Origin of the sequence: Metaplanococcus flavidus (assembly GCF_042675885.1) — a bacterium.
GTDB classification, from domain to species: Bacteria; Bacillota; Bacilli; order Bacillales_A; family Planococcaceae; genus Planococcus; species Planococcus flavidus.
Genome location: NZ_JBHTKI010000022.1, coordinates 1 through 115343, shown reverse-complemented (window position 1 = coordinate 115343; position 115343 = coordinate 1). Strand labels below are relative to the sequence as shown.

Annotated in this window: 116 protein-coding genes and 2 pseudogenes (1 of these 118 running past the window's edge); 92 read left to right on the top strand and 26 right to left on the bottom strand. The window is 45.1% G+C overall.

Annotated features, from left to right (window positions below):
* The 13 genes from pabB to ACFQ1X_RS13965 all read left to right on the top strand — a co-directional run.
* Nucleotides 1-1663 carry the 3' portion of an aminodeoxychorismate synthase component I gene (pabB, locus tag ACFQ1X_RS14025; protein ID WP_144838395.1) on the top strand. The gene continues 80 nt to the left of window position 1, outside the view, so 1663 of the gene's 1743 nt are visible here — the last part of the coding sequence; the start codon falls outside the window, past its left edge; the stop codon is at nt 1661-1663.
* A 417-nt stretch (nt 1664-2080) separates the two neighbouring features.
* Complete coding sequence (gene kduD / locus ACFQ1X_RS14020) at nt 2081-2839, top strand: 2-dehydro-3-deoxy-D-gluconate 5-dehydrogenase KduD (protein ID WP_144838393.1); 759 nt, start codon at nt 2081-2083, stop codon at nt 2837-2839.
* Nucleotides 2840-2954: 115 nt separating this feature from the next.
* Nucleotides 2955-3851 carry a phosphogluconate dehydrogenase (NAD(+)-dependent, decarboxylating) gene (gene gnd / locus ACFQ1X_RS14015; RefSeq protein WP_144838391.1) on the top strand — a complete coding sequence of 299 codons (897 nt, stop codon included), beginning with the start codon at nt 2955-2957 and terminating at the stop codon, nt 3849-3851.
* 79 nt (nt 3852-3930) lie between these two features.
* A complete protein-coding gene (locus ACFQ1X_RS14010; RefSeq protein ID WP_144838389.1) occupies nt 3931-4995 on the top strand; it encodes a TRAP transporter substrate-binding protein in 1065 nt (354 codons plus the stop codon).
* A gap of 125 nt (nt 4996-5120) precedes the next feature.
* Complete coding sequence (locus ACFQ1X_RS14005; RefSeq protein ID WP_144838387.1) at nt 5121-5630, top strand: TRAP transporter small permease; 510 nt, start codon at nt 5121-5123, stop codon at nt 5628-5630.
* Between the two features lie 32 nt (nt 5631-5662).
* Nucleotides 5663-6937 carry a TRAP transporter large permease gene (locus tag ACFQ1X_RS14000; RefSeq protein ID WP_144838385.1) on the top strand — a complete coding sequence of 425 codons (1275 nt, stop codon included), beginning with the start codon at nt 5663-5665 and terminating at the stop codon, nt 6935-6937.
* A gap of 37 nt (nt 6938-6974) precedes the next feature.
* On the top strand, nt 6975-7940 hold the full coding sequence (locus ACFQ1X_RS13995; protein WP_144838383.1) for a sugar kinase: 966 nt from the start codon (nt 6975-6977) through the stop codon (nt 7938-7940).
* 18 nt (nt 7941-7958) lie between these two features.
* Entirely contained in the window at nt 7959-8603 is a 645-nt protein-coding gene (locus ACFQ1X_RS13990; protein WP_144838382.1) for a bifunctional 4-hydroxy-2-oxoglutarate aldolase/2-dehydro-3-deoxy-phosphogluconate aldolase, read from the top strand.
* 549 nt (nt 8604-9152) lie between these two features.
* Complete coding sequence (dgoD, locus tag ACFQ1X_RS13985; RefSeq protein ID WP_144838380.1) at nt 9153-10301, top strand: galactonate dehydratase; 1149 nt, start codon at nt 9153-9155, stop codon at nt 10299-10301.
* Nucleotides 10302-10633: 332 nt separating this feature from the next.
* On the top strand, nt 10634-11629 hold the full coding sequence (locus ACFQ1X_RS13980) for a C-terminal binding protein (protein WP_144838378.1): 996 nt from the start codon (nt 10634-10636) through the stop codon (nt 11627-11629).
* Nucleotides 11630-11648: 19 nt separating this feature from the next.
* Nucleotides 11649-11915, top strand: a complete 267-nt coding sequence (locus ACFQ1X_RS13975; RefSeq protein WP_144838376.1) for an HPr family phosphocarrier protein — start codon at nt 11649-11651, stop codon at nt 11913-11915.
* A 13-nt stretch (nt 11916-11928) separates the two neighbouring features.
* A complete protein-coding gene (rpiA, locus tag ACFQ1X_RS13970) occupies nt 11929-12633 on the top strand; it encodes a ribose-5-phosphate isomerase RpiA (protein WP_144838374.1) in 705 nt (234 codons plus the stop codon).
* Between the two features lie 261 nt (nt 12634-12894).
* Complete coding sequence (locus ACFQ1X_RS13965; protein ID WP_379083046.1) at nt 12895-13017, top strand: hypothetical protein; 123 nt, start codon at nt 12895-12897, stop codon at nt 13015-13017.
* A 78-nt stretch (nt 13018-13095) separates the two neighbouring features.
* On the opposite strand, the gene ACFQ1X_RS13960 is transcribed toward ACFQ1X_RS13965, so the two are convergent.
* From ACFQ1X_RS13960 to ACFQ1X_RS13950, 3 genes are all read right to left on the bottom strand, one after another.
* A complete protein-coding gene (locus tag ACFQ1X_RS13960; protein WP_144838372.1) occupies nt 13096-14001 on the bottom strand; it encodes a metallophosphoesterase in 906 nt (301 codons plus the stop codon).
* Between the two features lie 769 nt (nt 14002-14770).
* Nucleotides 14771-15214 (bottom strand): hypothetical protein, encoded by a 444-nt coding sequence (locus tag ACFQ1X_RS13955; RefSeq protein WP_379083043.1) that lies wholly within the window; start codon nt 15212-15214, stop codon nt 14771-14773.
* 261 nt (nt 15215-15475) lie between these two features.
* Entirely contained in the window at nt 15476-15889 is a 414-nt protein-coding gene (locus ACFQ1X_RS13950) for a YusW family protein (RefSeq protein WP_144838368.1), read from the bottom strand.
* A gap of 253 nt (nt 15890-16142) precedes the next feature.
* Here ACFQ1X_RS13950 and ACFQ1X_RS13945 point away from each other — a divergent pair, with 253 nt between their 5' ends.
* The 7 genes from ACFQ1X_RS13945 to ACFQ1X_RS13915 all read left to right on the top strand — a co-directional run bounded on the left by ACFQ1X_RS13945 (nt 16143) and on the right by ACFQ1X_RS13915 (nt 19955).
* Nucleotides 16143-16385, top strand: a complete 243-nt coding sequence (locus tag ACFQ1X_RS13945) for a hypothetical protein (protein WP_379083040.1) — start codon at nt 16143-16145, stop codon at nt 16383-16385.
* Between the two features lie 395 nt (nt 16386-16780).
* Nucleotides 16781-17524: a phosphatase PAP2 family protein gene (locus ACFQ1X_RS13940; RefSeq protein WP_144838366.1), complete on the top strand. Its 744-nt coding sequence runs from the start codon at nt 16781-16783 to the stop codon at nt 17522-17524.
* 32 nt (nt 17525-17556) lie between these two features.
* Nucleotides 17557-18471, top strand: coding sequence for a metallophosphoesterase (locus tag ACFQ1X_RS13935; protein ID WP_144838364.1), 915 nt, complete (start codon nt 17557-17559; stop codon nt 18469-18471).
* A 204-nt stretch (nt 18472-18675) separates the two neighbouring features.
* Nucleotides 18676-19128, top strand: a complete 453-nt coding sequence (locus ACFQ1X_RS13930) for a hypothetical protein (RefSeq protein ID WP_144838362.1) — start codon at nt 18676-18678, stop codon at nt 19126-19128.
* Nucleotides 19129-19176: 48 nt separating this feature from the next.
* A complete protein-coding gene (locus ACFQ1X_RS13925; protein WP_379083036.1) occupies nt 19177-19314 on the top strand; it encodes a hypothetical protein in 138 nt (45 codons plus the stop codon).
* A 28-nt stretch (nt 19315-19342) separates the two neighbouring features.
* Complete coding sequence (locus ACFQ1X_RS13920) at nt 19343-19618, top strand: HAD family hydrolase (RefSeq protein WP_379083033.1); 276 nt, start codon at nt 19343-19345, stop codon at nt 19616-19618.
* On the top strand, nt 19569-19955 hold the full coding sequence (locus tag ACFQ1X_RS13915; RefSeq protein WP_379083193.1) for an HAD family hydrolase: 387 nt from the start codon (nt 19569-19571) through the stop codon (nt 19953-19955). The genes ACFQ1X_RS13920 and ACFQ1X_RS13915 overlap by 50 nt, the downstream gene beginning before the upstream one ends.
* A gap of 246 nt (nt 19956-20201) precedes the next feature.
* Here ACFQ1X_RS13915 and ACFQ1X_RS13910 read toward each other — a convergent pair whose 3' ends face one another.
* Nucleotides 20202-20711, bottom strand: coding sequence for a GNAT family N-acetyltransferase (locus ACFQ1X_RS13910; RefSeq protein ID WP_379083030.1), 510 nt, complete (start codon nt 20709-20711; stop codon nt 20202-20204).
* A gap of 17 nt (nt 20712-20728) precedes the next feature.
* Entirely contained in the window at nt 20729-21181 is a 453-nt protein-coding gene (locus tag ACFQ1X_RS13905; protein WP_144838359.1) for a MarR family winged helix-turn-helix transcriptional regulator, read from the bottom strand.
* Nucleotides 21182-21262: 81 nt separating this feature from the next.
* On the opposite strand from ACFQ1X_RS13905, the gene ACFQ1X_RS13900 reads away from it, so the two are divergent.
* From ACFQ1X_RS13900 to ACFQ1X_RS13885, 4 genes are all read left to right on the top strand, one after another.
* Nucleotides 21263-22504, top strand: coding sequence for a DUF1835 domain-containing protein (locus tag ACFQ1X_RS13900; RefSeq protein WP_379083026.1), 1242 nt, complete (start codon nt 21263-21265; stop codon nt 22502-22504).
* A 696-nt stretch (nt 22505-23200) separates the two neighbouring features.
* Entirely contained in the window at nt 23201-23413 is a 213-nt protein-coding gene (locus ACFQ1X_RS13895) for a helix-turn-helix transcriptional regulator (protein ID WP_144838488.1), read from the top strand.
* On the top strand, nt 23410-23799 hold the full coding sequence (locus ACFQ1X_RS13890; protein ID WP_144838355.1) for a hypothetical protein: 390 nt from the start codon (nt 23410-23412) through the stop codon (nt 23797-23799). The genes ACFQ1X_RS13895 and ACFQ1X_RS13890 overlap by 4 nt, the downstream gene beginning before the upstream one ends.
* A gap of 35 nt (nt 23800-23834) precedes the next feature.
* A complete protein-coding gene (locus ACFQ1X_RS13885) occupies nt 23835-24575 on the top strand; it encodes a MerR family transcriptional regulator (protein ID WP_144838353.1) in 741 nt (246 codons plus the stop codon).
* A 30-nt stretch (nt 24576-24605) separates the two neighbouring features.
* Here the strand turns inward: ACFQ1X_RS13885 and ACFQ1X_RS13880 are convergent, their stop codons facing one another.
* The gene (locus tag ACFQ1X_RS13880) at nt 24606-25274 is read right to left on the bottom strand and encodes a CPBP family intramembrane glutamic endopeptidase (RefSeq protein WP_379083190.1); all 669 of its coding nucleotides are present in this window, start codon (nt 25272-25274) and stop codon (nt 24606-24608) included.
* A gap of 266 nt (nt 25275-25540) precedes the next feature.
* On the opposite strand from ACFQ1X_RS13880, the gene ACFQ1X_RS13875 reads away from it, so the two are divergent.
* The 7 genes from ACFQ1X_RS13875 to ACFQ1X_RS13845 all read left to right on the top strand — a co-directional run bounded on the left by ACFQ1X_RS13875 (nt 25541) and on the right by ACFQ1X_RS13845 (nt 30753).
* Entirely contained in the window at nt 25541-26788 is a 1248-nt protein-coding gene (locus ACFQ1X_RS13875; protein WP_144838349.1) for an MFS transporter, read from the top strand.
* A 22-nt stretch (nt 26789-26810) separates the two neighbouring features.
* On the top strand, nt 26811-27320 hold the full coding sequence (locus tag ACFQ1X_RS13870) for a GNAT family N-acetyltransferase (protein WP_144838348.1): 510 nt from the start codon (nt 26811-26813) through the stop codon (nt 27318-27320).
* Nucleotides 27321-27382: 62 nt separating this feature from the next.
* On the top strand, nt 27383-28216 hold the full coding sequence (locus tag ACFQ1X_RS13865) for an alpha/beta fold hydrolase (protein WP_144838346.1): 834 nt from the start codon (nt 27383-27385) through the stop codon (nt 28214-28216).
* 34 nt (nt 28217-28250) lie between these two features.
* Nucleotides 28251-28763 (top strand): AAA family ATPase, encoded by a 513-nt coding sequence (locus ACFQ1X_RS13860; protein WP_144838344.1) that lies wholly within the window; start codon nt 28251-28253, stop codon nt 28761-28763.
* Nucleotides 28764-28836: 73 nt separating this feature from the next.
* Nucleotides 28837-29259, top strand: coding sequence for an NUDIX hydrolase (locus ACFQ1X_RS13855; RefSeq protein ID WP_144838342.1), 423 nt, complete (start codon nt 28837-28839; stop codon nt 29257-29259).
* 50 nt (nt 29260-29309) lie between these two features.
* A complete protein-coding gene (locus tag ACFQ1X_RS13850; protein WP_144838340.1) occupies nt 29310-30191 on the top strand; it encodes a GNAT family N-acetyltransferase in 882 nt (293 codons plus the stop codon).
* Nucleotides 30192-30240: 49 nt separating this feature from the next.
* Nucleotides 30241-30753, top strand: coding sequence for a GNAT family N-acetyltransferase (locus ACFQ1X_RS13845; protein WP_144838338.1), 513 nt, complete (start codon nt 30241-30243; stop codon nt 30751-30753).
* A 134-nt stretch (nt 30754-30887) separates the two neighbouring features.
* Here ACFQ1X_RS13845 and ACFQ1X_RS13840 read toward each other — a convergent pair whose 3' ends face one another.
* Complete coding sequence (locus ACFQ1X_RS13840; RefSeq protein WP_144838336.1) at nt 30888-31640, bottom strand: class I SAM-dependent methyltransferase; 753 nt, start codon at nt 31638-31640, stop codon at nt 30888-30890.
* 135 nt (nt 31641-31775) lie between these two features.
* Here ACFQ1X_RS13840 and ACFQ1X_RS13835 point away from each other — a divergent pair, with 135 nt between their 5' ends.
* From ACFQ1X_RS13835 to ACFQ1X_RS13825, 3 genes are all read left to right on the top strand, one after another.
* Complete coding sequence (locus ACFQ1X_RS13835) at nt 31776-32522, top strand: class I SAM-dependent methyltransferase (protein ID WP_144838334.1); 747 nt, start codon at nt 31776-31778, stop codon at nt 32520-32522.
* 65 nt (nt 32523-32587) lie between these two features.
* Entirely contained in the window at nt 32588-33079 is a 492-nt protein-coding gene (locus tag ACFQ1X_RS13830) for an NUDIX hydrolase (RefSeq protein ID WP_144838332.1), read from the top strand.
* Nucleotides 33080-33165: 86 nt separating this feature from the next.
* Nucleotides 33166-33459 carry a hypothetical protein gene (locus ACFQ1X_RS13825; RefSeq protein ID WP_144838330.1) on the top strand — a complete coding sequence of 98 codons (294 nt, stop codon included), beginning with the start codon at nt 33166-33168 and terminating at the stop codon, nt 33457-33459.
* A gap of 234 nt (nt 33460-33693) precedes the next feature.
* Here the strand turns inward: ACFQ1X_RS13825 and ACFQ1X_RS13820 are convergent, their stop codons facing one another.
* Entirely contained in the window at nt 33694-33975 is a 282-nt protein-coding gene (locus ACFQ1X_RS13820; RefSeq protein WP_144838328.1) for a hypothetical protein, read from the bottom strand.
* Between the two features lie 159 nt (nt 33976-34134).
* On the opposite strand from ACFQ1X_RS13820, the gene ACFQ1X_RS13815 reads away from it, so the two are divergent.
* The 4 genes from ACFQ1X_RS13815 (at nt 34135) to ACFQ1X_RS13800 (ending at nt 37144) form a co-directional block, all read left to right on the top strand.
* Nucleotides 34135-35478 (top strand): amidohydrolase family protein, encoded by a 1344-nt coding sequence (locus tag ACFQ1X_RS13815; protein WP_144838326.1) that lies wholly within the window; start codon nt 34135-34137, stop codon nt 35476-35478.
* A 19-nt stretch (nt 35479-35497) separates the two neighbouring features.
* Nucleotides 35498-35926, top strand: a complete 429-nt coding sequence (locus ACFQ1X_RS13810; protein WP_144838324.1) for an RND transporter — start codon at nt 35498-35500, stop codon at nt 35924-35926.
* A 118-nt stretch (nt 35927-36044) separates the two neighbouring features.
* On the top strand, nt 36045-36470 hold the full coding sequence (locus ACFQ1X_RS13805; RefSeq protein ID WP_379083014.1) for a hypothetical protein: 426 nt from the start codon (nt 36045-36047) through the stop codon (nt 36468-36470).
* Nucleotides 36471-36628: 158 nt separating this feature from the next.
* A complete protein-coding gene (locus ACFQ1X_RS13800) occupies nt 36629-37144 on the top strand; it encodes a DUF3221 domain-containing protein (protein WP_379083011.1) in 516 nt (171 codons plus the stop codon).
* Nucleotides 37145-37794: 650 nt separating this feature from the next.
* On the opposite strand, the gene ACFQ1X_RS13795 is transcribed toward ACFQ1X_RS13800, so the two are convergent.
* Nucleotides 37795-38664 (bottom strand): DMT family transporter, encoded by an 870-nt coding sequence (locus ACFQ1X_RS13795; protein ID WP_144838318.1) that lies wholly within the window; start codon nt 38662-38664, stop codon nt 37795-37797.
* Between the two features lie 187 nt (nt 38665-38851).
* On the bottom strand, nt 38852-40972 hold the full coding sequence (locus ACFQ1X_RS13790; RefSeq protein ID WP_379083007.1) for a sensor domain-containing protein: 2121 nt from the start codon (nt 40970-40972) through the stop codon (nt 38852-38854).
* A 409-nt stretch (nt 40973-41381) separates the two neighbouring features.
* Here ACFQ1X_RS13790 and ACFQ1X_RS13785 point away from each other — a divergent pair, with 409 nt between their 5' ends.
* Complete coding sequence (locus tag ACFQ1X_RS13785) at nt 41382-42122, top strand: hypothetical protein (RefSeq protein ID WP_144838314.1); 741 nt, start codon at nt 41382-41384, stop codon at nt 42120-42122.
* Nucleotides 42123-42298: 176 nt separating this feature from the next.
* On the opposite strand, the gene ACFQ1X_RS13780 is transcribed toward ACFQ1X_RS13785, so the two are convergent.
* The 5 genes from ACFQ1X_RS13780 to ACFQ1X_RS13760 all read right to left on the bottom strand — a co-directional run bounded on the left by ACFQ1X_RS13780 (nt 42299) and on the right by ACFQ1X_RS13760 (nt 46652).
* Entirely contained in the window at nt 42299-42700 is a 402-nt protein-coding gene (locus tag ACFQ1X_RS13780) for a hypothetical protein (protein ID WP_144838312.1), read from the bottom strand.
* Nucleotides 42701-42755: 55 nt separating this feature from the next.
* Nucleotides 42756-43133 carry a GNAT family N-acetyltransferase gene (locus tag ACFQ1X_RS13775; protein ID WP_144838310.1) on the bottom strand — a complete coding sequence of 126 codons (378 nt, stop codon included), beginning with the start codon at nt 43131-43133 and terminating at the stop codon, nt 42756-42758.
* Between the two features lie 365 nt (nt 43134-43498).
* On the bottom strand, nt 43499-44209 hold the full coding sequence (locus tag ACFQ1X_RS13770; protein WP_144838308.1) for a DUF2294 domain-containing protein: 711 nt from the start codon (nt 44207-44209) through the stop codon (nt 43499-43501).
* A 74-nt stretch (nt 44210-44283) separates the two neighbouring features.
* On the bottom strand, nt 44284-44982 hold the full coding sequence (locus ACFQ1X_RS13765) for a Na-translocating system protein MpsC family protein (protein WP_144838306.1): 699 nt from the start codon (nt 44980-44982) through the stop codon (nt 44284-44286).
* A 227-nt stretch (nt 44983-45209) separates the two neighbouring features.
* Entirely contained in the window at nt 45210-46652 is a 1443-nt protein-coding gene (locus ACFQ1X_RS13760; RefSeq protein WP_144838304.1) for an amidase family protein, read from the bottom strand.
* Nucleotides 46653-46967: 315 nt separating this feature from the next.
* Between ACFQ1X_RS13760 and ACFQ1X_RS13755 the strand changes: the two genes are divergently transcribed.
* Nucleotides 46968-47837, top strand: a complete 870-nt coding sequence (locus ACFQ1X_RS13755; protein ID WP_144838302.1) for a GAF domain-containing protein — start codon at nt 46968-46970, stop codon at nt 47835-47837.
* A 166-nt stretch (nt 47838-48003) separates the two neighbouring features.
* Here ACFQ1X_RS13755 and ACFQ1X_RS13750 read toward each other — a convergent pair whose 3' ends face one another.
* Nucleotides 48004-48315, bottom strand: coding sequence for a hypothetical protein (locus ACFQ1X_RS13750; RefSeq protein WP_144838300.1), 312 nt, complete (start codon nt 48313-48315; stop codon nt 48004-48006).
* A gap of 197 nt (nt 48316-48512) precedes the next feature.
* Between ACFQ1X_RS13750 and ACFQ1X_RS13745 the strand changes: the two genes are divergently transcribed.
* Entirely contained in the window at nt 48513-48935 is a 423-nt protein-coding gene (locus tag ACFQ1X_RS13745) for a YndM family protein (RefSeq protein ID WP_144838298.1), read from the top strand.
* Nucleotides 48936-49103: 168 nt separating this feature from the next.
* Complete coding sequence (locus tag ACFQ1X_RS13740) at nt 49104-49844, top strand: SDR family NAD(P)-dependent oxidoreductase (protein WP_144838296.1); 741 nt, start codon at nt 49104-49106, stop codon at nt 49842-49844.
* 135 nt (nt 49845-49979) lie between these two features.
* On the opposite strand, the gene ACFQ1X_RS13735 is transcribed toward ACFQ1X_RS13740, so the two are convergent.
* Nucleotides 49980-50912: a LysR family transcriptional regulator gene (locus tag ACFQ1X_RS13735; RefSeq protein ID WP_144838294.1), complete on the bottom strand. Its 933-nt coding sequence runs from the start codon at nt 50910-50912 to the stop codon at nt 49980-49982.
* 160 nt (nt 50913-51072) lie between these two features.
* Between ACFQ1X_RS13735 and ACFQ1X_RS13730 the strand changes: the two genes are divergently transcribed.
* From ACFQ1X_RS13730 to ACFQ1X_RS13695, 8 genes and pseudogenes are all read left to right on the top strand, one after another.
* Nucleotides 51073-52677, top strand: a complete 1605-nt coding sequence (locus tag ACFQ1X_RS13730; RefSeq protein ID WP_144838292.1) for a gamma-glutamyltransferase family protein — start codon at nt 51073-51075, stop codon at nt 52675-52677.
* A gap of 11 nt (nt 52678-52688) precedes the next feature.
* Nucleotides 52689-53237 (top strand): chromate transporter, encoded by a 549-nt coding sequence (locus ACFQ1X_RS13725; protein ID WP_144838486.1) that lies wholly within the window; start codon nt 52689-52691, stop codon nt 53235-53237.
* Nucleotides 53234-53764, top strand: coding sequence for a chromate transporter (locus tag ACFQ1X_RS13720; protein ID WP_144838290.1), 531 nt, complete (start codon nt 53234-53236; stop codon nt 53762-53764). The genes ACFQ1X_RS13725 and ACFQ1X_RS13720 overlap by 4 nt, the downstream gene beginning before the upstream one ends.
* A 316-nt stretch (nt 53765-54080) precedes the next feature.
* Nucleotides 54081-54878, top strand: a complete 798-nt coding sequence (locus tag ACFQ1X_RS13715) for a carbon-nitrogen family hydrolase (protein WP_144838288.1) — start codon at nt 54081-54083, stop codon at nt 54876-54878.
* A gap of 549 nt (nt 54879-55427) precedes the next feature.
* Complete coding sequence (locus tag ACFQ1X_RS13710; protein WP_144838286.1) at nt 55428-56627, top strand: quaternary amine ABC transporter ATP-binding protein; 1200 nt, start codon at nt 55428-55430, stop codon at nt 56625-56627.
* The gene (locus ACFQ1X_RS13705) at nt 56620-57480 is read left to right on the top strand and encodes an ABC transporter permease (RefSeq protein ID WP_144838284.1); all 861 of its coding nucleotides are present in this window, start codon (nt 56620-56622) and stop codon (nt 57478-57480) included. The genes ACFQ1X_RS13710 and ACFQ1X_RS13705 overlap by 8 nt, the downstream gene beginning before the upstream one ends.
* 69 nt (nt 57481-57549) lie before the next feature.
* Nucleotides 57550-58479 (top strand): glycine betaine ABC transporter substrate-binding protein, encoded by a 930-nt coding sequence (locus tag ACFQ1X_RS13700; RefSeq protein ID WP_144838282.1) that lies wholly within the window; start codon nt 57550-57552, stop codon nt 58477-58479.
* Between the two features lie 183 nt (nt 58480-58662).
* Nucleotides 58663-59643: pseudogene (locus ACFQ1X_RS13695) on the top strand (2-hydroxyacid dehydrogenase).
* A gap of 145 nt (nt 59644-59788) precedes the next feature.
* Here the strand turns inward: ACFQ1X_RS13695 and ACFQ1X_RS13690 are convergent.
* Entirely contained in the window at nt 59789-60661 is an 873-nt protein-coding gene (locus tag ACFQ1X_RS13690; RefSeq protein ID WP_144838280.1) for a diguanylate cyclase domain-containing protein, read from the bottom strand.
* A gap of 611 nt (nt 60662-61272) precedes the next feature.
* On the opposite strand from ACFQ1X_RS13690, the gene ACFQ1X_RS13685 reads away from it, so the two are divergent.
* A complete protein-coding gene (locus ACFQ1X_RS13685; protein WP_144838278.1) occupies nt 61273-62871 on the top strand; it encodes an aminotransferase class V-fold PLP-dependent enzyme in 1599 nt (532 codons plus the stop codon).
* 1 nt (nt 62872) lies between these two features.
* Nucleotides 62873-64729 carry an LTA synthase family protein gene (locus ACFQ1X_RS13680; RefSeq protein WP_379082993.1) on the top strand — a complete coding sequence of 619 codons (1857 nt, stop codon included), beginning with the start codon at nt 62873-62875 and terminating at the stop codon, nt 64727-64729.
* A 790-nt stretch (nt 64730-65519) separates the two neighbouring features.
* On the opposite strand, the gene ACFQ1X_RS13675 is transcribed toward ACFQ1X_RS13680, so the two are convergent.
* A complete protein-coding gene (locus tag ACFQ1X_RS13675) occupies nt 65520-66551 on the bottom strand; it encodes a DNA/RNA non-specific endonuclease (protein WP_144838276.1) in 1032 nt (343 codons plus the stop codon).
* A 256-nt stretch (nt 66552-66807) separates the two neighbouring features.
* Between ACFQ1X_RS13675 and ACFQ1X_RS13670 the strand changes: the two genes are divergently transcribed.
* From ACFQ1X_RS13670 to ACFQ1X_RS13570, 21 genes are all read left to right on the top strand, one after another.
* The gene (locus tag ACFQ1X_RS13670; RefSeq protein ID WP_144838275.1) at nt 66808-67215 is read left to right on the top strand and encodes a (deoxy)nucleoside triphosphate pyrophosphohydrolase; all 408 of its coding nucleotides are present in this window, start codon (nt 66808-66810) and stop codon (nt 67213-67215) included.
* 21 nt (nt 67216-67236) lie between these two features.
* Nucleotides 67237-70134 carry a DUF3427 domain-containing protein gene (locus ACFQ1X_RS13665; protein ID WP_144838273.1) on the top strand — a complete coding sequence of 966 codons (2898 nt, stop codon included), beginning with the start codon at nt 67237-67239 and terminating at the stop codon, nt 70132-70134.
* A 42-nt stretch (nt 70135-70176) separates the two neighbouring features.
* The gene (locus tag ACFQ1X_RS13660) at nt 70177-70503 is read left to right on the top strand and encodes a pyrophosphohydrolase domain-containing protein (RefSeq protein ID WP_144838271.1); all 327 of its coding nucleotides are present in this window, start codon (nt 70177-70179) and stop codon (nt 70501-70503) included.
* Complete coding sequence (locus tag ACFQ1X_RS13655) at nt 70496-72907, top strand: DEAD/DEAH box helicase family protein (protein ID WP_144838269.1); 2412 nt, start codon at nt 70496-70498, stop codon at nt 72905-72907. Before ACFQ1X_RS13660 ends, ACFQ1X_RS13655 begins: the two co-directional genes overlap by 8 nt.
* 157 nt (nt 72908-73064) lie before the next feature.
* On the top strand, nt 73065-75170 hold the full coding sequence (locus ACFQ1X_RS13650; RefSeq protein WP_379082987.1) for an AAA family ATPase: 2106 nt from the start codon (nt 73065-73067) through the stop codon (nt 75168-75170).
* Nucleotides 75157-76209: a 5-methylcytosine restriction system specificity protein McrC gene (locus ACFQ1X_RS13645; RefSeq protein WP_144838267.1), complete on the top strand. Its 1053-nt coding sequence runs from the start codon at nt 75157-75159 to the stop codon at nt 76207-76209. Before ACFQ1X_RS13650 ends, ACFQ1X_RS13645 begins: the two co-directional genes overlap by 14 nt.
* Before the next feature lie 86 nt (nt 76210-76295).
* Nucleotides 76296-76673 (top strand): hypothetical protein, encoded by a 378-nt coding sequence (locus ACFQ1X_RS13640; protein WP_144838266.1) that lies wholly within the window; start codon nt 76296-76298, stop codon nt 76671-76673.
* A gap of 216 nt (nt 76674-76889) precedes the next feature.
* Nucleotides 76890-77435 (top strand): glycerol-3-phosphate responsive antiterminator, encoded by a 546-nt coding sequence (locus ACFQ1X_RS13635; protein WP_144838264.1) that lies wholly within the window; start codon nt 76890-76892, stop codon nt 77433-77435.
* A gap of 182 nt (nt 77436-77617) precedes the next feature.
* Nucleotides 77618-78451, top strand: coding sequence for an MIP/aquaporin family protein (locus ACFQ1X_RS13630; protein WP_071151933.1), 834 nt, complete (start codon nt 77618-77620; stop codon nt 78449-78451).
* A gap of 18 nt (nt 78452-78469) precedes the next feature.
* A complete protein-coding gene (glpK, locus tag ACFQ1X_RS13625) occupies nt 78470-79972 on the top strand; it encodes a glycerol kinase GlpK (RefSeq protein ID WP_117299359.1) in 1503 nt (500 codons plus the stop codon).
* A gap of 161 nt (nt 79973-80133) precedes the next feature.
* Entirely contained in the window at nt 80134-81789 is a 1656-nt protein-coding gene (locus ACFQ1X_RS13620; RefSeq protein ID WP_144838262.1) for a glycerol-3-phosphate dehydrogenase/oxidase, read from the top strand.
* Between the two features lie 259 nt (nt 81790-82048).
* Nucleotides 82049-82924 carry an MIP/aquaporin family protein gene (locus ACFQ1X_RS13615; RefSeq protein WP_144838260.1) on the top strand — a complete coding sequence of 292 codons (876 nt, stop codon included), beginning with the start codon at nt 82049-82051 and terminating at the stop codon, nt 82922-82924.
* 13 nt (nt 82925-82937) lie between these two features.
* The gene (glpK, locus tag ACFQ1X_RS13610) at nt 82938-84461 is read left to right on the top strand and encodes a glycerol kinase GlpK (RefSeq protein ID WP_144838258.1); all 1524 of its coding nucleotides are present in this window, start codon (nt 82938-82940) and stop codon (nt 84459-84461) included.
* Nucleotides 84462-84692: 231 nt separating this feature from the next.
* Entirely contained in the window at nt 84693-85124 is a 432-nt protein-coding gene (locus tag ACFQ1X_RS13605; RefSeq protein ID WP_144838256.1) for a DUF4357 domain-containing protein, read from the top strand.
* A gap of 55 nt (nt 85125-85179) precedes the next feature.
* Nucleotides 85180-86175 (top strand): LysM peptidoglycan-binding domain-containing protein, encoded by a 996-nt coding sequence (locus ACFQ1X_RS13600; RefSeq protein WP_379082978.1) that lies wholly within the window; start codon nt 85180-85182, stop codon nt 86173-86175.
* A 575-nt stretch (nt 86176-86750) separates the two neighbouring features.
* Nucleotides 86751-87116, top strand: a complete 366-nt coding sequence (locus ACFQ1X_RS13595; RefSeq protein WP_379082975.1) for a YolD-like family protein — start codon at nt 86751-86753, stop codon at nt 87114-87116.
* A 177-nt stretch (nt 87117-87293) separates the two neighbouring features.
* Nucleotides 87294-87704, top strand: a complete 411-nt coding sequence (locus tag ACFQ1X_RS13590; protein WP_144838252.1) for an acyl-CoA thioesterase — start codon at nt 87294-87296, stop codon at nt 87702-87704.
* 53 nt (nt 87705-87757) lie between these two features.
* Nucleotides 87758-88519 (top strand): SDR family NAD(P)-dependent oxidoreductase, encoded by a 762-nt coding sequence (locus ACFQ1X_RS13585; RefSeq protein WP_144838250.1) that lies wholly within the window; start codon nt 87758-87760, stop codon nt 88517-88519.
* Nucleotides 88520-88535: 16 nt separating this feature from the next.
* Nucleotides 88536-88985, top strand: coding sequence for a MaoC family dehydratase N-terminal domain-containing protein (locus tag ACFQ1X_RS13580; RefSeq protein WP_144838248.1), 450 nt, complete (start codon nt 88536-88538; stop codon nt 88983-88985).
* Nucleotides 88982-89383: a MaoC/PaaZ C-terminal domain-containing protein gene (locus ACFQ1X_RS13575; RefSeq protein ID WP_144838246.1), complete on the top strand. Its 402-nt coding sequence runs from the start codon at nt 88982-88984 to the stop codon at nt 89381-89383. Before ACFQ1X_RS13580 ends, ACFQ1X_RS13575 begins: the two co-directional genes overlap by 4 nt.
* 21 nt (nt 89384-89404) lie before the next feature.
* Complete coding sequence (locus ACFQ1X_RS13570) at nt 89405-90583, top strand: iron-containing alcohol dehydrogenase (protein ID WP_144838244.1); 1179 nt, start codon at nt 89405-89407, stop codon at nt 90581-90583.
* 206 nt (nt 90584-90789) lie between these two features.
* Here ACFQ1X_RS13570 and ACFQ1X_RS13565 read toward each other — a convergent pair whose 3' ends face one another.
* The 3 genes from ACFQ1X_RS13565 to ACFQ1X_RS13555 all read right to left on the bottom strand — a co-directional run bounded on the left by ACFQ1X_RS13565 (nt 90790) and on the right by ACFQ1X_RS13555 (nt 92877).
* Entirely contained in the window at nt 90790-91410 is a 621-nt protein-coding gene (locus tag ACFQ1X_RS13565; RefSeq protein WP_144838243.1) for a class D sortase, read from the bottom strand.
* An 18-nt stretch (nt 91411-91428) separates the two neighbouring features.
* A complete protein-coding gene (locus ACFQ1X_RS13560) occupies nt 91429-92019 on the bottom strand; it encodes an LPXTG cell wall anchor domain-containing protein (RefSeq protein WP_144838241.1) in 591 nt (196 codons plus the stop codon).
* Between the two features lie 246 nt (nt 92020-92265).
* Complete coding sequence (locus ACFQ1X_RS13555; protein WP_144838239.1) at nt 92266-92877, bottom strand: hypothetical protein; 612 nt, start codon at nt 92875-92877, stop codon at nt 92266-92268.
* A 503-nt stretch (nt 92878-93380) separates the two neighbouring features.
* Between ACFQ1X_RS13555 and ACFQ1X_RS13550 the strand changes: the two genes are divergently transcribed.
* Together ACFQ1X_RS13550 and ACFQ1X_RS13545 are read left to right on the top strand one after the other, a co-directional pair.
* Nucleotides 93381-95654 (top strand): putative bifunctional diguanylate cyclase/phosphodiesterase, encoded by a 2274-nt coding sequence (locus tag ACFQ1X_RS13550; protein WP_379082968.1) that lies wholly within the window; start codon nt 93381-93383, stop codon nt 95652-95654.
* A gap of 403 nt (nt 95655-96057) precedes the next feature.
* Nucleotides 96058-96669 (top strand): class I SAM-dependent methyltransferase, encoded by a 612-nt coding sequence (locus ACFQ1X_RS13545; protein ID WP_379082965.1) that lies wholly within the window; start codon nt 96058-96060, stop codon nt 96667-96669.
* 136 nt (nt 96670-96805) lie between these two features.
* Here the strand turns inward: ACFQ1X_RS13545 and ACFQ1X_RS13540 are convergent, their stop codons facing one another.
* Both ACFQ1X_RS13540 and ACFQ1X_RS13535 read right to left on the bottom strand, forming a co-directional pair.
* A complete protein-coding gene (locus ACFQ1X_RS13540; protein ID WP_144838237.1) occupies nt 96806-97771 on the bottom strand; it encodes a class F sortase in 966 nt (321 codons plus the stop codon).
* Nucleotides 97772-97798: 27 nt separating this feature from the next.
* On the bottom strand, nt 97799-99130 hold the full coding sequence (locus ACFQ1X_RS13535; protein ID WP_144838235.1) for a hypothetical protein: 1332 nt from the start codon (nt 99128-99130) through the stop codon (nt 97799-97801).
* 436 nt (nt 99131-99566) lie between these two features.
* Here ACFQ1X_RS13535 and ACFQ1X_RS13530 point away from each other — a divergent pair, with 436 nt between their 5' ends.
* From ACFQ1X_RS13530 to ACFQ1X_RS13460, 15 genes are all read left to right on the top strand, one after another.
* Nucleotides 99567-100133, top strand: a complete 567-nt coding sequence (locus ACFQ1X_RS13530) for an RNA polymerase sigma factor (RefSeq protein WP_144838233.1) — start codon at nt 99567-99569, stop codon at nt 100131-100133.
* Nucleotides 100126-100965, top strand: coding sequence for an anti-sigma factor domain-containing protein (locus ACFQ1X_RS13525; protein WP_144838231.1), 840 nt, complete (start codon nt 100126-100128; stop codon nt 100963-100965). The genes ACFQ1X_RS13530 and ACFQ1X_RS13525 overlap by 8 nt, the downstream gene beginning before the upstream one ends.
* Nucleotides 100966-101097: 132 nt before the next feature.
* Nucleotides 101098-101790, top strand: a complete 693-nt coding sequence (locus ACFQ1X_RS13520) for an aspartate/glutamate racemase family protein (protein WP_144838229.1) — start codon at nt 101098-101100, stop codon at nt 101788-101790.
* Nucleotides 101791-101915: 125 nt separating this feature from the next.
* Nucleotides 101916-102734, top strand: a complete 819-nt coding sequence (locus tag ACFQ1X_RS13515; RefSeq protein WP_144838227.1) for an alpha/beta fold hydrolase — start codon at nt 101916-101918, stop codon at nt 102732-102734.
* Between the two features lie 508 nt (nt 102735-103242).
* Entirely contained in the window at nt 103243-103626 is a 384-nt protein-coding gene (locus ACFQ1X_RS13510) for a DUF302 domain-containing protein (protein WP_144838225.1), read from the top strand.
* A gap of 70 nt (nt 103627-103696) precedes the next feature.
* Nucleotides 103697-104815: an MBL fold metallo-hydrolase gene (locus tag ACFQ1X_RS13505; RefSeq protein ID WP_144838223.1), complete on the top strand. Its 1119-nt coding sequence runs from the start codon at nt 103697-103699 to the stop codon at nt 104813-104815.
* Between the two features lie 169 nt (nt 104816-104984).
* Nucleotides 104985-105245, top strand: coding sequence for a metal-sensitive transcriptional regulator (locus ACFQ1X_RS13500; RefSeq protein ID WP_144838221.1), 261 nt, complete (start codon nt 104985-104987; stop codon nt 105243-105245).
* Between the two features lie 151 nt (nt 105246-105396).
* Nucleotides 105397-105876 carry a DsrE/DsrF/DrsH-like family protein gene (locus tag ACFQ1X_RS13495; RefSeq protein ID WP_144838219.1) on the top strand — a complete coding sequence of 160 codons (480 nt, stop codon included), beginning with the start codon at nt 105397-105399 and terminating at the stop codon, nt 105874-105876.
* Nucleotides 105877-105897: 21 nt separating this feature from the next.
* Complete coding sequence (locus ACFQ1X_RS13490; protein ID WP_144838217.1) at nt 105898-106263, top strand: rhodanese-like domain-containing protein; 366 nt, start codon at nt 105898-105900, stop codon at nt 106261-106263.
* Nucleotides 106264-106282: 19 nt separating this feature from the next.
* Nucleotides 106283-106579 carry a rhodanese-like domain-containing protein gene (locus tag ACFQ1X_RS13485; RefSeq protein WP_144838215.1) on the top strand — a complete coding sequence of 99 codons (297 nt, stop codon included), beginning with the start codon at nt 106283-106285 and terminating at the stop codon, nt 106577-106579.
* A gap of 58 nt (nt 106580-106637) precedes the next feature.
* Nucleotides 106638-107207: a sulfurtransferase TusA family protein gene (locus ACFQ1X_RS13480; RefSeq protein WP_144838213.1), complete on the top strand. Its 570-nt coding sequence runs from the start codon at nt 106638-106640 to the stop codon at nt 107205-107207.
* 37 nt (nt 107208-107244) lie between these two features.
* Nucleotides 107245-107640, top strand: coding sequence for a DsrE/DsrF/DrsH-like family protein (locus ACFQ1X_RS13475; protein WP_144838211.1), 396 nt, complete (start codon nt 107245-107247; stop codon nt 107638-107640).
* A 43-nt stretch (nt 107641-107683) separates the two neighbouring features.
* Entirely contained in the window at nt 107684-108811 is a 1128-nt protein-coding gene (locus tag ACFQ1X_RS13470; RefSeq protein WP_144838209.1) for an MBL fold metallo-hydrolase, read from the top strand.
* Between the two features lie 303 nt (nt 108812-109114).
* Complete coding sequence (locus ACFQ1X_RS13465; protein WP_144838207.1) at nt 109115-109342, top strand: sulfurtransferase TusA family protein; 228 nt, start codon at nt 109115-109117, stop codon at nt 109340-109342.
* A gap of 58 nt (nt 109343-109400) precedes the next feature.
* Complete coding sequence (locus ACFQ1X_RS13460; protein WP_144838206.1) at nt 109401-110177, top strand: sulfite exporter TauE/SafE family protein; 777 nt, start codon at nt 109401-109403, stop codon at nt 110175-110177.
* A 139-nt stretch (nt 110178-110316) separates the two neighbouring features.
* Here ACFQ1X_RS13460 and ACFQ1X_RS13455 read toward each other — a convergent pair whose 3' ends face one another.
* The gene (locus tag ACFQ1X_RS13455) at nt 110317-112185 is read right to left on the bottom strand and encodes a heavy metal translocating P-type ATPase (RefSeq protein ID WP_144838204.1); all 1869 of its coding nucleotides are present in this window, start codon (nt 112183-112185) and stop codon (nt 110317-110319) included.
* Nucleotides 112186-112402: 217 nt separating this feature from the next.
* The gene (locus ACFQ1X_RS13450) at nt 112403-113659 is read right to left on the bottom strand and encodes a YeeE/YedE family protein (RefSeq protein ID WP_144838202.1); all 1257 of its coding nucleotides are present in this window, start codon (nt 113657-113659) and stop codon (nt 112403-112405) included.
* Between the two features lie 296 nt (nt 113660-113955).
* Between ACFQ1X_RS13450 and phnD the strand changes: the two genes are divergently transcribed.
* Together phnD and ACFQ1X_RS13440 are read left to right on the top strand one after the other, a co-directional pair.
* Nucleotides 113956-114858, top strand: a complete 903-nt coding sequence (gene phnD, locus ACFQ1X_RS13445; RefSeq protein ID WP_144838200.1) for a phosphate/phosphite/phosphonate ABC transporter substrate-binding protein — start codon at nt 113956-113958, stop codon at nt 114856-114858.
* 174 nt (nt 114859-115032) lie between these two features.
* A pseudogene (locus tag ACFQ1X_RS13440) lies at nt 115033-115239 on the top strand (thioredoxin family protein); the annotation flags it as partial.
* Nucleotides 115240-115343: the final 104 nt, after the last annotated feature.

Genomic DNA, 115343 nt, shown 5'->3' with positions numbered 1-115343 from the left:
AGTTCTCCAAACCCGTGAGCTCGGTGAAGTTCCTGCGATCATGAAAAAGGTCGAGGAGGCGGTGGATCAGGGCTTTTATGCGGCGGGGTTCGTATCTTATGAAGCGGCACCTGCTTTTCAGCCGGAAATGAAAACCCGTGAAATCGGGGTGCTGCCCTTAATATGGTTCGGGATTTTCGAACAGCCGACCGCGATTGCTGAAGATGTGCCGAAATCTGAAGCATATTCAGTGGGGAACTGGAAAATGGCTGGTTCGCCAGGAGCTTATAAAGAAGGCATTAAACAAATCAAACAGACCATCGAAGAAGGGCATACCTATCAAGTCAATTACACGGAGCGGCTGCGCGCAGATTTCAGTGGCAGCGACTCAGCGTTTTACCGCCAGCTTGCACGCAATCAGCAGGCAGACTATGGAGCCTATTTGAACATCGGGAATTTCAGCATCCTCTCAGCTTCGCCAGAACTTTTTTTCCGGGTGGACAATGGCCGCCTCACCACTAAGCCGATGAAAGGCACAGCGGCGAGAGGCCGGACACTTGAAGAAGACAAAACGCGGATGTCCGAATTGCTCGCATCTGATAAAGAACGGGCGGAAAATCTGATGATTGTCGACCTCCTGCGCAACGACATGAGCCGCCTTGCCAATAAAGGTACCGTAAAAGTCGACAAGCTATTCGAAGTGGAAACCTACCCGACCGTTCACCAGATGACGTCGACAATTAGAGCGGAACTTGCACCGGGACTGACGATTTCCGACTGGTTCAAGGCTTTATTCCCGTGCGGCTCGATTACAGGTGCACCGAAGATCAGTACGATGAAAACAATCGCGGAACTGGAAGCGACGCCGCGTGAAGTCTATTGCGGCGCGATCGGCTACATAACGCCGGATAAAAATGCAGTGTTCAATGTGCCGATCCGGACGGTCATGATCGACAATGAAAACGGAATTGCGCGTTACGGCGTCGGTGGAGGTGTGACTTGGGATTCGACTTCGGAAGGTGAATTTCAGGAGCTGCAGACGAAAGCCGAAGTGCTGACCGCTCGCCGACCGGAATTCCAGCTGTTGGAATCGTTGAAGCTGGAAAACGGCAGCTATCCGTTATTGGATTATCATATGAAGCGTATAATGGATTCCGCTGTTTATTTTAAATATTCGGCAAATCATGAGGTAATTGAAGCGGAGCTCCGGAAGATAGCGGATGAATTTCCAGCAGGCGTTTACAAAGTGCGCCTGCTGCTCGACCATGGCGGGAAGGTTAGTCTTGAAGCGCAGGAAACGGCAGTGATTACAGAGCCTGTTCCTTGTGTGCTTGCCCCCTCGCCGGTCGACAGCGGCAATGCGTTCCTGTTTCACAAAACAACGCACCGGCAAATGTATGAAAAGGCTGATGAAATGATGCCCCCGGAAACTTTTTCCGTTCTATTATGGAATGAAAAAGGAGAACTCACGGAGTTTGCAATCGGCAATCTCGTCGTGGAACGAGCCGGTCAATTCTACACGCCGCCGGTGAGCTGCGGCTTGTTGCCGGGAACGTTCCGCCAGCAACTTCTTGATGCGGGGGAAATAATAGAGAGGATCATCCTGAAGGATGAGCTGGGGGACTTTGATGCGATCTGGTTCATCAACAGCGTACGCGGATGGCTGCGGGTAAAAATGATTTGAATCGATAGGAAGCGGCAAGCTTTTCGTCTCCGAAAAGTTTATCGCTTTTTTAATTTGGATAAAAAAAGTGGCAGGGAGAAGAGGGTTATACTTTTCCGACCTGGGAAGCGAACATGCCAAACTCCCGCCTTATATCACCGCATTCACATAGTTCTTCCTATAGTAAGCGGATTCGATGGAACTAAATTCCGTAATGAAGCAGGGAATAAATAAAACATTTTTCGATAATTTAAAATAATGGTTGAAATAATTTCCGCGCGCTTTATAATGAAGTTTATGGAAGGGTTTACATTCTTCTTTTTAACTTTTAATTTTCCACGGAATACCTGATTAATAGTAGAGCTTTATTAACTGGATAACAGCGGAATTTATTTCTGCAGTATATTTTGCAAGAGAATAGAAAGCGGGGTTTTCATCATCACTCAATCACTTTTTGAACTGACAGGAAAAACCGCGGTCATTACCGGCGGCAACAGGGGACTTGGGAAAGAAATTTCCTTGGGACTTGCGAGAGCGGGTGCGAATGTCGTTGTTGTTGCAAGAAAGATTGATGAAGAAGTTCTCGAAGAGCTTCGGAAACTTGGAGTGAAAGCGGCGAAAGTCGAGTTCGATTTGCTGAACTTTAAGCAATACGGTGAATTGCTGGAGCGCTGCACCGAGTTGACGGGAAGCATCGATATCCTTGTCAATAACGCCGGAGTACAGAAACGCCATGATTCCACCGAGTTTCCAAAAGAAGACTGGGATTTCGTAATGGATGTTAACGCAAATGCTTCATTCTTCATGTGCCAGACATTCGGGGCGCATATGCTGGAAAACGGCAAAGGCAAGATCATTAACTTGGCTTCTCTGCTGTCCTATCAAGGTGGTCTTCGGGTGCCGGCTTACGCGGCAAGCAAAGGGGCCGTGATCCAGTTCACAAAATCACTGGCCAACGAATGGGCGCATCGCGGCGTCAACGTCAATGCGATCGCTCCGGGTTACATGGACACGGAGATGAATACCGCATTGCTGGCGGACGAAACACGCAATCGGCAGATTCTGGAACGCATACCGGCAGGACGCTGGGGCAAACCGGAAGATATGCAGGGAGCGGCAGTATTTCTTGCTTCAGCCGCATCAGATTATCTCCACGGAATCACGATTCCGGTTGACGGAGGCTGGCTCGGCAGGTAATTCATTAAAACAGCAAAAAAATAATAAAAAACTTCTTGAATTCGGCAGCTGCCTGTTATAGAGTTTGACGGGCGCCATAAAGTTTTCTGAAGTGAAAAGAAAGGGGTTACACCTTATGAAGTTAGCGATGATCGGCGTCGGCAAGATGGGCTATAACCTGGCATTAAACATGATGGACAATGGCCATGAAGTTGTCGCACACGACGCAAACCGTGAACAAGTTGATAAAATCGCAAGCGATGGCGCGATTGGCGCTTATACATTGGAAGAAGTTGTTCAACAACTGGAAAAACCCCGCGTTCTTATGATGCTGGTGCCGCACGGTGAGATTACGGAAAATGTCGTCGCGACATTAAAACCGCTTCTTGACGAAGGGGACATCCTCATTGATGGAGGAAACTCCAATTTCAAAGAATCGGTGAGACTGGGCGAAAGCCTCAAGGAAAACGGCATCCACTTCATGGATTGTGGAACGAGCGGCGGAGTTTCCGGTGCACGTGAAGGAATCTGTACCATGATCGGCGGCGATCCGGAAGCATTCAAGATCATCGAACCTGTCATCAAAAGTGTGTCTGTCGAAAACGGTTACTTCTACACAGGCGAACTCGGCAGCGGACATTTTCTTAAGATGATCCACAACGGCATCGAATACGGCATGATGCAGGCAATGGCTGAAGGCTTCGATATCCTTGAGAAAAGCAATTACGATTATGACCTGGAAGGCGTGGCGAAAGTCTGGAACAACGGTTCCGTCATCCGCTCATGGCTGATGGAATTGGTCGAAAACGCATTTTCGAAAGATCCGAAACTGGAAGAAATCCGCGGCGTTATGAACTCTTCAGGCGAAGGGAAATGGACTGTTGAAACTGCGCTTGATCTGCAGGTTCCGGCTCCGGTCATCACGATGTCACTTCTTATGCGCTACCGCTCACAGGAAGACGATACCTTTACCGGTAAAGTCGTAGCAGCGCTTCGCAATGAATTCGGCGGCCACGAAGTCGTCAAAAAATAAATTCGGTTACACAAGTTCCACAACATAAATTTATTTACAAATTTTCATCAAAATAAAACATGAAAAAGGGGAGACTGACATGAAAAAGATTTTTTCTTTACTCGTATTGGCAATGATGGTATTAGTTCTTGCAGCATGCGGAGGCGGCAACGATGACGCATCTGAAGGTTCTGGAAACGAAGGCGGAAGCGAAGGTTCAGGCGAAACGAAAACAATCCGCGCTGGTATCGGCCTTAACGATTCACACCCACAGTATTTGGCATTATTGGAATGGAAAAAACTCGTGGAAGAAAGAACTGACGGCGCGATTGAAGTTGAAACTTACCACAGCAGCCAATTGGGCGATGACCGTGGAATGACTGAAGCTTTGCAACTTGGTTCACAGGAAGTAACAATTCCTTCTACAGCACCAATCGCTAACTTTGTACCAGAATACAGCGTATTTGATTTCCCGTTCCTATTCCCTAACGAAGAAGTTGCGGATATGGTATTGGACGGCGAAGTTGGTCAGAAATTCCTTGATAAATTGGAAGATCAAAACTTGGTAGGATTGGCTTACTGGGAAAATGGATTCCGTGATGTAACAAACAGCGAACGTGCAATCGAAACTGCAGCAGATTTCGAAGGTTTGAAACTGCGTACAATGGAAAACGACTTGCACCTTGACGCTTTTAGTGCACTTGGAGCAAACCCGACACCAATGGCATTCGGTGAATTGTTTACAGCAATGCAGCAAGGTACTGTTGATGGACAGGAAAACCCGATCCCGACAATCTACCTGCAAGGTTTCTACGAAGTTCAGGATTACGTTTCTACAACCCACCACATCTATAGCCCATTTGTCTTCCTGATGAGCAAAGAGTTCTTTGATGGATTGACTGAAGAGCAGCAAACAATCGTAACAGAAGCAGCTGTTGAAGCTGGTGCGCTTAACCGCGAACTTAACCGTGAAGCTGTTGCAGAATATGCTGAAGAGTTGAAAGCAGAAGGAATGAACTACAACGACATAACTCCTGAAGCACGTGCGGAAATGGTTGAAATTGTTCAACCGGTCCTTGACGAGTACGCAGAACAAATCGGTAAAGAAACAGTTCAGGAAGTCTACGATGCAATCGCAGCTGCTGAAGCTGAATTGGCAGAGTAATAAATAACAAACGGCTTTGGGGAGGACTTTTCCTCAAAGCCGTTTTCTTGCTATTTAATTTATGGACATTCCTTAAAACACCTCCCCTGTAAACATATAAATACTTATTGATAAAGGAGACCGACATGAAAATCCTACATTGGTTAGACCGGCATATCGAGGAAGTGCTATTGGTTCTGTTTTCCACGATAATGGTTGCGGTCATTTTTATGCAAGTGGTCATGAGACAACTCGACAACTCGCTATCCTGGACTGAAGAACTGGCGCGCTATTGCTTTATCTGGCTCGTTTATATCGGCATCAGCTATGGTGTCAAAAAAGATCGGCACATCAAAGTGGATGTCCTGCTGTTGATGCTGAAAAATAAAGGCAAAATCATTTTGACGATCATCGCCAATCTGTTGTTTATCGCATTTGCCATCTTCGTTATCCGGTACGGTTTCGATATTGCGATGCAATTACTTTCATTCGGCCAAAAATCTCCGGCCAACCAGATTCCGATGGGGCTTATCTACCTGGCTACACCAATCGGCATGGGTTTGACGTTGATTCGCCTGATTCAGAACCTGGTGAAACACATCAAAGCGCTGAAGCATGAAATGAATCAGGATAAAAAAATCGAAAAACTAGGGTAAGCCCGGAATGAAACATCTAGGAGGTTTATAGAATGACTATTGCAGTCTTATTTGGCAGTTTTGCGCTATTGCTGATTCTGACGGTGCCGATCGGTATCGCAATCGGTTTATCTACGCTAATCACAATTATGTATACCGGCAGTTTACCGGTTGAATTCCTCGCGAAAGAATTGATCACATCGGTCGATTCCTTTCCATTGATGGCAGTGCCATTCTTTATCCTTGCCGGAGAAATCATGGGTAAGGGCGGCATTTCCGAACGTCTTTTCAATGTAGCAAACGCGCTGGTCGGCAACAGAACCGGCGGATTCGCCATCGCAACGATCATCACGTGTATGTTCTTTGCTGCCATTTCGGGTTCCGGTCCCGCAACAGTTGCGGCTATCGGCGGAATCATGATTCCTGCCATGGTACGCCAGGGTTACGACATTAAATTCGCAACGGCTACCGTAGCGGCAGCCGGCTCGATCGGGGTTATCATCCCGCCAAGTATTCCGATGGTCATCTATGGTGTAACCGGAAGCGTTTCTATCGGTGACCTGTTCATCGCCGGTATCGTGCCGGGAATTCTTGTCGGCCTTTCAATGATCGCCTGGGCTTATTTCTATTCGAAGAAAAAAGGCTATAAAGGCCTTGAAGAAAAAACTTCACTTAAAAAGATCGGTCTTGCATTCTGGGACGCGAAATGGGCATTGCTCATTCCCATCATTATTCTCGGCGGTATTTACGGCGGTTACTTCACGCCGACAGAAGCCGCTGTTATTGCAGTTGTCTACGGTTTATTTGCCGCGATGGTCCTTTACCGCGCGTTGAAATTCCGTGATTTGCCGAAAGTCATCATCGATTCCGCGTTGACGACAGCGACCGTGCTGATCATCGTCGGGACAGCGAATGCTTTCGGGCGTCTTTTGACAATCGAACAGGTCCCTGTCCAGATTGCGGATGCTTTGCTGTCGATTTCCACGAACCAATACGTCATCATACTGTTGATCATGCTGCTATTGCTGGTCGTGGGTATGTTCATGGATACGCTTGCCGCCATCATCATTTTGACACCGATCCTGCTGCCGATTGCAGTACAGATCGGTTACGATCCGGTGCATTTCGGTATCCTGATGGTCGTCAACCTGGCAATCGGATTCTTCACACCGCCGGTAGGGGTCAACTTATTCGTCGCATCCGGAATTTCCGGCGTTTCGATCGAATCACTGTCCCGCGCAGTAATGCCGTTTGTCATCTCAATGATCGTCACACTATTATTCCTGACATTCGTTCCGGCTATCACGATGTTCTTTATTCCAGAGTAATGAAATTTGGAAATATGTTCCAGAAGGTTGTGTCCATATGAAAAAATCAGAAGTGTTTACATTTGGTGAAACGATGGTGCTGTTCCAGCCGGAGCAGATGCTGCCGCTTGAATATATCCACCAGTTTCCCAAAAAAATCGGTGGAGCGGAATCGAACGTAGCCATAGGGCTCACAAGGCTCGGCCATTCCGTCACCTGGTTCAGCAAACTTGGCAATGACCCGTTTGGACGTTTTGTGCTGAAAAGCATACGCGGAGAAGGCGTCGACGTTTCTTCTTGTCTTCTGACAGATGAAGCGCCGACGGGCCTGCTGTTCAAAGAACAATTATCACCGGAAGATATGAATGTCTATTATTACCGAAAAGGCTCTGCCGCGAGCTTGATGCAGCCGGTTGAATTGGACGCCGGCGCAATCGCTGCCGCACGCATCCTGCATATCAGCGGCATCACGCCGGCGCTCAGCGATTCAGCGCTCGCAACTGTTATGGAAGCGATTGAAATCGCAAAACGCAACGGTACGATGATCGTCTTTGATCCGAATCTGCGCCTTAAACTATGGAGTGCTGAACAGGCCAAAAAAACTTTCAACGAAATCGCTGCCAACGCAGATGTGATTCTGCCAGGACTCGATGAAGGCCAGCTGATGACCGGGGAAACGGACGTTGAAGCAGTAGCGAAAGCACTCGCCGGAGACAGCGACAAAATCATTGTCATCAAACTGGGTGACAAAGGTGCCTATCTGTATTCAAATAATCTGAAAGTTTATGTTGAAGGTTTCTCTGTGGATCGTATTGTCGATCCTGTCGGCGCCGGAGACGGCTTTGCTGCAGGGGTCATCAGCGGTCTTCTGAGTGAAGAACCAATGGAACAAACTGTCCGCCGCGCTAATGCAATAGGCGCAATGGTCGTGGGAGTCAGCGGGGACATCGAAGGGCTGCCGACATTTGAAGCAGTCGAACGCTTCATGAAACCCGCCGGTGCAAACCGTGACGTAAAACGCTAAATCGAGGAGGAAACAGCCATGAAAAAGTGGGAAAACCTTATTCGCCTAAAAGAATCAGGCCTCATCGCAGTCATCCGTAAACCCAAACAATCACAAATTCACCATATCGCGGAAGCGCTTGTCGAAGGGGGCACCGGTGCTCTTGAAATCACATTGGATACACCGGGTGCACTCGGCATGATCCGCGAACTGAAAGAAAAATTCGGTGATCGCGTCCTTGTCGGCGCTGGAACCGTTCTCGACGCACCATCTGCTAAAATGGCCATCGATGCCGGCTCGGATTTCATTTTCTGCCCGAGCTTCGATATCGAAACGATCCAGATGGCGAACCGCTACGGGCGCATTTCCATCCCTGGCGTCATGACGCCCACTGAAATCGTCAATGCCTATTCTGCAGGTGCCGACCTGTTGAAAATCTTCCCGGGTGCCGCACTTGGGGAAGCTTACATCAAAGACCTGCAAGGCCCGCTCAGCCACATCCCGATGATGCCAACAGGCGGCGTAACGCTCGACAATGTCGAAACGTTCATCAAGAACGGTGCCGTGGCAGTCGGAGCTGGCGGCTCCCTTGTCGACAGCAAAGCAATCGCTGAAGAACGCTATGAAGTATTGACCGACCTGTCTCGTCAATTCATCGAAAAAATTAAATATGCAAGAAGTTAAAAGCGCTGCGACAAGCGCTTTTGGGCGTTAGTTGAAATTTTATATTTGTTTCGAACCGATATTCCGCAAAACAGCTCGCTTGCCAAAACCCGTGCTCCTGCATCGCTGCGCTAGCTTCGTCGCCAAGAGTTGGCCGAACTACCTTCGGCCAACTCTTGGCTTGCGCTGAGCTAACTCGGGCTTAACGCCCGAGTTAGCTCAGCACTTCGCTGGTCCCGCAGGCGTCTTCGCTGTTTTGCTCCATATCTCTGTAGAGGCTCTATTTATTAATTACTAACGTTGCGTCAACGTTAATTAATAAGAGAGCTCACTTAAGTTTCATTTCTAAGGAGAAAAGCTAATATTTCAACCGAATCTCAATGAAAGAGCGCAAGGCGGCGACTCCAGCGGGAATAAGAGTGAGTCCTGAGACCCCGCAGGGAGTGCAACGACCGAGGAGGCTCAGGCCACTCCCCGCGGAAAGCGTCCGCCTGGAGCGATTTCATTTAATAACGGAAAACTATAAACAATTAAGAAGTTATTCAACAAAAAGAAACGAGGGTTTTATTTATGAAAATCACCAAGCTGGAAACATTTATCGTTCCGCCGAGATGGCTGTTTTTAAAAATCGAAACCGACGAAGGCATTGTCGGCTGGGGAGAGCCAGTTGTTGAAGGGCGCGCCGCTACAGTGGAAGCCGCTGTCCATGAACTGGGCGATTACCTGATCGGCAAAGACCCGCGCCGCATTGAAGACCTTTGGCAGACGATGTACCGTTCAGGCTTTTACCGCGGAGGCCCGATTTTGATGAGTGCCATCGCCGGGATTGATCAGGCACTGTGGGACATCAAAGGGAAATACCACAATGCACCGATTTCAGAATTGATGGGCGGAGCAGTCCGCGATTCAGTCCGTGTCTACTCATGGATCGGGGGAGACCGTCCGAACGATGTCGGCACTGCAGCAAAAGAAGCTGTAGCAGCCGGATTCAGCGCAGTGAAGATGAACGGTACGGAAGAGTTGCAGTACATCGATTCATACGAAAAAGTCGATCAGGCAGTTGAACGTATTGCGGCTGTTCGTGATGCAGTCGGCAAATATGTCGGCATCGGCATCGATTTCCACGGCCGTGTACATAAACCGATGGCAAAAATCCTCGTCAAAGAACTCGAGCAATTCCGTCCGATGTTCATCGAAGAGCCGGTTCTGCCGGAAAACAATGAAGCGCTTCGTGAAATCGCACATATTACCAATATTCCGATCGCTACGGGTGAGCGCATGTTCTCGAAATGGGATTTTAAAAAGATCCTGTCAGACGGCTATGTCGATATCATCCAGCCGGATCTGTCGCATGCCGGCGGTATCACGGAATGCAAAAAAATATTCGCGATGGCGGAAGCTTACGATGTAGCGGTTGCGCCGCATTGTCCGCTTGGCCCGATTGCACTGGCTTCCTGCCTGCAGGTCGATGCCACATCGCATAACGTCTTTATTCAGGAACAGAGCCTCGGCATTCATTACAACCAGGGCAGTGACCTTCTCGATTACCTGAACGACAAAACAGTCTTCGAATACAAAGATGGCTATGTCGACATGCTGCAAAACGCTGGTCTCGGTATTTCCATCAATGAAGACTTTGTCCGCGCACAGGCGAAAATCGGCCACAACTGGAAAAACCCGGTATGGCGCCATAAAGACGGTTCTATTGCTGAGTGGTAAATACTAATTTAAATCAAAGAGTCATCTAGTACACAACGCTTCGGCGCTTTGGACTAAGCTCCCGCAATAAGCCGAGAAGACCACTCGTCTTATTGCTACGCCCCGTCCTGAGCCGCGCCATCGCTGAAGGATTAACTTTGGTGAAGAGAGTCTATAAGATATGGAGCAAAACAGCGAAGACGCCCAGGGGACCAAGCGAAGTGTCGAGATCCACTCGGGCGAAGTGAAACGAGACCGAGTTAGCTCGGCGCGAGCCCCCAGGCAAGCAAGCTGTTTTGCGGAATATCGGTTACTTAAATTTATTGTTTATACACCTTAAAGGAGAGAACCCCATGAGCCCATTCAAAGTGGTCGTTACTGACTATGAATACAGCACATTTGCACCGGAAGAAGCCGTGCTTGATAAGCTCGGCATCAAACTTACTTTCGAGCAATGCAAAACGGAAGATGATGTCATCGCTGCGTGCAAAGATGCCGATGCCTTGATCAACCAGTACGCACCGATCTCACGCAAAGTCATCGAACAGCTCGATAACTGCAAAGTCATTTCCCGTTACGGCGTCGGCTTCAACACGATCGATGTGGATGCTGCGACGGAAAAGGGCATCATCGTTGGCAATGTTACCGATTATTGCCTCGATGAAGTATCAAACCACGCGATGGCGTTGCTATTGTCACTGGCACGCAAAGTGACGCTCCTGAACAACGCGGTGAAAAACGGCAAATGGGACTTTAAAGTCGCTGTGCCGATCTACCGCCTTCAAGGGAAAACGCTTGGACTTGTCGGTTTCGGCAATATCCCACAGACAGTCGCTAGAAAAGCGAAGGCTTTTGATTTGAACGTCATTGCCTACGATCCGTTTGTGGCACCGGAAGTGGCGGCTGCACAAGGCGTGGAACTCGTTACGCTTGAAGAACTGTGCAAACGGTCAGATTACCTTTCTGTCCACGTGCCGCTCAATGCGCATACGGAAAAGATGATAAGCCGAAAAGAATTCGCTATGATGAAGAAAGAAGCGTTCATCATCAACACGGCTCGCGGGCCGATCATCGATGAGCAGGCATTGATCGAAGCGCTGCAGGCAGGAGAAATTGCCGGCGCCGGGCTTGATGTTTTGGAAACAGAACCGATTGCCGCTGACAATCCGCTGCTTGATATGGACAATGTCATCCTGAACCCTCACTCCGCATTTTATTCGGTGGAAGCGGAAACAGAACTTAAGCGCAAGACAGCAGAAAACGTGGCCGATGTGCTGTCCGGCTATTACCCGACCTATCTGGTCAATAAAGGCGTCAAAAACAAAGTGGAATTGCAGGACAAGCTGTAAAATTAAAGGAGGAATTTTCATGGAGAAAAGCGTATCGAAAGACATTACCGTCAATATTTCGGATAAGACGACCATCGTCGAAGTCAGCAAAGCAACTCAGAAATACAAGTCGGAGATTTACCTGAAAAAATCAGTCAACGGCACGCCATATGAAATCAACCTGAAAAGTTTCCTCGGTCTGATTACACTGCAATTGCGCAACGGCGACCAATTGAACATCCGCACAATCGGTGAAGATGCAGAAGAAGCGATGGCAGACGTCGTTTCCTATTTAAGCCAGGCATAAGGAGGCGTTCCCAGTGGCAGAAAATCAGGATTTATACAAAAAAGCAGCTGCTGAACAGGCAGTTGAATATGTTGAAGACGGCATGGTGCTCGGGCTTGGTTCCGGCACGACCGTCTACTGGCTGCTGAAGCGGCTCGGTGAACTTGTTGATCAGGGCCTCAACATCAAAGGCATTCCGTCGTCACTGCGGACAGAAGGCTGGGCGAAGGAATTCGGCATCCCACTGACCGATTTCTCCGAAGTCGAAATGCTCGATCTTGCGATTGATGGAGCGGATGAAATCGATCCGGATTTCCAGCTCACCAAAGGCGGAGGCGGCTCGCTCGTCCGCGAGAAACTCGTCAACGCACACGCCAAAAGGGTCATCATCATCGCGGACGGCTCGAAAATGGTCGACCGCCTCGGCAAGTTTCCGTTGCCGGTTGAAGTGCTGCAGTTTGCGTGGCAGCGCACGGCCGACAAAATCGCGGCGCTCGGTGCCACACCAGTCTTGCGGGAGCGGGAAGGCGAAGTGTTCGTGTCGAACAACGGCAATTACATCCTCGACTGCGCTTTCGGATCCATTGAAAATCCGCGCGCGCTGCATAGCGAGCTCAAACTTCTGCTCGGCGTCGTGGAAACCGGCCTGTTCATCGACATGACGGATAAAGTGATTCTGGCAGGGCCAGACGGCGCACAGGTGATTAATAAGAGTGGACAAAATCCGGGAAATAATTAAAAACCAAAGTTATTCCGTTCGGATAGGTATACTCACCGTAAACTTACTAAAAAGGCAGGACAGACCAGTGAAATGGTTCTTCCTGCTTTTTTGTGGTTCTAAACTACTAACATAAATTTAAGCTTCACTTTGTTTAAAAGTGAGTGAAATTTCAATTCAATCCAACTCAAAATTTACTGGGAAGTCCATATGTTTTGAGCTGATATTTTTGGGTAAGTATAGAACTATGAAATTCAGAATAATTGAAAAGGAGGGAGTACAATGACACAATCTAAGTGGTGGAGATTAGGTGCAGCAGCAATTTTATCGATGAGCTCCCTTGCAGCATGCAATGATGAGGACCGGGTCGAAGAAGAGCCGCTTGAAGAAGAAGTATTAGATTAACGGAAGCAGATTAGAAGATGGCCCGAAATCACTATTAATGATTTCGGGTCATCTTTTTGCAGTTTCAGTGAAAAACTTCTATTCAGACCTTAAAGTAAAAACTGTGATTTCGGGCGGCATATTGAACCTTATCGGACGGTTGCTGAAGCCGATTCCAGGGTTGATATACAACGCGTTTCCAGCTGCGCCATAATCGTCAACCCAGCCGTAATCGGCATGTTCTTCTTCTTTAAGCCTCCATTCTTTCGGGATCAATGGAATTTTCACTTGTCCACCGTGTGTGTGACCGGCTACCGCAATTGGCGCAGACGCTTCAGGCAATTCTGCGAAAGCGCTTGGATTATGCATCATGACTATACGGGCAGCTGAATTCGGCACGCCATCCAATGCAGTGGCGGAATCAGACATTCCCGGCCATGAGGCTCCCAGGCCCACAATATAAAGAGCGTTCGGTGAAGCTGTCTCCGTGAGCACGCCAGTTTCTGTCAAAGTAAGAGGGACCGCTTCGTTCTGCAGCACGGTAATCCCGTGCTCTTCCAATATATAAGTTATTTGCTGCGCTTTTAACTCGTTTGGTTCTGCGCCGTCTGATTCCACCACATAATCGTGATTGCCAAGAACTGCAAATACTGGAATATCGGCTTCAGTTAATGGCTGAATCAAATCAGCGACTTTCTGCCTTTCGACATATTCACTTTGTACTGAGTGATAAACATAATCACCTAACAAAAGCACAGCCTCAGGTTTGATTTCGACCAGCTCCTCAGCCGCTTTTCGGACAGTCGCCTCATTACCCATCCACATGCCAACCTGAAAATCCCCCACAGCTGCAATTTGCTTACCTTCCCATTCTTCCGGCAAGTGGGGGATGATTGCTTCTTCTTTTTCTATATTGATAAAATATGGTTCGACTAAAGCCCAGATAAAGATAAAAGTCGCCAGTAAACCTATGAACAAGAGAGATTGTGCGATTCTTTTTTTCATTTTGCTCTCCCTTTCCTGATGCTGTTTTTTTGGTTTGTGATTTAAATTCTTCGGCTCTGCTTTTAGGCTCTTCGTCATTAGATATAGGGAGAAAGTAAAGCTGGAGTTGGGAGCTTTTACAGAAGCATTTGCCCGATGGCTTTAGTGAACTGAAAAAGCCGAAAAACGAAAAGCTCCTTGTGGATTTCAGTTTTTTCATCAACGAAAATTGTAAAGAAGACGAGAAGGAGCGAATGTCAATTCTCACCTGTGTTCAGACACAGGAGAATAATATAACTGCAAAAGGAGGAAGTGATTATATAGAAGATTCAAGAAAAACTGCTGAGTGAAAAATGATTGGCAGCGCATGAGTTCTGCTTCTTTAAAGAAAGTCGCTTAGTTTTTTATTCAATCAACCCGCTTTCTTTCGGCGACGATGCCGAAATACCAATTGATAATGAAGCACTAGGCATTCCTTCTTGATTTCTGAGTACTGGTAATCAAACTGTCACCGCTGTTTTAAAACTTGAGTTTATTGCTGAGTCTGCAACTTTTTATTATTTTTTTCCCGGTAGGAATAAATGTAAACGCAGTAACTGAAGTGGCGAATGAGAAATTTTCGTTTCAGTCTGAGAGGGCTTTTGCCAGGAATTTCACATTAATGCTTAATGTCTTTGTTCAGTTGATAAAAGCCCCGCATTTTTTAGAAAGGATTTTATGAAATGGAAAAAGGACAAAGCATAAGCCTTGTCCTTTTCGGTCTTTCTATTCTCTTCATTAATCCCTTTGATTATTCAATATCTTCCGCAGGGCCAACTGTGCTTTCAAGGTCTGCGAAATCATCGAAGTCAGCAAGAGCTTGGCCATGTTCTTCTTGCACATAAGCATCAAATTCCATTACTGTCCAATCAAGAGGTGTCAGATAAACTGTATCTAACTCTATCGGATCAATGTTTCCATAGTCGATATCATCAAGAACTTCTTCAGCGGCTTCATCCGTTTCTTCTTCCAGTTCATCCGCTTGTTCTTCAGCTGTATCTGTTTCTTCTTCCAGTTCGTCGGCCTGCTCTTCATCTGTATCTGTTTCTTCTTCCAGTTCGTCAGCCTGCTCTTCATCTTCTAAAACTTCTGACGGTTCTGCATCTTCTGGAACTTCTTCATCACCACAAGCTGCCAGCATGCTGGTAGATAATACTCCAATTGCTCCGATTCTAATCCATTTATTTTTAATCATAAATCTCCGCCCTTTCAATTTAATGTGTCTTATGCTGAATGAATACCCGTTTGATATTATGATAAACATTTGATCTTTATTGCCCGGCCAGTCGGGTTTAAATTCCACTTTCCATTGAAGTGAAATCTTCTATTAGTCTATATGGAATAAAAAGCGTATAAAGTATCCTAACCAACGTTAAAGGCACCCAACTGGGTAACATCATTCCGTTTTTTGTCCAAAGCGGTGTGTGTATTCGCTGCCGAATGGTTTACTGGGACATCAGTTGCCTGAAGCTTCGTATACTTTATCGGTTCCATCGGGATAAGTCACTTCAAGTTCAGCAAGCGCCGCCCCAATTAAATTGAAGGCCTCATTGCCTAAAAGTTCCTCATCGGTGACTTGATTTTCATATTTGGCTGTCACCAGATCACGGTCTTCTTCATAAGAGATGCTTATTGCATCGTCCTGGTCGATGTAGTCAATCTCGAGTTCGAAATCCGTAAAACCGAAAACTTCACCGCCTATATTTTCATCTTCGAGGCCGCCGCCGGGATTGGCATCTTCCACACCGTCGTAATCAATTGCTTCTTCCGATATTACTTGTGTAACCTCATCTTCATTGCCGCAGGCTCCCAACAGGAGGGCAGAAGAAAAAAGGAAACCTGCTGCTGTCGGAATTTTACTTTTGATCATCCCGCTCATCCTTTCAAATTGCCGTTTCCAGTTATCATTCCCGAATTTATAAGGCCTAATCTTTACAAGAAAAGATAAATATATAATATTCAATTTTATATGGATTTTACAGAGACGAGGCAGAGACCCTGTTATAGAAGGGGTATTAGATTACATTGAGTACAAAAATATAGAAAATTGAGTTTTTCTTTAGGACAGATGGGTAAGCCTATATAAAAGAGTAAAAAAGTTCAAAGAGAATGGAGGGACAACAATGAAAAACTCACGGATGCTTGTCAAGCTGGGTTTAGCATTCTCACTTTCTTTTGGTTTCCTTGGAGCATGCAATCCAGGAGATGAACTGGAAGAGGAAATTGAAGAAGAGGAACTGGAAGACTCAATAGAAGAAGACAAGGTAGAACCTGTCGATGAGCTGGAAGAAGAAGTAGAAGATGAAGGGGTGGAAGATGCTGTAGAAGATGAGGATCTTGATATAAACGAAGAAGATGAAGAATGAAAAAGAGTGCGATGAAGAGAAATAGTCTGAATCAGCAATTATGGAGGTGAACTGTGAATCAAAAGCAGTACATCTCTTTCTTTCTTTATTTGTTGTGATTTTTTTGTTGACTGCGGGGAAGTGCCTGAAGTTTACTTATCCTATCCAAAAAAGTTGAGATTGCAGATGCAAATGGCCGAATTCTAATTGTACCGAAACCCCTAGTGACGTTGTCTGTAACTACCTGTTAACCTTTTTTTTGGGGCAACGCGCCGAAACGTTACTTGTTTGCAGCAGATTGACGGAATGGAATTGAAGAAAGAAAAGATCGCTTGGAGTGTTTTCCAGTTACATACAGGGATATTAAGTTTTTCATTTAAGAAAAACCATATTATCTAATGAGGAGGGGAAAATTTATGGAAGAAGAAAATAAGAAAGTGGGCTTGCCTGCTTTGATATTATTAATTGGTTTGGGAATAGCAAGTGTATTTATCTGGTTGTTCGCAGAACTGGCGGAAGAAGTTCTGGAGAACGAATTGCGAAACTTTGACAACAGCATTATCGGCTTTTTTGAAAGAATAGAAACTTCTACGCTTGATCTCATTTATATCGGAATCACTGAACTCGGTTCTGTATGGTTTCTGACAACATTGTCAGTTGTGGTAATTTTATGGCTTTGGTTTAAAGACAAAGATAAATGGGGGATCCTTTTCTTTGTCATCGCAGTTGGAGGCAGCGGTCTGCTGACATGGCTGTTGAAACAATTCTATGGGAGAGGCCGTCCTTCCATCAATGAAGACATTGATGCGATCGGCTTCAGTTTTCCGAGCGGCCACTCGTTGGGGTCGCTGGTGTTTTATGGATTCCTCGCTTACTTGTTCGTAAGGAGCACTCAGAAACGAGGGGTAAAATATTTGGCGCTAACTGTTTTGGGTATCTTGATTATTTTAATCGGAACGAGCCGAATCTATTTGGGTGCACATTTTCCAAGTGATGTCCTGGCCGGTTTTATTGCAGGAACCGTCTGGCTGATTCTGTGTTTGCTGGCTCTGGAATGGGTCCAATGGCAAAGCAACAGCAACGTGCGTCCGGTCCGTGCTTTACGGAGTTTTTTGGCTTCCACTTATAAATCAGGCAAGCAGAAAATCAGGCGTTCATAAATAGCGGACAAAAAAAGAGGGAGATGAAGAAAATGAAGATATTTAAAAGGTTTCTTCTCGGGTTAGGAGCTCTTTTAATAATTCTCTTAATATGGGGGCTGGTAGAACCTTATTTTGTTAAAGTAAAAGAAGAGGAAGCAGCAATCCCGAATTTGCCGGCAGTCTGGGAAGATAAAGAAATTGCCGTCATCGGGGATTTCCAAATAGGGATGTGGATGGACAATGATTCCACTGTCGAGCAAATGGCAGAAGAGTTGGTGGAAATGAATCCAAGTGTCGTGCTCTTTTTAGGGGACTATGTTTATCATTCGGTGAATAACCAAGATTTAGAAAGGCAACGGGTCAAAGAATTAATCCAACCCTTAACCGATTCAGATATTCCGGTTTTCGCTTTGCTTGGAAATCATGATTATGGAATGGCATCAGAAACAGCAGAACCAAACGAAGAGTTGGCTCAAGAGATGAGTTCTGTGCTGGAGGAAGTGGGGATCACAGTGCTTCAAAATGAAGCTGTCGCGCTGAACTTGACGGAGAACGGGGTAGAAGCGGGAACTGCTTCACAAGAATCACTCCATCTTGTGGGACTGGGAGCGAATTGGCCAGAAAACGCAGAGCCGGCTGAAGCTTTTGATGGCGTTCCAGATTCGGCAGCCCGCTTTGTCATGATGCATAATCCGAAAACTTTCGAAACGTTGCCCGCAGAGGCAGCCCCTGTTTCGGTTGCCGGCCATACCCATGGGGGACAAATGAGAATTCCCGGGACACCGCAATGGTCGTATACTGCTTTAATGTCTGATGGTGAAATGGAGCATGTCTATGGCTGGATCGAAGATTACGGATCAGCTGGAAACCAATTATATATAAATGCCGGAGTTGGATTCAGTGTTTTGCCTCTGCGCATTAATTGTCCCCCCGAGATTACCGTCTTCACTTTAAAAGGCGCTTGAATTTTGCTGTTTTAAATGCGAATTTACAGAAAGCAGCAATCTGGAAACTTGCGATGGGGCATCTTCTGAAGACTTTGCGTCGTTTATCCATACAGATTAATTCCTGTTTTATAAGATGTTTATTAATTACATTTTACGGTATTTTTCATGTAGACTTGGAATAGACAGTCAATTCGTAAAAGGGAATAGGTTTTTTGAAAAGGGGTGGTTAAATTACAGATAATTAAATGGTCGCCGATTCTGATTTTGCTTTTCTGTTCGGCCTGTTCGTCGGTCGTCATCGAAGAAGCAGAAAATATGCGGATGGATTATTGGGAAAACGAAGGCGCGGAAGAACTGATTGAACAAGAATATCTGGATGCCGGCAATGGACTCGATATTTTTGCAGACGCAGTCAATTCTGCTGAGGAATTGGAAGAGGGCAATATCATTGCCACAAGGCCAGTTCTCTCGATGGAGTTCATGATGGAAAATGAAGAAAATCGGTCTTACCATCTGTGGGTCACAGAAGATGGAGAAGGCTATCTGCAGAGTTTGCATCCACACAAAAACGTTACGCTCCGAATGGACAATGATTCCGTTCAGGAAGTGAAAGAATTTATTGCAGCAAAAGACGATGTGGAAATGGTGCAGGGAGAAATCCAGTTTGAACAGTGATGCTGATGCGCATTGCATAGTTAAACAACTAGAACCAGGAGGCGGAGAATGGACTTTATTATCGGGTTTATACTAATAGGCATAGTTTGGATTTCTTCAAGTACAATCGAGAAAAAACTGGATTCTCTTGGAGAACAAAATAACCGGGTGATTGAAATTTTAGAAGAAATAAGAGATAAAGAGTAAGAGATGAAGCGCGTTTAGGAGGGGTTATTTGGACAGTATTATTTTTGATTTGGATGGCACCATTTGGGATCCGATTGATACTGTTCTCCTTGCCTGGAACAGTATTTTAAAAAAGCACGATATAGCCGAGTTAAGCAGAAAAGACTTGGAAAAGACGATGGGTTTACAGATGGATGAGATAAGCCGCCAACTTTTTCCGGATATGAATAATACGCACCGGCAGCAATTGATCGCAGAATGTTCCCGGGTGGAGAATATATTTCTGGAAAAACAGGGGGGGAAGGCTTTACGGCGATGCGGATAGGGTTTTTAAGGAGCTTTCCAAAAAATATAAACTGTATATCGTCAGTAATTGCCAGGACGGTTATATAGAAGCGTTTTATAAATATCATGATCTGGAGAAGTACATAGAGGATTATGAAAATCCGGGAAGAACCGGGCTTTCAAAAGGGGAAAATATTAACCTGGTCATCAAAAGAAATCGCTTATCTGCACCGGTATATATAGGAGATACAGATGGTGATTTGAAAGCCGCCAGATTTGCAGGGATTCCTTTCGTATATGCGAAATACGGTTTTGGCCAAGTGAGTGAATTTGAAAAAGCAGTGGACAGTTTCGAAGACCTCTTAACAATATTTTAGAACTTCCACATTTTTTTTCAGCCAGATAATTACTATACAAGTTGAACTAATATTTTTAAATAACCGATATTCCGCAAAACAGCTTGCTTGCCTGGGGGCTCGCGCTGAGCTAACTCGGTCTCGTTTCACTTCGCCCGAGTGGATCTCATCACTTCGCTTAGTCCAAAGCGGCGAAGCGATATGAAAGTGAAATTCTTTAGTTCAACTTATATAATCAATAAAGTTGACCTGTTCGGGATAAAAGCTTCAAAGAACTTTCGTCATGATCAAATCGATTTGTTTATCGTCGCCCATATAAAATGGATGTGCGCCGGTTTGGACAAATCCTTTCTTTTTATAGAAGGCAATGGCATTTTCATTGTTTTCCCAAACGCCCAGCCAAATTTTCTTTTTCCCCAGTTCCGCCGCAATTTCGAAAGCTTTCGCCAGCAATAGTTTGCCAAGCCCTTGCTTATGGAATTTTTCCTTTACGTAAATTCGCTCGACTTCTAGCGAATCATCACCCATCTCTTCCGACTGCGCTTCACCGATGTTGATTTTCAGGTAACCCGCGACTTCTTCATCATTGTAGACAAAATAGAACTGCGAATCCGGATTCGCCAGCTCAAGCGCCAATTGCTCCTGATTATAAGCCTTTTTCAAATAGGCATGGAGGTGTTCAGGTGAATTCTGTTCCTTGAAGGTTTCTGTAAATGTCTCCCGGCTGATGGCCTGGAGTTCAGGCAGCTGTTCAGATGTGCATTTTGTGAGTGTCATGTACAAATCGCTCTCCTTTAATAATTTCGTTTCTGTCCTTTTTTGACCGATTCCCAATCTTTCTCCACATTCTTTCGGATACGCTGCAACAGGCGGGCAGCAAGTTCTGCTTCCTGATCAGTAAAACCTTCCAAAGCCACACGGTTCGAAAACTCATTTTCTCTTATAATGAAAGGAAAGGCTTCTTTTCCTTTTTCGGTTGGAAACAATCGTTTGATTTTTTTATTGCCAGGATCATTCTTCTTCTCAATAAAATCATTAATTTCCAATTTTTGAAGAGCGCGAGTTGCTGTGGAGCGGTCCACTTTGATCAATTCCAACAATTGCTCCTGGATGATTCCGGGATTCTCGCAGATTCTCACCAGATAGAGGTACTGGCCTTTGGTTAAATCGAGCTCTTTGAATTCGATGTTGCTGATGGAATCCAAAGCTCTTGCAATCATGCCGATTTCACGCAGAATTTCAGTCATTAGGGCAACCTCCGAATTTTTTGGTATAAATAAAACTTACTCTTTTTTTGTTGCAAATGCAATAAAAAATGAAGGTAGAAAGTGAAAGTTTCTTTTTTCACGGAAGAAGCTTTCTTCCTGCAAACCCTTATCATAAAAACGTTATATGGTAATATTATGGAAAAGAAAAGAGGGGTTCCCATAAACATCAGAGTCAATTATCCATTCATCTATTTTTTAACAGAAGAGAATATCGTTTTGGTTTATCAAATTCGAGCAGAAGAGTATGTAACAGGAACGGATTTAATAGAGAGCGGCAATATGGAAACTTACGATGTGGCGTCCCCTGAAGACTTTGAGTCGTTTATTCATACGGATAGTAAACCTGTTGAAGGCAGAAGTATATTTATGAATCATCGTGATTTGGACAGGATAGCAGATGAGGTAAACGGGCAAATTCAAAAGATCCGGCAGCCAAAGAAAGCTGAAAATCAGGCGAACACTGTTCATCTTGTTACTTCGGAATCTGCAGCAGGTTCGTTAAGAGTTGGTCTGGCACAGCCAAAGACCGTCATCGGTTTTCCGGATGCTTTCTCGATAGGACCACTTTGGCGACTGCCGGAAAAAGCGGGTCTCGATTTTCGGATAGAATGGCTGTTTAACAATATTAACTTTGAGGAAGAAACTGCGGAATATGAGCGTAAAATCAAGAATGCCTTGCTGCAGATAGACGACATAGAACCCGCTGTTCCGATTTACATCTGGTATGGAAACAATGCAGAAGAGCAGACAGCCCTTCGCTTTTATCTCTGGTTGCTGCGGGATAAAACAAATGACATTTGTCTGATGAATACAACGGAACTATATGAAAAGTACATAGCTGCCGAAGATGGATCCGCCTATTTCCATACTGGATTGCTGGATTCAAAAATGCTGAAACAATTTTTTGAGAATGAAAAAAAGAACCTGCCCCTGAGTGAAGAAGAAAAGATTCATTTCCACAGGGAATGGGCTGTCCTTTCCGAAACGGAAGAAGTGCTGCGCATTTGGAGAAATGGGCAAATTCAAAATGGGCAAATCCAAACGGTATCGGAAAGTCATTTCGACTCACTCATCATAGCGAAACTCGAGGAGCGCCATCAAAAACAAACGAGCAAAGATTTTATCCTGGTTGCACAACTAATCGGAGAGATCGTGGCAGGACTGGACGAGTTGGTGCATCACTTCTACTTGGAGTATCGAGTCCGTGAATTGCTGTATAACGGAACGTTAGAGATAAGAGGCGTGCCTAAATCCATGAGACATTATGGGGTAAAGCTTCGAAACCATATTAATAATCTATAGTAGCCGATATTCCGCAAAACAGCTTGCTAAGACTTTGACCGAAGCATGCGAGGTCAAATCTTTGCGACGAAGCAGCGAAGCGATGCAACGCCCTTTCATGTCTCGAAGCTAGCGTCAGCGATGCAGCGTACTTTCATGTCCCGAAGCTAGCGTATGCGATGCAGGGACAGAGACAGGAGCATGCTTATTTAACCCTATGCCCTTAGACGTCTGCGCTGTTTTGCTCCATATCTCTAGAGAGTTCACTAAGTGCAGGCGCGGCTCCGGAATGGGCGAGAGGCAAGGTGTGCCATATGAAGAAGGCCCTCCCTTGCGACAAGTTGGCTCAGGAAAAAAATCTTTGCACAATTCATAGTGCCGAAGCGTAATGAAAAATATAATTCTTTACTTCAACTTATGTAACCGAAAAATTAAGAGGTAACAGCAAAAGGAAAAAAAGCAAATCCATTCTTATTTTTATTTACAGAATTATTGTATGTTTTGGGATTACAGCTATTGCGGCACTTTACTAGCGCAGGTATTGCTTATCAATTTAAATCGCATTCAAATAGGTTAATAAGATTGGCCGATGCTATCAATACAGCACTGGCCAATATTTTAGTTAAAAGTAAAGATATCTTTACATTTAGAAAGTGGTATTTTATAATTAACGTAAAGATATCTTTACAAAAAAGTTTCCTGAAAGCAGGGATCGGCATGCCAGTCAAAAATAACATCCAAAAAATTCGTAAAGAGCGAGGCATTAAGCAAATTACGATGGCAGAAGATTTGCAGGTCACCAGGCAAACGTTTACGGCCATCGAAAAAAACAGGTACAACCCGAGTCTTGAACTGGCTTTAAAAATTATTAAGTATTTTGATCTGCCCATTGAGGAAGTATTTATTCTCGAAGAGGAGGAAGAAGGATGAAAAAGAAAAAATATCAGCAATGGAACATTACGATCGCATCGACAGGTGGCTTCGTTGGCGTAATTATCGGTACATTCATCTTCAGTGGAGTTGACTGGTCAGCTGTTCTTGGGGCATTGAGCGGATTAATAATGATTTTCATCGGAAACCTGATTTATGTGAAATCCAAGAAAGATAAAACACCTGAAGTGGACGAACGGACCATCAATAACATGCGCAAGTATTACGCCATAATTGCCAATTTGTTCTTAGGTGCGCTCTTTTTAATACTGGTAGCCATGACCTATTTGGGGTATGACCAGATTGCAATTTCCTATCTATGGATTTTTGTAATTGCCTATATGCTGATCAGTGGGATCGGTGCCCTCATTGTCAGTCGCAGATAAATGGATATACAGGAAATTTCAGGAGGCAGACAAAAATGAAAAGCGAAGACGACTTACCTTATGTATCAACTGGAGTATTATCCAAGCAATTAAACGTCTCTCTAAGGACAATTCGGTATTACGATCAAATTGGCTTGGTGCAGCCTTCAAAGAAGGAGGCTGGCGGGAAACGGTATTATTCCAAGGAAGATATTCTGAATCTGCAAAAGATTCTCTTGTTCAAGTCGCTGAATCTGTCTTTGGAAGACAGCCGGAGCATCCTGGCTGAGCAGTCGATGTCTGCGATTTTGCTTGCGCATCAGGCTTTATTGAGTGAAGAGGTTGAGCGGCTTGCGGGTTCGTTGAAACATACCCAGTCGCTTTTGAATCTGCTCGACTTACAAGGGAACCTCCAATGGGAAGATTTGATTTCCCTGGTGGCGAATGCAAAGAAAGAACAAGACTGGAATCAGTATTTCTCTGCCGAGCAGCAAACGATCCTGGCAAACCGGCTGCCGAAACTGGAAAGCGGCGACACGACTACGAAAAAGTGGATCAACATCATAAAGAGGATTGAACTTTGCCTGGAGAAAGAGATTTCTCCAACGTCCCCGGAAGGCCAGCTCATTTTGGAAGATGTCGATATTCTGTCTGAAGAAACGTTCGGCAACAATCCGGAACTCGCCGATGCGTTTTGGGAAGTTCGAAAATCCCCCGAAGCTTCCGCTGACTTGGGGCTCTACCCCATATCTTCAGCCATTATCGATTTTCTGGAACTGGCAGCTAAAAAACCTTAAAACCTGACTGCCGGTTTTAAGGGGGAGAGTTTAAGCAATGGAAGTCAGAATCACGGCAATCCCATTAAAAATTCCGTGGATCAGGATGCTGGGAATGATGGATCCCGTTTTATGATAGACCCATGAAAAAATAAGACCTGACACAAAGTTTACTGGTAACGTATTGAACGTCGGAATATGTACAACCGTAAAAATAATGGAACTGGTGATCATGCCGCTCCAAACACCATAACGGCTGCTGAAGAAACGATAAAGAAATCCGCGATAGAAAATTTCTTCATAAATCGGAGAGATGATGGCGGCCGACACAAATCCGATTACGAAATTCAACAAGGTCATCTGGGATTGAAGGCTTTCCGTTTTATTGTTTTCCGTACCAATACCTAAAAAAGACATGGCAATCACCAACACGATGCTCACAACAATCAGCACGATTGTCCAAAGGCCTATCAGCCTCCACTCCCGCATAGCGAATGGTTGGAGGCCAACAGTTTTCCAGGATTGGCCCCTGGGTTTTAAAACGACGAAATAAAGTGCCGTTGTAAAAATGATGGCCATGATGAAACCGTTCAACGTACCGGCATGTAATTCGTTCTGAAAAACGCTTAACAGAAAATTAAATAAAGCATATTCAATAAAAATAGGAACCAATACCAATACAAGCACCAGCATATAGATTAAATCCCGCCAACTCCACATTTCACTCATCTTAATGGATCCTTCTGCCACTTCTATCCCTCCAAGTTCTAACTTACTCTTACCAGCATATGTGGTGACGTAAGGTAACCTGCAAGCATTTTTCTTAAAATAAATAACAAAGGAGAGAAGCGGCTGAAAACACGCATTCTCTCCTTTTGTTTGTGTATAAATTTAATGGTAATTAATGTTATTATATAAATATCAGATTATTTCGCGAAAGCAAAGTTTTTAAAAATTGAATTGCGAGCTGCTGGAGGAGATTCAAAGTGAATGGAAAGCTGAAAGACTGGAAAGATCCGGCAGTGCTGCTGGCTTCGCTTGGCATTGCCGGCATCGGTGATTTCATTTACCTGGTCGCCATAAATATTATTGTCTATCAAATGACCGGTTCTGCAGCGGCGGTGGCGGGCCTTTGGATTGTAAGTCCAATCGTCAATATCTTAACGAAGTTCTGGACCGGCAGTTTTATCGATTACCGCAGCAAGAAAGGTGTCATCATCACGACGTATCTGTTGCGGGCAGGATTGATCGCCTTGCTGCCGTTTGCGCCGAACATTGTCGGCATCTATGTGATATTGGTCTTCCTGAGTGTCGCCAAGTCTTTTTTTGGACCGTCTTCGGTGACCTATACGACGATGCTCGTACCGAAAGCGAAGAGAAAGCGCTTCAACTCAATCCGTTCGGTCACTTCTTCCGGAGCTTTTATCATCGGGCCGGCCATCGCCGGTACGCTGATTCTGCTCAGCTCAATTCATGTGACTCTTTGGATCAATGCGGTGTTCTTCGTGGTTGCAGCGATTCTGCTTACGGGACTGCCGGAGAAGGAAACAATTGACCGTGAGAAGATTCCGGCGATGACCTTCAAACAAGTGCAGAGTGATTTTTCAGTGGTAAAGCAATTTCTCTCCCAAAACAAATACATAGCTTTTATTTACCTGAGTTTTATCGGAGTCATGATTTTTTCATTCGCCATGGATGCCCAGGAAGTTGTTTTTACGCAAAAGGTGATCGGCTTGTCCGAAGTGGATTACAGTTTGTTGATCAGCATCACCGGCATTGGTTCGGTGACTGGCGGCATCCTGCTTTCCGTTTTTGCTTCTAAATTTTCGCTGAGGGGGATGATTGTGATCGGAGTGCTCATGACGGCAGTTGGCTACATCATTTATGCATTTTCATGGTCGTTCGGGACCATCACCATCGGCTTTGTGATTCTAGGTTTTTTCAATGTCTTCATGAATGCGGGAATCTCGACGTTTTATCAAAACAATATTCCGGTTGCGTTAATGGGCAGAGTCACCAGCATTTTTCAATTGATCCAAAGTGCCGTCCAGGTGGTTTTCATCCTGGCCATCGGAATCTTGGCGGATGTGATTTCCCTGCGGCTCACGATTGTCGCTCTCGCAATCATTATGCTGCTGACAGCTTTCGTCTTTTCCTACTTTGTAATGAAGCCGCAAAAGGCGGAATTCTACAAGGAAGAAGAGGAAACGGCTGACAATGAAGTGCTGGTTTAGGAACACAGTGAAGGAGGCAGAAATGAATATTCGAAAAGCGGCTTTATCAGATGCGCGGGGGATTGCGGAAGTTCATGTGGACAGCTGGATTACAACTTACCGCAATATTATTCCGGATGAATACTTAAACCAATTAACATATGAAGCAAGAGAACAGTTATGGATAAACAATTTGAAGAGTTGTGATGTGTTTGTGGCAGAAGATGAAAACGGAAAAATTGTCGGATTTGCTGACAACGGGGAAGAAAGAACAGGGAACTATGAAAAGCTGAAAGGCGAAGTCTATTCGATTTACATTCTGGAAGAACACCAAGGCAAAGGTCTTGGCAATCTGCTCTTGAAAAAAGCGGTACGTGATTTGCTGGATAAAGGGATCCATTCGATGCTTATCTGGGTTTTGGCAGAAAATCGTGCATGCGGTTTTTATGAAAAGATGGGCGGACGAATAGCGGATACCAAATCAGTAAAAATCTCCGACAAACAGTTAAGGGAAGTGGCATATGCCTGGGAAGATATTCATCAATTGTCATGACCTCTTTAATTTTTATGCAGTTAACTACAATAAAAAATGATCTTCAGAAAGCAGGGACTAACATGTGGAAAGAAAAGATCGTCGAAACTGACAGAGGAAACTTTGAAGTGTTTGAAAAAGGAGAGGGAGAGCCTCTAGCTATTACCCATCTGTACAGTGAATTCAACCAGAACGGCAATTCGGTGGCAGCCCCATTTACAGCCGATTATCACGTCTATTTGATTAACTTGCGCGGAGCGGGAAGGTCTGTCGGTGCAGGTTCACCGGACGAATACAGCATGGACGAAACCGTGAAAGATCTGGAAGCCATCCGAAGAGCATTCGGATATGAAAAATGGGCATTTGCCGGTCATTCCACGGGCGGCATGCTGGCTCTGAAATACGCCATCAACAACCAGGCATCACTGACAAAAATAATCGCGGGCGGTGCGGCCGCCAGTTACGAATACGGGAAGGATAAAGACAGCATTTATTGCAGGAAGAACCCGAATTTCACCCGTGTTATGGAGATCATGGACTTATTGAATGATCCGTCAACGCCTCTTGAAATTCGACAAAAGGCTGGTTATGAATGGGCGCTGATGTCTTATAAATCCGAAGACAAGTTAAAAGAATCCATGAAAAAACCGAACAGCGGCAAGGTGGTCGGTGCGCGTTTGGATTATTTCAGTAAAAATGAATATCCAAGCTACGACATCCGCGAACAATTGAAGAAAATTCGCATTCCAAGCTATATCTATTCCGGCAAATACGATGCACAATGCCCTTTGCGTTTCGGAGAGGAAATTGCCGAATTGATTCCAGGTGCAAAATGGACGGTTTTTGAAGAAAGCAATCATAACCCTTTTTCCGAGGAGGAAAGTAAATTTGAGGAGTTTGTTAGAGCAACGCTTTGAGTAAAGATTTAAGGCTTATTTAAAGAGGTGTGAGATGGAAAATGAGATTCCCAAAAGAATACATATTATCGGCTCAGTGGGGAGCGGAAAAACCACCTTTGCCAAGAAGCTTTCGGCCAAGCTGAACATTCCCTGTTATGAATTGGATAATGTCGTCCGGGAAAGGAAAGAGACGGGAGACATTATGCGGACCGAAGAAAAACGGGACGCCTATCTGGCTGAAATCATCCAAACGGACAGCTGGATCGTAGAAGGGGTCCATCACAAGTGGGTTTTGCAGTCTTTTCAGAAGGCTGACGTTATTGTGTTTTTGGATATTGGGATAGCAATAAGGCGCCGCCGCATCATCAAAAGGTATTTCAGGCAGAAAACAGGTCTGGAAAAAGCGAACTATAACCCAACGTTGGAGATTCTCAAAAGGCTTTATAATTACAATACTGTTTTTGAGTATGAGCGAAAGCCTGAAATCTTTAAAATGTTAAGGCCGTTTGAGAGCAAGCTGGTCGTTTTGAAAAGCACCGCTGAGATCCTGGACTTCTTTAAGTGAATGGCGGTTGAGAATAAAGAGTTTTATTTTCCGGATAGCCAACCCTGAATCGATAATATTGGAGGAATGAGATTTGACTCCGCGAGCGAATACGCTGGGAATAATTTATAGGGATAACCACATCCTTTTAGAAGAAAATAGAGCAAAGCACAGCACCGGGACGGGGTTATACTATCGCCCGATTGGCGGGACGATTGAACTTGGTGAGAAATCCAGCGAAACGCTCCAAAGGGAGTTTTACGAGGAATTAGCAGCCGACATAGAAGTCAGACGCTATATCACGTGTCTGGAAAACATTTATGAAATAGAGGGCAAGATCGGCCATGAAATAACGCAGATTTACGAAGTTGGATTCAAGGATTCAGCTTTATACCAAAGGGACAGCTTCCAAGTGGTTGAAGGAGACCGCATCACCTATGCAAAATGGATGGATTTGAATGATCTTTTCGACGGAAAGAAAGTTCTTTATCCAGCGGGGCTGATCGACTTTTTGTAAGGACTGTTTTTGTTCGTGCTGAATCAAACAGGAATTGTGAGGTTAAAAAAATGGAGATTAAATTTGTTTCACCAAACGCTGTTAGAGAAGTCTCTGAATATCTTGAGAAAATGAACAGACAAAACAGAAGTCATATCGGTTTTTGCGGAGAGCAGAATGAAGAAATTTATGATTCTTTAATGAACGATTTTTCTGATTTGAAAATAGAGGATTCGCTGGTCGCTGCCTACGAGCAGGATAAACTTATGGGCATGATTGGTTTGGATTTCGATTTGGAAAGCGGGGACGCTGATATATGGGGGCCATTTGTAACAGATGAAAATCTTGATGTAGCCCAGGCGTTATGGAATAAAGCTCTTTTGAAAATGCCCCAGGAGATAAAAACCTGTTCTTTTTTTATCAATAAAGAAAACTCCTTTGCCAAGAAGTTTATTGAGAAAAATAACGCCAAATATTCAAGTGCAGACACAGTTCTAAATATAAAAAGAGGCACATTCACTTCAGAAGCCATGATCACTTCGAAAGGAATAAGCGAAGAATACCGCGCATCTTTCTCTAATCTGCATAACGAAACCTTTCCCAAAACATATTTTAATTCGATTACCATTTTGAATCGGGTAAACGAGCGCAATGAGTTATTGGTACTAGAAGAGGATGAAACTCAGATCAAAGGTTATGTTTATATAGAAGCTAATCCTGAGCATGGAGAAGGAAATATTGAATACATTGCTGTGTCCGAGGGATTGAGAGGGCAGGGAGTAGGGAAAGCGCTCTTAAAAGATGCGTTGATGAAGCTTTTCTCCTATCCAGGTATTGATGAAGTGACTATATGCGTTTCATGCGAAAATACAGCGGCAATAAATCTATATAAATCCGTTGGGTTCAAAGAAAAATATGTTCTCGACAGTTATGATTTACCGGTAAATGTTTAATGGTTATTTCTGAAACGTTGCGAATAAAGTGATGGGGAGGAGAAAAGGTATGGGTGCTGTTGAAAAAAATTCGCCGTGTATTAAGCTCAGACCTTTATCCTTAAACGATTATGAAACGGTTTTACAGTGGAGTAAAGATGACTCTTTTTGTTCAGCCAACGGATGGGAGTTAAACAGAAGTCCCGAAGAACTTTATGGATGGTGGCTCCATTGTATTAATAATACTGCTGAAGATTTTATCCGAATGGGAATCGAGTTTAACGGGAAATTAGTCGGTTATGCAGATTTGGCCGGTGTTGAAGGAAACACTGCTGAACTAGGTATTGCCATTGGGGATAGTGAGTTATGGGGAAGAGGAATTGGATTAAACGCCGCCCGGCTCATGATGGAATACGCTAAGAGGAAATTCCACATTACGACTTTTGACGCTGAAACAAACGAAGCCAATATTCGTTCCCAAAAAATGCTCGAAAAATTAGGGTTCAAAGAAATCAGCAGAGCAGGCAGTGAAGAATATTCAGGAGTGAAGAGCCTGCTGATACAGTACAGACTAAAGAGATAAGCTGAATTTGAATCTTCTTCTATATAAATATTAGCTGGTTTATATTGCAATTCTTCAATCGATATAAAAAACCAAGTCGCTTGCATTTAAGCGCTTGGTTTTTTGAAAGCTGAATCATCCTTTTTTTAATCTACTCATTTCCTCGCTTTAATGATCATCGTGGTCGGAAACTTTTGTGCTTTGTGGAGTGAGTAATAGCGGTCGGACAGTTCGGCTTCAGTATTTTTCAATTCGGCGGGTACGTCTGTTTCGATGACTTCCTCGATGGTGAAACCGGCTCCGATCAACGCATTCAAATATGTACTGAATTTCCTTTTCGGAATAACGACTGGCGCATTTTCCCCTTTAAAGTTCTCATAGCGCACCATGCCCTCTTCCTGGTAGGAACTTTTCAGCGAAATCTGTCCACTTTCACTTTGTAGATGTGCATAGAGCGGGTGGTCCCAGCTAAACAGGAAGGAACCGCCTGGCTTTAAATAGAAATAGATCAAATCAAATGTGCTTTTCAAATCAGTCGTCCAGCCAATGGCATAAACGGAATAGACGATATCAAAATAATCTTTAGGTAGACCGATGTCTTCTTCCATAGTGGCGCAATGTAAATTTGCCTCCAGCCCTCGTAAAGTTTTCTTCGCTGTGTTGATTTGCTTATCTGAAAAATCGACTCCCCAAAGTTCTGCCGCCCCCTGTTCTGCCATATAAGCCAATGAATGCCCGCTGCCACATCCGATATCCAGCACTTTCTTATCCTGAATTGATTCCAGCAAGTGCAATTCTTCATCGTTTTGGGCAAAAGGTCCGAAGTTTGGCAAAGCATCTACCCCATTAAAGTGCTCTGCCACCTTATTCCAACTTTTTTGATTCTGTTTTATAATCTCTGTCGTCATTTTCTGACCCCCGTTTACTAATTAGATTCTCGAAAAAAGATGGGAATCCTGCTCAAGTAATGCCCTTTATTGATATGATGATAGATATCAATATATGTGGAATGAAATTTAGAACCATGGAAAGGAAGAGCTCCCTTGAATGAGCAAAGCGGCATCAATAAGAAAGCCTGGGAATATCGTGCTTATGAATTTTGGAATAGGCGGGATGGTTCTCCACATGACAAAGCACAGGAAATTTTAAAGGACCCGAAAGCGAGTTTAAAAAAACATCAGGAATACTTTGATGAAATTGCTGGATTTAAAGTTGCGAATATATGCGGATCGAATGGAAGAAAAGCTGTACCCCTTTCTTTACTGGGTGCAGATGTGATAGTTTTCGATATCTCAGAGGAAAACCGAAAATACGCTTTGGAACTGGCTGATTGCGCAAATACGGTGATCGATTACATTATAGGAGATGTCTATGATATTGATGTGAATAAATATAAGAATTACTTTGATGTTCTTTATTTGGAAGGTGGTATTTTACACTATTTCAATGACATCGATAAATTGATGGTGGTGCTTTTCTCCATTCTGAAAAAAGATGGGAGAATGATTTTGAGTGATTACCATCCGTTAAAAAGATGCATAACGCCGGACTCCAAATATCTCCAAAATTACTTTGATCAAGGGTTGCACAACGAAAGCATCGCTTATAAGCAATTCTTTCATGAGGGGGAACAGCAGGATTTTCCCGATGTTTCTCTGAGGTTCTATACAATAAGCGAGATTATTAACGCAGTTGTTTCAAGTGGTTTTAACTTGCGGCGGTTTGATGAACATCATGGGTGGAATGATGAAAACATACCATGGGAATTTACCTTGTTGGTTATTAAATAACCTCCGTTTTATTTGATCGGAAAACGAGAATTTAACTATTTGATCAATCAAAGGAGAGTCAATAAATGACCGGATCATATGTGAAATGGGGAAAAGCAACCGTAAAATTGTCATGGGAGGAGAGTAAATCCCTTCCTGATAAACGGCTGATTACCAGCGTGCACGGCTTCTGTTTTTATGAGGATCAATTGCTTTTGGTTGATTTGAAGCATAGGGGATGGGATTTTCCCGGGGGACATATTGAAGAGGGAGAAACCCCCGAGGAATGTTTTCAAAGAGAAGCTATGGAAGAGGGATATGTTTCAGGGAGCTGTGAACTAATAGGGTTCATAATGGTAGATCATACTGAAAATCCGGTTTGGGATGAACGAGGAAAGTATCCCAAGATCGGTTATCAGGTGTTTTATAGGATGGACATCGAGAAATTGCATCCTTTCGAAGCAGAACATGAATCTGCGCGGAGGATTTTAGTTCCGGTCAGTGAAGTTGCGGATTATTATCATGATTGGAGCGAGCTGTATCAGGAGATACTGGTGGCAGCGGTTGAGCTGAAGTGAGTTGGTTTGAAGGGCATAAATACCAGGACATTAAAGATAATGTACTTGTGGAAAAAATATAAGATAAGAAACCAAGGAGGAATTTTTTGTTCGCTAACTTGAAAGCAATCGCATCGGTTTTCATTTTAATCGGTATCATTCTGCTTCTGGCAGAAGTCGGTGAAACATTCAATTTGTACAATGCCCCTTATATTTTAATCATCGTTGGTTTTATTTTCCTGGTTATTTCATCGATTATTACCAATAAAGAAAAGAGTCTTTTGTGCAGGATTGGCCTGCATAAATATGAACGGCTCGGTCGAGATATTGAGGTGCCGGCAATGTTTATTTATAAATGTAAAAGATGCAGCAAACAGAAAAAAGCAGCTTCAATAATTTAATCGAATAGATTTTGAACGTTGGTTGAGCAGGGGTGCACTCCTGGTATTTCTATGGAGAGAAAACCGGCGAGCGCGGATATCCGCTTATATGCCGAATCCCCGACTTGAATAACAATGGAAAAGGTTGATGTTGGGCTCCATTTTCATCAATATCCATTCAAAAGCCGAAGCTAAAAGCGGGAAAAACTGATGATTAGGGCAATGCTGGGTTCCATACGGAATATACTATTAAATTTACTTATACTCTCCCTCAACTTGAACGGCCTTTTTTCGCTTTATATTAAAATACGTCAAAATTCCTAAACAGAGGTACATAAGCAAAATCGAATAGCCGAGCGCTGTCGAGAAGCCGAATACAACGGATAAAGTATAAGCACCGGATAGCAAAATAACGGTTAAGAAAATATACCCGTTTCTCGCATTTTTAACAAAAATGGAAGATAAGATGCCGAAAGCTAAGCTGACGGTTATTAAGTGTACAAAAAAGAGCATTGCTCCAACCATAAAATCAGTCATTCTATTCCTCCTAATTATGGTGATGCAGGATGCTTTAGATTTCACCATACATTTTAAAACTCATCCGTTTTTATCCTCTTGTTCTTCCATATTAAAGGAAATCTCCCTGTGAATCACGAAATATTCTAAATGGATACAAATGGAAGGGGATAGCGGGCAATGACAAAGCAATATCTACTAAAAAATGTTCAAATCATCGATGTGGCAAAAGGGTCTATAGAAAAAGGAGCGATAGAGGTATTGGACGGTTACATCCATCATATCTATAGAGGAGCGGAGGAAGTTCCGTCTCATAAAGAAGAAATAGACCTTGAAGGAAAGTATATCATTCCCGGTTTGATTGATATGCATTGTCATATTCTGGACGGATTTGCTCCGCAGTTTGTTGCTTCTGGCGTAACGACTGTGCGAAATACGGCAGGCAACGTTCTCCAATTGGCGAGTCTGATTGAGGCTCCTTCTGGTGCACCGACTCCGCGCATTTATTCAGCAGACCGCATGATTGATGGTCCGCCCGGTTTGTGGGGACCTGACAGCTTCGGCAATTTCAATGCACATACGCCTGATGCGGCCAGAAAAGAAGTGAAGCGCCAAATAGCTGCCGGTGCAGATTTCATCAAAGTATACGGGTGGCTGAAAAGAGAGGAAATGGCGGCAGTGGTGAAAGAAGCTGCTTTCCATAACCTGGAAGTCAGCTGCGATTTACTGCATTCATTTGACGTCAATGCGCTCGATGCAGCAAAAATGGGTGTCACATGGTTCGAACATGCATCGGGCTTTTTGCAGACGCTGTATCCGAAATGGAGTACGCAGGCGGATCCCGAAGAATGGAATGAAATCAACTGGACAGAGCCGGATGAAGCGGCTATTAAAGAGTTATGCGCAGAGATGATCAAGTATAAAGTAAAACTGTGTCCGACCCTGGTGCTCAGTGATCAAATCATGCAATACCCCGATTATTGGAATCCTCAAAACAGGATTACCGAAAGCGTATCAGGACAATTCCATTTGAATACGCAGTGGGAGAACATGGCTGGACATCAGGATGGATTGAAAAAGCAGCTGGGACAGATTCTGGCATTTACGAAAAAAGTAAGCAAGATTTATTTTGACATGGGGGGAACGGTCGTAACAGGAACAGATACACCGGCGGGAATCTATACTTATCCTGGAATGGCCTTGCACAGAGAGTTGGAGCTTTTCGTTGAAAATGGATTTTCAGAAATGGAAACATTGCAGGCGGCGACTATCAAAGCGGCCCAATCGATCGGGCTGCAGGATCGAGGGGTTATCGAAGGAGGAAAGTTGGCTGACTTGATTGTCTTATCCAAAAATCCGCTGGAAAATATCAAAAACACCAAAGCGATCGATCTCGTCATTAAAGGCGGAGAAATTTATACGCAGGACGAAATTTTAGCGCATATACCGAATCCTGCTGAAGCTATTGAGCGGTATGAAAGTTTTGAACTGGAATTTGAAGAAATGATGAGCAGCCAGAAATAATGGGGTGGAGAGGTTGAAAATGAAAAACGAAAGCAATGTAAGAACAATAAACCGGGTGATTTTAGCCATCGTTTTAGTGCTGGGTTTGGGCACAGCCCTTTTTACGATTGTCGACCTGATCAGTACGGCAGATACTGCTTTTGGGGAAGAGGCACAGTCTCGTTATGAATTTGGGTGGGGTTTGTCCCAGACGACTGTTTTAATTGCACTGGCTGCTATTTTAATTTTACTGGTTATAGGCTGGAATCGGATCTTTCCTTTTAATGTTCCTCTTGCGGTTATCTTGTTTGGCTTTTGTTATCAATTCTTTTTCCTGGTATTCACCGTGGGCTGGGTTGGCTTCCAGGGACTGGTGGGTTTATTGGCCGCTTTATTTTTGGGGATCATTTTATCTGTAATTTATGCGATTTCTATTCTAAGTGGGCGCCGCAGAACAGTAAACAGGTAACTTGTAAGGAAGGGACTTCAACTGGAGTTCCTTCTTTTTTATAGGTATTCAGATAATTCTGTTTTTCGGATGGGAATTGCCTTCCATCTTTGTTAAAGTAGAAATATGGAAAAATTTAATGCTGAAAAAATCGTTGGAAGGAGCGAGAAGAATGAAAAGATGGAGATATCCACTTGTCAGTTTAGTATATGTGCTCCCCCCTTTTTTATGGGATTCTTTTTTTGAACGGATGTCGTCATTTGGATTAATCTTTTTCTGGGCGCTGCTAGTATTAGCCGGCGCTGTTAATATGTTGTTTCTGCACAAGTTGAGTGTTGTGAAGAGTGGGGTTATCAGTACTTTGTTGGCAGGCTTGTTAATCGGGGTAACTTTTGGGGCGGTGAACTGGTCGCCGGTTAATTTTAATTTGCTGAGAGAATTGGTGTACGTACTGGCGCCTTTATTTATGCTTTATCCGCCAATCGAAAGAATGCTGAAGAAGGATAAGAAGGAAAATGAGCATACTGGAGCAAAAAATGGAAACACCGAATCACTGATCAACTGAGACTATGCGGAATGGGTATGACCATGATTCTAAACTGGATCTCAAAACTGGAATGCCGGAGAGAGCTCCGAAAAATCCATTAGAAGAGACAAAGGCGGTCAAATAAATGAAACTAAAAGCTGCCGAAACGTCTAATGGTAAAAGGGGAGATGGAGCCTGTGCGAAATCCGTTAATTTATTTCACAATACTTGTACTTGTTGCCCTGGCCGGATGCAGCAGTGAAAGCTCAGACGAACCCGTTGATGAGCTTGGAATCACTGGTTATATCATGGATAAAGGTGATGAAGGAATTTTGGTTGTAAGTACGGAAGCCAAAGATTACAGCGGAACCGGTGGGATAGAAGAATATTATGACGCCGTGTGGACAGGTGGTGCCCCTGATGACGTTGAGGTGGGAGATTACGTGGAAATACAGTTTGAGGGGGGCGTGCTCGATTCTTATCCGGCCCAGGCGGCTGTTGGGGAATTGGAAGTTATCCCAGGCTCAACTCCTGAAGGCGCAACCCTGTCCGACACAGAAGTCTTGAACAAAGCACTGACGACGAACATCTTTGGAAATGAAATCCTGACTGTGCAAACCATTGAGTTTGATGCGGAACAGGATGAATGGACAATCGTCTTGAAAAACACCGACAGTTATGAGGAACATACGATTAGAGTGGAAGATGAGTAGAAACAATAAACAAAGGGAGCGGGCACACCGAGGTGTGCCCGCTCCGAGGCTGTCGAGAAACTGTCCACTTCTCAAATCATTTCGTTTTAGACAGACGCTTCACTCGTGTTCAATGTAAAATCGGAATACTTGTTTCTTGAAACTGACTTAAAAGTATATGCTTTTAGAGAAAGCAATCTGAGATATGGAGTAAAACAGCGAAGACGCCCAGGGGGCCAAGCGAAGTGCTGAGATCCACTCGGGCGAAGTGCAACGAGACCGAGTTAGCTCAGCGCAAGCCAAGAGTTGGCCGAAGGTAGTTCGGCCGAGTCTTTGCGACGAAGCTAGCGCAGCGATGCAGGAGCAGCCTTAAAATCGTGCTCCTGCAGTGCTACGCACTTCGTCGCAAAGGCAATATCCTCGCAGGGGTCGGATACTGCCTTCGAAGCTGTTTTGCGGAATATCGGTTTTAACGTTTCTTTCTTAACAAGCTGGGAGCGGGCACACCGAGGTGTGTCCGCTCCCTTTTGGTTCTCGGGAAAATGAGACTCTCCAGTGGAATCTGCAAAGCAGTCATTAATTTGAGTGAAAAGCAAAAAAACCGGAAGAAAGTGGCCAGCAGTAATCATGACATCAGTCCAACAAACAATTAAACACTGACCATACCAAAATCACGAAGACTGTTTCACACTGAGCAGTGTAATAGTAGACAGAATAACCACCATTCCAATAATTTGAATGAAGGTCAGTTCGACTCCGAGCAGGAAAATCCCCAACAGGGAAGCGGTGACCGGCTCAACCATGGCAACCATCGAAGCGGTTGATGCGGCGGTCAATCGAATCCCGATGACATAGAGGATAAAAGAGAGTCCAGCCCCGACAATGCCCAACAGAATAAATAAGCCGATATCGGAAGAAGTCAGCACGGCGACAGTTTCTTGAGTGTCGGCGATAAAAAATAGTATCAGGCAGAATGACAAGAAAGCGATGGTTAAGGTGATTTGCGGCTTGCCGAGCTCGGAAGCCTTTTTAAACGCAAATATGAACAAGGCATAGGAAAGTGCGGATGCAAGCCCCGTTGCTGTTCCCAAAAAACTCACTGCAATCGAGTCGATGTTGTAGGCACCGGTGAGGAGCACGATTCCTGAAAGCACTCCGGCAATGCTGCCCCATTTAAACCACGTGGATCGTTCCAGCCGCAGCAGGAAAGAAGTAATCAGGACGAAAACGGGTGCGGTATACATCAATGTGGCCGCGACAGCGACGCTGGATGCCTGGATGCTTAAGAAATAAAATGTGAAATTCCCGGCAACGCCGACACCGGCAATCAATGACCACATGTATAATGGTGCAGAAACAATCCAGTTTTTCTTAAAATGAAGGAAAAACCATGCTATAAAAAACAGCAATCCAATGGCCCCGCGATAAAACGAAATCACAATGGGATTCCAGCCGTTCGTCATCAGGATATCGGCAATCACTCCGCTAAGGCCCCAACAGACAGCGGCCAGCATCACTAAAATTATTCCTTTATATTTCATCGTATTCCCCCTCTGAAAAGCTATAGACGATTGATACTGCTTGTAATCCCTTAAAAAGTCCAGTCTTAAACTTACCAAATTCTCTATCGGCAGAGAGCTGAAAAAGGTTTGTGTAAATAGAAAAAAGAAAAATCCGAATGCTGTGGTGCAAGCATCGGATTTGCCTTTCTTCATAGAAGTCTTTCTACTATTTTTTTACACTTTTTTCTGACTCAGGACTTGCTTTGCCCTGTATTGATTGAATTATGTTTTCGGGAAATTTACTGAGGATATGCATCTCAGCAGGCAAGGGGCGGCTGAAATAATAGCCCTGACCGTCGTCGCAATTTTCTTGTGTCAAATAGGTTAATTGCGTTGAATCTTCAATTCCTTCGGCCACGACGCCCATCTTCAATTTATTGGCCAGCGAGATAATGGTTGAAGTGATGGCTTTTCCGTTTAAACCGGCAGCGATGTCCTGGATGAAGCTGCGGTCAATTTTGACACGGTCGAACGAAAAGTTTCTTAAGTAGCTGAGGGAAGTGTATCCTGTCCCGAAATCATCAATGGACATGGAAACGCCTAAGGTTTTCAGGTTGATCAGGCTTTCTTTTAAGGTCTGTGTATCTTCCAATAAAATACTTTCTGTAACTTCAAGTTCCAGCCACTTTGATTCGAGTTCTTTGTCTTCGAGTACAGCTTTTAACGTTTGCACAAAGTTTGGATGCTGCAGTTGGATGGTTGAGATATTGACGCAAATTCTAAAAGGAGGATACCCTTCCTGCTGCCATTTTTTATTTTGAGCACAGGCTGTTTCCAGAACCCATTTCCCGATTGATACAATCTGACCACTTTCTTCTGAAATCGGGATGAATTGATCGGGTGGTATCAGCCCGAGCTCCGGATGATTCCATCTGATCAGTGCTTCCATTGCGTTGATATTTCCTGTTTTCAAATCGATGATCGGCTGATAATGGAGCGTGAACTCCTGATTTTTGACGGCTGATTTTAAATCCTGCTCCAAGGTCAATTTATAAGCAGTTTCTTGGTCCAATTCTTCTGAGTAAATGGTGTAATTATTTTTCCCATATTGTTTCGTATAATACATGGCTGTATCTGCCTTTTTGATCAGGCCATCTACAGTTTCGCCGGATCCGGTACTGAAAGCGATGCCGATACTGGCTGACACCGATAAGGAGTGGCCCTCCACTTCATAGGGTTGCGCCAGTGTCTCATTCAGCCTTTTCGCCAGAGCGACCGCTTCTGTTCTATCGGAGTTGGGCAATAAAACTGCAAACTCATCTCCTGCAAATCGTCCTACTGTATCCGTATGGCGAATATTTTCGGACAATCTGGTCGCCACTATTTTTAAGAATTCATCTCCGATGTGATGGCCAAGCGAATCGTTGATGAATTTGAATCGATCCAGATCCAAAAAGAGGACAACTGGCTGGTTTTTGCGTATATCAGTATTTTTGAACACCTGGTTTAACCGGTCTTCAAACAATTTCCGATTGGGCAGTTTGGTCAGGGAATCGTAGAATACAAGGTCTTCAAGCAATTGTTTATGCAGATTTCGGTCAGTAATATCTTTGGCGATGCCAAAAGCGCCGACTGTGATTCCTTCAAAATTCATCGGGAAACAGGTTACTTCCAAGTCTCTTCGCTGGCCATCTTTTCGGGTAATGGAAATTTCGTATTGATTGGTATTCCCTTTCAGAGCTTCCTCGAAATAATGAAGAGCAATTGGCAAATCTTCGGGAACAATAAGTGGAGTAAAAGAAATTTCGAGCAATTCTTCAAGTGTATGGCCTGACAGCTCTGCCCCTCCCTGATTGACATCAGTGAATTGCCCTTCCATATCGAAAGTGAAGACTGCATCCGGATTATTATCAAACATGGATTTGATTCGTCCGCGGTTTTCCTCGAGTTCCAGCGTTGCGTGGACTTCATCGGTCACATCGAAAATAGTGCCGAATGTGACTGCTTTTCCATTCATTACAGTTTTCGATGCATGAATCTCAACATGAATCATACTGCCGTCTTTTTTGAAGACTCTCAGGCGATAACGAGCCTCGGTTTCCTGATTTTCAATTCTTCTTTTGACGCTTTCCTGCATAATTGACAAGTCATCGGGATGAATTAACTTGTCTGTTGTAATGTTCTGCTGTAACATTTCCTCTTTTGTATAGCCGACAAGCTTGCAAAAATGTTGATTGACATAGGAATATGTCCAATCCTCTAAAATGTACATGCTTACTGGTGCGTTCTGAACCATTACTTCAAACATGTGTTCATGGAAGTTGTCCTTCTTTTGATATTCGTCCATTCGTACAACCTCCTTATTGTGATATATCATCGTTTATTAACTAAAATCTTGGTGCCTTAGGCAGTTTTCTGAAATAGGTTTTTAAACAATCAAACCAGTGATAAATAATGGGTAGTTATTATTATTTATTAGGTAATTATAACCTGTATTATTGTATCGATAAATGGAGATAAAGGACCAATTGCATTTTAGTGATATAACTTTTTTATTTGGTATGTAGAAGGTGCTGTGAAAACGATGGAAGCTGCCGAAATAAGCATACCTTTCCATAAATGGGGTAAACGAATAACAAAGTGGAATAAATGAAAACGAATAGTGATTTCTCTTCAGTGACGGAAAAATTGGATTAGGAACTAAAGCCGAAATGAATTGCAAATGGCTTTCCAAACACATTCAAAGGAGTGGTTGTATGAATGGCATCAACTGGCTTAGTATAGTGTTCGTTGCGGGATTTATCGTGGTTCATTTCAGTTCCAAATACTTGAAGTTATCAACAAGCGACCCCAGAAGTCCGTGGCTTTCGCTGGCCGGTGGGGCGACTATTTCCTATGTATTCCTTTTCCTTTTTCCAGAGCTGAATAAATACCTTGAGGTGATTAATGAAGCTGTAAGTGGCAGCTGGCTGTCTTTCTTTTCCGAATACACGTATTTATTGGCATTGTTCGGACTGCTTGTCTACTATGGTTTGGACGTGGTGGCAAAAACGAAAAGTTCTGGTGAAGCGGAAAAAGAAGGCAATCCTTCTTTTGGTGTTTTCATGGTCCATATCTCTCTCTTCTTTTTATATAACCTGATTATCGGATATTTGCTGGTGAGGGAGGATTTTGCAAGCAATTGGGAACTGGCTTTGTATTTTCTGGCTCTCGCCCTCCACTTTGGAGCTACAGATCATACACTTAAAGACCTTCATAAAGAAGATTACGATAAATATGGCAGATGGTTCTTGGTATCGGCAATTTTCATAGGCTGGCTGATTGCTGTTCTGTTTACGGTACATGAAGTGATCGTTGCAATCTCTGTCTCCTTACTTGCAGGAGGGATCCTTGTAAATGTATTCAAAGACGAACTGCGGGTAGGCTCTATAAAAAACTACACAGCGTTTTTAGGCGGCGCTGCCGTTATTGCTGTGCTCTTCATGTTGGTGAAGTAATGATTGCATTATTGTCAGCGGTAACTTTCATGCAGATGAGCGATTGAAATTTTTCTTTCCAGGATAAAACAGGAAAAGCAAAATCAATGCTTTTCCTGTTTTCCTATTATGCAAATAAGATACAGTTACTGCAGTCTTGTTGAGAAATTTTGAAATGACTGTCCTCACTATGCATGTCATATATCGAATATTTGCAGGGCGTCTGCCAGGCGTTCTGCAAAATGTTCCGGTGGTTCCACTGATTCGAGACAAACACTGATAATATGAGGATTTGACTGGCACCATTGCCGGTATTGGGGAGGGAATGGAATATCGTGTTCGCTTAATGTAAAAAAGAATGCGGGGTATTCTTCCGGAAGTAAAAAAATTTCTGCTTTATTGAAGGCAACGCCACTCTTTCCGATATCTTCAAATGAGATATCGTGCTCGATTGTACAATTAAAGAACTGATTGTACGCCGAAATCTCCATCTTTCTCTGCTTTTTAACGAGTACTTGTACACCTTGTTCTTCAACTTCAGCATTTAAAATAAATTTCACCTTTTCCGTGACTGATTGTGGGAATTCTATTTCCTGCATACTCTTTCATCCTTTCCTGTTCGAATTTGATAATCCCTCTAAATGATTTTTCTGTTTACACTAAGTACTCATTCAAAATGTGCTGTCTATCCCAGCATTTAGCAAGAAACTCTTGAGTTTCGGAAGATGTGCACATAGCGAGTGATTCGTGCATTTGCTGTACTTTTTCCACCATGAGATGGCCGACGCCTCCATTTCGATATGAGGGATTAACACAAATGTGGTGAACAATGAAAGTATATTTCTTTATTTCGATGCCGATCACTCCGATAATATCATTTCCCTCTCTACACAAATAGAGCTGCCAGTCCGGCTCTGTTTCGTATCGCTGTATTGTTTTCTGGAGAACGGCAAAATCCTGTTCACGGGGCATAAAGGATAAAAAGCCCATGGCAATTTTTCCTTGTGATTTCTTGTACCTGGTCAATACCATTGGCTTTTCCTCCTCTTTTTCTTTTTTGTGATTATGCAATAAAACGCAAAAAACGCCGAAAAGAAGGTTTCCCTCTTTTCGGCGTTATTTCCAGCACTATTGACTGGTATACTCGACCAAATTGGATCTATTCACAGCTGAAGCTGTATCGGTTGTAATTTGAAATTCATCTGTCATTTGCTAACTGGAAAGCTGATTATATTGTAATCAACTTACCAATCTGATAATAAAGTATTGGCTCTATAAATTCAAATTATAAGGCCTTTGACCATTGACTATTTGATGTTTAAGCGAATTACATCTTTAAAGTATTTTATTCCGGACAAACGCTTTTATCTGCTGTTGACTGCAAGATAAGCGTTGGCCTAGGATTTATGGTTGCGTGAGGCCGGCTCCAAAATAAAAACGATATAACCCACATCCAGATCAAAGTCCCAGTCCATGAAGATTTCTACTATTTTCCTTTTCAAGGTCTTTTCCAACAAAGCTTCCCTTAGCAATTTCTGTTCCAGCGGACGTTTAGTCAGCTTTAGAACTTCAGTGTACCCGTCGGCAATCAATGCTTTTTCAATGCCTACCAATATTTCCTGACGTTTTACAAGCAAGGTCCTGTCATTAAGCCAAATGCTCTCAATAAAGCCGGGCTTCCGCTGCGACGCCTCATTTGCTTGTCCAATTTTTTCATGAAAGACTTCTTTATCCAGCTCTGCCGGCCAGTTTGAGTTTTTGGTTGCTGATTTTTCATCCGTTATACCGAGAATCAGACCGGTTTCCATAGAAAGGTTCCAGTCAACGTACATATGCGAAAAGTCCAGGTTTGTTATTTCCAATAATTCAGCCGCAATTTGTGGCTTCAACTCACTCAGCAGCAAATCCCTTGTTTCCAATACCCGTTTCCATTCATTTTGCTTGAGCAGTGTTTTTTCCATCGGACTGATGAAGCCCCGGAAATGAATGAAAATATAGGGGCTTTTGATGGTGACAAAGACAGAGGTCGGCCCTTTTCCAAAATGTTTTCGCAATAGGGTGGATACATAACCGGAAATTTCGGCTTGCACAGTTTTTTCTTCAGGCATGTCTATCAGCTCCTTTCCGTCGATTGATAGCCAGCTGGTTGGGTTATAATGATGGGCGGATGAGTGGATGGTACTTATTCGTCCTGTTTTTTCAGTAACAGAAGCATATAACTTAGATCCTGTTGAAAATTCCAATCCACAAACAACTCTTGAACAGTGCTGTTCAAAATCGATTCAAGATTAAACAATTCAATAATCCGCTGTTCCATAGGCCGCTTGGCCAAACGCAACTCTTCCGCTAATCCATTTTTGAGTAATTGCTTTTCAATATCGATGAGAATGCCTATACGCTCGACGAGGAGAATATGCTCGTCCAACCAGTAGAAGTTCGTCTGGTCCGGCTTTTTTTGGGTTCGTATACTGTTTAAAATAATGATTTCCCGTAAAGTATCTTCCTGAACTCCCTGCGGCCAATGGAAAACATCTGTCGGATGCACATTCTCCATTACGGCGATGAATACGCCGCTTCGCTTTGTTAAATTCCAGTCGGCATACAAATCGCGGAAATTTTGGCCAGTGTGTTCCTGCAAGCCCTTTAAAAATTGATCCTTTTCCGAATCGATGATAATATCACGTGTTTTCAATACATTATCCAAATTTCCTTTTTCGACGAATATTTCTTCGGAAGGCATTAGAAAGCCGCTCAAGTGGATCAGGAGAAAAGGAGGACGAAAAGTAACTGTCGTTTTGTCCGGCGTTTCTCCAAAATGCTCTTCCAGAAATTTTTCAGCAAAAAGAGTAACAAGGGATTGAATCGTCTGCTTTTCAGTCATCAGGTCCACTCCTTTTTCTTGGGAACTTAAAAACAACGCCGATAAGAATTATCTATTCTCGCGGGCGTTGTTAAGGGACATTTGTATAAATCCAAGTAAAGATTATTTAAGTTTACAGTACCGGCAATTCAGGAGAAAGTAAAGGATGACGGTGACTCCCTGAGGATAAAAGTTGCTCTTTGTAAAAATTCTGAAAGGTTGTGATGCTAAAAAATTTATTCCGTTCATTACAAAGCGTTGGGCGCTATCCGTTTGTTGGTCGCTTGCTCAAAAGCATAAGCCAGTTCGATCAATCTTGGTTCACTCCAGGCCAGTGCACTGAATGTGGCGCCTACAGGCATTCCTTTGCTGGTATAGCCGGCAGGCACGGTGATCGAAGGGTAGCCCGCTTTTGCCGGCATGGCGGCTCCGCGATTGTCCTGAAATAATAAGGCATCCAAGTTATGTTTTGCCATGACGACATCAATTCCCTCAGCCGCTGATGTTCTGAGGTCGGTTTCCCGGTGTTCCAAATAAATAGGATCGGTGGGATCATCGCTCATTCCAAGCGCTTTTTCAAGTTCAATTTGGCCGAATTTCATCCGGATCCCCGGATCTAATTTATTAAATTCAATAACATCTGCCAATGATTTCACCGGAAGATCGTCTGAAACCCTGCCCAAATAATCATTGATGCCCTTTTTGAATTCATACCATAACACATCCGATTGAAATGGCTGTACGGGAATCGTGACTTCCTCCACAACAGCCCCCAGCGATTTCAAACTTTCAATCACTTCGTCCATAATTGCCCGCTCTTCCGGTTCCTCATCATTCAAAAAGGAAATATCGACGCCTATTTTGGCTCCCTGAAGTCCATTCTTTTTCAAGTGCGGGCGGTAGTCAGCCAATGCTTTTCCTTCACTGAGCTGAGTAGCCGGGTCTCTTGGATCCACTCCCGTCAACACCCCGAGTGTGATGGCCGCATCCGCGACGGTCCGCGCCATCGGTCCTGCCGTGTCCTGGCTTTTGGCAATTGGAATAATGCCCGTACGGCTGACCAAACCGACTGTTGGTTTGATTCCTACTATTGAATTGGCGCTTGCAGGACTCAAAATCGACCCTGAAGTTTCAGTGCCAATTCCGACAACGGCAAAATTCGAAGCGATGCTGGCTCCAGTTCCTGCACTGGAACCTCCGACAGTTCCCGCTTCAAACGTCCCGGGGCCATAAGGATTCAAAACCTGCCCACCGAGCCCGCTATAGCCGCTTGGCACATTCTGAGTCATGAAGTAAGCCCATTCACTCATATTAACTTTCCCCAGAATAATTGCTCCAGCTTTTCGCAATTGTGCTGCTGCAAACGCGTCTTCTTTTGCAAAATTATGCTGAAGAGCGATGGCTCCTGCTGTTGTCGGCATTTGGTCCGTTGTTTCGATATTGTCTTTTAATAATACCGGAATGCCGTACAAAGGACCGTTGCCTCCATGAGCGCGCATTACATCAAGCTCGGCTGCAATTTCCAGCGCGTTAGGATTTAGGGATAAAACAGAATTGATTTTCGGGCCATTCTTATCGAATTTTTCGATTCTATCCAAATAAGCCTGAACCAGCTCCACTGAAGTCAGTTGATTTGTTGCAAATGCCTGCTGAATTTCATAAGTTGTCGATTCTTTTATTTCAAAGTCCATATCCTTCGCTCCTTTTCTGCAATAAAAACTCATATATATTATTTTCATTGTACAATATATGCTGTATTCATGAGCTCCTTGCAGCCTTCGACTGCAAATTAGGTATAAACTAGTTAGGGTAATGAAAAAGATAAAAAAACAGTAATGCGAAATTAGGGATGTTATCATCGATTTACTGCGGGAAGATCAAAGGAGAGAAAAGATTAGAATCTGAAAGAGTAGGGTATAATAATTGTTGGTATCAAATCGACTGATACATATGGAAAAAGTGCAGCAATTGTTAAATATGTGCACTCCCGATTGAGGAGGAATAAGATGGAAAACCTGGCAAAGGGCTCCACAAGGCAGTTTGAGAACTTCAATGAAGCTGCCAATCAGGTCCTTAAGATGCTTAGTGGCCGCATGCAGATCAATACCTTATTCATTGCTGAAAATGATGGGACGACCAATAAGATTACGAACGCCTATAATAGAGCAGAAGAACTGGTTACTGCAGGCAGCGAATCGCCTCTGGACCAAACTTTCTGTGGACTGTCGATTCGGCACGGAGAAGATGCGCTGGCAATAGCGGATATATCCGCAGATGAAGGGGCGGCAGCTCTGGATATTGCAGCTGATTACAATAATGGCTCCTTCATGGGCATTCCCATTTACTACGAAAACGGAAGAGTGTATGGCACCATCTGCGGATTGGACAAAAATCCGTATACATTTACCGAAGAAGATCAGGAAATGTTCATGATGCTGTCATCTCTCTTGACCTATATCCTGGAGCTGGAAACGGCCAAAAAAGAAATCCAAAAGCTTTCATCACCGCTTGTTCCGCTGACGAACGGAATTTCCATTCTGCCGATCATCGGACATATCACTCTCGCCCGCGCCAACCAGATGATTGAAGACGTAGTCGAGAAAGTGGGGCAGGGCATCGATTATCTGATTGTCGATTTTTCAGGCATCACACAAATCGACTCACGGATTGAACAGCCATTGCTCGATTTGATCAAAACGCTGAAAATCATGGGAGTCACCCCGATTATCACAGGGATTTCCCCTTCCGTCGCGCTGAACGTGCCGCATTTTGCCTATTCCCTGAAGGGGGAAAGAATGGAAGCGACACTCAAAATCGCCATTGAACAGATGGGATTTGTCTTAACGAAGAAAGAAGATGTTGTTGCTCGTAGATGAAGCAGGCTAGCGAACGTTTGCAATAAAAAATAAACCCCGAATGATGCGCTTTTGTAAAGTGCATCATTCGGGGTTTTTCGTATGATTTCTTATCTGTTAATGGACGACTTCAATCATTTTGCACCAGAACTTTAAAGCGCTCCAGTTCATAACGTATCCGCTGAATTTAAGAGGAAGAGCCATCTTTTTGGGCAAAGTGATGTTCTACAGCGTCAGTAATTTTCTTTATAGTTTCAGTCTTAGATGCAGATTCCCTGATTTGCACTGGCAATAAATGTGCTGTCGGTTCATTGGCTGGAAGATGTTCGATCAGCAACACTGCATCCTTTGCTCCGGGGTGTTCCGATTCTGACACGAGGTATACCGAATAAAGGGTGGTGTTCATAATCAGTTGTTCCACGCTATATTTTTGATCAAATCCTTTTGAATCCATGGCTTGCTTCAATATTTTTTCCGTTTTTGCGGACTTCGGCAACATGAAATCATCTCTTTTCTTATTTGAAGTTTAAATGGAACTGGAATCTTTCTTTAAATTATGCAGGAAATACAAACATGATGAAAGCATTTGGTTCGAATACATGAAGATGCTATACATACAATACATAAAAAAAGATTAATACTAAAAATGCGGGGTATAGGTATTTTGTAAATACAAATAAAAAGGAGGAAGAAACGATGAATCATTTAAAAGCTCTTATTATTAAGTTTCTCATGATTGCCGTAGTCCTTTTGATTATCCTGACGTTAATTTTCGATGTGGAGTTCGGTGATACGCTGTTGATCAGCGCTGTTTTGACTGTGGCAGCCTATGCACTGGGTGATTTGATGATTTTCCGTAAAGTCGGGAACGACGAGACGAATAATGCTGACTCAGACCATACGAAGCGCAATGCAATTGCGACAGTGTCGGATATCGTCTTGGCTTTCCTGGTGATTTGGCTGATGGGAGAAGCTTTGCTTGATGAGACTCCAGACCTTATCACAGCTGCAATCATTTCTGCTTTGGTGATTGGCGGGGGAGAATGGTTCTTCCACAAATATCTTGACCGCAGCGTTTTCCCTGAAAAACACGACCATTCGACGCACACAGATCATTGATTCAAAAAAGGCCTTTAGCGAGGCCTTTTTTATGTGCTATTTTCCGACCCCTATCCATCCCCCATAATGAACGATTGAGCACTGTGACTTTAAAGTGCTTTCAGTATGAATTAACTTATTATTCCGATAATATGGAGGGTGGATATCAAAATAAAGGAGGACATGTTAATGGATTTAGCAGGAAAAGTGGCAGTAGTGACAGGCGGGGCTTCGGGAATCGGGCTGGCCGCCGCAAAAGCGTATTTGGCAAAAGGCGCGAAAGTGGTTATTGCTGATTTCAATGAAGAAGGCGGGAAACAGGAAACAGAGAATCTGAAGAGCCACGGAGAAGTGGAATTCTTCAAAGTGGACGTTTCCAGCGAGGAAGCGGTGGAGAACATGATCAAGTTTGCGATTGATACATTTGGCACCGTCGACATTCTGGTCAATAACGCCGGTATCGGTGTGCAAGGTGAGACGCATGATCTGAGCTATGAAGATTATCACAAGACTATCGCGGTCAACCAGGACAGCGTGTTCTTTGGCTCAAAGCACGCAGTACGCCACATGATGAACCACGGCGGTGGAGTCGTTATCAACACAGCATCCATCCTGGGAAGTGTGGGGGAAGGCAGCGCGTTTGCCTATAACGCCTCAAAAGGCGCTGTCAACCTGATGACAAAATCATTGGCCTTGCAATATGCGGATAAAAACATCCGTGTCAACGCGGTGGCGCCTGGTTACGTCGAATCAGGCATGGTCAGCCGCGATGCGCTGGGACCTGAGTTCTACGACCAGCTTGTCTCCAAGCATCCAATCGGGCGCCTCGGCCAGCCGGAGGAAATTGCGCACGCCATCATTTTCCTGAGTGAAAATGATTTCATGACGGGCACGACTATTCTGGTCGATGGCGGTTATACTGCACAATAATTGAACAGGGATCGCCGCTCGTTAATCCGGTGAAGGATTTGAAACTATAGATAAAGAAGCTGTCCTCCTTATCAGGGGGGACAGCTTCTTTTAATGGAATGCCGCATATAGTGATTTGTTGAATCCGGAAATCCCTTACTCGCCGTTTCTCGCAATTCGTTTTGAATGCACAGAAACTTTTTCGCCCAACACATAGGAATCCAGAAATTCCTTGAAGATCTGGACAGCCTGGGAATGGAATTTCGACTGGTGGGTGATGTAATGGAAGCTTGTTTCATTGGGATAATCACTCAGGCTGACGCCTTTCAATGTGCCTGCCTGAACATCCGATTTGATGACGGATTCCGACAAGTAGGAGATGCCGAGGCCGAGCGCAACGGATTCCTTAATGGTCTGGGAACTGCCGAAACTCATGATGCGCTTTGGCACGATGCCAAGCTGTGCGAAGAATTTATTGGTGATATCCCGTGTACCCGATCCTTCTTCACGGACGATCCAGGTTTCCGACGCCAGCATATTTTTGTCGATTGACGAATTTTTATTGATAGGGTGGTCGGGACGAGCCACGATGAGCATCATTTCCTCTGAAAATAAATTCACATCGACATCAAACTCTGCAACGTCAGCTTCAACGATAAAGCCGATATCGAGTTCCTGCCTGTGGATTTGTTCCGCAATGGCTTTCGAGTTCTGGATGGTGATGTTCGGCAGGATGTTCGGGTGCTTTTTAGAGAAGGCATAAAGAATGCCGGGAAGAAAATATTCGCCGAACGTATAAGCAGCGCCGATGGAAATCGGTATGTTCCTTTCGGGTGCCAAATCGAGCAGCGACTGTGCCAAATCATTGTATTGCATCAGAATTTCTTTGGCGTGGGTGTAAACGATGGAGCCGGCCTGCGTCAGCTGCACATATTTATTTGTGCGGTCAAAAAGCCTGGTGTCCAATTTGCTTTCCAGTGCTTTGATGCTCAGGCTGATGGCTGAAGGCGTCATATGCAGCAGTTCAGCCGCGCGGGTAAAGCTTTTTTGCTCAGCTGTGGTGACGAAAATTTCAAGTTTATGGTCCATGGTAAACCTCCATGATGAGTTTGGTTCATTATAACATTAAATATATTTAAATTTACTAATTATATAAATGTTTGTAAAATTTCAATAAGTTGATCATTTGAAACGCAATGCAGCGCAATTGTTTACATGAGTCGCTGCATAACAGTCAGGAGGAGAAATTTTGGATTATTTAAATCACCCGTTTTCATCTAAAAGAAATACTGTATTCTCGAAAAAAGGAATGGTGGCAACTTCGCAGCCGCTGGCGGCACAGGCCGGAGTTGAAATAATGAAAAAAGGCGGCAACGCCATCGATGCAGCCATCGCGACAGCAGCGGCATTAACGGTGCTGGAACCGACATCGAACGGCATCGGAGGCGACGCTTTCGCATTGGTGTGGGTGAAAGGTGAGCTTCACGGCCTCAACGCATCGGGCCCCTCTCCAAACGCATTGACCATTGAAGCAGTGAAAGGGCTTGGACACGACAAAATGCCGGTGCACGGGCTGGTTCCTGTAACGGTGCCGGGAGTGCCCGCTGCCTGGGCAGAACTGTCCCGGAAATTCGGAAAGTTGTCGTTGCTGGAAGCCTTGCAGCCGGCAATCAGCTATGCGGAAGAAGGGTATCCGCTGACGCCGATTCTCGGAAAATACTGGCAAAAAGGATACGCTAATTTCAAAAAATCATTCACAGCTAAAGAATTCGAAGGCTGGTTTGAAACGTTTGCGCCGGGCGGAAAAGCGCCTGCAATCGGGGAAGTTTGGAAGTCTCCGGGCCATGCGGATACGCTCCGCAAGATCGGAGAATCCGATGCGAGAGATTTCTATGAAGGAACAATTGCCGATAAAATCGATGCGTTCATGCAAGAGCACGGCGGTTTCTTAAGAAAAGAAGATCTGGCAAGCTACCAGCCGGAATGGGTCGATCCAATTTCGACCACTTACAAAGGCCACGAAGTCTGGGAAATCCCGCCGAACGGCCAGGGAATGGTGGCTCAGATGGCGCTCAATATCTTCAGCCAGCTGGATGCGCCGGAATGGCAGTCGGCAAACACACTTCACCAGCAGATCGAAGCGATGAAATTAGCCTATACGGACGGCCAGGCATTTATCACTGAACAAAAAGATATGCCGGTTTCGGCAGAACATCTGTTATCCGAAGAGTATGCCAAAAAGCGGGCGGATCTCCTCGGTGACACCGCCATCGAGCCGGTGCCGTATGAACTTCCGGCAGGAGGCACGGTCTACTTGGCAACAGCTGATGAAGAAGGCAATATGGTGTCCTTTATTCAAAGTAATTACATGGGCTTCGGCTCGGGAATTGTCATTCCGGGAACGGGCATCGGCCTTCAGAACCGCGGAGCGGATTTCTCCTTGGATGAAAATCACCCGAACGTGCTGAAGCCGGGCAAGAAAACATTCCATACCATTATTCCGGGCTTCCTGACCAAAGACGGCAATGCCGTGGGGCCGTTCGGCGTAATGGGCGGCTATATGCAGCCGCAGGGACATTTCCAGGTGGTGGTGAATACGCTGGACTATCTGCTGAATCCGCAGGCGGCACTCGATATGCCGAGATGGCAATGGGTCGGCGGCAAGAAAATCCACGTGGAACCGGAATTTCCGAATTACCTCGTTCAGGCACTGCAGCGCAAAGGCCACGACATGGAAGTTTTGACTGATGGCGGAAGTTTCGGAAGAGGGCAGATCATCTGGCGAAATCCTGAGACGGGAGTGCTTGCCGGCGGAACCGAATCTCGAACGGATGGAGCGGTTGCAGCTTGGTAACAGAAGAAAAAATTCGATACAGCAACGTCTTTATGGCGTTTTTCCGATCGGGGATGCTGGGATTCGGAGGAGGGCCGGCGGTGATTCCGCTGCTCCAAAAAGAAGTGGTGGAAAAATATCACTGGATGAATGACGACGAGTTTGGGGATACCATCGCCTTGTCGAATACCATGCCGGGGCCGATCGCCACAAAACTGGCAGGCTATATCGGCTATAGAATCGGCGGGCTGTGGGGGTTGCTGGTCGCGCTTGCGGCTTCGGTCATTCCGACGGTCCTGTTGATGGTCTTATTGCTCGGCATCCTGCAAAACTACAAAGACGTGCCTTGGGTGCAGAATATGTCCCAGACGGTCGTGCCGGTCGTCGCGGTCATGCTCGGGGTCCTCACCTGGAATTTCGTCCGGCAATCGCAAAAAGCCCTGGGCTGGGGAGTTGCCATTTTTCTGATTGTAACTTCCGCATTCTTAATGGAAGTAATCGGCATTCATCCGGCAATCCTGATTGCTGTCCTCATTGCGGTGGTCCTGGTTCCCTTTATTAAAAGGGTGGTGAGCAAATGATCTACTGGCAAATCTTTCTCGCGTTTTTCATCCCCGGCATCTTGGGTTATGGAGGCGGTCCGGCATCGATTCCACTTGTGGAAGAGGAAGTGGTCAACCGCTACGGCTGGATGTCGACACAGGAATTCGGTGAAGTGCTGGCTCTTGGCAATGCACTTCCCGGTCCGATCGCCACCAAAATGGCAGGCTACATCGGCTATATGGAAGGCGGCCTTTTCGGTGCGTTCGTCGGCCTGTTCAGCACCATCGCCCCTTCACTCATTTTGATGCTCGGTCTGATGGCCATCCTGTTCAAATACAAAGATTCTGCAGAAGTGAAAAACATTTCGAAAGTGGTGAAGCCGGTCATTGCCGTGCTCATCGGCTTTATGACCTTGCAATTCATCATTGAATCGCAAACTTCACTTGGCAGCATACAGACAATCGCAATCATGGCTTTAAGTTATTTGATGCTGGAGCGGCTGAAAGTGCATCCGGCTGCGGTAATTGCACTGGCATTGATTTACGGAGCGGTGACAGGAATTTAATAATAAATAGTTGAAGTTGCCGGATTATGAGGACGGCAGCTTTTTGGTCATTATTCTGCCCGAACAACAGAGTACACTGCTGTCTTCTGACCACAAGTGGTATGGTTGACTTCACCCCATCAGACTGTAATATTTCTGCCAGTTGAAGGAGTGGACTTTCCCTCTTGGGATTGTGTATTCTGTATACACCATAGAAAGTTACAGAGAATTATTTTGCGTAATATTGGAACTGAAACCACTGTCGAGCAGAATTTATACGCAAACCGGTTTCAGCTGAATAATGAAGTACAAATAATACTGAGTGGGAGAGGTTCATGTGAAATACTCCATCTACCAAATGGATATCATAGCCGGAAAACCGGACGCCAACCGGTTGAAGGTAAGCCAGTGGCTGGAAGCGGAAATGCGGGAAAATAAGCCTGACATTATCGTGCTGCCTGAAATGTGGACAACCGCATATACATTGAAAGCACTGGATAAAGTTTCCGATACAAACGGCGCCAAGACCAAAAGTTTTCTGAAGGAACTGGCGCTGAATTTCAATGTCAACATCATCGGAGGGTCTGTGGCCAACCAAAAAGACGGCAAGTTCTATAATTCCTCTTTTGTCTATTCGCGCAACGGAGAACTTGTTTATGAATACGACAAAGTCCATCTGGTGCCTATGCTGAATGAACACGATTATCTGGCCGGGGGAGAAAAGGTACCGGAAATGTTCGAGCTCGAAGGCATCAAAATGGGGTTGATCATCTGCTACGACCTGCGATTCCCGGAAATTATCCGCAGCCTGGCGCTCGAGGGAGCACAGGTTCTCCATGTCGTAGCCGAATGGCCGGCAGCCAGAAGCCGCCATTGGAAAGTATTGCAGATGGCGCGGGCCATAGAAAATCAGATGTATGTCGTATCCGCCAACCGGGTCGGTGAATACGACGGTGTGGAATTCGCGGGAGTATCGATGGCCATCGATCCATGGGGGGATGTGTTGCTCGAAGGCAGCGAAGAAGATGAAGAAACCCTGTCGATCTCGCTGGATTTGGAAAAAGTGAAGTCCGTGAGACAAGAGGTGCCCATTTTCACGAGCCGGATGCCACATTTATATAAGAAGGAACTCTGATTATATCCAACAAAACTAACTTAAAAACAGCACAGCCAGGACGGGTTTTTTCCGTAACGGCTATGCTGTTTTTTATGTGGAGAAAAACTTGCGGACTATCAAAAAATATTGCGATTTTACGCTAAAAACAGCATAAAAAGGGCTCGAGAAAAAATATTTTTAAAAATATTTCATGGTTCTAAGGATATAGTAATCAGATTTTTCTATCAACTTTCGGAGCTCCCGCCATAAAAGGGACGAGCTCTTTAGTTATATTAAAAAAACGTTATTTTCAAGGAAGATTCTGTTGTGGAAAAAGCCTTTCGAAAGGCGAAAATTCGGATAGCCGGTTTGAAATTGTAGGTAATTAAGCGTATAGTTATGGATATGCGGCTTAGGTTCATTGGCACAAAAAGAGTTTATTTACTTAGGTTTTTGCTTGATTGCCGGCGGATGGACAAAAAAATTCCGTGTGGCATAAGCAGCCTGGAAATAGATAGAGGCAATAGAGAAATGAAAAACTCTTAACGCCATAAGAAGCAAAAAAATGGTAAGAGAGGTGTTCAATACATGCCAGTTATTAAAGTAGAAGGCTTGTCGAAAGTATTCGGCAAAAATGTTAAGCAAGCATTAAAATTGCTTGAAGAAGGCAAGACAAAAGAAGAAGTGCTAAAACAGACAGGCAGTACCGTCGGTGTTAACCGTGCTTCTTTTGAAGTGGAACAGGGCGAAATTTTCGTCATCATGGGATTGTCCGGCAGCGGTAAATCGACGTTAGTGCGTTTGCTCAACCGGTTGATCGATCCAACGGAAGGCCACGTATTCGTCGATGGCGAAGACCTCGCAACGATGAACAAGAAAGATCTTTTGCGGGTTCGCCGCACGAAGATGAGTATGGTATTCCAGAAATTCGCACTTTTCCCGTTCCGTTCTATATTAGAGAATGCCGAATACGGCCTTGAAATTCAAGGCATGGCGAAAGAGGAGCGCAGCACGAAAGCGCGCGCTTCACTCGAAATGGTCGGTCTCGGCAATTATATCGAACAGTATCCGTCCCAGTTGTCCGGAGGCATGCAGCAGCGTGTCGGTTTGGCAAGAGCGCTCGCCAACGATCCCGAAGTCATGCTGATGGATGAAGCATTTTCAGCACTTGACCCGCTGATCCGCAAGGAAATGCAGGACGAGTTATTGATTCTTCAGGAGTCAATGAAGAAAACCATCATCTTCATCACGCATGATTTGGACGAGGCACTGCGCATCGGCGACAAGATTGCCTTGATGAAAGACGGCTCAATCGTACAAGTCGGTTCACCGGAAGAAATCCTGATGAACCCGGCAAACGATTATGTTGAAAAATTCGTTGAAGATGTTGACCGCTCGAAAGTATTGACGGCATACAACATCATGAAACGTCCTGAAACGGTCAATGTCGATAAGCACGGTCCGCGGGTAGCGCTGGAGCGGATGCAAAAAGAAGGCATCTCCACCATTTACGTTACTGACAGCAATCGGAATCTGAAAGGCTATGTTACAGCGGATGATGCAGTCACTGCAATGCGCAGTGATGTGACCAGCCTGATGTCTATTCTGAAAACTGATGCACCGACCGTAACAAAAGATACATTGATGAACGCGATCTTTGATATCAGCCATAATTCGCCGGTGCCGATTCCGGTTGTTGAAGACGGCAAACTGCTCGGCATTATCGTGCGCGGCGCGGTCATAGCCGCGCTTGCAGGATCTGGGGAGGTGAATCTGACACATGCTTAACTTTATGGAGAACATCGAAAAAATGCCATTGGCTTCGTGGGTGTCCGATCTCACCGACACGATTTCCGACAGTTTCGCGTTCCTGTTTGATCCGATCAAGAATGAATTCGGTGACGGACTGGAAGACTTCGCCGATATGCTGGCGGCAGTTCCGCCGGTCATCATTATTGTCATCGTTGCAATACTGGCGTTCTTCCTCAGCGGAAAACGCTTCGGCCTGGCCGCATTTTCTGTCGTCGGTTTATTCCTGGTTTGGAACCAGGGGCTTTGGGAAGAGCTTATGCTGTCCTTCTCCCTTGTTCTTGTCGCCAGTTTGCTGTCCGTCATTATTGGTGTGCCGATCGGCATCCTGATGTCGAAGAGCAAAATAGCGGAGAACATCATTACACCGATTCTCGATTTCATGCAGACAATGCCCGCATTCGTCTACTTGATCCCGGCCGTTGCGTTCTTCAGCATCGGCATGGTGCCCGGCATTTTTGCTTCATTGATATTCGCGACACCGCCGACGGTCCGGTTCACAAACCTGGGCATCCGTCAGGTATCGGAAGAATTGGTGGAAGCAGCCGAGGCATTCGGCAGCACCGGCGCACAGAAACTGTTCAAAGTTGAATTGCCGATGGCCAAAGCCACGATCATGGCCGGCATCAACCAGACCGTCATGCTTGCTTTGTCAATGGTCGTTATCGCATCGATGATCGGTGCGCCTGGCCTTGGCCGCGAAGTACTCTCGGCCCTGCAGCGCGCTGACGTCGGAACCGGCTTTGTAGCCGGTCTTGGAATTGTCATCCTGGCAATCATCATTGACCGCTTCACGCAAAGCTTCTCGACGAAAAAAAGCACGACGAACTGATCCAGCTGGAATCTTTTCTAATAGGGAAAGTGCCATACAATTTTAAAGAAAAAGGAGATTGATTGTTTTATGTTTAATGCACAATGGAAAAAATTAGGTTTAGTTTTCGCAGTAGCACCGATGATGTTCCTCGCAGCTTGCGGAGATGATGAAGAAGCTTCAACAGATGAAGGAACAGCCGGCGATTCAGGCGAAGTGAATTACGGAGAAGAAATGGACTATAAAATCACGGGTATCGAACCTGGTGCTGGTGTTGTAGCAGCTTCTGAAGCAGCTACTGAAGAGTACGAAAGCCTTGAAGGATGGGAAGTTGTAACTTCTTCAAGCGGCGCGATGGCTACTGAGCTTGGCGCAGCGATCGACAACGAAGAACCGATTATCGTATCTGGCTGGAGCCCGCACTGGAAGTTCCAGAAATACGACCTTAAATACCTTGAAGATCCAAAAGGCGTCTTCGGTGATGAAGAAACGATCAACACAATGGTACGCCAGGGATTGGAAGAAGAAAATCCTGAAGCTTACACAATCCTTGACCAGTTCAACTGGGAATCAGCTGACATCGAAAGCATCATGCTGGAAGTTTCCAACGGCACAGCTGTAGAAGATGCAGCTGCAGCCTGGATCGAAGAAAACAGCGACCGTGTTGCTGAATGGACTGACGGCACTGAAGCTGTTGATGGCACAGAAATCGAACTTGCATACGTGGAATGGGATACAGAAGTCGCTTCCACAACTGTAGTCGGCCAAGTGCTCGAAGCTCAAGGCTTTGACGTTAAATTGACTCCACTTGATAACGCTGTAATGTGGTCAGCTGTAGCCGGAGGCGAAGCTGACGGAATGGTAGCTGCATGGTTGCCAGGAACTCACGCTACACAGTTTGAAGAGTATGGCGAAGATGTAGTAAACCTTGGTGAAAACCTTGTGGGCGCTAAAATCGGATTTGTTGTCCCTTCTTACATGGACATCGATTCTATCGAAGATTTAATGCCTGCTGAGTAATCGAATAAAAAAGGACCGGATTCCCGAGAGATTTTCTCTTGGGGGTCCGGTTTTTTTGCGCGCAAAACGATAAACAAAACTCTTCATCAAAAAATGCTTCGAAATACCAAATCGTTGTCCTTAATATTCCATCTCCATTCCTGTAAACTCAACTTATATCAATAAAACCCAAGGAGTGATTTCATGAAACCAAAAGTGTTCATCGCAAGGCCCATACCTCAGGAAGTGGAAGATTACATAGCAGAGCATTGTGAGTACCGTATTTGGAACAAAAAAGAACGGATACCGGCAGACGTGCTTATGGAAGAAACGAAGAATGTGGAAGGCTTGTTGGCTATAAACCCTCCTGTAACGACAGATTTCCTGCGGCAGGCGCCGCATCTGAAAGTCGTCAGCAATACAGCGGTCGGCTAGGATTCTTTCGATTTGGAAGCAATGAGGGAATATAAAGTGCTCGGCACTCATACATCATATGTATTGGATGAAACAGTAGCGGATCTGGTGTTCAGCCTGGTCCTGGCCACTGCACGCAGAGTACCGGAATTAAATAATTACGTAAAACAAGGAAAGTGGACAAAGCAGACCCAGGCAAGCGAGCTGTTCGGCAAAGATGTACATCACGCCACTATGGGGATTGTCGGAATGGGCCGTATCGCGCAGAAAATCGCCAGACGGGCCGTTTTCGGTTTTGAAATGAATGTCCTTTACAACAGCAATACGCCGAAGCCGGACCTTGAAGAAAAATACGGCATGGAATACAGCAATTTGGATTCTCTTCTCGAACGTTCTGATTTTGTCGTATTGATTTTGCCGCTGACGCCATCGACCCGGCATTTGATCGGCAAAGCACAATTGGAACGGATGAAGCCGGATGCCATTTTGATCAATTGTGCCAGAGGCGCGGTTGTTGATGAAGCGGCATTGATCGAAGCGCTGCAGCAAGGGCAGATTCAGGGAGCGGGACTGGACGTCTTTGAACAGGAACCGGTCGCTCCGGACAATCCCTTATTGAAGATGGAAAATGTCGTCGCTTTACCGCATATCGGTTCTGCGACAGAAGAAACCCGCCACGCTATGGTAATGAAAGCGGCGGAGAATCTGGTGGCAGGGGTGACCGGTAAGGTGCCGGATAATGTGGTGAAGGAGTTGCAGGAGCTGATTTAATAGTTAGTGTCCCTTCTTTAGGCCCGGCGAAGAATCAGGAAATATGAAAAGAGCCAGAAACAGCGGTTTTTAACCGTCATTTCAGGCTCTTTTTCATGCAAACTATTTTGTTGAAAGTTTTTAGGGAGAGGGGGAATAACTGCATTCACGAAGTCTCAGCAACCCCCAGCGTCTCCACCTCCAGCCGCTCTTCAAACAGATAATAAGAGCTTCCTTCCGTTTTCTTTGCCTCATACATGGCGAAGTCCGCTTTGCGGATCAGTTCGGCCAATTCGGTGCCATGAAAAGGAGCGGTGCTGACGCCGATGCTGGTCCTGACTTGCAGCGAGGTGTCCTGGATGTCGAAAGGTTCGGCGAAACAGGCCTGCAATTGCTCGGCAAGGTCTTTGCCGGTACAGTCTTTGGAAAGATGTGCCACCAGCAGGAACTCATCGCCGCTCAATCTGACCAGCAGTTCATCTTCAGCCAGTGCGGAACTCACCCGTCTGGCCACTTCCACCAGCACCTGATCGCCGTACAGGTGGCCGAACTGATCATTGATTTCTTTAAATTTATCCAGGTCGAAGAAGAGGAAAGCGGTTTTCTGATGAGCCAGCCGGCCGATGTTTTTGTGGTAATGCTGCTTTAGGAAATAGCGGTTGGGCAGCCCGGTTAGATCGTCGTGCTGAACTTCATCGTTTTTTTCTTCCAGATGGCTGAGCGTGGCGTTGACATCGTCCGCCAGCAAGCCCAGCATATCCCGGCTGGTAAAATTCACCCGCGCACTATAATCCTCTTCCCGAACGCGTGCCAATACTCCCCGGAAACGCCCGATCACATAGTGGTTAAAAATATAGTGAACCACGAAATTGGCCGCACCAAGAAACCAGCCGGCTCCAAGCGCCAATAGCTGCAATGACAAAAAATCTTCTCCGGGCATCTCGATGAAGAAATGCAGGGCATAAGGAAGCGCCAATCCAATCAGCGTTCCCATCCCCAGGGAAATCCACAACAAATACAAACTATAATTCTTCGTCATTTTCGTCCCTGCTTTCTTTGCGGTGCAGAATATATATCAATTAAATGGATCCTGTTTAAATATTAAGAATTTTTTGGAAATAATTGTTTTTTTATGGAAATACTTAAATTTATTATAGGTCAAAGAACTTAAAAATGAAAGAAAAAATTGTAAGCATTAAGGCCTAAGTAAATATTACCCGAATAGAATGGCGGTTAAACCATCCTGGCATCCCCGACCTTTTTTCTTCGGTAAATCTTTTCCCCATTCTGCATGCCTTGGGGTAAAATTCTTCAAATCGGGGCAGTTCTGGAACCATTCTGTTTCTCCGGAAGCCGGAGCGTTTGATGCTTAACGGCGGTGATGAAATCATCAAAGGGAATTATGGGAAATTGCCCCATTTTTGAAACTTTTCGTTTCTCCAATCGTTTACATAATAAGAGGGTTTCAAGGATCTGTTCTTCAAAACAGGGAAAGTTCGAAGCAATAAAAATGATTTGTTAAAAAGAGTGTTTGATAGTAAAGTTCCTGTCCACTATTGGTACAATTGCATACAGTAAGAGTAAATAAGCAGATGCAGATCCTATAATTTCACGCACTCCATTTCATTTTTGGCTAGAAGGGGGCAAAGAATGGAACAACGTCAACTAACGTATAAAATCGCGTCAGAACCGGAAGAGATGGAACAAATCCATAAGTTGAACTATGAAACGTTTGTAGAGGAGATTCCGCAGCATCAGCAAAATGAGGAGCGGCGGCTGATTGATAAATTTGATGGGGAGAATGTCTACATCATTGCGAAAGATGCAGAAGAGGTCATCGGGATGATTGCGTTGCGCGTCAATCGTCCTTTTTCGCTTGACCAAAAGTTGGAGGGCCTGGACCGGTATTTGCCGAAAGGCGCGAAACCTTGTGAAGTCCGGCTGCTTTCTGTGAAAGGAAAATACCGCAAGAGTCAGGTCTTTTATCAGCTGGTAAACGTCCTTGTCGGCTATTGTCTGGAAAGCGATTTTAACCTGGCGCTGATTTCAGGTACTGATCGCCAAATAAAACTGTATAAAAGAATCGGTTTTGAACCGTTCGGAGCAATGGTCGGCACAGCGGAAGCCCTGTTCCAGCCGATGTATCTGACGAAAGAGAAGTTCGAAACGTCTACCAAAGCTTTTTCAAAAACGATTCCAAAAGATATGCGATCGAAACCGATAAATTTTTTACCCGGTCCGGTAGCAGTACATAAAGAAGTGAAAGAGGCATTCGGAAAAACATCGATTTCCCATCGCTCCGATGATTTTATCGAAGAGATGAAGAGTGTCCGGCGGAGACTGTGCGAGCTTGTGAATGCAAACCATGCACAAATCGTGGTCGGAACAGGAACGCTGGCCAATGACCTGGTGGCTGCACAGATGAAGAAACTTCCCGGAAAAGGACTGATTCTGGCAAATGGGGAATTCGGCTACCGGTTGATTGACCACGCGGCAAGGCTCGGTTTGCAATACGAAACACTTCAAAAGCCGTGGAACGGCAATATCTCACTCAAAGAGATTGAAGATTTCATTGCAATGAATAAAGAGATCACATGGATTTGGACGGTGCATTGCGAGACCTCCACGGGCTTTCTGTATGATTTGGACAGTCTGGCGGCGTTGGCGAAATCCTATCAACTGAAATTATGTGTGGATGCCTGCAGTTCTGTCGGCATCGTACCCGTGGATCTGTCAGGGGTCTATTTGGCGAGCACGGTAAGCGGAAAAGGACTGGGCTCGTATCCCGGACTGGCCATAGTGTTTCATCAGGAACCTGTGATGCCGGATGGAGCGATACCGAGATATTTGGACCTGGGTCAGTATGCAATCGCTGACAGCGTTCCTTATACGCACTCGTCCAATCTGGTTTTCGCATTGCATGAGGCGTTAAAAAGGGTGGCTTTGGAGAATAAGAAGCTATTGGGGCAGTCGGTAAAGAACATACTGACGCGTGCCGGCTATCCGGTTTTGGGAGATGCGGCTTACTCACCGGGCGTATTGACGGTGCCGCTGCCGGATTCGATCTCCTCAAAAAAATTGGGGGATGCGCTGAAGAAAAAAGGAATGATCATCAGTTATGAAAGCGACTACCTGCTGGACCGGAATTGGGTTCAGTTTGCCTTGATGGGCGACATTGCATTGCCGGAGTTCGAAGCGGCTTTTGCTGTTTTCGAAAGAACGATACAACGGAAAGCGGAGCTGGTTTAATATGATGTTCCAAAACAAGCGATTCACAAATACAACAGGCATCCAACTTACTTTGCTGATCACGGGCATCCTCTGGCTAAAGACGGTAATCGTCTGCTTTGTGGGATTTAATCTCAGCTTCCAATCCTTTTTTGATATTGCACTCATACTGACAAGTTCGATCGGTTCATTATTACTCGTTATGGGTTTCAGTTTTTACTTTGGTGAAAAGGTGAACCCTTTTGTATTATTCGGTCTGCTGGTTGCGGGGACGGGCGTTCTTTACGGCGATCTTCTGTATCACCGTTTTTACAACGATTTTGTTACCGCACCGATTCTGTTTCAGTTCAATAATGTCGGCGGCTTGAGCGCCAGCACGGCCGAATTGATGAGCTGGTGGGACCTGCTGTTAGTCATCGATTTGTTCTTGGCAGGCTGGCTTCTATTTAAACCGAAGTTTGACCTGAGGATTGAAAAACAAGTGAAGAAGAAATATATCGCATGCGGTGCGGCATTTCTGGTTTTAACAATTGGCTTGGGTTTGGTGAAATCCACCCACCTTTTTTCCGAGTCCTATGACCGGGAGCAGGTGGTCAAATCCCTGGGGCCGCTGAATTATCACCTGTATGATCTTGCTTTGGGAGTCGGGGCGCCCTTGCAGCGGCTGACAATGACAGAGGCTGAAGCGGTCGCTTCCATCGAATCCATGCCGCAGAAAGACGCTGAACGTACGGACTTATTCGGAATGGCGGAAGGCAGGAATATTGTCCTCATCAGTCTGGAATCCACGCAGGATTTCGTCATCGGCCAAAAAGTGAACGGAGAAGAAGTGACCCCGTTTCTGAATGAGCTGGTCCAAGACAGCTTTTATTTCAATCAGGTATATGACCAAACTGCACAGGGGAAAACGTCCGATGCGGAATTCATGATGGATACAAGTCTGTATCCATTAGCAAGCGGCTCGGTTTTTGTAAGAAGACCTGAAAATACATTCCACAGTCTGCCGCAACTATTAAAAGAAGAACAGGATTATTACGCCGCCACGTTTCACGGCAACGTGGATACGTTCTGGAACCGTGATGTCATGTACGAGACCTTAGGCTATGACCGCTATTTCTCAGAAGAGGATTATACTGTAACCGAAGAAAACTCGGTCAATTACGGATTAAAGGATATTCCGTTCTTCGCGCAGTCAGCGGACTTTATGGAAAATCTTCCGGAACCGTATTACACGAAATTCCTCACGCTGACGAATCATTTTCCTTTCCTGCTGGAGGAGGAAGATGCGTTCATCGACGAGGCAAATACGCAGGAAGACGTCGTAAACCGCTACGTGACTACTGTCCGTTATTTGGACGAATCCCTGGAAACTTTTTTTGAACAATTAAAAGCAGAAGACATGTACGAAGATACGATATTCGTTCTGGCCGGTGACCATTACGGCATTTCCGAAAAATATGACGAAGGTCTGAACGAGTTGCTGGGTGAAGAGGCCAATACGGCCAGCCAGATGGCGCATAAACAAATCCCGCTCATCATCCATATTCCGGGCCAGGAAGGAGAAACCATCAGCACCCACGGCGGACAAATCGATATCCGTCCAACTCTCCTTCATCTATTGGGCATCAAGACAGAAGAACAGTACTCGTTCGGCCATAACCTGTTCACCAGAGACAGTGACCATCCCGTCATTTTCCGTGACGGCAGTTTCGTCACAGACGCCTTCATTTACAAGAACAATGTCTGTTACGGCAAAGAAACCGGAGCGGCGGTGGACGCTCAGCATTGTGAACCTTATCAGGAAATGGTGAGAGAAGAGTTGAAGCTGTCGGATAAAATTATTGTTGGGGATTTGTTGAGGTATATGATCGAAGAGTAAAAAAATAGGGAAGACTGCCGGTTGTTGGAACCTGGCAGTCTTTTTGTTTTGGGTGGTTTGTGGTGTGTTCTAATGACTCAACGGTGCCGAGGCACTGCTGTTTAAATCCTTATTGCTTCTTACTTGTCAGGATTTTCTACCGCTACTATACTTTCGGTTATCCACTCCTCACCCCCGAATCGTTTTCCGCCGCATATCGTAATCATCGATGAAAGAGTAGATGAACTCAGACGGTTTAAAATCATTATATGAGCTGGTGCAGTCTAACAACGGGTATCTCTTCGATGTTATATCTCTTCGATTTATCTTGTTGATTAACAATTGAATAATTATTTCCTTGTTGTACAATATTGAATTTCCAGTGGTTCCCCATTGTTTTCGTAAATACGAACCGTTCCTCAGGCATCATTTGTTTCTTGAATTGAGCAAGATCCGTTAGTAAGAACTTATCGAAGAAGCGGATAAGCAAAAAACCTTTCGTACTTTTTTCATTAAAACGGTCAATATTTATTTTTCTCAAATCAAACCAATTATGGGCATTTTACATGGAAGGGGACAATACAAATACACGATCTTTTACAAAAACTGTGGTATTTGATAATTGCCTCAACCCTAACTCCTGCTTTAAAACGGATTTGTTTACTTCACTGGATCTTGAACGAACTGACATTTACCTCTCCTCATTTCCTAGAAATTGGTATTAAATTTATTATACCAAATTACCTAAGGAAGTTGATGAGATATAAAAAACGGCAATGCCTAAGCATCGCCGTTCACCAAACCCTTATACTTACTCCCCAACCATCCCGTCACCATCCCGATCATCCATATACTGATACAACCAATGATCACTCGTGATTGGCATACTGAAACCTGCATCTTTTGCTTCTTGAATCGTCACCTGTCCATTGCCATTTGCATCAACACTGGAGACATCACCGCCTGTGTCTGCGCTTGGTGTCTCAGCAGGTTCACTTTCTGTTGTTAAACCGAGTTCGGCGTTAATTTCATCCGGATTTACATTGTCAAATGTATCAACGACTTCGTTGCCCGCTACCGTATATGTATACTGATAACTTGAAGGGATCTGCGTTTCCGTATCAGGATAGGTGATGATTGCTTCAAAATTCGTCGCTCCACCTGCGCTGCGCATTACGTCTTCCATGTAAGCCTGGTCACCATGGCGGTTGAGCGTACTTTCCTGCGGGGTAATATTATAGGCATTCGCTACCCCTCCGAGTGAATCTGCAATGACATGCCCTTCATCTAAAACGTCACTTTCGACGCCAGGAACCTTTGCCTCATCGTAATAGTATCTACCGGATGACAGCACAGGTTCGTTATCATCGTCCTGTAGAATGATTTCGTCGGCAATGACCCGCACTAATTGTGCATGTTCGTTCGTAAATGCCCAATATTCACGGTCCCCAAAACCAATCTGAACGACGACGTTGGCTTCACGATGGCCGGATAAATCACCGCCGTCAACTTCGATCGGTTCGTATCCTGCGAACAATTCATCCTTTTGTTTGGCGGCTGCTTCTTTTTCTGCTTTCTCTTTGGCTGCCAGTTCCTGCGCTTCTTTTTCTTTCGCTAACTTCTCAGCCGCTTCTTTTTCCTCTGCCGCCGCTTTTTCTTCGGCTTCTTTCTTCTCGGCAGCTATACGTGCTTCTTCTTGTTCACTACTTTCAGTTGTTTCTTCTGCGCTTTCTTCCTGTACATCTGTTTCTGCATCGGTAGTTGATGCCTCTTCTGCGTCGGTACAACCAACCATAAAGATGGTCAATAAAAGTACGATTAAAGTATTGGTTTTCTTTTTCATTTTGGGACTCTCCTCTATTAGGTTCATGGTGTTTAAATTCTCAAGTGATTAAGTCTGAACGTTCCCGCTTGTAACTTATTCTCTAGATATATTTCGCTATTTTCCAAATCAAAATATAACACGAAATGAAAGGGAAATACTAGGTAATGATAAAAATTTGTTTGGAAATATTTAGATTCATTAATTAATTTCATCTTATAGCAGTTATAATAGAAGGAATTATTCTTTCATTGTTTAAAAGTATTGGAGGATCTTTATGAAGAAAAATATCCACGTAGTAGGAGCAGTCATCACAAAAAACGGCAAAATCCTTTGCGCACAACGAGGTTTCGAGAAAGCTTTGCCGGGGCTGTGGGAATTTCCTGGCGGCAAAATCGAATCCGAAGAAACGCCACAACAAGCATTAGAACGTGAAATTCAAGAAGAAATGCATATTGAAATTGGAATTGGCGAGCAAGTTGAGCACACAGTCTACGAATATGATTTTGGCATTGTGCACCTCACCACGTTTTACTGCCGGTTGGTAAAGGGTGAGCCAGTGTTAACGGAGCATATCGCCATTCAGTGGCTGAAGCCGTTGGAGTTAGAGCGATTGGAATGGGCGCCGGCAGATATACCGGCGATAGAAAAACTAGCTCGGGATGCAGGGCAGCTACCTTATTAGAAGAAGATGGGCGGGGGAACGATGAACTTTTTGCAGAACTTAGAAGACTCTCTATATAAAGGGTTTATTGATCAGGACCGGGCCAGTAGTGATCGTTATAAACCGACGCTGTTGATCAATAATGCGAAAACGAATGAGCATGTTTTAAATTCACTCGTTGAAGAACTTGATCATTGTGAGTCGTTCCTCTTTTCGGTGGCGTTTATCACGGAAAGTGGCTTGGCGACATTAAAATCGCATTTTCTTGATTTGCATCAAAAAGGGATTAAAGGCCGAATCCTGACTTCAACATTTTTGAATTTCAATCAACCCAAAGTTTTCAAAGAGTTATTGAAGCTAACGAATGTGGAAGTGCGTCTTTCAGGAATGAAAGGCTTCCATTCAAAGGGCTATATTTTTTCACATATGACGCACGAAACTTTGATCGTTGGAAGTTCGAACCTGACTGCGCAAGCGTTAAAAGTGAATTATGAATGGAATGTCAAACTAAGTTCGCATGAAAATGGCGATTTGGTGCATCACTTCAAAGATCAATTCGAAGAAGTGTGGAGCGAATCACAAATTCTGACGCCCGAATGGATAACAGAATATGAGAAGTCCTATGTGCCCACAGACTTTAGAAGAGAAGCCAGCAAAGTAGCGGAACTTCCGGAAGCTTATGGGCGGAATCCGATCCAAGAAGCGCTCGAGGTCAAGCCAAATAAAATGCAGGAAGTGGCGTTACAAGAGATTCAAGCGGTGCGTGAAGCGGGACATGACAAAGGACTAGTCGTCTCCGCAACAGGAACAGGTAAAACTTATTTATCGGCTTTTGACGTTAGAAGCTTTGCTCCAAAACGTATGTTATTTATCGTACATAGGGAACAAATTTTGCAAAAAGCCAAATCGGATTTTATGCAGATCTTAGGTGGCATGGAAAAAGACTTCGGCATTTTATCCGGCTCCAGTCGCCAAACGGATGCACGGTATCTCTTTGCGACCATTCAAACCATTTCAAAAGAAACGACGCTGCAGCAATTGGATCCCGCAGCGTTTGACTATATTTTAATCGACGAAGTACATAAAGCCGGCGCGAAGTCTTACCTAAAAGTGATTGAGCATTTTCAGCCGCAATTTTTGATGGGCATGACGGCAACACCGGAGCGGACGGATGATTTTAATATTTACGAGCTATTCGATTACAATATCGCGTACGAAATCCGCTTGCAGGAAGCAATGGAAGAAGACATGTTGTGTCCGTTCCATTATTACGGCGTGACGGACGTCGAATACGAAGAAGGCGTGATCGATGAAGCTACAGCTTTTGCGAAACTGGTCACCAACGAACGTGTCGAACATATTCTCGACAAAATCCATTATTACGGCCATTCCGGTGAAAAAGTTCGCGGGCTTATGTTTTGCAGTCGGAAAGACGAAGCCCTGCAACTTTCTTTGGAATTAAACCAAAGAGGCTTGCGGACCACGGCGTTAACAGGCGATCACTCGCAAGAAGAACGCTTGCGCCAAGTGGAAATGTTGGAGAACGAGCAACTCGACTATATTTTGACGGTCGATATCTTTAATGAAGGAATTGATATTCCAAGCGTCAACCAAGTGGTCATGCTGCGCCAGACGCAATCGAGCATTATTTTCATCCAGCAACTAGGCCGAGGCTTGCGCAAGCACAACTCGAAAGAATTCGTCACCATCATCGACTTTATTGGCAATTATAAAAACAATTACCTAATTCCGGTGGCTTTGTCGGGTGACCGTTCGCAAAACAAAGACAACATCCGTCGCCGCATGAAAGACACAAGCTATATCAAAGGGATTTCGACGGTGAACTTTGAAGCGATTGCGAAAAACCGCGTCTTCAGCGCGATCAAGCGCAGCAATTTAACAGATATGAAATTATTGCGAGATGCCTATATCGAATTGAAAAACCGAATTGGGCATGTCCCGCAATTACAGGATTTTATCCAACATAATTCTATCGATCCGCTAGTCATCGTGCAGAAATATCACAATTACTATCGTTTCTTGTTAAAGCTGAAAGAAATAGAACCCGTTCTTTCCACTTACGAAGAACAAGTGATCACCATGCTGTCTCTGGAGATCCTCAATGGTAAACGGAAGCATGAAATTTTGCTGCTTGATCTTTTAACAAAACAAACAATTGTTTCGCTGGAAGAATATAAAAGTTGTTTAAAAGAGAATGACTGTTATGTAGACAATGAAACACTGGCATCTGTGCAACGAATATTGGATTTGAGCTTTTATAATATTGGCTCACAGAAGAAATATGGTGAGAAGCCCTTGGTAGTAACCGGCGAAGAAGGAAACTTCAGCTTGCATGAAGAGCTTCAAACGCGTCTGGAATCGAACCATATTTTTAAAGAGATGGTACTGGACCTCATCATTTGCGCTCTGGAACTGAGCAACCAATACACATGTGAAAAACCGCTGACATTGTATAAAAAATACACACGCAAAGACGCCTGCCGCTTACTAAACTGGCATAACGATGAAAGCTCGACGATGTATGGCTATAAAACAAAGCACGGCACTTGCCCGATTTTCGTCACCTATCACAAACACGACGAAGTAGAATCAAGCGTCGCCTATAACGAAGAATTCATCAATCAGGAAACCTTCAAATGGTCGACCCGCAGCAACCGTACTTTGTTATCGCCTGAAGTCCAAACGATCATTAATGCCGAGCAAAACAATATTGATCTGCATCTATTCATAAAAAAGGATAACGATGAAGGCGGAGACTTTTACTACCTGGGGAAAGCTACACCGGATCAAAGAGCTGTAGAGCAATCAACGATGCAAGATAAGAACGACAAGACAATTCCTGTGGTTCATATGAATTTGATGCTGGAGAATAGTGTGGAGAGTAAGTTGTTTTATTATATAGGGAGTGAGGAAAACTAAAATTAGCCTCTATTTTAATTTGAAGAAAGGTGGGAGAGGGAGATGCCAATCTACAACAAACTCGTTCGCGACAACATCCCTCAAGTAATCGAAAAAACCAACAAACAATTTTCTACTCGAATTCTTTCAAAAGAAGAATACATGGTCGAAGTAAAAAAGAAAATGAATGAAGAACTTGAAGAATATCAAGAAGCCGCAACAAATGAAGAAGCAGTAGAAGAACTGGCGGATCTCCTTGAACTCGTCCATGCAGCTGTTAAAATTCATGGGGCAACCATAGAGCAGCTTGAAGAAGTGCGCCGGGCGAAAGCAGAAAAACGTGGTGGATTTGAGCAAAGAATTTTTCTGATTGAGGTTGAAGATGACTAAGCTGGAATTGGTCACTTCAGAATTAATTGGCCATTTGGAGAAGCTTTCAAAAGAAGCGGTGGAAATTCATTGGATTACGGCTTTTGCGATGAAGTCCGGCATCAACTTAATTCTTCCGGTTCTCCAAAAAGCCGCAGCGCGAAAAGTGCCGATCAAATTGTTAGTGGGGGATTATTTATTCGTTACCCAGCCCGGTGCTTTGGAAATGCTGCTGGAGCAGTTGCCGAAAGCAGAAGTGCGGCTCTGGAAGAGTGGTGGAGTTTCATTTCATCCGAAATCCTATTTGTTCCGCGGTACTGAAAACTCGCATCTGATCGTGGGATCTTCGAATCTTTCTGCGTCGGCGTTAACACGCGGAGTGGAATGGAACCTGATCGCCCCGACCTCTGTCGACAACGAGGTTTTTGAAGAAGCGGTGAAGAAGTTCCATCAATATTTTTATGGGGAACAGACAATTCCGCTGAATCGTGAAACGCTTGAAGAGTATACAAACTTACATAAGCAAGCAAATATACAACGGCCAATCAGCCCGGTGTGGTCTGAAGCTGAAGAGGTGGAAATGACAGTGGGGCCGGCACAGCCGCAAGAAATTGAAGAGGCATCAATTGCCTACACTACAGATATTTCCCCGAGACCAGCTCAGCAAGAAGCACTTGAAGCGCTGGAAGATGCAATGGCAGAAGACTATAGCCGGGCGATGGTAGTTTTGGCGACAGGGCTCGGCAAAACATATCTCGCCGCTTTCTTCGCAGAGAAGTTCAAGCGGGTATTATTTGTTGCGCACCGGGAAGAAATTTTGTTTCAGGCTAAACAATCGTTCGAGCATGTTCATCCAGACAGAACAAATACTTTTTATAATGCTTCTGAAAAAGGAACACACGCAGATTTTATATTTGCTTCTATTTATACACTCGGCAGCCAGTATCATTTGGATCGTTTCGCACCAGATGCTTTCGATCTGATTGTGGTGGACGAATTCCATCATGCGGCTGCTCCTACATATGAACGATTATTGAATCACTTTGAACCGAAATTCTTGCTTGGAATCACAGCGACACCCGACCGGATGGACAATAAAGATGTCTATGCGTTATGTGATGGCAACGTGGCAATTTCGATTCACTTTTTGGATGCTATCGAACGAAACTGGTTATCTCCTTTTCAGTATTACGGTGTTTATGATGATACCGATTACTCAGCGATCCGTTGGCTAGGCACGCGTTACGATGAAGAAGAGCTCCTGCAGGTTCAATTGCAGGAGGATTTCGCCGGCAAGATTTTAGCAGCCTGGCAGCAGCATAAGCAGACGAGAACGATTGTCTTTTGTTCATCTGTCAGACAAGCGATTTACATGAGCGAGTTTTATAGAAAGAATGGAGTTCGCGCGATTGCGCTGCATGGCGGTTCGCCTTCGGATCAGCGGAAAGCGGCGAGAGCCAGATTGAATACTGGCGAACTGGAAGTCATCTTCACAGTCGACTTATTCAATGAAGGCGTCGACATTCCAAAAGTCGACACGTTGCTGTTTATTCGTCCAACCGAGTCATTGACTGTTTATACCCAACAAATCGGCCGGGGACTCCGGATTGCGGATAATAAATCGCATTGCGTGATTATTGATTTCATCGGAAACTACCGAAACGCCGATTTGAAACTGGCGGTATTTGATAAGACCGGGAAAGCCGGAGCCAGCAACCCAATCGAGCCTCTCGTTCCTGCAGCTTGCGAATTCAATCTGGATATTCAAGTGATTGACCTGTTGAAAGAGTTGAACAAGAAACGCGCTCCGCGAAAAGAAGCTGTGGTTATGGCTTATAGAGAGCTGAAGAGAGAAATGGGCAGAAGGCCAACGTATTTGGAATTTCATTTGCATGCCAATACCGATTCGAAAATTGTGAAGCAGGAATTTAAGAGCTGGTTTGGTCTGTTGGCCTATGCAGATGAATTGGATGAAGTGGAACAAGACGTATGGCTGAAGCATAAAGAATGGCTGATCGAAGTGGAAAGAACAGGGATGACGAAAAGCTATAAGATGGTCGTTCTTGGTTATATGCTGTCAAAAGGGGAAGACAATTGGTTGGATCCGATTACACCTCAGGAAGCAGCCCCCTATTTCCATCATTATCTGACAGAGAAAGACTACCGGTTAAATGCGGATTTCAGCGATGAGCAAGGTAAAAGGCTGAGGGAATATAACGAAAAAGCTATCAGTGATTTAATTGCGCGGATGCCGATGACTAAGTGGAGCGGGAGTGCGAAAGATGATTTAGTTAGTTTTGATGAAGATGTATTCAAATTTAATTTAAGCTATAGAATTGAAGACAATAATATTTTGTACTTATGGACTTCAGAGATTACAGAATATAGATTACATCATTACTTTGAAAGAAAATCTTTAAACTGAAGCAATAGAAAAAGCAGCCACCCAGCTGCTTTTTTTTAGATTTATTTTAAGAATCTTTTCATCAAGTAGACTTAACAGAAAAATTGGAAATAAATGCATTTTTAATATAATAAAATGCTATAATTTAAGGCACTAAATTCTTTTCTGGAGGTAAGCAATGAATGATACTTTGAATACTCAAAAAGAAAAATACTATGCATGGGTTACAGAAAACTTAGGGGAAAAAACAGGCATATGGTACGCGCCATATCTTGAAAAACTTGGACACCTTTTAGAGAAGTATGAATTAGCTAGCGGCTATAAAGAAAATTTCTTTGAATATCAATCATATTCGGAATTTAAGAATATCTATCAAGAAATGACGGAACAAAGTGATGAGGATATTGAGAAGTATGTAAGTGGTAAAGGGACGCCACGATATCCAGAAGAGTACGGTACCAAAAGAGTGCAATTTAGATATAAAATTGCAGAAGATGAATTTAATCGTGGCATTAGAAGTAAACCTGATAATTTAGGTGGGATACCTGATTGGGGCGTATTAATGCGTTCGTACTTAATATTTTTGTATTATGACGAGAACCCGACTTTAATTTACCCGAAAAAAGAGAAGAAGATTAAGGATCAGGAAGATAAGATTGATAGAAGTATTAATTATTGGGTGATTTCTCCAGGGGAAGATTCTAGATTATGGGATCACTTCCTTGCGGAAAACATAATTGCTCTTGGGTGGGATTATTTAGGTGACTTAGAGGAGTACGATTCAAAGGAGTCAGTCGAACGGAAAATGACTGAACAAAGGTCAGATGGGGTGCGTCCCACCAATGATACAAAAGCTGTTTGGGATTTCTATCGTGAAATCCAAACAGGGGATACTGTATATGTGAAAGAAGGAATTAAAAAGATTTTAGCCCGCGGAGTTGTCACTGGAGAATACTATTTCGATGATGCAGCATCAGAGTATAAACATAGAAGGAATGTGGAATGGCAACAAGTTGGCAAGTGGGACATTTATCAGACTTTTGCTCAAAAAACGTTAACATGCCTAAATAATTATCCAAATCTTATTCAAGAAATTGATCAAGTAATGAATGAAGATTTTATTGATCCGAAAACTGCGGAAGTAAATGAATTCCGTAATTGGTTATCCAATCAAGTTACTGATACAGGAGCTAGTTTGAATGATAAAACAATTACACAAAAAATAAGCTCGTTAAAGGATATAGAACAGCATTCTAACGTTTCGATTTTTGGTGAAACAGACATTGAGGAACTAAAAAGGTTGAAAGATGTTGTTTTATCAGATGAAACATACCAGAAATATAAAGGCGTAGCGGGCAGTTCAATGGACTACTATATTCGTTACGCTGAATCTAAGCCTACTATTCAGGATAATGAATCCTATACAACTGAAGATTTTCTTTCAGACGTTTTTATCGAAAAACAGGACCTTGTACGTCTAATTTCTCTCCTTGAAAATAAGAAGAATCTTATTTTGAAAGGTGCCCCTGGAGTCGGTAAAACATATATTGCGAAACGCTTAGCGTATGCAATGATGGAAGAAAAAGATGAAACGCGTGTTCAAATGGTTCAGTTCCACCAAAGCTATAGTTATGAGGATTTCATTGAAGGGTTCCGACCAAAAGCTGAAGGAGATGGATTTGAGCTAAAACAAGGTCCGTTTGTGAAGTTTGCCAGAAAAGCGGCACGAGATCCAGAACGATCCTACTTCTTTGTTATTGATGAAATTAATCGTGGGAATATGAGTAAGATTTTTGGCGAATTAATGATGCTTATCGAGGCTGATAAGCGAGACGAACAAATTAATCTTCTTTATTCAAATGATAAATTCTCTGTGCCACCGAATTTATATATTATCGGAATGATGAATACGGCAGATAGAAGCTTAGCTCTATTGGATTATGCACTTCGAAGAAGATTTTCGTTTTTCGAAATTAACCCAGCCTTCCAAAATGGTACCTTTAATTCGTATGTAGCCGAATTAGAAAATCCGGATACCTTGAATCGTGTCGTTGATGAAATTAAAAGCTTAAACAATCAAATAACTGAAGAGCTAGGGACTGGATTCCAAATTGGGCATAGCTATTTTGTTGGGGGAGCTTATAAAGTAGATACTGTAAATCGATTAGAGGAAGTAATCGAATTTGAAATTATTCCCCAGCTATTCGAGTATTGGTTTGATAATGAACAGAAGGCAAACGATTGGGCTGTACGACTAAGAGGTTGTTACGATGGAGAGAAATAGTAACATTCCAATTCGCAATATTTACTACATGCTGTCTTATGCGTATCAAACGTTAAATCTTTCCGAGTATAAAGAGATCGGAACAGAAAATTTTGAGAACATCCAAGAGCTTTACGCAGAAATTTTATCGATTGGTATACCTGTTTTAATTCGTGGAGGATTAAGCAAAGATTATATAAGCGTTGAAGAGACCTCCAATGTCATTAAAGGGAAAATTGATATCAATTCTACGATAAAGAAAAATACATTGGTAAATAAGAAAGTTGCAGTAGTTTATGATGAGTTCTCTGAAGATATATTGTTGAATCAAATCATTAAAGCAACACTCATTTATCTGGCGCGCTCAAATAAAATAAATCAAAAAATGCGCAAATCTTTTTACGGATTGTTGCCTTATTTTACAGAGGTATCGGATGTAGAGCTGGATTTGAATCTATGGAAAAAAGTTAAGTATAACCGGCAAAATATTCGCTATCAATTTATTGTCGATGTATGCAGATATCTTTATGAGCAGTTATTATTTGATGAAAGTTCTATCTCTCAGATGATGAAAGAGCTACAAGATGAACAAACATTGTCATCTTTATATGAAAAATTTATTTATGCATTTTTTAAACGCGAAACAAGTTATAAAGTATCCAAATCTCAAATTCAGTGGAATGTAGATGATGGCTTTGCAGATGCGCTGCCAATTATGCAAACAGATCTTATACTTCAAAAAGATAATAAAACACTGATAGTGGACGCGAAGTTTTATTCGGAGAATATGGCGGCAAGGTTTGTGGGTGGAGCTGCAAAGCAGAAGTCCAGCAATCTTTATCAAATATTTTCCTATATAAATAATTGGAAAAAAAGGCCGGATGAAACGGTTGCAGGTATGTTGCTTTATGCGAAAACAACGGCATTAAATCAACCTAACCACCTTTACAATATTAAAGGTAAACAGGTTTTTGTGGTATCTCTTGATTTGCAACAGGATTTTGTGGGCATACAGGAAAACTTATTGGCACACGCTAATCGATTCTTTACAGAGGCTTAAAAATTCATTTTATATAAAAATGACAAATCCTTCGAATTATTCAACAAGGTTTTGTATTTCTGGACTAAGAAAACTGGAGGCCAATAATGGAATTCAAAATCACTGAAAAAGAAATGCGTTTTGAGAACGAGCAATATGCTTCAAGAATGATTATAAAAGGAAAAGGGCCGGGGCATGACGGAGGAGAACCGAGACTCCGATGTGCTGTTACATTGACCATTCGAATCAAGGGGACGGATAATGAAATAAAACTCACTGGAAATATTTATTGGGATGCTAAGTATCCAAGAACGCATCTTTTCTTTACAGGGGGAAGTTTGGTTGATTTTATTGGTGAGCAAGGTCACGATTATAAGCAGTTTAAAACAGACTACTGGGATAAGGTGAAACGACTGGCAGCAAACGTCTTCACTGATAAAGAGATTCTTGACTATAATAAAATGATGGAACAGGTAAAGGCTTAATTTAATTGTTTATACGTAAAATCTAAAACGAGAAAACGGATTGCTTCTTAGCAATCCGTTTTTTGGCCATTTTAAATAAATTCAGTAAAATGTATCCCTTTTCCTCTTCAATCAAACACCAAACACTTCTCCCTTGATTAATCCAACAAATAGTAGCATCATCAAACTTAGAGGCTGTTGAGTTTTGAGCGTAGAACATCTGAGGAGGAAAACGGAATGCCGGAGTTGCAGGGAGTCTTGCCCGTTTTGCGGAACATGAAGGACTTTGAGCGTTTGCTGGAAAGCCATCATCCATGTATTATTTTTCTGGAAGTGCGGCTGTCGCAGCTGCAGGTTTTGGTGCGCACCGCGAAAAAGGCGGGGAAAAAAGTTATTCTGCATGCCGATCTGATCCAGGGGCTGAAGACAGATGCTTACGGAATGGAATTTCTGGTAAGGGAGATCAAGCCGGACGGGATTATTTCGACACGCGGCAATGTGATTACGCTGGCGAAGAAGAACAACCTGCTGACGATTCAGCGGCTGTTTCTGCTGGACAGCCATGCATTGAAGAATAATATCAAGCTGATCAGTCAGGTCAAACCGGATTATATCGAATTATTGCCCGGCATCATTCCATCACTGATTGAGGAAGTCCATCAGAAGACCGGTATTCCGATCATTGCGGGAGGGCTGATCCGCAGTGCGGAAGATGTTGAGCTTGCATACAGCGGCGGGGCCAAAGCTGTATCCACATCAGATTCCGAGCTGTGGGAGTTATAGCGGAGGATGATGTGTTGACCGCGCTTTCAAAAGCTGATAAATTAGAATGACAAGTTAAGAACCGTGTAAGAGAAGAGGAGACCCGCACTGTAACGGATAAATTCTGATGAGGAATTTGTCCGTTTCGTGCGGTTTTTTTGTGTTTTTCGGGTTCTGGACTGACTATCCTGGAGGAGATTATTTTGACTGAATTTTTAGCGGAAGTGATCGGAACGATGATTTTGATCATTTTTGGAGCCGGCGTTGTTGCCGGTGTCGTATTGAAAGATTCGAAAGCGGAGAACAGCGGCTGGATTGTAATTACCATTGCCTGGGGGCTCGCTGTGACAATGGGCGTCTACGCGGTAGGAAGTTTTTCGGGCGCACATTTAAACCCCGCTGTTACGCTTGGTTTTGCATCTATCGGAGAATTGCCTTGGGCAAAAGTTCCTCTTTACATAGCGGCTCAAATCATCGGTGCCATAACTGGCGCGGCCATCGTGTTTTTCAATTATTTGCCGCATTGGTCACGGACAGAAGACGAGACGACAAAATTGGCTGTTTTTGCGACAATTCCCGCTATCCGCCGGCCGCTTTCCAATTTGGTCAGTGAAATCATCGGGACCACTGTCCTGGTCATGGGGCTCCTGTTCATCGGAGCCAACGAATTTACAGAAGGCTTGAATCCGTTGATCGTCGGTGCGCTGATCATCGCGATCGGCATGTCGCTCGGCGGAACGACAGGCTATGCCATCAACCCGGCGCGTGATTTGGGGCCGAGAATTGCCCATGCCTTATTGCCGATTCCCGGCAAAGGCGGTTCGGATTGGTCATATGCCTGGGTTCCTATTGTGGGACCGGTTTTTGGCGGTATTTATGGAGCTATTTTTTACAAAGCCATATTTACAAATGGATATGGATTGCCATTTTGGATACTGAGCGTAATCTTCTTATCGGTTTTATTGACCGCTGCAGGTGCAGAATTGAGAAGAAGCCGCCAGAAGGCAGAGCAATTAGAAGAAACTACGGTTTCATAGATGTTGGAGGAGAGCGACTTGAAGAAAGAATATATCTTATCGATCGACCAGGGTACGACAAGCTCACGGGCGGTACTGTTTAATCGTAAAGGGGAAATCGTCGAAACAGGACAGCAGGAGTTCCAGCAGTTTTTCCCGAAACCCGGCTGGGTTGAACATGACGCCAATGAAATCTGGACGTCTGTTTTAGCCTGTATCGCGGATGTGCTCCGCAAGTCGGAAATCACGCCTGATCAAATCGCTGGAATCGGCATCACGAATCAGCGCGAAACAACGGTCGTCTGGGACCGCAACACTGGAAAGCCGATTTACAAAGCGATCGTCTGGCAGTCTCGTCAAACAGATGAAATCTGCAAAGATTTGAAAGAACAGGGGCACGAGGAATTGTTCCGCAAAAAAACAGGTCTGTTGATTGATGCTTATTTTTCCGGCACGAAAGTCAAATGGATTCTGGACAACGTTGAAGGCGCGCGCGAAAAAGCAGAGAACGGCGATTTGATGTTCGGCACCATCGACTCGTGGCTTGTCTATAAATTATCAGGCGGCAAAAAGCATGTGACGGATTACAGCAATGCTTCCCGTACGCTGATGTACAATATCTACGATCTGGAATGGGACGAAGAATTATTGGATATTCTGACAGTGCCGAAAAGCATGCTGCCGGAAGTCCGCCAGTCGTCTGAAGTCTATGCGGAAACAATCGACTATCATTTCTTCGGCCATAATGTGCCGATCGCCGGTATGGCCGGTGACCAGCAGGCTGCTTTGTTCGGACAGGCCTGCTTTGAAAAAGGGATGGCGAAAAACACTTACGGTACAGGATGCTTTATGCTGATGAACACCGGGGAACAAGGCGTTCAGTCAGAGCATGGCCTACTTACCACACTGGCCTGGGGCGTCAACGGCAAAGTCGAATATGCGCTTGAAGGCAGTATTTTCGTCGCTGGTTCTGCAATCCAATGGCTGCGTGACGGTCTTGAGCTTCTGGGCCGAGCACCGGAAAGCGAAGCGCTTGCAGCGTCGGTCGATTCGACGGAAGGCGTTTACATGGTGCCGGCATTCGTAGGTCTCGGAACACCGTATTGGGATACCGATGCACGCGGAGCGATCTTCGGTTTGACGCGCGGCACGACCAAAGCGCATTTTGTCCGGGCAACGCTTGAATCACTCGCATACCAGACAAAAGACGTTGTAAATGTTATGATAGAAGATGCAGGAATCGAACTCAAAACATTGCGTGTTGACGGCGGAGCTGTCGGCAACGATCTGCTGATTCAATTCCAGAGCGACATTTTGAATGTACCGGTGGAACGTCCGGTCATCCAGGAGACGACAGCACTTGGCGCTGCATATCTGGCAGGTCTGGCCGTCGGTTTCTGGAAAGATAAAGAAGAGATCGCCAAGCAATGGCAAGTTGAAAAAACGTTTAACCGCAATATGGCGGAAGAAGAAAGCGAAAGACTTTATACCGGTTGGCAAAATGCAGTTGCGTCAACGCGCACATTTAAACCGGTAAAGTAAAACAACCTTACAAGTTAATATCACAGGCCGGAGATAACGAGAGACCAAGCCAGTTCAGCAGAAGAAATTCTGCAGCTGTGCCGTGGTCTTTCTTTTTTTGTGAAGATTACAGGTGCAGAGCGAAATAAATCATCTTATTTATGGAAGAGGAGAGATTTTGGATGAAATTTTCAAGTTTGAAGCGTAAAGAAACAATAGATGCCATGAAAAACGCGCCTTTGGATTTATTGGTGATCGGCGGGGGGATTACCGGCGCCGGTATTGCCTTGGACGCCAGTGTCAGAGGCGTCAAGACTGCAGTGGTGGAAATGCAGGATTTCGCAGCGGGCACCAGCAGCCGTTCAACAAAATTGGTGCACGGTGGTTTGCGTTACCTGAAACAGTTTGAAGTGAAAATGGTGGCTGAAGTCGGCAAGGAACGTGAAATCGTTTATGAAAACGGCCCTCACGTGACAACGCCCGAATGGATGCTGCTGCCGTTTTACAAAGGCGGCACATTCGGTCCATTAAGCACAAACGTCGGCTTGCGCGTCTATGACTTTTTGGCGGGCGTCAAACGGGAAGAGCGCAGAAAAATGCTGAGCCGCAAAGAAACGCTGAAGCGTGAACCTTTACTGAAAAAACAGGGGCTGAAAGGCGGCGGTTATTATGTGGAGTACAAAACAGATGATGCGCGTCTGACAATTGAAGTGATGAAAAAAGCGGTAGAAAAAGGGACTCTGGCGTTAAATTACGCTAAAGTCATTGATTTCATCTATGACGGCGGCAAAGCGGTCGGCATCCGTGTGGAAGACCAGACGAATGGAGATATCCATGAAGTCTTTGCGAAAAGAATCGTCAATGCAGCCGGTCCATGGGTCGATACATTACGGGAAAAAGACCATTCGAAAAAAGGCAAAACGCTGCAGCTGACAAAAGGGATCCATCTGATTTTCGACGGCAAGCGTTTCCCGCTGGAACAGGCAGTCTATTTTGATATGCCGGACGGCCGGATGGCATTCGCTATTCCACGAGAAGGAAAAGTATATGTCGGTACGACTGATACTGTTTACAAAGCGGACATTGCACATCCGACGATGACCCGTGCCGATCGCGACTATGTACTTCGCGCGATTGATTTCATGTTCCCGGAAGTGGCCATCAGCAAGGAAGATGTTGAATCGAGCTGGGCAGGATTGCGTCCGCTTATCCATGAGGAAGGCAAAGACCCTTCAGAAATTTCACGTAAAGACGAAATTTTCATTTCGGATTCCGGGTTGATTTCCATTGCAGGCGGCAAGTTGACTGGCTACCGGAAAATGGGCGAAAACATTATTGACCTGGTTACGGAGCAATTAAGAGAAGAACAAGATTTGCGGTTCCCGAAAGTTTCCACGAAGCATCTGCCGATTTCCGGCGGTGAAGTCGGCGGATCGGAAGGATTCCAAACGTTCCGAATTGACCGCGAGCAGCAGGCGATGGCAATGGGGCTGAACGCGGAAACGGCAGGGATGCTGACAAGCCGTTACGGTGCCAATGTCGACAAGGTTTTAGGGCTGTTCGCCGGCAGACGTGAAGAAGCGGCACAGGCAGGTCTGGATCCATTGGTATTTGCGATGCTCCGTTACGCGATGGAGTATGAAGCGGCTTATAAACCGGTTGACTTTTTCGTCCGCCGGACTGGGGCATTGTTATTCGATATTCAGTTCGTGTACACATTCAAAGAAGCGGCCACCGCACATATGGCGGAAAGCTTTGGATGGACACAGCAGCAAATTCAAAGTTATACCAAAGAATTGGATGTACTGTTGTACGAAGCGACGCATCCGGTTGGATGAGCAAGTAGCATTATAAAAATAAAAAAAGGGCAGCCGAAGAAAAATCGGCTGCTCTTTTTTTGCTTAAATATTCAGAATAGGGATTGACAGCGCTTTCTTTTGCGTGTAACTTTAAAAACAACAAGTTAAGAGCTGTGTTGGAGACCCGAGATTCGCACATCAATGAGTCCTTCTGTGAAGAAGAACTCTCATTGATTGCGGATTTTTTTAGTGGTCGGTTATATGGCTTTTACTTTAAAAAGAAAAGGAGTGTTGGGTGATGTCGGAATTTCTGGCAGAAGTGATTGGCACTATGATCCTGATTATTTTCGGGAGCGGAGTCGTCGCAGGAGTTGTTTTGAAAGATTCGAAGGCTGAAGGCAGCGGTTGGATTGTTATAACCATTGCTTGGGGTCTTGCCGTTACGATGGCTGTTTACGCAGTGGGCAGTTTTTCTGGAGCTCATATCAATCCAGCAGTAACTTTGGGACTTGCATCAGTCGGTGAATTCCCATGGGCGAAAGTGCCATTATACATTCTGGCCCAAATTATTGGAGCGATTATTGGAGCAGGAATTGTCTTTTTAAACTATTTGCCTCATTGGAGAAGAACAGAAGACCAAGGAGCAAAACTGGCCGTTTTCTCTACAGGTCCAGCAGTGCGCAGCCCTTTTTCGAATTTGGTGAGTGAAATTATTGGTACTGCTGTTCTGGTGATGGGCTTATTGTTCATCGGTGCCAACCAATTTACGGAAGGCTTGAACCCCTTGATTGTCGGAGCTTTAATCATTGCCATCGGGATGTCCCTCGGTGGTGCTACAGGATACGCCATCAACCCTGCGCGAGACCTTGGTCCGCGTATCGCCCACGCATTGCTGCCGATCCCTGGGAAAGGCAGTTCCGACTGGAGCTACGCCTGGGTTCCTATAGTAGGCCCAATTTTCGGTGGTATTTATGGAGCAGTTTTCTACAAGGCGATATTCACAGGTGAGTATAACCTGCTTTTTTGGGCACTCAGCGTCGTTATGGCAATCATCTTAATTGGAGCAGCCAACGCTGAACTGAAGAAAGGCCATACGTTAGCCAATGATATTGAAGACAATTTAGTAGGTGAAAACGAAAGAAATGAAAATCACGTTGCAGAAAAATCCATTTGAGGAGGAATTCACAATGAGTAAAGATTACATTTTGTCAATTGACCAGGGAACAACAAGTTCGCGTGCAGTACTGTTTAACCATAAAGGGGAAATCGTCGAAACGGCCCAGCAGGAGTTTGAACAGTTTTTCCCGAAACCGGGCTGGGTGGAACATGACGCCAATGAAATCTGGACATCTGTCCTCGCTTGTATGGCAGGCGTATTGCGTAAATCCGATGTGGACCCAAGCCAGATCGCTGGAATCGGCATCACAAACCAGCGCGAAACAGCAGTTGTCTGGGATCGAAATACCGGAAAGCCGATTTACAAAGCGATTGTCTGGCAGTCGCGCCAGACCAGTGAAATCTGCAAAGATTTAAAAGAGCAGGGACACGAAGAATTGTTCCGTAAAAAAACGGGACTACTGATCGATGCTTATTTTTCCGGCACGAAAGTCAAATGGATTCTGGACAACGTTCCAGGCGCCCGTGAAAAAGCGGATAATGGCGATTTAATGTTCGGAACGGTCGATTCATGGCTCGTCTATAAATTGTCGGGTGGAAAAGAGCATATCACGGATTACAGCAACGCTTCCCGCACGCTGATGTACAATATCTACGACTTGGAATGGGATGAAGAACTATTGGAGATCCTGACAGTGCCGAAAAGCATGCTGCCGGAAGTGCGCCAATCGTCCGAAGTCTATGCCCATACTGTCGATTATCATTTCTTCGGACACGAAGTGCCGATTGCAGGCATCGCCGGCGACCAACAGGCTGCTTTATTCGGCCAGGCCTGCTTCGATAAAGGGATGGCGAAAAACACTTACGGTACAGGATGCTTTATGCTGATGAACACTGGGGAAGAAGGCGTCGTTTCTGATCACGGACTGTTGACGACACTGGCCTGGGGCGTCGACGGCAAAGTGGAATATGCGCTTGAAGGCAGTATATTCGTCGCCGGCTCTGCAATCCAATGGTTGAGAGACGGGCTGGGAATATTGAATACTGCACCTGAAAGCGAAGGCTATGCCACATCGGTCGAGTCTACAGACGGTGTATACATGGTACCGGCATTCGTCGGTCTCGGAACGCCTTACTGGGACACCGACGCACGCGGAGCGGTTTTTGGCTTGACACGCGGCACGACAAAAGCGCATTTTGTCCGTGCAACGCTTGAATCACTGGCCTATCAAACAAAAGATGTTGTAGATGTCATGATTAAAGATGCGGGGATTGAACTCAAAACCTTGCGTGTTGACGGCGGAGCAGTTTCTAATGACTTTTTGATGCAATTCCAGAGTGATATTTTGGATGTACCGGTCGAACGTCCGGTCATCCAGGAAACGACAGCACTTGGCGCTGCTTATCTGGCGGGGCTGGCCGTCGGTTTCTGGAAAGATAAAGAAGAAATCGCCAAGCAATGGCAGGTTGAAAAAACCTATAACCGGAAAATGCCTGCCGAACAAAGTGAAGAGCTTTACACCGGCTGGCAGCAAGCGGTCGAATCAACAAGAACTTTTAAACAAAAAACAGCACAAAAAGCGCCGATCGCCTAATAAGCGGCGGCTATAGAATTCAGGGGATCGAATTTATCTGCAGATATTATTCTGCGGGTGCAATTCGGTCTCTTTTTTATTTATGAGGCTTGAAACTGCTTTCTTTCATGAGGAGTCCCTGCATTTTTTATTCAATGAAAGTGTTGAAAAAGTATCCTATTACCGCTTACTTAGCTATATAGGGAGTATAGGCACCTTTTTAGGAATCTTGCCTGCAAAGGAGATGAAATAATGAAAAAAACGCCGTTTGTAAAACGAATCACGCATCCGGATTACGGCGAACTCTATAAATTTTTCGAGTTGGATGCAGAAACACAGGAAGAAACACCGGTCGACCCGTTCGATGCCGGAATCCTGCTGATGGCGGTGGAGGAACAACTGCCGGAAATCCTGACGATTACGTCAAAGCGCGGAGCGGATGCCAGCGGCTATTATGCGGGAGAGAAATTTGTCGTGATGAAAGGATCGAAGTTCGCAGCATCGACTACAGCGAAATGCCCGAAGAGTTTTGTAAAGCTGCGTGAAAAGCTGATCCTGGAAGGGCTGCTGATCCCGCTGCACAGTCAGCTGTTCTTACTGGAAGATTATGAGTTCGACTCGCCAATGATTGCGATGGGCATAGTGATTGGCAGCAGGGGAAGCGGGCCGCATAGCTGGAAATAATGGAATGGAATTAAGATTCTGTTCTATCAGAACAAAACTCAAAAGGGGGTACCACATGAAAAACTTTTTAGCGTTGCCAAGTTTAGTCGATATGCGGCAAAGTCTGCAGAAAAAACACAATTACATCCAACGCAGTAAAAGCATCAGTACACGCGTCTGGCATCATTCACTGACGCTGTCGCATCTGGCGGGATCGGATGCCGCGAGCTTCGCCAGACACCATATTGAAACGAATGGCTGGCCGGGCGTCGCCTATGCGATTATCGTCGAGCCGAAAAACGCAGTTGAGACTCCTCGTGGCAAACGGGCGCGGATTGTCTGGGCGCATGATTTTGACCGGCGCACCTATCACGCCGGCAACGCCAATGATTACGGACTGGGCATTTGCGTCGCCGGCGATTACCGCAACGAGCGAATGCGGGATTTTGTCAAAGAGACGGTGAAAGAATTGCAGGCGGCGCTGGTGGCAGACGGCATCGGCCGCGAAGACAAATCGCATCACGAAATGCCGGGCTACAGCTGGAAAGCGTGCTGCGTGTTTGATTATAAAGGAGCGTTTAATTTTTTGAATAAAGACGCATTGATCGCACCGGTGCCGGCCACTTATACCATCCAGGAAGGCGATACCTTTTGGAACATCGCCAATAATATGGAAGGCATCGAAGTGGCGGATTTGGAAGCGGCGAATCCGGGGGTGGATCCGAAAGCGCTGGGGATCGGGCAAGTCATCAAGCTGGGCGATGCAAAAGGCGCTTCTTTAAAAGAGGCGAAAAAACCGGTTCAGCAAATCGCCATGAAGGAATTTGTGCGGCTGCCGAAAACGGCGAAGACGTGGAAGGCGTACCGCTTGGAGGTTCATCCGGTTGCGGCGAACAGCGACTGGAGCTTAACGCCGGCACAGTTCGGCGGCTTGGAATATGAAATACTGGCTCATCCGCAAAAGGATGTGGTTACGATTATGACGAGTAGAGGTAAGCGCAATATTTACGTTGCGCCGTCCACAGGGGCGGAGATTTTTATGAAACAGATAAGGATGGAGTCGCTCAATTAATATTGAGCGGCTTTTTTAGTTGCCGTCTGATGGCCAATGATCTTGCTTATTATTCGTTGCTTGAGTTATTCTTTTTCGCTGATTTTACTAGAAAAATTGTTGAAACACTGACGCCGACCAGTACACTTATAGATGAAATTAAGACTGCCATGAACATACAAGAACCTCCTCCTTTCTATACACTGGGCATAATCAGAGTGACTTTTACTCCAGAATGATTTCGTCTTAGCGTTTTTCTAAATGGGTTTTTCTCTCTTGAATTAATTTTTTAGTATTCAAATGAAGCACCGCCTTATTAGTAAAACTTGGTATCTATACATTCTAACAAAAAATTTGACAGCAAAACATGAAATTTTACATAATGTGTAAATTTAACCTTTATAATGATCACGGAAGATCTGCGTTTTACGGGCGACAGGGCGAAGTTTTTTATGAAATAAGATTGAATATAGAGGGACAAAGCCGCTCATTTTTAGCTGAACGGCTTTTTTATTTGCCCGAAAAGGATTGTCGAGCTTCTTTTCGTGGTATAAAATAAGAACAGGTGTTCTTATTTTTAGAAAGGAGTGGTTGGAGTGAAGAAGCTGAACAATCAATTCAAGATGCAGGGGGATATCAAGGACCGGGGGAATATCAAATGGCAGGGGCTGATGCTGCCGGAACATATCCAGATGCTGCGCGAATGGTACAAAGAGGATGAACAAGTGAAGCGGCCGGACCTCGACGAGTTCGATCTTCAGCTGATCCAGGAGGAACTCGATATCGCGTTGAAGCGCAAATGTGAAGTGCTGATCGAGACTTGGCGGGACAAGCAGCTGTTCAAACACAGAGGCATCATCGAGCGCATCGATGTGTCGCACCGCGAACTTGTTTACGAAAGCCCGTTTGGAATGGAGCGGCTGATGCTGGATGAGATTGTGGCGGTGACGTTGATTGATTAGTTAGGACTGCCTTTTGGGGCAGTCTTTTTTTATGGGCTCCAACTGATGAGTGCTCCCGGACTCGCTCAATTGACTGGCAATTGGGGTTCCTGTATATTGAAAAAGTAATTAATTGTCAGAAAAGTTAAAACAATCGTTTTGGATTTGCTGGGTATTTATAGAATCGGGAGGTTCACCATGTACGAAACCACCATTGAGCCGCGTGTGTCCGAAACGGACGGCGTGGGCCATATTAATAACACGACGATTCCTGTCTGGTTTGAAGCGGGGCGGCATGAAATCTTTAAATTGTTTACACCGGATCATTCATTCGAAAACTGGAAAATGATCATTTTGAATATGAATGTAACGTATAAAAAACAAATACATTTCGGTCAGGATGTGCTGGTCAAAACCTCGGTCAGCCGCATCGGCAATTCGAGCCTGGAGCTGTATGAGGAGATTTGGCAAGGGGATGTGTTGTGTGTGGAGGGCAAGGTCACTTATGTGAATTTCAATCTTCAGGCGCAAAAGGCTGAGCGGATTCCGGATTCGATCCGAGAGGAACTTGGCAAGCATATGGTGCAGGGCGAAACTTCAGAGGAATGAAGCGGGATGGTTTCATACAAAAATACATAAAAGTTGAAAGGGGAATAAGAAGGATGGGGATTTTCGAAGGGAGAACCGCTTTGGTGACTGGAGGCAGCAGAGGGATTGGCAGACAAATTGCCGAACGCTTTGCGAGTGAAGGGGCCAATGTGGCGATTATCGATATTAATGAAGAAGCGCTCCATTCGGCGAAAAATGAGCTGGAAGGAAAAGGTTATTCGGTATATGCGAAAGTGGCGAGTGTTACGGAAAGGGATCAGATTGAAGCGGCTATGGAGGAAGTGAACAACCGCTTTGGCTCCATCGATATTCTGGTGAATAATGCTGGAGTCATACGGGACAATATGCTGTTTAAGATGACGGATGAAGACTGGATGACGGTAATGGATGTCCATTTGAAAGGCGCATTTTTTGCCACGCGCGCCGCTCAGAAGTATATGATCGAAAACAAATATGGAAGAATCATCAACATCTCTTCCACGTCAGCGCTTGGCAACAGAGGACAGGCAAACTACGCAACGGCAAAAGCGGGACTCCAGGGATTCACGAAAACGCTCGCGATCGAATTGGGCAAGTTTGGAGTGACGGCCAATTCGGTGGCACCCGGTTTTATCGAAACGGATATGACAAAAGCTACCGCTGAACGGATGGGTGTGTCATTTGAAGATTTCATCAAAGGAACAGTGGCGACAATTCCAGCAGGAAGAAGCGGCAAACCGGAAGACATTGCGAATGCAGTGGCGTTTTTCGCAGATGAACGCTCATCCTTTGTTTCTGGCCAGGTTTTGTATGTCGCGGGAGGACCGAAAGATTGAGGAGGAGAGTTTGCGCATGTTGGAAGCGATGATTGGCAGGAAATCAGAAAAGGTGAAAAATGTAATTGAAAGAGGCGCGGTAAAAAAATTTGCGGAAGCGTTAAAGGATTCTTCGCCACTCTTCACCGATGAAGAGGCTGGAAAACGGTCCCGTTACGGCAGAAACCTTGCGCCGCCCACATTTCCGGTTACTTTCGACAGCGGTTCTATTCCGGGACTCAAGCTGCCTGGTAAAGGATTGATCCACGGAGAGCAAATTTACCAGTACACGCGTCCGCTGTTTGTGGATGAAGAAGTTTTTTGCTGGTTGGAAGTGAAGGATTATTACGAGAAAACCGGCAATTTCGGAAGAATGGGTTTTCTCGTGCTGATTCGTTACGGAGAAGATGCTTCCCGGCAGCTGCTCTTTTCAGAAGAGCGAATTGTGATTATAAATGACGCTGCCCGGAAGGAGATGGAAGCATGAGCCGGATAAATGAACTGGAAATCGGAGACGCATTGCCCACGATCCAATTAGAGCCCGTGTCACGGTTAGACCTGATTAAATACGCTGGCGCTTCCGGTGATTTCAACCCAATACATACAATCGATTCCGATGCCGAAAATGCCGGGCTCCCGGGGATTATAGCGCATGGCATGTGGACGATGGGGAATTTGGCGAAACTCTTCACGCCTTTTTTAGATGAGGGATTCATCCAGACCTATTCGATCCGGTTTAAGGGAATGGTTTTTCTGGGAGATATCATTTCTTTGAAAGCCGTTTTGAATGAAAAGGAAGATGGAAAGCAGACTTTTGAAGTTGAAGCTGTGAATCAGGAAGCGAAAAGAGTGTTGAGTGGAACTTTGGTTTTTTCCCTGCAGTAATAGATCAAAGGAGCTGGAAGAATGTCCTTTAAAATAACTTTTACGCCCCTTAACTATACAGGCTGGGGAGCGCTTGATCATCTATTGGATGAAGTAAAACGGTTTGATGCAAAAAATATTTTGATCGTGACAGATTCTTTATTGGAAAAACTGGGGATTGTGGATCAGGTTGTGAACCCGTTGGAAGCAGTTGGAATTCAAACTGAAATTTATACCGAAGTAGTGCCGGAGCCACCGCTTGAAGTTGCCGAAAAACTGGTGCGCCATACGAGGGAGCGGGAATTCGACCTGGTCATTGGGTTAGGCGGTGGAAGCGCACTGGACTTGGCGAAACTTGCAGGCGTATTGGCGACTCATGATGGAGATGTGGCGGATTATTTGAATTTGACGGGCAAACGGTCCCTGACACATAAAGGACTGCCGAAAATATTGATTCCGACGACTTCCGGAACGGGATCGGAAGTGACCAATATAGCGGTTCTTTCCTTGGAGACATCGAAAGATGTAGTGACGCACGATTATTTATTGCCTGATGCTGCAATCGTTGATCCGGCACTCACTGTTTCACTGCCGCCTAAAGTCACGGCCGCTACCGGAATTGATGCATTGACACATGCAGTCGAAGCTTATATTTCTGTTAATGCCAATCCCGTTACGGACGGTCTGGCGCTTCAGGCGATCCGGTTGATCAGTGGTTCAATTCGAACGGCTGTTTCGGATGGCAGCAATAAAGAAGCACGTTCTGATATGAGTTATGGCAGTTATCTGGCGGGACTCGCTTTCTTTAATGCGGGAGTAGCCGGAGTTCATGCACTGGCTTATCCGCTTGGCGGACAGTTCCATATCGCTCATGGTGAATCCAACGCTGTACTTTTGCCTTACGTGATGGGCTATATTCGTTCAAGTTGTGAGAAGCGGATGCAAGACATTTACGAAGCGATGGGTTATACCTTATCAGCACAACATGATGAAGGTGATTCGTTGAAATGTATTGAAGAGCTTAAGCGTATGGTCGCCGATGTCGGCATCCCTTTGTCACTCCAGGGTTTCGGTATTACCGAGGCGGCACTTGGCAACCTTACGGAGGATGCGCTCAAACAGCAGCGCATTCTTGCAAGAAGCCCGATGCAGCTCGAGCGGGAAGATATTCATGCTATTTACCGCAATGCGTTTGAAGGGGTAGTAAGAGAGAAAAGCTGAAGTGGCAAAAAAGAGTGCACAGAGTCTTTGTGCATTCCTTTTTTTTCGGAAAAAGTATTTTTGACAACGCCTCAAATTTTCCGGTTAAACAATTATAGAGAGTTATGCAGACGGAGAAAGAGGAAATTCGAGAAAGGAAAAGACACCTCCCTTTATATCCTGCCTTTGCATGGGCTGGATGGAAGATGTCTCAGTCGCTATTCTTTTTAATCTACAGAAACCAACTCTGCCTGGACAATATAGCGATCGGGAGCAGACCCGATAAAATCGAATGGGTAACAGGTGCTCAGCGTGAGTGTGGGCTTACTTTTACTGACAATGACGGTACGATCTTCCGCGTCGGTTATCCAGATTTTTCGGATTTGGTAATCATACGTCTTTTCCCCGTAATTGACGTAAAGATGATCACCTTCTTTTAAATCGCCCAATTGTCTGAACACCGTATCACGATGGCCCGCCAGAACCACATGCCCGACATTATCGGGCGTAACTGTCCATTGGCTGTCATACATGCCTACGCCTTGCGTTAAAGTATCTTCATCAGTTCCCCAGTAAACCTCGTATTGAGTTCCGATGCGGGGGATATTCAAGGTTCCCACATTCTCCCCGGCACTGTACGCCGGAGAAGGGGGTTTTTCTTCCACGTTTTTATTGGCAATTGGAATCTCAAGCTGTTGCTGGTATGCCGTTCTGTCCCAATTTTCAAATCGCTCCTGGATTTCAACTGGATTGGTGGTGACTGCCTGTGTCTGTTGCCACAAGGAATAACCGTTCCAAACGATTATCATGAAACCCGTGAGCAATAAGAAAATGCCTAGTTTCTTCATGTGCACCCGTCCTTAATTTTATACAAGAGATTTTCTGCGGAAGAACAGCAGAAGGGCACCTAATCCCATGACAATGCCGCCCAAAGCCATCATGCTTGGCAGGGAAGTGGCAGTGTCAGGAAGTTCTCCGCCGTTTTCAGAAGAAGATACATGATCCATCCGGTCACCGAATACCCATTTGCCGGCTTCGTAGCTGTAAGTGATGGTCAGGGTATACTCTCCTCTTAACGCGCTTTCCCCTTGCTGTGTCAGTTCATAAGTATTGTCGTCGACTTTTTCGAGTGTATAATCCTCATCAAGATTCAATTGAACAGGACCGTCCATTGGTATTATATAGGCTGTGCCATCCCGTTCTTCAAAATAGGTCTCTAAATAATGATCTGCCAGTGGCCAAACCATAATGCTTCTGAATTCTTCTTCCAGTCTTGCCATGGAGTCATATTCCACCACTTCATAATCCTGCGCCGTTTCAAGATTGTAGATCAAATCCCTGAACTGCTGTTCGAGTTCCCTGACAGGCGGCTCTCCGTGGTTGTCCGCGAATACCGGCATTTGCAACCCTGTCAGCATTACTAAAACAATGACTGCGGCTACTGATTTTTTCAACAAAAATAAAACCTCCTTAAAAGTAGTTACATTAACCCCTTTCCTTAGGAGGTGGAAGTTTAAACGTATTTTTGTAATTTTTTAATAATTTTGATGTTAATTTGTATTTCGTGCCGAAAAAAGGAGGGATCGCTCGGAATTGGTCCAAGTATGATAATTTAACACTTTGATGTAAGCAGTGTCCGACATATGGGGGAGCATCTTGGAGAACTCCTTTTTCAAAGCCTGGAAATTTTATTGCATGAATCTTTATTTCTGATGCTTAAGCAACGGTCTATTCACCAACAATACCAGCACCGGCCCAATAATCGGAATCCACGCCAGCCCCTTGTACCGCGCACCCGGATAAAACCGGTGGACGGTGTAGATCGACAGGCCATACAGCACCAGCCAGTCGACGCTCATGACCGACACCAGGCTGGAGGCGAAGAAATAATCGACATAGTCGGCAAAGGAGAATCCCTGCAGCAGCGTCAGCCAATTTCCGGCCCACATGATGATGAGGACGATCAGCCAGAAGCGCGAGCGCAGGAAACGGACGAGCCAGCGCGGCGTGCGCAGTTTCTTTTCGGGTTTTCGAATGCCGAATGCAAAATAAAGCAATAGCGAAAAAGCCCCGATGCCGAAAGACAGGAGCGCGAACGGCCACGCCGGCCAGCGCATCCGGTCGTTCAGGAGCAGGAGGGTCAGGAAGACGAGCGGAAAGATGCCGAGTGAATTGAACACGGCTAAGACGAGCGGATCGATGTCACCAATGTTTCCATTAAGCAGTTCCGGGAAAACCGGGTTATTGGCGCCGCTGCCGGGTGCCAGATAAACGGCATAGCCAATCAACAGCAGCCAGACGAGTAGAAAGATCATATTGTCACCTCATTACTTTTGTTATACCCCGTCTTGAAGAGGAGCTAACAAGTCTGCATAAAGTGAAAACCGGACGAATCGGAGAATTTCTCCGTTGTCCGGTTCTTGTCCTTTTATCACCTTGGGGAGGGGAGGTTCAGAGAAATCGGCATCTCCATCGCCGTCAACAGCTCAATTCGAAAGTATTTTGCTGCCGATACGTCATTTTCGGTGTTTTTTTGTCATTGATGATTGTAGGTGTTTTGTATTTTTTCCTGATAATGGAATTATGATAAAAGGACTATTTTTTTGTTATATTAACGGTTATAATATACTCCGGGAGGGTATAGTAAATAAGTAATGCTTATGACCTTGGGAATCGAAATCATTAATTTGAATAGATTAGTGGTCAGTTGCGTATTTTTATTTATTATCACGATCGAAATCTTCCGCTTTGAAATGGTATCGGCAAATGCACGGGACTGGGAGATATACATAAGTTCAGACATCGAGGGGGAACAGCCGTGTTTAAAAATAATATTTTTCCTATTTCGCTCATTTTATCGGTGATCAGTCTATTTTTCGGCTGGACCATTTATTTTGAAGGAAATCCTTTGCTGGTTTCCATTGGTACCAATGTGCTTCAAATACTTGTCGGAATGGCCGGCATCTTCTGGCTGTTCCAGGCTTATCGCAATGCGCAGCGCAGGCAGAAGAACTTTTGGCTGCTTCTGCTTATCGGCCTTTCTTTCTATATAGGTTCCAATTGGATGTGGCTTTACAGCCAGCTTCTTGAAGGAGCGGTGGATTCGTCGGAGTATTCGTATCTGGTATGGATGATTGCCTATCTCTTTTACCTGGCAGCATTGATCACCAAAGCCCGTGATCTGAGCAATGAATCTTCCGGGCAGTCTTACATTTTCAATATCACTGTCTTTATGATTACAGTCGCAGCCGTCAGTTTTCACTATTTGATAAATCCGATTATGACTCTGTCGGGTAATTCCTGGATAGCTGTTTTGACAGCAGTAGGATACCCCGTCGCGGACCTGACGATTCTATTTGTTGTGACGATTTTGTATTACCAGATATTAAAAAGTAAAAAGCAGGATATTATGCTATTGCTGGTGGCCGGATTTATGCTTCAGATTACAGCCGATTCTCTGTTTACATATGCAGCATTTAAGGGCACTTATCAGCCAGGCAGTCTTATCGACTTGCTATGGCTGCTGTCTACGTTGTTCCTCGGATTTACAGGCTATTTCGGCAAAATGAAGCAAAGTGTCGATTCCTGGATGTTGAATAATCCTGTCAGAGGGAAAGAAGGATCTTTTCCATACATGAGCATTCTGGTTCTGCTGGTACTGGTTGGCCACAGCTATCAATATAATTTCAACGCCCTCAGCACCGGATTATTGCTGACGTTTTTTCTGGTGCTTGGCCGGCAGCTGCACATTCTTCGGAAAAATCGGGAATTGATGCAGCAATACAGGTATTTGGCTTATCACGACCCGCTTACGAATTTGCGCAACAGGGGGAGCTTTGTGGAAGAAATTGAATGCATCCTGAACCAGGACACCTACAAACAGACGGCTCTCTTGTTGATTGACCTGGATCAATTTAAAGTGATAAATGATACACTCGGACATCATATCGGAGACTTGGTGCTCATTAAAACCGCCGAACGGCTGGAATCGATCATCGAAGAAAATATGCTGCTGTTCCGTCTGGGCGGCGATGAGTTCATCATTGTCATCATTGATGCCAACGATGAAAAATGTATAGTCACAGCCAATAAATTACTGGCGCTTTTCTGCGAATCACTCCAAGTTGATGAATACGAAGTGGATGTTACACCTAGTATCGGCATCAGTAAATTCCCTGAACACGGCAGTACAGCGGAGGATTTAATGAAAAATGCAGATGCTGCGATGTACCTGTCGAAAGAAAATGGGAAAAATGGCTACAGCTTTTTCAATGCGGATCTGAGCCAGGAAAAAGTCCGCAAAATGACCATTGAAATCGAATTGAAAAAAGCGATACAGAAAAATCAGCTTCAACTTCATTACCAGCCAAAAGTGGACCTTCGAGACAATACAATCATCGGAATGGAAGCCCTGTTGCGCTGGCAGCATCCGGAACTGGGCTGGGTGTCGCCGGTCGAATTCATACCGGTTGCTGAAGAGACGGGCCAAATCGTTTCAATCGGAGAATGGGTACTGCGGGAAGCATGCCGTCAAAACAAGCAGTGGCAGGAAAAGGGTTACCCTCCATTAACTGTATCGGTCAATGTTTCGGTATTGCAGTTCAAGCATAATAAGTTTGTGGAATCGGTTCAGAAGATTTTGGCTGAAACTGCTTTGGACACGCAATACCTGGAATTGGAAATCACCGAAAGCATCATGCAAAACATCAAAGAAAGCCGGAAAATCCTGAACAGCCTGCGGGAGTTGGGGATAAAAATATCCATCGATGATTTCGGCACCGGCTATTCCTCGTTGCATGTGCTCCAGCAATTGCCCATTGATACATTAAAAATCGATAAGTCCTTTGTTGACTCACTGGATTCTGATACGATGAATCCGATGGTGAAAACCATTATTGACTTGGGACTGAACCTGAACCTGACAATAGTGGCTGAGGGAATCGAATATGAAAACCAGCTGCATCTGCTGCTCGAACACGGCTGCACAATCGGCCAGGGCTATCTGTTCTCCAAACCGGTTGCGCCGGGTGATTTTGAAGAATTGATGAACCTTACGGATATGCTGCCTGCGGCTGTTCAACAGACAACTTAAGCTGGTATCCCACAATGAGAAATTGGACCAGCTTCCTCCATGCTTTCTTTATTTGATTGAGTATATAAAAAATTGCCGGATTGAACTGCACCACTGTTGTGGTGCAGTTTTTCTATGTGAAATTTAGCACAGGGGGTTATTCACCGCGGCCGCAGGAAGCGCCTGCGAATAGAATAGTAAGTGTGGTTAAGTTATAGTTGGGCTATATCCAGCCTCCGTTTAGCTCCAAGGTCCCCCACTGTGCAAAGACCTGAACAATGAAGACGTCTTTCCCCGCACACAATAGTGAATTCTTAATTCCTTATAAAAGAACTCAATAGTTTTTCTGCATTTATACAAAGTTGGCCGGTCTCAGAATGCCTGGAAATGAAAATTGAATAAGACGGAAGAAAGGGGAATTCGATTGTTGACTTATACTGGGGAAAGAGTGATTCCAGAAATGATGAATCCGATGAACGGGTTGCTGCTCGAACATATAGCCCGTTATCAATTTGCGATCGATTATGCAAATGGCAGGGTGCTGGATCTGGCGGGTGGTGTGGGGTACGGTGCGCAGCTCGTTGCAAAAGCGAAACATGAGGAATTGGAAGGAGTGATCGCGGTCGACTCGGACGGTGAAACCATCCGCTATGCCAAGCACCGGTATTATCATCCAAAAGTGACATATCTCCAGGAAGATGCATGTGACCCTCTGCTGCCACAAAAACTGGGCATGTTCGATTCGATCATCTCGTTTGAAACAATTGAACATCTGCCGGATGAAAAAAGGTTTTTGAACTCGCTGTATCAGATGCTGAATCCGGGAGGAAAACTGATTCTTTCAACGCCTTTCGGGCATGGGCGCGGAAAACCCAGCAGCACGCCTTTTCATGTGCACCAATTGAGCTGGGACGAATTCCATGAATTATTTGATCAGTATTCCTTGAAAAGGTTTTACTATCAAAGAGGCGTACTGATTGAACCTTCAAGAAACGGCATCCATTATCCGATCGGCATTGCGGTTTGTGAGAAATAAAAGGTACGAAATTATATACCATTTTTCAGAACTTGTGATGACACTGTTCAATAGCAAAAGGCCTATAACCAAATAAAAGCCGACACAAGGGAGAAATACCGCTTTCCCCAGTGCCGGCTTTTTTATTGGGCTTTTATCATTCAGCCGCCGTCTTCTCCGACTCATTCAAATCAACATCGACCGAAGAAACGTAATAGCGTTTGGTGTCATCCGCTTCGATTTTGACCTTTTTGCGGTCGAACAGGGAAACGGTTGCGATTTTCTTCAGTTCACCGCTGTCGATATCTTCCTCGTAGACACGGTAGCCGATGATGGCCTCATCGCGCACAGCGTGCCACGATAGATTGAACGAAGTCGCAACGACTTCCGTCGGCGCTTCCGGCTGTTTGTCCTGGACGCTCGAATCGGAAATTAATTCAGCTGTTACGACCAGGCGTTCTTCGTGGGAACCGATATTGCGGTTGAAGGTTCCGGTGCACGTGATCAAGTTGATCATCCGGCTGTCCGAAGGTCCAAAGATTTCTTCAATCGGTGCCTCAGCCGTCGGATAGCTGGCCATTTTACGGATTTCATAAACCATTTCGCGGCCATCTTTGTCCGTAAGGATGACTTTTTCGCCGGCTTCGACTTTACTCAAGTGATAGAAAATAGCCGGTCCGGCCAGGCCGTCGACATGCCCTGCGAGAACCGCATGGCCTTTCGCGCCGACTTGGAAGCCGGGTTCAAACCAGCCCACCTGATCGATGTCTTCAGGAACGCCCATTTCACCGTTGTCGAGAATGCCGGTCGCTTCAATCGCGGCATCGACCCCGATGGACGGGATGGCAATTCGTGACGGTTCCATGCCCTGGATGCTCTGTTGGCGCTGTTTCTGCAACTCCTGCAGTTTTTCGCGCTGTGCAGGCATAATCGGGAATTCGGCAATCTTATCGATATCTTCTTCCGACGCCAATTGCTCCGCCGGCGTTTCTTCGACAGCTGCAGGAAGGTCGAGCTGAGCGATGTCTTCTTCAAATGTGGGTTCTTCTGCCATTGGCTTCAGGATGACAAACAGCACTGCACAAAGAATCACTGCTGTAGCCATAGTCCAAAATTGTCTCATCGCTCAAACTCCTTCCTGTTTTATCGTTTATTGTTGTTTTCTCTGACGCATCGTCATAGTTCCTGCTGCCAGTAGAATCAATGTGCTCAATGCAACCCAAATCATCATTGTATTCATTTGGTTAGCTGAACCGCCAAGGCCAGTAGCTGGCATCTTGTCCGGGACAGCTGTTTCAAAGTTTTCCGGGAATTGATCGACGATAGCGCCGCTCAAGCCTTTACCAATGGCGAATACAATTGTGTATCCTTCACGGTACGTGTTATAAGATGCTTCGAAATCGCCTGCTGCATACTGGCTGAACGTGTCGACTACTGATTGTTCGTGTGCTGCAACATTAGCAATTGTTTCTTCCTGTGGCAAGCGGTCTTCTGTTGCAGTGCTCAGGAAAGTGCCAAGTTCAGTGGCGAATGTTTCAATTAGAGCTGATTGTGCCTGTTGAATCTGTTCTTCATCGCCGCCTGCTTGCGCAGTTGCCAAATCACTTTGTACTGAAATATGCTCGTTGTTCCATAGAGTTGCAAATTGAGTTGCAGCTTCGTCACCATAGAATGAAGCGATAGCTGCACTGAATTCTTCCGTATTCTGATCCTGTGCCCAGTCGGCAAAATCAAAGTCTGCCGCACCGTTATAGCCTTTTGCCATGCTGAGTTGCGCTAGAGCAAAATGCTCTGCAGCAATGCGGCTGACGGTCGAACGGAAATCACCGGCTGCTGTGTTCGGATCCGTAAATTGATCCGGGAACTGGGCCGCAATTGCGCCACTGATGGCACTGCCTGCTCCGAAAATCTGCTTGAAGCCTTCAAGGTAAGAAGTGTAAGAAGCTTCATAGTCACCATCTGCATATAAATCGAATGTATTCTGTACGAAATCTTCATGTGCGCGAAGTGCCTCAGTTGCGCCGTCTTCCGGCAGCTTGCCTTCTGTGGCGGTTCCAAGGAATGCACCCATTTCATCGACGAAAGACTGGATCTCCACCAGAGCTTCCTCTTGAGCTTCTTCGTCGCCGTCCTTCACAGCCATCGCATAATCATCAGTTCCGGTATTATGTTTATCGAAAATATCTGTGAAAGCTGCTCCGCCTTCCTCGCCATATACCGATGCGATTACCGGCTCCATATCCGCCGCATTGGCATCAAGTGCCGCCATTGCCGCTTCGGCTGCTGCGTCACCATCGTAAATCTTCATCATCGAATCCACTGCCAGCGCGTAATGCTCCGACAATAACGAATCCAAAGTCGACCGCAATTCAACGCCGCTCGTTTCTACCGGAGACGTTTCCTCTGCACTCACTGCCATTCCCATTGAAGGAACCAGCAGCGTTGCCCCTAATATCGGTGCTAATATTTTTCCGAATTTCATCGTCAACACTCCTTTGTTTTTTTGTTTCTACACGTATAACGGAGCGAGTTGATATTTAGATCAGTTTTTTAGTGACAAACTTCAATTTATTTTCTCTATACCCAAATGCAGCAGGTTAAGAGTTGTCTAAGATATGGAGCAAAAAAGCGCAGACTCCTGGGGGACCAAGCGAAGTGTCGAGATCCACTCGGACGAAGTCCCGAGTTAGCTCGACGCGAGCCCCCCGGAAAGCGAAGCTTTTTTGCGGAATATCGTTTATATGCGGAATATCTTTTATATAAGAAAACAACACAGAATTTATTGCCAGACTGATCTAAAACGGCCTTTTGCACGTTGAATACATGAGCTTACAAAAATAAAACCGGCACAGACTTTCTCCAATCAGTCCGGTTATAGTAAGCTAATGTTATGACACATGCATAAAAGGAGAACATCGATGGAGAAAAGTTCCGATACGCTGCTTTACTCACGCATCAAAGAAAAAGATAAAGATGCGCTTGAAGACTTGTATGACCGGTACGAAAAGATTCTATTCTCGTTTCTCTATAAAATGACCCAGGACCGCGATCTGGCGGAAGAGGCCCTCCAGGAAGTATTCATCAAAATCTGGCGGGGAATCGGCGAATACGACGACAGCAAAGGGAAATTCACTTCCTGGCTGTTCCGCATGGCACAGAATTCCGCGATCGATTTAATACGCAAGCGTAAAGCGGCGACCGTGCCGCTCGATGAAGTTGCCGAAATGCCGAGCAAGGACTCGAGCGTTGAGCAGACGGCCGAATGGCAGGAAGAGAAAGAGCATATCCAGGCTGCCGTTTCGCAATTATCCACCGAACAGCAGGAGATGATCCAATTATTTTATTTCAAAGGACATACGCATGAAAAAATTGCCGAGATATGCGGCATGCCGCTCGGAACCGTCAAAAGCAGGATCCGGCTGGCACTCGGCAAACTGAAAAAAACGCTGCATGGGATGCAGGAAAGGGGGGCTACCGATGAATAACGAATTATGTGATCAATTGGTCGACTATTTGAACGGCACATTATCTGAAGAACAAACACGCGAATTCGAAGAACATCTGAAGACTTGCGACGAATGCCGCGAAATCGTAGACGCAACCGGACAGCTCCCTTATCTTTCAGACCCGGCAGAACCACCTGCGGGAATGAAATCACGGATCCTGTCGAATGTTTTCGCAGAAGACAGCGCGACAGACAGCTCATCCGCATCATCAGCGTCGTCTGCCGCGGCATCATCTTCGGCAGGCAGCAAAGCTTCAAGCTCATCGCACGCCGAGTCGGAAAGCCGTACACGGGATGATGGCGTTGAAGCAGAGAAAGTGGTGCCTCTGCCGGACCGCGGCAAGAAACGTATTTGGTGGACACCGGTAATCGCTGCGGTGCTGCTCGTCTCGCTGCTCGGCAATGCCTTTGCATTCATGCAATTGCAGCAGGAGCAGGCGGAGCCCGCCGAGCCGGTTGAACCGACCGAGCCGCAAACGGTGTTCCAGTCGATTGATCTGCAGCCGAGCGAAGATTTCAGCGGCGGCGGAACAGCTGCATTGATCGAGGAAGAGGACGGCGCATTGAACTTGGTGGTCCAGGGTGAGCAACTCGCAGCGCTTGAGGGCGAGCAGGTTTACCAGGTCTGGCTGATCGATGGCGACAATCCGATACCAGCCGGCGCATTTACGGCTAATGCCGACGGTGAAGGCGCCACCTATTTCAATATCGACAACAACACCGAAGAATGGGATACCATCGCAATCACATTGGAACCGCAACCCGGCAACGAATCGCCGCAGGGACAAGTGGTTCTGAGCGGTGAGATCTAAATCATATTAACGACCGGCTGCCGGGTGCAGCCGGTTTTTTTATGGACAGCAGTAAATTTTTAAAGGAGATGCCTGCTGATAATAGAAAACTATAGAAGCAGGCAAAACCAAACAACTGGAGGAGGAATCTCTATGAAAACAATCGGCCTGATCGGCGGCATGAGCTGGGAATCGTCGCTGGAATATTACCGGACCATTAATAAGGAAGTGAATGCGCATCTCGGCGGCCTGCATTCAGCGGAATGCCTCCTGTACAGTGTGGATTTTGCGGAAATCGAGCGGCTGCAATCCGCAGGCGACTGGCAGCGGGCAGGGGAGATGCTTGGTGAAGTGGCGTTGAAACTTCAGCAGGCTGGCGCGGATTTTATCGTCATTTGCACGAATACAATGCATAAAGTCGTCTCGCGCATTGAAGAAGAGATTTCGATTCCAGTTCTTCATATCGCCGATTCGACGGCCGGGGCGATAAAGGCCCAAAATCTCACAAAGGTCGGTCTGCTCGGCACACGCTATACGATGGAGCAGGATTTTTACAGTTCCCACATCGAGTCGCATGGCATCGAAGTTGTAGTGCCGGAGAGACAACAGCGCGATGAGATTAACCGCATCATCTTTGAGGAACTGGTGGCCGGTGAGCTTCGGCAGGCATCGAAAGAATATTTCCAGCAGGCGATCCATGACCTGGTGGCAGGAGGTGCAGAGGGAATCATCCTCGGCTGCACAGAAATCGGCTTGCTGATCAAGCTGGAAGACGCGGATGTGCCGTTATTTGATACGGCGCAGATTCACGCCGTGCAGGCGGTTAAACACGCACTGGAGGAATAAGGAAGATGGTTATAAACGAGTGGATTGTTTACCTTAGCAGCCAGGGAGAATTCAAGGGTGTTTGCAGTTTCTAACTAAAGGAAATGGAAGGAGATAAGTGTGAAAAGTAAAAGGAGGAAGAAAGCTTGGGGCATTATATTGAAGTGGAAGATGGAGTAAAGCTGTTTGTAGAAGATATAGGGGCAGGGCAACCGTTTGTATTTGTTCATGGCTGGCCACTGAACCATAAAACTTTTGAAGGAGAGGTCAGTGAGCTTGCTGAGAATGGCTTCCGTTTTATCGGAATCGATCAGCGTGGCTACGGGAAATCAGATAGACCCTGGTCCTCTTATGATTATGATATGGCGGCGAGAGACATCAAAGCAGTGGTCGATCATCTGAATCTCCAAAATTTTGTGTTGGCCGGATTTTCAATGGGCGGCCCGATTGCCATCCGGTATATAACAAAGTTCGGGCAGGAAAATATCGATAAATTATTATTGATGTCGGCAGCGGCGCCAGTGTTTACTCGACGCGAAGACTTTAAACACAATATGCCGCCGAAAGAGATGGACCTTATCATTGATCAACTCAAAAGGGACCGGCCGCTTTTCTTATCTAAATTCACGGATATATTCTTTGAAAAGAAAAAGTCGCCTGAATTCCAGCTCTGGTTCCGCATGGTAGCGCTTGAAGCAGCCCTGCATTCCACCATCAATTCTGCGAAAGCCTTGCGGGATGAGGACCTGCGGGATGAGTTGCCGGGCATTACGGTGCCAACTGCGATATTCCACGGGGAGAAAGACAAAATTTGTGATTTCGAGCTTGGCCAAGAAATGGAAAAGGGAATCCCGAATTCTGTTTTAGTTCCTTTCAAATACAGCGGCCATGGCATTTATGTGGATGAGCCGGAGCGCTTCAAAACTGAAATGATCAGTTTCCTGAAAAGTTCGGGTGTGAAATAAGAAGCAAGTTTGAATCTCTGTTATAAGAGTAAATGTGACGGTCACATGTTAAATATTGAGGAACAGTGCAGCGGCGGACTGTTTTATTTTTGAAATTTAAAGGCTTCCAATTATGGAAGCCTAAGTATTTCCTATGGTGGTCATGAAACTTCATCAATCATAAACACGATAACAATAAAACCGATTTGTTCCGTAGTATTGGAAGCAATCGGATCTAAAAGAACCATAGAAAGAGAAGTCAGTAACCTGAAAATTAAAAAGGCAAAACTTCTTCAGGAATATTTTTTATACAACTCCTCACCTGAGGTGAACCAATCTGTGAGTCGAAACGGTTGTATCGAATGCAGAATAGCGATATTCTATATTTATAAATACCCCTCCAGGTATATGAGGGCTGGCAGGCTGATTTCGAGTCAATTGACAACTTATCTTCACAAAAGAAGTTTTAGCCGGCTTAATGAGGGAAAATGTCAAAAGAATGAGTAGCTAAAAGAGAGGAGCAATACAAATGTTTGATTACACAGTAGAAACAAGCAAGAGCAGGGACGAAGCGGTCCGTGATTTGGAAGCGAACCTGCAAGACGAGAAATTCGGGGTGCTTTGGAATTTCGATTTGACTGCGAAGCTTCAGGAAAAAGGAACTGATTTCAGTACGCCTTATACAATACTTGAAGTCTGCAACCCGCAGGAAGCGAACCGAGTGCTGTCGGAAGATTTAATGGTCGGCTATTTCCTTCCATGTAAAATTGTTGTCTATGAAGAAAAAGGCACTACTAAAATCGGCATGCCGAAACCAAGCGAGTTAATCCAAATGGTCAATAACGATTCGATCAAAAAAATCGCAGTGGATATAGAAGAAAGATTAATCGGCTGCATCGACAAGACAGTCTAAACCCTATTTTTTTAACATGCAATATACCCCGTACGGTAATCAATGATTTATTGGCAAGGAGGAATTGTATATGACAGTAAAATCCGTATCACCAAAGAAAGTGGCACATCAAGTTTTTGAGAATGAACCAATTTATGTATTGGATGTCCGCAGCCAAGATGCCGCGGAAGACTGGAAAATTGAAGGCGATCGTGTTCAATTGATCAATATACCGTTCAAAGAGTTGACTGATTCCAACTCATCCGACTTGAAAGAGCTGCCGGAAGACCAGACGCTGTATACGGTTTGCGCAAAAGGGAACGACTCACAAAAAGCAGCCGCTTATCTGCAGGAGAATGGTTTCGATAATGTGTACTCGATAGAAGGAGGCATGGCTGCCTGGAGTGAACAACTGGAACCTGTCAAAATCGGCGAAGTGGCCGGCGGTGCCCTCTATCAATTTGTACGCCTGGGCAAAGGCTGCCTGTCTTATTTGATCGAATCCGACGGAGAAGCCGCAATCGTCGATGCCGGCCGAATGACGGAAACTTACGAACAGTTCGCGCGGGAAAAAGGATTGAAAATCACGCATGTCATCGATACACATCTGCATGCTGATCATATTTCAGGCGGGAAAAAGCTGGCGGATTCGGCAGATGCCACCTATTATTTGCCGCCGGACGATGCGGAAGAAGTCGTTTTTGCTTTCGAACCGGTTACCGACGGGATGAAACTTCAAGTCGGCAGTGCGGTAATTGAAGCCGTATACTCTCCGGGGCATACGATTGGCAGTACGACTTTCGTTATCGACAATAAGTATCTGCTGACGGGTGACATTCTGTTTGTTGAATCCATCGGACGTCCGGACCTTGCCGGCAAAGCGGGAGATTGGGCAGATGACCTGTACGAAACCCTCTACAGCCGCTACAAGAAATTAGCGGACGATCTGCTTGTGCTTCCAGCCCATTATGCGGACGTCAGTGAACTGAATGAAGACGGCAGTGTTTCCGAGAAATTGTCTGTCCTTTATCAGAACAATGAAGGCCTGAAGATTAATGATGAAGAAAAATTCATCAAACGGGTGACGGAAGGTCTGAAAGATCAGCCTAATGCTTACGAAGAAATTCGGCAGACGAACATGGGCAAAATCCATCCGCCGCTTGAAGAAGCGAAAGAAATGGAGACCGGCCCGAATAATTGCGCTGTTTAATAGAAGAAAAGGATAATCCTTGACCGCGAAAATGTTTAGTCATAAACTGAGCAAAGGTCAGTGGATTATCCGTTTTTAATTCTCAGTTCAATTACTTGAAATTATACCCTAAGGGGTATATAATTGGGTTATAGTATTAATCAGAAGATTAACAGGGAGGCAAGAAAAGATGGAATACGATAAACAAGTCCAGAACCGCTTAAAGCGAATTGAAGGCCAGTTAAAAGGTGTAATCCGCATGGTGGATGAAAATGATGACTGCCGCGATGTGGTGACTCAATTGTCTGCTGTCAGAAGTGCGGTGGATCGGGCAATCGGCGTGATTGTCAGCGAAAACCTGGAACAATGTGTGCGCGACAGCCTGGAAAATGGTGAAAGCACAGATCAGCTGGTAAAAGACGCAGTCAGCCTTCTTGTAAAAAGCCGTTAAGAAAGTTCGTCAAACTTTCGGGTTGACGAACTTTCATTTTGGATGTTAGGATACCCCTGTAGGTATTTAATTTCTTTGTTGCTCAAGTCGGTGAACTTTTTTTATTTAACAATTTTTATACCCCAGGGGGTAAATAGAGGAGAGAATTTGATTGGAACAGAAAAAATCAACGAACATCATATTATTCAGCGGAGATTACGACAAGGCGATGGCGGCCTATATTATTGCGAACGGCGCAGCAGCCTATGATCATGAAGTAACGATCTTCCACACATTCTGGGGATTGAATGCACTTCGGAAAGACAATCCGCCGGCAGTGAAAAAGAACATGCTCGAAAAAATGTTTGGGAAAATGATGCCGCGCGGTGCGGACAAACTTGGTTTATCCAATATGAACATGGCCGGCATGGGCCCGAAAATGATCAAACATGTTATAAAAGAGCATAACGCGATGACAATGCCGCAATTGATCGAGATGGCGCAGGAACAGGAGATCAACCTTGTAGCTTGCACGATGACGATGGATCTGCTCGGATTGAAACAGGAAGAATTGCTTGAGGACGTCACTTACGCTGGCGTAGCCGCTTATCTTGCGGATGCAGAAGATGGTCAAGTGAATCTATTCATCTAATAGAAGGAAAAGAGGGACAGCATGGATACTTGGCTAATCATTTTAATCGGAGCAGTAATCGTCTTTATCGGTTACCGCGCCATGTCACCGGCAAAAGGCGTAAAATCCATTTCCACTGACGATTTGAAATCTCAATTGAAGAGTAAAGATAAACAATTCATCGACGTCCGGACCCCCGGAGAATTCAAGGCAAACCGCATCAAGGAATTCAAGAACATTCCATTGAATGAATTGCCTGGACGCGTCGGTGAACTTGATAAGAATAAAGAAACGATTGTAATCTGCCAAAGCGGTATGCGAAGCAGCAAAGCAGCTTCAATTCTCAGCAAAAATGGTTTTGAAAATGTAATCAACGTGCGGGGCGGCATGGGTAACTACCGTCCGTAATTTGAAGGAGGAATAACAAATGAAACGAATGACTGCACAAGAAGTACAGGAATATATGAAAAACAATAAAGATGTTTCAATTATTGATGTACGGGAAACAGATGAAGTAATGGCAGGAAAAATTCCTGGCGCCGTAAATATACCTTTAGGGCTTATCGAGTTCCGTTTACCGGATATCGATAAATCGAAAGAACACATTATGGTGTGCCGTTCAGGAAGTCGCAGCGGCATGGCAACAAACATTCTTGAAAGCCGTGGCTACAATGTGATCAATATGGACGGCGGTATGCTGGATTGGGACGGACAGACAGAATAATAAAGCTATATTTTTTTAACAACCAATATACCCCTATGGGTAAACAGGAGGAATTTGAATGATTCAAACAGATAAATTACTTGATGCAAAAGGGCTTGCATGCCCAATGCCGATCGTACGCACAAAAAAAGCAATGACTGAACTTGAGCCGGGCCAGGTTATTGAAGTACAGGCAACTGATAAAGGGTCTTTGGCTGACATCAAAGCCTGGGCAAAAAGCAGCGGCAACCAATACCTTGGAACATTTGAAGAGGGTGATGTACTGAAGCATTATTTGCGCAAAGCAGATCTGTCAGAAGAAAAAGAAGAGACCCAATTTCCACATACGGTGACAAACACTGAATTGCAGGCACAGCTTGGACGCGACGATGTCCTGGTATTGGATGTCCGTGAACCTGCGGAATATGCATTCGGCCATATCGAAGGCGCAGTTTCCATTCCGCTTGGCGAGTTGGAAAACCGCACACAGGAACTGGATGCTGAAAAAGAAGTCATCGTCATCTGCCGCACAGGCAACCGCAGTGATTTCGCTGCAAAACAATTGGCAGACAAAGGCTTTGGCCGCGTGAAAAATGCAGTAGAAGGCATGAGCCAATGGGACGGCGAAACGAAGAATAACAACGCGTAAGCACGATTAAAATGCAATTTAACTGGAGGAATTTTAAATGGCAGGAAAAACAGCAATAATCGCATCGAACGGAACATTATTTGATGCTTATAAAGTATATAATATCGCAACAGCAGCAGCGGCAAGTGATCATGAAGTGGCAATCTTCTTCACATTCGAAGGATTGAACCTGATCAATAAAGAAGCATATGGCCAATTGCCGCTTCCGGCAGGCAAGGAACAGATTGCCGAAGGATTCGCAAAAGGAAATGTACCGGCAATTCCGGAATTGGTCGAAATGGCGCAGGAACTTAACGTGAAATTCATCGGCTGCCAAATGACAATGGATTTATTCGGCCTTGAAAAAGAAGCTTTCGTCGATGGCATTGATGTTGGCGGAGCGGTCACATTCCTTGAATTCGCTAAAGACGCAGACGTTACATTGACATTCTAAATTAAAAAATTAGCGAAAAAACTTATAGATGGGGGTATTCCAATTGACTGTAAAAGCAATGACAGCAAAAGAAGTAGCACGTAAAGTAATTGAAAACAAGCCGTTATTTATCCTTGATGTCCGCAACGGCGATGCTTTCGCCGACTGGAAAATCGAAGGCGGCAACATTCAGTATATAAACACACCTTATTTTGATTTATTGGACGGTGTCGAAGAAGTGGTTTCAGAACTTCCGAAAGACAGAGACATTCTTGTCGTTTGCGCGAAAGAAGGATCTTCTGTCATGGTTGCGGAAATGCTTGATGAAGAAGGCGTCGATGCGGCGTATCTTGAAGGCGGCATGAAAGCGTGGAGTGAACACCTGGAACCAGTGAAAGTCGGCGATTTGAAAAATGGCGGAGAATTATACCAATTCGTCCGCATCGGAAAAGGCTGCCTGTCTTACATGGCAATCTCAGACGGTGAAGCCGCTATTATCGATGCAACACGCATGACTGATATCTTCTTGGATTTCGCGCAGGAAAAGGGTGCTGAGATCAAGCATATATTCGATACACACTTGCACGCAGACCACATTTCGGGAGGACGCAACATCGCCGAAGCAACAGGCGCAACCTATTACTTGCCGCCGGCTGACGCGGAAGAAGTGGTTTTCGATTATACAGAACTGGTGGGTGGCCTTGAAGTGGCATTAGGCGAATCAAAAATTGAGATTGAAGCATTATACTCACCGGGCCATACAATCGGCTCCACATCATTTATCGTTGATGATCAGTACTTGATGACAGGCGACATCCTGTTCATCGACTCCATCGGTCGCCCGGACCTTGCAGGACTTGCAGAAGACTGGGTAGGAGACCTGCGTGAATCGCTTTACAGCCGTTATGCAGAACTTGCTGATGAGCTTATCGTTTTGCCGGCTCACTTCATGATCATGGAGGAGTTAAATGAAGACGGCAGCGTCGCGAGAAAACTTGGCGATCTTTTCAAAGAAAACCACGGATTGAATATCGAAGATGAGCAGGAGTTCCGCGACATGGTAACGAAGAACCTGCCGCCACAGCCGAATGCTTATGAGGACATCCGCAAAACCAATATGGGCAAAATCACGCCTGACGAAGAAGTCCAGCGCGAAATGGAAATCGGGCCAAACCGTTGTGCGGTTCGTTAATCAAAGGGTTAGAGTAGTCGATATTCCGCAAAAAAGCTTGCTTGCCTGGGGGCTTGCACTGAGCTAACTCGGTCTCGTTTCACTTCGCCCGAGTGGATCTCAGTACTGCGCTTGGTCCCCTGGGCGTCTGCGCTTTTTTGCTCCATATCTCTTGAGAGTTATTTCAGCGCCGGCGCGCACATGGACTGAGCAAAGCAATAAGACGAGTGCTCTTCTCGGCTTATTGCGGGAGCGCAGTCCTAAGCGCCGAAGCGGTGGATAATAGAAAATTTTATAAAACACAAACAAAAAGGAGAGATTTTGATGAACGCAGATAAAGTATTAGACGCAAAAGGCCTGGCATGCCCAATGCCGATCGTGAAAACAAGAAAAGAAATGAAAGACATGGAATCCGGACAAATCCTGGAGATCCTTGCTACTGACAAAGGTGCAAAAGCTGATATAACTGCCTGGGCAAAATCAGGCGGCCATGAACTAATGGAGATTGAAGAAGCGGGCGACGTCCTTAAATTCTGGATCAAGAAAGGCTAAGAGTTGTAAAAGGGTATCGCTGTGATGCCCTTTTCGCTTTTGGAAGAGGTGACATAAGATGAGTTTTGATTTTATTATCGTCATTTTCCTGATCGGTTTCATCGGTTCCTTCGTCTCCGGAATGGTCGGAATCGGCGGCTCAATCATCAAATATCCGATGCTGCTGTATATTCCGGTGATGCTTGGCTATACGGCGTTCAGCGCCCATGAAGTATCCGGCATCAGCGCGATCCAGGTGTTTTTCGCCACCATCGCCGGTGTTTGGGCATACCGTGGCAGCGGTTATCTGAATAAAACCTTGATCACTTACATGGGTGGAGCTATCCTGGTCGGGAGTTTCATCGGCGGCTACGGCTCGACGCTTCTATCGGAAGCGGCCATCAACTTCGTCTACGCCATTTTGGCGACCATTGCAGTGGTCATGATGTTCCTTCCGAAAAAAGGAGTCGACGACATTCCGCTTGATCAGGTAACATTCAATAAATGGCTGGCAGCCGGACTGGCGTTCATCGTGGGAATTGCTGCCGGCATCGTCGGAGCGGCGGGGGCTTTCATCCTCGTGCCGATCATGCTGGTCGTCTTGAAAATCCCAACGCGGATGACCATTGCGACATCGCTTGCCATCACTTTCATTTCGTCAATCGGTGCGACGTTCGGCAAGATTGTCACGGATCAGATCCTTTACGGTCCCGCGGCAGTCATGGTGGTGGCAAGTATCATCGCTGCGCCGCTTGGTGCCAAACTTGGACAGAAGATGAACACTAAATACCTCCAATGGATCCTGGCTCTGCTGATTCTGGGTACAGCCATCAAAATTTGGACAGATATTCTGTAAAAATAAAACCAGTATCGGCAGAGTTTAGCCGATACTGGTTTTTTCTTGTGTTCATATTATCCACATGAGGGTATCCTTTGAATTTATTTGCACAGGGAAAAGCTTCTGCTTCACAAATGATAAATTCACCCTCCACCATTCATATATTACGGTTCAGCATACGCAAGCCGTTCAGAATCACGAGAATGGTACTGCCTTCGTGTCCGATGACGCCAAAAGGAATGGTAATCGACTGCATAAAATTCAGAATCAGTAACACTACGATGACCCCAATCGAAAACACGATATTCTGCTTGGCGATGCCCTGCATTTTTCGCGCCAGGCGGATCGAGTAGGCGATGCGGGAAAGATCATTTTTCATCAGAATCACATCCGCGGTTTCCAATGCCACATCGGTGCCTTCGCCCATTGCAATGCCGGTCGTGGCAATCGCCAGGGCGGGTGCGTCATTGATGCCATCGCCGATCATCGCGACATATTCATGTTCTTTCAGCAAGCGTTTCAGCTCTTCCACTTTGTTTCCCGGCATGCAGCTGCCGATATACGCATCCATCCCGCTTTCTTCCGCAATCGCTTTGGCGGTCTTTTTGTTATCGCCCGTCAGCATGATGCAATATATGCCCATGTTCTGAAGTTTTTGAATCGTCGTTTTCGCATCGTCCCGAATGGTATCCTTCAGCGAAATAGCTGCTGCAATTCCCTTGCTGTCACGGACGAAGGTCACCGTTTTCCCTTCATTGGCCCAGCGGTTCAAGGCGCCGCCCTGAAACTCTTCCGCATCACTGAGGTCCACGAAATCCGGCTTGCCGATGCGAATTTCTTCGCCTCGGATGAAAGTTTTCAGTCCGTTGCCGGGCACATCGGTTACTTGCATGTTCTGTAACGGTGCAATGCCTTTATTTTGAATAAATTCCGTGATCGCTTTGGCAAGCGGATGGTTGGACTGCATTTCAATACCGGCGATGATGGCCATCATTTCGTCAGGGTCCAAGTCTTCGCGCAATGAAAAATCTGTGACTTCCGGTCGTCCTCTCGTAATTGTGCCGGTTTTATCGAAGGCGATTGCACGTATTTCAGCTAGATTTCCAAGATGAGCACCGCCTTTGAAGATAATGCCGCTCTTTGCCCCATTTGAAATGGCTGCGAGTGTTGCCGGCATAATTGAAGCAACTAACGCACATGGGGAGGCTACGACCAGAAACAGGATCGCACGATAAAATGTAGTATCCCAACTCCAGGCGAACAGATAATGGGGAACAAATAATAAGAGTGCGAATACGATCAATGCGACATTGACATACTGCCCTTCAAAACGTTCGACAAATTGTTGGGAAGGCGGTTTTTCATTGTGTGCGGATTGCACGAGATCAATGATTTTCTGTACCAGTGTTTCGGAATTCGGTTTGGTCATTTCCATTGTGATGGAGCCGCTCAGGTTGACCGTGGATGCAAATAATTCATCTGTGGCATCTTTGGATACTGGGACAGATTCCCCGCTGATGGTGGATTCGTCCACAACCGTGTGGCCGAGCAGCAATTTGCCGTCTGCCGGAATGCGTTCGCCGGGTTTCACGACGAGTGTGTCGCCCAGTTGCAGGGAAGAAACCGAGACACGCGAAGTGTTGCCCTCCTTAAGCAGCCAAGCTTCTTCCGGCTGGAGTTCCATTAATGCTGAAACTTCCTTGCGGCTTTTATTCATTGTATACGTTTCAAGTGCGCCGCTGAGGGAGAAGATGAAAATCAGGATTGCACCTTCTGTCCAGTAGCCGATGAGTGACGCGCCGATTGCGGCAAGCACCATCAATAATTCGACATTAGGTTTGCGGTTCTCGATCGTCTTCCTGATGCCGTATTTCGCTTTGGCGTAACCGCCGATAAAAAAAGCCGCCAAATAAGTGATTACTGACCATAATTCGATGGACTGTGTTTCAAGAATATAAGCAATGATGATCAAAATACCTGACAAAATGGCGGCAATCAATTCAATATGCGTTTTCCATCTTCCCATGCACTCATCCCCCTGTAATTTTCTGCTGCCGCTTGCCGCAATATTTTAAATGATTTATTCATTACTATTATAGTCCTTTTCCAGAGCTGAAAGCGTTAATTCACAGATAATTATGGAGGTTTATGTTTCGGTTTTTTGCTTGATACCAACTAATAAGAAATGAAAAAAGGATTGAACATCGTATTTCGACATTCAATCCTTTTTCTATATAATTCCGTCAGCATACCGAGTCATTCGATTTTGGAATTGATAACCCGAATAGTGGCCGGAGGTAAAGGGCAAGGAACGTTCCGGCAAGTGCAAGGATTCCCCAAATATACCCGTGCAGGCTGAACGAGGCAATGCCGCCGAAGTAAGCGCCGATGTTGCAGCCGAAAGCAAGCCGGGCGCCATAACCCATCAACAATCCGCCGATAACCGAAGCGGCGAAATTGCCTGCAGTAACTTGTGTGAATTTGAACAGGCCGCCTGCAGCCGAAGCGAGAAAGGCACCGAGGATTACACCAAAATTCAGCACTGTCGTTGAATCGGCAAAAATAGACGCTTGAAGCGACGCTGCATTGGCGCCCTGCCAATAACCCCAGCTCGCAACATCAACTCCGAACACCGCTGCAATTTTGGAACCCCACAAGGCGAATGCGGAAGTGATGCCCCAAGGCGCGCCCCGCGTCATCAATGTCAACGCGTTCAACAAGGCTAATGCGATTGCTGCCGCGAACAGCGGCCACGAACCGCGGAGGATCCGTTTCCAGCCGGTTGCTGATGGAAGCGGAGCTGTTTTTGGTGCTTTTCGTTTCTTTTCAATGATTAACGTAATCCATGCAATCAAACCGAATAATGCAAGTGACAGGAGCCATGCGCCGCCGTAGCCAAGCCCGGTTGAAGTGGCAAGTGAATAGGGTTCAAAGGCAGGCATTTCTTCTGTCCAGAAAGGTAAATGATAAGCGCCGACTGTTGCGCCGACGATAAAGAAAATCAGTGTCACGAACATCACGGACCGGCCGCCGCCGAGGGCATATAGCGTGCCGGAAGCGCAGCCGCCGCCAAGCTGCATGCCGATACCGAAGATGAAGGCGCCTACGATGAGGCTGACACCGACCGGCGATACATAGCCTGCAAGCGGACCGCCGAAAAATGTAGTGCCATAAGCCAGGATCGGAGCAAACAAGGTAACGGCCACAGCGAGCATCAGCATGTGGGAGCGCATCGCTTGTCCGTTGCCGACTGACATCATGCGCCGGAATGCCGATGTAAAACCGAAGCGCGCATGGAATAATGTGTAGCCAAGCAAAAGTCCGATGCCGAGAAGCAGGGACTGGGAAACATGCTGGGTGGCGAGCAGATAAACGAGTAAAAGAAATCCGACGATCACTCCGCCTGCAATCAAGGCTTTTTGAGGTGGATTTAAGGTAAGGCTTTCTCTTTCAATCGGATCCTTTGTATCGTTGACAGGTTGAACTAGTGTAGTGGTCAAATTTATAACATCCTTTTCCTATTAATTTAGTCGGGAATATTTTACTATAATAATGTTTCCGGAAATTCAAGTCAACTCTTTGAGCTTCCGGCAAGAGAAAGCGCATTGGAACGGTATTGTAAGAGGGAGTTCCCGCCTTCCCTTTCGAGCAGAAGAATGGCGGGACACAATCCGATTGGATTTATTGCAAGGCTAATTCCTTGATTGTCCTGAACGTCTGTTGAATAATTACTACAGCACAATCTTATTTTCATTTGAATGAAATGAGGAAATAAATAAAAGTTGAGGTGCAATAGATGAAGAAATATTGGATTACGGCAATTTTGCTAAGCTTGGCCATCGTGTTGGCGGCTTGCGGAAGCGCGGAAGAAGAAAATACAGAGCAAGCAACTGAAAGCGCTGAGGAAGTCTTTACGATCGGCGTTATTCCTGCCCAGACAGAAGGGGAAATGGAAGAAGCGATGGACAAGCTCCAGACTTATTTGAGTGAAGAACTGGACCGTGAAGTGAAACTGGATGTTTATCCGAATTACAACGGTGTGGTGGAAGCGATGAATTATGACAAAATCGATATGGCATATCTTGGGCCCTTGACATTCGTTATCGCGAACGAAAACAGCAACGCCCAGGCAATTCTTACGTCATTGGTGGACGGTGAGCCTTTCTACCGCTCGTATATCATTACACACGTTGATAACCCGTGGAATTCATTGGAAGACTTGCTGGAAAATCCAGGAGAGATCGATTTTGCGTTCGGTGATCCGAACTCCACTTCGGGTTCATTGATTCCGTCCATCGAATTGAAAGACCGCGGAGTTTATGAATCCCAGCAGGAAAATGAATTTAATTCAGTGCGCAATACAAGTTCACATAACGCCACTGCATTGACCGTTCAAAACAAACAGGTTGATGCCGGTGCAATCGACAGTGCCATTTATAACCAGATGGTCGAATCAGGTGCAATCGATGCAGAGCAGATTAAAACCATTTGGGAATCGGAAGAATTATTCCAATACCCTTGGGCAGTTCGCGACAGCATCGACGAAGAAACGGTTGAAAAATTGCAGGAAGCATTCCTTGCGATAGAAGATCAGGTTATCCTGGATGCATTCGGCGCTTCTGGCTTTACTGAAGCCACTACGGAAGATTACGAAAGCATCAAACAGGCAGCCATCAAAGAAGGCATTATCGAAGAATAAGGGATGAAACGCGTAGCCGTCAGGAATTGCGGGTATATAATAAATTGAAAAGAAAAAAGGAGGAGATGTCACATGGTTAAAACAATCACGACAGAAGAGTACGCCAATCTTGTTGAAAACAATGAAAGACCGGCAGTCCTGAATTTTGGATCAAATGGTTGAGGGCCTTGCGCCCAATTGGGGCCGGTGGTCTCAAACGTTGCTGAACAGGTTGATTCAGTAGATTTTTATAAAGTGGTTGTCAACGATGCTCCAGAGTTGGCAGAGCAATTCGGCATTATGAGCATCCCGACGTTAGTGCTCGTTAAAAACGGGGAAGAAGTAAAACGGTTTGTCGGCTTTATGCCCGAAGATTTATTGAAGGAATTTGCACAGTCCTAAAAGAAAAGCGACGGCGCCCGTTCAGCTCTGAAAGGCATAAGACGATTTGGCGAAGCGGCATCTTTTCAGCCGCACAGCCTCGAAAAGCGGAAGTGCCTGTTCAG

Bases quoted from the DNA above. Each gene is read 5' to 3' on its own strand.
- ACFQ1X_RS13580 (WP_144838248.1), top strand. From the start codon at position 88,536: ATGTTGGAAGCGATGATTGGCAGGAAATCAGAAAAGGTGAAAAATGTA.
- ACFQ1X_RS13885 (WP_144838353.1), top strand. From the start codon at position 23,835: ATGAAAAGCGAAGACGACTTACCTTATGTATCAACTGGAGTATTATCC.
- ACFQ1X_RS13650 (WP_379082987.1), top strand. From the start codon at position 73,065: ATGAATGATACTTTGAATACTCAAAAAGAAAAATACTATGCATGGGTT.
- ACFQ1X_RS13510 (WP_144838225.1), top strand. From the start codon at position 103,243: ATGTTTGATTACACAGTAGAAACAAGCAAGAGCAGGGACGAAGCGGTC.
- ACFQ1X_RS13525 (WP_144838231.1), top strand. From the start codon at position 100,126: ATGAATAACGAATTATGTGATCAATTGGTCGACTATTTGAACGGCACA.
- ACFQ1X_RS13965 (WP_379083046.1), top strand. From the start codon at position 12,895: ATGACACAATCTAAGTGGTGGAGATTAGGTGCAGCAGCAATTTTATCG.
- ACFQ1X_RS13950 (WP_144838368.1), bottom strand. From the start codon at position 15,889: ATGATCAAAAGTAAAATTCCGACAGCAGCAGGTTTCCTTTTTTCTTCT.
- ACFQ1X_RS13980 (WP_144838378.1), top strand. From the start codon at position 10,634: ATGAGCCCATTCAAAGTGGTCGTTACTGACTATGAATACAGCACATTT.
- ACFQ1X_RS13690 (WP_144838280.1), bottom strand. From the start codon at position 60,661: ATGACGAAGAATTATAGTTTGTATTTGTTGTGGATTTCCCTGGGGATG.
- ACFQ1X_RS13680 (WP_379082993.1), top strand. From the start codon at position 62,873: ATGATGTTCCAAAACAAGCGATTCACAAATACAACAGGCATCCAACTT.
- ACFQ1X_RS13615 (WP_144838260.1), top strand. From the start codon at position 82,049: ATGTCGGAATTTCTGGCAGAAGTGATTGGCACTATGATCCTGATTATT.
- ACFQ1X_RS13795 (WP_144838318.1), bottom strand. From the start codon at position 38,664: ATGAAATATAAAGGAATAATTTTAGTGATGCTGGCCGCTGTCTGTTGG.
- ACFQ1X_RS13460 (WP_144838206.1), top strand. From the start codon at position 109,401: ATGAGTTTTGATTTTATTATCGTCATTTTCCTGATCGGTTTCATCGGT.
- ACFQ1X_RS13575 (WP_144838246.1), top strand. From the start codon at position 88,982: ATGAGCCGGATAAATGAACTGGAAATCGGAGACGCATTGCCCACGATC.
- ACFQ1X_RS13960 (WP_144838372.1), bottom strand. From the start codon at position 14,001: ATGAAAAAAAGAATCGCACAATCTCTCTTGTTCATAGGTTTACTGGCG.
- ACFQ1X_RS14005 (WP_144838387.1), top strand. From the start codon at position 5,121: ATGAAAATCCTACATTGGTTAGACCGGCATATCGAGGAAGTGCTATTG.
- ACFQ1X_RS13600 (WP_379082978.1), top strand. From the start codon at position 85,180: ATGAAAAACTTTTTAGCGTTGCCAAGTTTAGTCGATATGCGGCAAAGT.
- ACFQ1X_RS13555 (WP_144838239.1), bottom strand. From the start codon at position 92,877: ATGATCTTTCTACTCGTCTGGCTGCTGTTGATTGGCTATGCCGTTTAT.
- ACFQ1X_RS13830 (WP_144838332.1), top strand. From the start codon at position 32,588: ATGACCGGATCATATGTGAAATGGGGAAAAGCAACCGTAAAATTGTCA.
- ACFQ1X_RS13870 (WP_144838348.1), top strand. From the start codon at position 26,811: ATGAATATTCGAAAAGCGGCTTTATCAGATGCGCGGGGGATTGCGGAA.
- ACFQ1X_RS13955 (WP_379083043.1), bottom strand. From the start codon at position 15,214: ATGATTAAAAATAAATGGATTAGAATCGGAGCAATTGGAGTATTATCT.
- ACFQ1X_RS13540 (WP_144838237.1), bottom strand. From the start codon at position 97,771: ATGAGACAATTTTGGACTATGGCTACAGCAGTGATTCTTTGTGCAGTG.
- ACFQ1X_RS13820 (WP_144838328.1), bottom strand. From the start codon at position 33,975: ATGACTGATTTTATGGTTGGAGCAATGCTCTTTTTTGTACACTTAATA.
- ACFQ1X_RS13890 (WP_144838355.1), top strand. From the start codon at position 23,410: ATGAAAAAGAAAAAATATCAGCAATGGAACATTACGATCGCATCGACA.
- ACFQ1X_RS13810 (WP_144838324.1), top strand. From the start codon at position 35,498: ATGAAAAACGAAAGCAATGTAAGAACAATAAACCGGGTGATTTTAGCC.
- glpK (WP_144838258.1), top strand. From the start codon at position 82,938: ATGAGTAAAGATTACATTTTGTCAATTGACCAGGGAACAACAAGTTCG.
- ACFQ1X_RS13745 (WP_144838298.1), top strand. From the start codon at position 48,513: ATGAATCATTTAAAAGCTCTTATTATTAAGTTTCTCATGATTGCCGTA.
- ACFQ1X_RS13520 (WP_144838229.1), top strand. From the start codon at position 101,098: ATGAAAACAATCGGCCTGATCGGCGGCATGAGCTGGGAATCGTCGCTG.
- ACFQ1X_RS13490 (WP_144838217.1), top strand. From the start codon at position 105,898: ATGGATACTTGGCTAATCATTTTAATCGGAGCAGTAATCGTCTTTATC.
- phnD (WP_144838200.1), top strand. From the start codon at position 113,956: ATGAAGAAATATTGGATTACGGCAATTTTGCTAAGCTTGGCCATCGTG.
- ACFQ1X_RS13905 (WP_144838359.1), bottom strand. From the start codon at position 21,181: ATGACTGAAATTCTGCGTGAAATCGGCATGATTGCAAGAGCTTTGGAT.
- ACFQ1X_RS13565 (WP_144838243.1), bottom strand. From the start codon at position 91,410: ATGAAGAAACTAGGCATTTTCTTATTGCTCACGGGTTTCATGATAATC.
- ACFQ1X_RS13790 (WP_379083007.1), bottom strand. From the start codon at position 40,972: ATGGACGAATATCAAAAGAAGGACAACTTCCATGAACACATGTTTGAA.
- ACFQ1X_RS13775 (WP_144838310.1), bottom strand. From the start codon at position 43,133: ATGGTATTGACCAGGTACAAGAAATCACAAGGAAAAATTGCCATGGGC.
- ACFQ1X_RS13590 (WP_144838252.1), top strand. From the start codon at position 87,294: ATGTACGAAACCACCATTGAGCCGCGTGTGTCCGAAACGGACGGCGTG.
- ACFQ1X_RS13735 (WP_144838294.1), bottom strand. From the start codon at position 50,912: ATGGACCATAAACTTGAAATTTTCGTCACCACAGCTGAGCAAAAAAGC.
- ACFQ1X_RS13505 (WP_144838223.1), top strand. From the start codon at position 103,697: ATGACAGTAAAATCCGTATCACCAAAGAAAGTGGCACATCAAGTTTTT.
- ACFQ1X_RS13805 (WP_379083014.1), top strand. From the start codon at position 36,045: ATGCTGAAAAAATCGTTGGAAGGAGCGAGAAGAATGAAAAGATGGAGA.
- ACFQ1X_RS14000 (WP_144838385.1), top strand. From the start codon at position 5,663: ATGACTATTGCAGTCTTATTTGGCAGTTTTGCGCTATTGCTGATTCTG.
- ACFQ1X_RS13770 (WP_144838308.1), bottom strand. From the start codon at position 44,209: ATGCCTGAAGAAAAAACTGTGCAAGCCGAAATTTCCGGTTATGTATCC.
- ACFQ1X_RS13925 (WP_379083036.1), top strand. From the start codon at position 19,177: ATGGACTTTATTATCGGGTTTATACTAATAGGCATAGTTTGGATTTCT.
- ACFQ1X_RS13785 (WP_144838314.1), top strand. From the start codon at position 41,382: ATGAATGGCATCAACTGGCTTAGTATAGTGTTCGTTGCGGGATTTATC.
- ACFQ1X_RS13750 (WP_144838300.1), bottom strand. From the start codon at position 48,315: ATGTTGCCGAAGTCCGCAAAAACGGAAAAAATATTGAAGCAAGCCATG.
- ACFQ1X_RS13850 (WP_144838340.1), top strand. From the start codon at position 29,310: ATGGAGATTAAATTTGTTTCACCAAACGCTGTTAGAGAAGTCTCTGAA.
- ACFQ1X_RS13635 (WP_144838264.1), top strand. From the start codon at position 76,890: ATGCCGGAGTTGCAGGGAGTCTTGCCCGTTTTGCGGAACATGAAGGAC.
- ACFQ1X_RS13705 (WP_144838284.1), top strand. From the start codon at position 56,620: ATGCTTAACTTTATGGAGAACATCGAAAAAATGCCATTGGCTTCGTGG.
- ACFQ1X_RS13710 (WP_144838286.1), top strand. From the start codon at position 55,428: ATGCCAGTTATTAAAGTAGAAGGCTTGTCGAAAGTATTCGGCAAAAAT.
- dgoD (WP_144838380.1), top strand. From the start codon at position 9,153: ATGAAAATCACCAAGCTGGAAACATTTATCGTTCCGCCGAGATGGCTG.
- ACFQ1X_RS13570 (WP_144838244.1), top strand. From the start codon at position 89,405: ATGTCCTTTAAAATAACTTTTACGCCCCTTAACTATACAGGCTGGGGA.
- ACFQ1X_RS13645 (WP_144838267.1), top strand. From the start codon at position 75,157: ATGGAGAGAAATAGTAACATTCCAATTCGCAATATTTACTACATGCTG.
- ACFQ1X_RS13940 (WP_144838366.1), top strand. From the start codon at position 16,781: ATGGAAGAAGAAAATAAGAAAGTGGGCTTGCCTGCTTTGATATTATTA.
- ACFQ1X_RS13605 (WP_144838256.1), top strand. From the start codon at position 84,693: ATGAAAAAAACGCCGTTTGTAAAACGAATCACGCATCCGGATTACGGC.
- ACFQ1X_RS13865 (WP_144838346.1), top strand. From the start codon at position 27,383: ATGTGGAAAGAAAAGATCGTCGAAACTGACAGAGGAAACTTTGAAGTG.
- ACFQ1X_RS13640 (WP_144838266.1), top strand. From the start codon at position 76,296: ATGGAATTCAAAATCACTGAAAAAGAAATGCGTTTTGAGAACGAGCAA.
- ACFQ1X_RS13755 (WP_144838302.1), top strand. From the start codon at position 46,968: ATGGAAAACCTGGCAAAGGGCTCCACAAGGCAGTTTGAGAACTTCAAT.
- ACFQ1X_RS13815 (WP_144838326.1), top strand. From the start codon at position 34,135: ATGACAAAGCAATATCTACTAAAAAATGTTCAAATCATCGATGTGGCA.
- ACFQ1X_RS13530 (WP_144838233.1), top strand. From the start codon at position 99,567: ATGGAGAAAAGTTCCGATACGCTGCTTTACTCACGCATCAAAGAAAAA.
- ACFQ1X_RS13655 (WP_144838269.1), top strand. From the start codon at position 70,496: ATGACTAAGCTGGAATTGGTCACTTCAGAATTAATTGGCCATTTGGAG.
- ACFQ1X_RS13895 (WP_144838488.1), top strand. From the start codon at position 23,201: ATGCCAGTCAAAAATAACATCCAAAAAATTCGTAAAGAGCGAGGCATT.
- ACFQ1X_RS13860 (WP_144838344.1), top strand. From the start codon at position 28,251: ATGGAAAATGAGATTCCCAAAAGAATACATATTATCGGCTCAGTGGGG.
- ACFQ1X_RS13585 (WP_144838250.1), top strand. From the start codon at position 87,758: ATGGGGATTTTCGAAGGGAGAACCGCTTTGGTGACTGGAGGCAGCAGA.
- ACFQ1X_RS13485 (WP_144838215.1), top strand. From the start codon at position 106,283: ATGAAACGAATGACTGCACAAGAAGTACAGGAATATATGAAAAACAAT.
- ACFQ1X_RS13935 (WP_144838364.1), top strand. From the start codon at position 17,557: ATGAAGATATTTAAAAGGTTTCTTCTCGGGTTAGGAGCTCTTTTAATA.
- ACFQ1X_RS13535 (WP_144838235.1), bottom strand. From the start codon at position 99,130: ATGAAATTCGGAAAAATATTAGCACCGATATTAGGGGCAACGCTGCTG.
- ACFQ1X_RS13995 (WP_144838383.1), top strand. From the start codon at position 6,975: ATGAAAAAATCAGAAGTGTTTACATTTGGTGAAACGATGGTGCTGTTC.
- ACFQ1X_RS13675 (WP_144838276.1), bottom strand. From the start codon at position 66,551: ATGAAAAAGAAAACCAATACTTTAATCGTACTTTTATTGACCATCTTT.
- ACFQ1X_RS13780 (WP_144838312.1), bottom strand. From the start codon at position 42,700: ATGCAGGAAATAGAATTCCCACAATCAGTCACGGAAAAGGTGAAATTT.
- ACFQ1X_RS13455 (WP_144838204.1), bottom strand. From the start codon at position 112,185: ATGGGAAGATGGAAAACGCATATTGAATTGATTGCCGCCATTTTGTCA.
- ACFQ1X_RS13840 (WP_144838336.1), bottom strand. From the start codon at position 31,640: ATGACGACAGAGATTATAAAACAGAATCAAAAAAGTTGGAATAAGGTG.
- ACFQ1X_RS13880 (WP_379083190.1), bottom strand. From the start codon at position 25,274: ATGTGGAGTTGGCGGGATTTAATCTATATGCTGGTGCTTGTATTGGTA.
- ACFQ1X_RS13845 (WP_144838338.1), top strand. From the start codon at position 30,241: ATGGGTGCTGTTGAAAAAAATTCGCCGTGTATTAAGCTCAGACCTTTA.
- ACFQ1X_RS13685 (WP_144838278.1), top strand. From the start codon at position 61,273: ATGGAACAACGTCAACTAACGTATAAAATCGCGTCAGAACCGGAAGAG.
- ACFQ1X_RS13720 (WP_144838290.1), top strand. From the start codon at position 53,234: ATGATCTACTGGCAAATCTTTCTCGCGTTTTTCATCCCCGGCATCTTG.
- ACFQ1X_RS13910 (WP_379083030.1), bottom strand. From the start codon at position 20,711: ATGACACTCACAAAATGCACATCTGAACAGCTGCCTGAACTCCAGGCC.
- ACFQ1X_RS13475 (WP_144838211.1), top strand. From the start codon at position 107,245: ATGGCAGGAAAAACAGCAATAATCGCATCGAACGGAACATTATTTGAT.
- gnd (WP_144838391.1), top strand. From the start codon at position 2,955: ATGAAGTTAGCGATGATCGGCGTCGGCAAGATGGGCTATAACCTGGCA.
- ACFQ1X_RS13660 (WP_144838271.1), top strand. From the start codon at position 70,177: ATGCCAATCTACAACAAACTCGTTCGCGACAACATCCCTCAAGTAATC.
- ACFQ1X_RS13760 (WP_144838304.1), bottom strand. From the start codon at position 46,652: ATGGACTTTGAAATAAAAGAATCGACAACTTATGAAATTCAGCAGGCA.
- ACFQ1X_RS13670 (WP_144838275.1), top strand. From the start codon at position 66,808: ATGAAGAAAAATATCCACGTAGTAGGAGCAGTCATCACAAAAAACGGC.
- ACFQ1X_RS13945 (WP_379083040.1), top strand. From the start codon at position 16,143: ATGAAAAACTCACGGATGCTTGTCAAGCTGGGTTTAGCATTCTCACTT.
- ACFQ1X_RS13620 (WP_144838262.1), top strand. From the start codon at position 80,134: ATGAAATTTTCAAGTTTGAAGCGTAAAGAAACAATAGATGCCATGAAA.
- ACFQ1X_RS14010 (WP_144838389.1), top strand. From the start codon at position 3,931: ATGAAAAAGATTTTTTCTTTACTCGTATTGGCAATGATGGTATTAGTT.
- ACFQ1X_RS13700 (WP_144838282.1), top strand. From the start codon at position 57,550: ATGTTTAATGCACAATGGAAAAAATTAGGTTTAGTTTTCGCAGTAGCA.
- ACFQ1X_RS13740 (WP_144838296.1), top strand. From the start codon at position 49,104: ATGGATTTAGCAGGAAAAGTGGCAGTAGTGACAGGCGGGGCTTCGGGA.
- ACFQ1X_RS13480 (WP_144838213.1), top strand. From the start codon at position 106,638: ATGATTCAAACAGATAAATTACTTGATGCAAAAGGGCTTGCATGCCCA.
- ACFQ1X_RS13975 (WP_144838376.1), top strand. From the start codon at position 11,649: ATGGAGAAAAGCGTATCGAAAGACATTACCGTCAATATTTCGGATAAG.
- ACFQ1X_RS13500 (WP_144838221.1), top strand. From the start codon at position 104,985: ATGGAATACGATAAACAAGTCCAGAACCGCTTAAAGCGAATTGAAGGC.
- ACFQ1X_RS13665 (WP_144838273.1), top strand. From the start codon at position 67,237: ATGAACTTTTTGCAGAACTTAGAAGACTCTCTATATAAAGGGTTTATT.
- ACFQ1X_RS13465 (WP_144838207.1), top strand. From the start codon at position 109,115: ATGAACGCAGATAAAGTATTAGACGCAAAAGGCCTGGCATGCCCAATG.
- ACFQ1X_RS13765 (WP_144838306.1), bottom strand. From the start codon at position 44,982: ATGACTGAAAAGCAGACGATTCAATCCCTTGTTACTCTTTTTGCTGAA.
- ACFQ1X_RS13990 (WP_144838382.1), top strand. From the start codon at position 7,959: ATGAAAAAGTGGGAAAACCTTATTCGCCTAAAAGAATCAGGCCTCATC.